The sequence below is a fragment of the Rhizobium sp. 01L419 genome, from assembly GCF_056400025.1.
Window position 1 is genome coordinate 1 of the sequence record NZ_JBFTSM010000015.1, and the last position, 112,789, is coordinate 112,789.

At 59.3% G+C, this 112,789-nt stretch carries 113 protein-coding genes, 5 tRNA genes and 1 pseudogene (1 of these 119 cut by a window edge); 56 read left to right on the forward strand and 63 right to left on the reverse strand.

What is annotated here, in order from left to right:
- The first annotated feature begins 580 nt into the window (after window positions 1-580).
- Complete coding sequence (locus tag AC1DUP_RS25705; RefSeq protein ID WP_477835412.1) at window positions 581-1,957, forward strand: hypothetical protein; 1,377 nt, start codon at window positions 581-583, stop codon at window positions 1,955-1,957.
- A gap of 1,283 nt (window positions 1,958-3,240) precedes the next feature.
- Here the strand turns inward: AC1DUP_RS25705 and AC1DUP_RS25710 are convergent.
- Both AC1DUP_RS25710 and AC1DUP_RS25715 read right to left on the reverse strand, forming a co-directional pair.
- A protein-coding gene (locus tag AC1DUP_RS25710; RefSeq protein WP_477835414.1) for an IS3 family transposase occupies window positions 3,241-4,430 on the reverse strand; the annotation gives its coding sequence in 2 pieces (ribosomal slippage) (window positions 3,241-4,178 and window positions 4,178-4,430; 1,191 coding nt in all).
- 195 nt (window positions 4,431-4,625) lie between these two features.
- The gene (locus AC1DUP_RS25715; protein WP_477835416.1) at window positions 4,626-4,934 is read right to left on the reverse strand and encodes a hypothetical protein; all 309 of its coding nucleotides are present in this window, start codon (window positions 4,932-4,934) and stop codon (window positions 4,626-4,628) included.
- A gap of 28 nt (window positions 4,935-4,962) precedes the next feature.
- Between AC1DUP_RS25715 and AC1DUP_RS25720 the strand changes: the two genes are divergently transcribed.
- The 4 genes from AC1DUP_RS25720 to AC1DUP_RS25735 all read left to right on the forward strand — a co-directional run bounded on the left by AC1DUP_RS25720 (window position 4,963) and on the right by AC1DUP_RS25735 (window position 7,255).
- Window positions 4,963-5,037 (forward strand) — tRNA-Glu (locus AC1DUP_RS25720).
- 228 nt (window positions 5,038-5,265) lie between these two features.
- Window positions 5,266-5,478 carry a hypothetical protein gene (locus AC1DUP_RS25725; protein ID WP_477835417.1) on the forward strand — a complete coding sequence of 71 codons (213 nt, stop codon included), beginning with the start codon at window positions 5,266-5,268 and terminating at the stop codon, window positions 5,476-5,478.
- A 225-nt stretch (window positions 5,479-5,703) separates the two neighbouring features.
- A tRNA-Glu gene (locus tag AC1DUP_RS25730) sits at window positions 5,704-5,778 on the forward strand.
- A gap of 307 nt (window positions 5,779-6,085) precedes the next feature.
- Entirely contained in the window at window positions 6,086-7,255 is a 1,170-nt protein-coding gene (locus AC1DUP_RS25735; RefSeq protein WP_477835419.1) for a TMEM43 family protein, read from the forward strand.
- A gap of 30 nt (window positions 7,256-7,285) precedes the next feature.
- Here the strand turns inward: AC1DUP_RS25735 and recJ are convergent, their stop codons facing one another.
- From recJ to AC1DUP_RS25755, 4 genes are all read right to left on the reverse strand, one after another.
- Window positions 7,286-9,088 carry a single-stranded-DNA-specific exonuclease RecJ gene (recJ, locus tag AC1DUP_RS25740; protein ID WP_477835421.1) on the reverse strand — a complete coding sequence of 601 codons (1,803 nt, stop codon included), beginning with the start codon at window positions 9,086-9,088 and terminating at the stop codon, window positions 7,286-7,288.
- A gap of 436 nt (window positions 9,089-9,524) precedes the next feature.
- Window positions 9,525-10,850: a homoserine dehydrogenase gene (locus tag AC1DUP_RS25745; RefSeq protein ID WP_477835423.1), complete on the reverse strand. Its 1,326-nt coding sequence runs from the start codon at window positions 10,848-10,850 to the stop codon at window positions 9,525-9,527.
- A gap of 64 nt (window positions 10,851-10,914) precedes the next feature.
- Window positions 10,915-12,132: an LL-diaminopimelate aminotransferase gene (locus AC1DUP_RS25750; RefSeq protein ID WP_113295665.1), complete on the reverse strand. Its 1,218-nt coding sequence runs from the start codon at window positions 12,130-12,132 to the stop codon at window positions 10,915-10,917.
- A gap of 225 nt (window positions 12,133-12,357) precedes the next feature.
- Window positions 12,358-12,783 carry a hypothetical protein gene (locus AC1DUP_RS25755; RefSeq protein WP_113295666.1) on the reverse strand — a complete coding sequence of 142 codons (426 nt, stop codon included), beginning with the start codon at window positions 12,781-12,783 and terminating at the stop codon, window positions 12,358-12,360.
- Window positions 12,784-12,931: 148 nt separating this feature from the next.
- Between AC1DUP_RS25755 and phaC the strand changes: the two genes are divergently transcribed.
- Together phaC and AC1DUP_RS25765 are read left to right on the forward strand one after the other, a co-directional pair.
- Window positions 12,932-14,764 carry a class I poly(R)-hydroxyalkanoic acid synthase gene (gene phaC / locus AC1DUP_RS25760; protein WP_477835426.1) on the forward strand — a complete coding sequence of 611 codons (1,833 nt, stop codon included), beginning with the start codon at window positions 12,932-12,934 and terminating at the stop codon, window positions 14,762-14,764.
- A gap of 291 nt (window positions 14,765-15,055) precedes the next feature.
- Window positions 15,056-16,402: a DUF2778 domain-containing protein gene (locus AC1DUP_RS25765; protein ID WP_477835428.1), complete on the forward strand. Its 1,347-nt coding sequence runs from the start codon at window positions 15,056-15,058 to the stop codon at window positions 16,400-16,402.
- Here the strand turns inward: AC1DUP_RS25765 and AC1DUP_RS25770 are convergent.
- The gene (locus tag AC1DUP_RS25770) at window positions 16,399-17,250 is read right to left on the reverse strand and encodes a LysR substrate-binding domain-containing protein (protein ID WP_477835430.1); all 852 of its coding nucleotides are present in this window, start codon (window positions 17,248-17,250) and stop codon (window positions 16,399-16,401) included. The genes AC1DUP_RS25765 and AC1DUP_RS25770 overlap by 4 nt on opposite strands.
- 87 nt (window positions 17,251-17,337) lie before the next feature.
- Here AC1DUP_RS25770 and AC1DUP_RS25775 point away from each other — a divergent pair, with 87 nt between their 5' ends.
- Both AC1DUP_RS25775 and AC1DUP_RS25780 read left to right on the forward strand, forming a co-directional pair.
- Complete coding sequence (locus AC1DUP_RS25775) at window positions 17,338-18,039, forward strand: haloacid dehalogenase type II (RefSeq protein ID WP_477835432.1); 702 nt, start codon at window positions 17,338-17,340, stop codon at window positions 18,037-18,039.
- A 22-nt stretch (window positions 18,040-18,061) separates the two neighbouring features.
- Window positions 18,062-18,853 (forward strand): aldolase, encoded by a 792-nt coding sequence (locus tag AC1DUP_RS25780; RefSeq protein WP_113295672.1) that lies wholly within the window; start codon window positions 18,062-18,064, stop codon window positions 18,851-18,853.
- A gap of 7 nt (window positions 18,854-18,860) precedes the next feature.
- On the opposite strand, the gene AC1DUP_RS25785 is transcribed toward AC1DUP_RS25780, so the two are convergent.
- Entirely contained in the window at window positions 18,861-20,018 is a 1,158-nt protein-coding gene (locus tag AC1DUP_RS25785; RefSeq protein ID WP_477835435.1) for a pyridoxal phosphate-dependent aminotransferase, read from the reverse strand.
- 206 nt (window positions 20,019-20,224) lie between these two features.
- Between AC1DUP_RS25785 and AC1DUP_RS25790 the strand changes: the two genes are divergently transcribed.
- The 6 genes from AC1DUP_RS25790 to AC1DUP_RS25815 all read left to right on the forward strand — a co-directional run bounded on the left by AC1DUP_RS25790 (window position 20,225) and on the right by AC1DUP_RS25815 (window position 25,146).
- Window positions 20,225-20,983, forward strand: a complete 759-nt coding sequence (locus AC1DUP_RS25790) for a DsbA family protein (RefSeq protein ID WP_113295674.1) — start codon at window positions 20,225-20,227, stop codon at window positions 20,981-20,983.
- Window positions 20,984-21,227: 244 nt separating this feature from the next.
- On the forward strand, window positions 21,228-21,665 hold the full coding sequence (gene aroQ / locus AC1DUP_RS25795) for a type II 3-dehydroquinate dehydratase (protein WP_007825196.1): 438 nt from the start codon (window positions 21,228-21,230) through the stop codon (window positions 21,663-21,665).
- A 21-nt stretch (window positions 21,666-21,686) separates the two neighbouring features.
- Window positions 21,687-22,154 carry an acetyl-CoA carboxylase biotin carboxyl carrier protein gene (gene accB / locus AC1DUP_RS25800; RefSeq protein ID WP_113295675.1) on the forward strand — a complete coding sequence of 156 codons (468 nt, stop codon included), beginning with the start codon at window positions 21,687-21,689 and terminating at the stop codon, window positions 22,152-22,154.
- Between the two features lie 10 nt (window positions 22,155-22,164).
- Complete coding sequence (gene accC / locus AC1DUP_RS25805) at window positions 22,165-23,517, forward strand: acetyl-CoA carboxylase biotin carboxylase subunit (RefSeq protein ID WP_113311620.1); 1,353 nt, start codon at window positions 22,165-22,167, stop codon at window positions 23,515-23,517.
- Window positions 23,518-23,524: 7 nt separating this feature from the next.
- Window positions 23,525-24,142 (forward strand): leucyl/phenylalanyl-tRNA--protein transferase, encoded by a 618-nt coding sequence (gene aat / locus AC1DUP_RS25810; RefSeq protein WP_113311619.1) that lies wholly within the window; start codon window positions 23,525-23,527, stop codon window positions 24,140-24,142.
- 74 nt (window positions 24,143-24,216) lie between these two features.
- Entirely contained in the window at window positions 24,217-25,146 is a 930-nt protein-coding gene (locus tag AC1DUP_RS25815) for a DUF2167 domain-containing protein (RefSeq protein ID WP_477835438.1), read from the forward strand.
- 117 nt (window positions 25,147-25,263) lie between these two features.
- Here AC1DUP_RS25815 and AC1DUP_RS25820 read toward each other — a convergent pair whose 3' ends face one another.
- The 6 genes from AC1DUP_RS25820 to AC1DUP_RS25845 form a co-directional block, all read right to left on the reverse strand.
- Entirely contained in the window at window positions 25,264-25,701 is a 438-nt protein-coding gene (locus AC1DUP_RS25820) for a DUF2155 domain-containing protein (RefSeq protein ID WP_477835440.1), read from the reverse strand.
- A 117-nt stretch (window positions 25,702-25,818) separates the two neighbouring features.
- Window positions 25,819-26,214 (reverse strand): NADH:ubiquinone oxidoreductase subunit NDUFA12, encoded by a 396-nt coding sequence (locus AC1DUP_RS25825; RefSeq protein WP_113295680.1) that lies wholly within the window; start codon window positions 26,212-26,214, stop codon window positions 25,819-25,821.
- Between the two features lie 101 nt (window positions 26,215-26,315).
- A complete protein-coding gene (locus AC1DUP_RS25830) occupies window positions 26,316-26,783 on the reverse strand; it encodes an N-acetyltransferase family protein (protein ID WP_477835442.1) in 468 nt (155 codons plus the stop codon).
- On the reverse strand, window positions 26,784-27,290 hold the full coding sequence (locus AC1DUP_RS25835; RefSeq protein ID WP_477835444.1) for an N-acetyltransferase family protein: 507 nt from the start codon (window positions 27,288-27,290) through the stop codon (window positions 26,784-26,786).
- A gap of 65 nt (window positions 27,291-27,355) precedes the next feature.
- A complete protein-coding gene (gatB, locus tag AC1DUP_RS25840; RefSeq protein ID WP_477835446.1) occupies window positions 27,356-28,858 on the reverse strand; it encodes an Asp-tRNA(Asn)/Glu-tRNA(Gln) amidotransferase subunit GatB in 1,503 nt (500 codons plus the stop codon).
- Between the two features lie 89 nt (window positions 28,859-28,947).
- Window positions 28,948-29,457, reverse strand: coding sequence for a GNAT family N-acetyltransferase (locus AC1DUP_RS25845; protein WP_115035150.1), 510 nt, complete (start codon window positions 29,455-29,457; stop codon window positions 28,948-28,950).
- Window positions 29,458-29,876: 419 nt separating this feature from the next.
- On the opposite strand from AC1DUP_RS25845, the gene AC1DUP_RS25850 reads away from it, so the two are divergent.
- A complete protein-coding gene (locus AC1DUP_RS25850) occupies window positions 29,877-30,131 on the forward strand; it encodes a YjhX family toxin (RefSeq protein WP_113295685.1) in 255 nt (84 codons plus the stop codon).
- A 52-nt stretch (window positions 30,132-30,183) separates the two neighbouring features.
- Here AC1DUP_RS25850 and AC1DUP_RS25855 read toward each other — a convergent pair whose 3' ends face one another.
- The 6 genes from AC1DUP_RS25855 to AC1DUP_RS25880 all read right to left on the reverse strand — a co-directional run bounded on the left by AC1DUP_RS25855 (window position 30,184) and on the right by AC1DUP_RS25880 (window position 33,697).
- On the reverse strand, window positions 30,184-30,459 hold the full coding sequence (locus tag AC1DUP_RS25855) for a hypothetical protein (RefSeq protein ID WP_477835449.1): 276 nt from the start codon (window positions 30,457-30,459) through the stop codon (window positions 30,184-30,186).
- 73 nt (window positions 30,460-30,532) lie between these two features.
- On the reverse strand, window positions 30,533-30,667 hold the full coding sequence (locus AC1DUP_RS25860; RefSeq protein ID WP_477835451.1) for a hypothetical protein: 135 nt from the start codon (window positions 30,665-30,667) through the stop codon (window positions 30,533-30,535).
- Window positions 30,637-30,885, reverse strand: a complete 249-nt coding sequence (locus AC1DUP_RS25865) for a hypothetical protein (protein ID WP_477835453.1) — start codon at window positions 30,883-30,885, stop codon at window positions 30,637-30,639. Before AC1DUP_RS25865 ends, AC1DUP_RS25860 begins: the two co-directional genes overlap by 31 nt.
- 154 nt (window positions 30,886-31,039) lie before the next feature.
- Complete coding sequence (gatA, locus tag AC1DUP_RS25870) at window positions 31,040-32,521, reverse strand: Asp-tRNA(Asn)/Glu-tRNA(Gln) amidotransferase subunit GatA (RefSeq protein ID WP_113295687.1); 1,482 nt, start codon at window positions 32,519-32,521, stop codon at window positions 31,040-31,042.
- Between the two features lie 58 nt (window positions 32,522-32,579).
- Window positions 32,580-32,867: an Asp-tRNA(Asn)/Glu-tRNA(Gln) amidotransferase subunit GatC gene (gatC, locus tag AC1DUP_RS25875; protein ID WP_113295688.1), complete on the reverse strand. Its 288-nt coding sequence runs from the start codon at window positions 32,865-32,867 to the stop codon at window positions 32,580-32,582.
- A 125-nt stretch (window positions 32,868-32,992) separates the two neighbouring features.
- Window positions 32,993-33,697: a metal-dependent hydrolase gene (locus AC1DUP_RS25880; RefSeq protein WP_113295689.1), complete on the reverse strand. Its 705-nt coding sequence runs from the start codon at window positions 33,695-33,697 to the stop codon at window positions 32,993-32,995.
- Window positions 33,698-33,874: 177 nt separating this feature from the next.
- On the opposite strand from AC1DUP_RS25880, the gene ruvX reads away from it, so the two are divergent.
- Window positions 33,875-34,366: a Holliday junction resolvase RuvX gene (gene ruvX, locus AC1DUP_RS25885; RefSeq protein ID WP_113507932.1), complete on the forward strand. Its 492-nt coding sequence runs from the start codon at window positions 33,875-33,877 to the stop codon at window positions 34,364-34,366.
- On the opposite strand, the gene AC1DUP_RS25890 is transcribed toward ruvX, so the two are convergent.
- The 3 genes from AC1DUP_RS25890 to AC1DUP_RS25900 form a co-directional block, all read right to left on the reverse strand.
- A complete protein-coding gene (locus tag AC1DUP_RS25890) occupies window positions 34,306-34,635 on the reverse strand; it encodes a DUF6105 family protein (RefSeq protein WP_113507931.1) in 330 nt (109 codons plus the stop codon). The genes ruvX and AC1DUP_RS25890 overlap by 61 nt on opposite strands.
- The gene (locus tag AC1DUP_RS25895; protein ID WP_477835457.1) at window positions 34,632-34,805 is read right to left on the reverse strand and encodes a hypothetical protein; all 174 of its coding nucleotides are present in this window, start codon (window positions 34,803-34,805) and stop codon (window positions 34,632-34,634) included. The genes AC1DUP_RS25890 and AC1DUP_RS25895 overlap by 4 nt, the downstream gene beginning before the upstream one ends.
- A gap of 120 nt (window positions 34,806-34,925) precedes the next feature.
- Window positions 34,926-35,585, reverse strand: coding sequence for a TetR/AcrR family transcriptional regulator (locus AC1DUP_RS25900; protein WP_477835459.1), 660 nt, complete (start codon window positions 35,583-35,585; stop codon window positions 34,926-34,928).
- Window positions 35,586-35,831: 246 nt separating this feature from the next.
- On the opposite strand from AC1DUP_RS25900, the gene map reads away from it, so the two are divergent.
- From map to AC1DUP_RS25925, 5 genes are all read left to right on the forward strand, one after another.
- Window positions 35,832-36,668: a type I methionyl aminopeptidase gene (gene map, locus AC1DUP_RS25905; protein ID WP_113295693.1), complete on the forward strand. Its 837-nt coding sequence runs from the start codon at window positions 35,832-35,834 to the stop codon at window positions 36,666-36,668.
- Window positions 36,669-36,676: 8 nt separating this feature from the next.
- Entirely contained in the window at window positions 36,677-37,492 is an 816-nt protein-coding gene (radC, locus tag AC1DUP_RS25910; protein WP_477835461.1) for a RadC family protein, read from the forward strand.
- 72 nt (window positions 37,493-37,564) lie between these two features.
- Window positions 37,565-38,155 carry a dual specificity protein phosphatase family protein gene (locus tag AC1DUP_RS25915; protein ID WP_115035157.1) on the forward strand — a complete coding sequence of 197 codons (591 nt, stop codon included), beginning with the start codon at window positions 37,565-37,567 and terminating at the stop codon, window positions 38,153-38,155.
- Window positions 38,156-38,253: 98 nt separating this feature from the next.
- Window positions 38,254-39,660: a Si-specific NAD(P)(+) transhydrogenase gene (gene sthA, locus AC1DUP_RS25920; protein WP_477835463.1), complete on the forward strand. Its 1,407-nt coding sequence runs from the start codon at window positions 38,254-38,256 to the stop codon at window positions 39,658-39,660.
- A 311-nt stretch (window positions 39,661-39,971) separates the two neighbouring features.
- Window positions 39,972-41,753 (forward strand): radical SAM protein, encoded by a 1,782-nt coding sequence (locus AC1DUP_RS25925; protein ID WP_113295696.1) that lies wholly within the window; start codon window positions 39,972-39,974, stop codon window positions 41,751-41,753.
- Window positions 41,754-41,930: 177 nt separating this feature from the next.
- Here the strand turns inward: AC1DUP_RS25925 and tig are convergent, their stop codons facing one another.
- From tig to AC1DUP_RS25945, 4 genes are all read right to left on the reverse strand, one after another.
- Window positions 41,931-43,424, reverse strand: coding sequence for a trigger factor (gene tig, locus AC1DUP_RS25930; RefSeq protein WP_113311608.1), 1,494 nt, complete (start codon window positions 43,422-43,424; stop codon window positions 41,931-41,933).
- A 186-nt stretch (window positions 43,425-43,610) separates the two neighbouring features.
- A tRNA-Leu gene (locus AC1DUP_RS25935) sits at window positions 43,611-43,695 on the reverse strand.
- Window positions 43,696-43,849: 154 nt separating this feature from the next.
- Entirely contained in the window at window positions 43,850-44,440 is a 591-nt protein-coding gene (locus AC1DUP_RS25940; RefSeq protein WP_477835466.1) for a GDYXXLXY domain-containing protein, read from the reverse strand.
- Window positions 44,437-45,540, reverse strand: coding sequence for a DUF2157 domain-containing protein (locus AC1DUP_RS25945; protein ID WP_113311606.1), 1,104 nt, complete (start codon window positions 45,538-45,540; stop codon window positions 44,437-44,439). The genes AC1DUP_RS25940 and AC1DUP_RS25945 overlap by 4 nt, the downstream gene beginning before the upstream one ends.
- An 851-nt stretch (window positions 45,541-46,391) precedes the next feature.
- Here AC1DUP_RS25945 and AC1DUP_RS25950 point away from each other — a divergent pair.
- From AC1DUP_RS25950 to trmFO, 5 genes are all read left to right on the forward strand, one after another.
- Window positions 46,392-46,538 carry a YjiS-like domain-containing protein gene (locus AC1DUP_RS25950; protein WP_113295700.1) on the forward strand — a complete coding sequence of 49 codons (147 nt, stop codon included), beginning with the start codon at window positions 46,392-46,394 and terminating at the stop codon, window positions 46,536-46,538.
- A gap of 293 nt (window positions 46,539-46,831) precedes the next feature.
- Window positions 46,832-46,975 (forward strand): DUF1127 domain-containing protein, encoded by a 144-nt coding sequence (locus AC1DUP_RS25955; protein ID WP_113295701.1) that lies wholly within the window; start codon window positions 46,832-46,834, stop codon window positions 46,973-46,975.
- Between the two features lie 126 nt (window positions 46,976-47,101).
- Window positions 47,102-47,341 (forward strand): hypothetical protein, encoded by a 240-nt coding sequence (locus tag AC1DUP_RS25960; protein WP_113311605.1) that lies wholly within the window; start codon window positions 47,102-47,104, stop codon window positions 47,339-47,341.
- Window positions 47,259-47,660 carry a DUF2934 domain-containing protein gene (locus AC1DUP_RS25965; protein WP_477835679.1) on the forward strand — a complete coding sequence of 134 codons (402 nt, stop codon included), beginning with the start codon at window positions 47,259-47,261 and terminating at the stop codon, window positions 47,658-47,660. The genes AC1DUP_RS25960 and AC1DUP_RS25965 overlap by 83 nt, the downstream gene beginning before the upstream one ends.
- 73 nt (window positions 47,661-47,733) lie before the next feature.
- On the forward strand, window positions 47,734-49,167 hold the full coding sequence (gene trmFO, locus AC1DUP_RS25970) for a methylenetetrahydrofolate--tRNA-(uracil(54)-C(5))-methyltransferase (FADH(2)-oxidizing) TrmFO (protein WP_113311604.1): 1,434 nt from the start codon (window positions 47,734-47,736) through the stop codon (window positions 49,165-49,167).
- Between the two features lie 2 nt (window positions 49,168-49,169).
- On the opposite strand, the gene AC1DUP_RS25975 is transcribed toward trmFO, so the two are convergent.
- From AC1DUP_RS25975 to yajC, 5 genes are all read right to left on the reverse strand, one after another.
- Window positions 49,170-49,637, reverse strand: coding sequence for a hypothetical protein (locus AC1DUP_RS25975; RefSeq protein WP_113311603.1), 468 nt, complete (start codon window positions 49,635-49,637; stop codon window positions 49,170-49,172).
- Between the two features lie 69 nt (window positions 49,638-49,706).
- Window positions 49,707-50,555, reverse strand: coding sequence for a phytoene/squalene synthase family protein (locus AC1DUP_RS25980; RefSeq protein ID WP_113311602.1), 849 nt, complete (start codon window positions 50,553-50,555; stop codon window positions 49,707-49,709).
- 2 nt (window positions 50,556-50,557) lie between these two features.
- Window positions 50,558-50,944, reverse strand: coding sequence for an Mth938-like domain-containing protein (locus tag AC1DUP_RS25985; protein ID WP_113311601.1), 387 nt, complete (start codon window positions 50,942-50,944; stop codon window positions 50,558-50,560).
- Between the two features lie 4 nt (window positions 50,945-50,948).
- Window positions 50,949-53,468 (reverse strand): protein translocase subunit SecDF, encoded by a 2,520-nt coding sequence (secDF, locus tag AC1DUP_RS25990; RefSeq protein ID WP_113311600.1) that lies wholly within the window; start codon window positions 53,466-53,468, stop codon window positions 50,949-50,951.
- 43 nt (window positions 53,469-53,511) lie between these two features.
- Window positions 53,512-53,859 (reverse strand): preprotein translocase subunit YajC, encoded by a 348-nt coding sequence (yajC, locus tag AC1DUP_RS25995; RefSeq protein ID WP_113295708.1) that lies wholly within the window; start codon window positions 53,857-53,859, stop codon window positions 53,512-53,514.
- A gap of 209 nt (window positions 53,860-54,068) precedes the next feature.
- Here yajC and AC1DUP_RS26000 point away from each other — a divergent pair, with 209 nt between their 5' ends.
- Window positions 54,069-54,941, forward strand: a complete 873-nt coding sequence (locus AC1DUP_RS26000; protein ID WP_113311599.1) for an ATP-binding protein — start codon at window positions 54,069-54,071, stop codon at window positions 54,939-54,941.
- A gap of 94 nt (window positions 54,942-55,035) precedes the next feature.
- Here the strand turns inward: AC1DUP_RS26000 and AC1DUP_RS26005 are convergent, their stop codons facing one another.
- From AC1DUP_RS26005 to AC1DUP_RS26065, 13 genes are all read right to left on the reverse strand, one after another.
- Complete coding sequence (locus tag AC1DUP_RS26005) at window positions 55,036-56,700, reverse strand: peptidoglycan DD-metalloendopeptidase family protein (protein WP_113295710.1); 1,665 nt, start codon at window positions 56,698-56,700, stop codon at window positions 55,036-55,038.
- Between the two features lie 162 nt (window positions 56,701-56,862).
- On the reverse strand, window positions 56,863-57,516 hold the full coding sequence (locus AC1DUP_RS26010) for a protein-L-isoaspartate(D-aspartate) O-methyltransferase (RefSeq protein WP_113311598.1): 654 nt from the start codon (window positions 57,514-57,516) through the stop codon (window positions 56,863-56,865).
- A complete protein-coding gene (gene surE / locus AC1DUP_RS26015; protein ID WP_113295712.1) occupies window positions 57,513-58,286 on the reverse strand; it encodes a 5'/3'-nucleotidase SurE in 774 nt (257 codons plus the stop codon). The genes AC1DUP_RS26010 and surE overlap by 4 nt, the downstream gene beginning before the upstream one ends.
- A 4-nt stretch (window positions 58,287-58,290) precedes the next feature.
- Complete coding sequence (gene serS / locus AC1DUP_RS26020) at window positions 58,291-59,574, reverse strand: serine--tRNA ligase (protein ID WP_113507920.1); 1,284 nt, start codon at window positions 59,572-59,574, stop codon at window positions 58,291-58,293.
- A 93-nt stretch (window positions 59,575-59,667) separates the two neighbouring features.
- Window positions 59,668-60,495 (reverse strand): twin-arginine translocase subunit TatC, encoded by an 828-nt coding sequence (tatC, locus tag AC1DUP_RS26025; RefSeq protein WP_113295714.1) that lies wholly within the window; start codon window positions 60,493-60,495, stop codon window positions 59,668-59,670.
- The gene (tatB, locus tag AC1DUP_RS26030; protein ID WP_477835473.1) at window positions 60,492-61,103 is read right to left on the reverse strand and encodes a Sec-independent protein translocase protein TatB; all 612 of its coding nucleotides are present in this window, start codon (window positions 61,101-61,103) and stop codon (window positions 60,492-60,494) included. Before tatB ends, tatC begins: the two co-directional genes overlap by 4 nt.
- 51 nt (window positions 61,104-61,154) lie before the next feature.
- Entirely contained in the window at window positions 61,155-61,346 is a 192-nt protein-coding gene (locus AC1DUP_RS26035) for a twin-arginine translocase TatA/TatE family subunit (protein ID WP_113295716.1), read from the reverse strand.
- Window positions 61,347-61,529: 183 nt separating this feature from the next.
- Window positions 61,530-62,249: an SMC-Scp complex subunit ScpB gene (gene scpB, locus AC1DUP_RS26040; protein WP_477835681.1), complete on the reverse strand. Its 720-nt coding sequence runs from the start codon at window positions 62,247-62,249 to the stop codon at window positions 61,530-61,532.
- Entirely contained in the window at window positions 62,249-63,109 is an 861-nt protein-coding gene (locus AC1DUP_RS26045; protein WP_113311594.1) for a segregation and condensation protein A, read from the reverse strand. Before AC1DUP_RS26045 ends, scpB begins: the two co-directional genes overlap by 1 nt.
- Window positions 63,110-63,125: 16 nt before the next feature.
- Window positions 63,126-64,139: a beta-N-acetylhexosaminidase gene (nagZ, locus tag AC1DUP_RS26050; protein ID WP_113311629.1), complete on the reverse strand. Its 1,014-nt coding sequence runs from the start codon at window positions 64,137-64,139 to the stop codon at window positions 63,126-63,128.
- A 109-nt stretch (window positions 64,140-64,248) separates the two neighbouring features.
- On the reverse strand, window positions 64,249-67,563 hold the full coding sequence (locus tag AC1DUP_RS26055) for an SPOR domain-containing protein (RefSeq protein ID WP_477835476.1): 3,315 nt from the start codon (window positions 67,561-67,563) through the stop codon (window positions 64,249-64,251).
- A gap of 61 nt (window positions 67,564-67,624) precedes the next feature.
- Window positions 67,625-69,382 carry an arginine--tRNA ligase gene (argS, locus tag AC1DUP_RS26060; protein ID WP_477835478.1) on the reverse strand — a complete coding sequence of 586 codons (1,758 nt, stop codon included), beginning with the start codon at window positions 69,380-69,382 and terminating at the stop codon, window positions 67,625-67,627.
- 62 nt (window positions 69,383-69,444) lie between these two features.
- A complete protein-coding gene (locus tag AC1DUP_RS26065) occupies window positions 69,445-70,662 on the reverse strand; it encodes a deoxyguanosinetriphosphate triphosphohydrolase (RefSeq protein WP_113295720.1) in 1,218 nt (405 codons plus the stop codon).
- Window positions 70,663-70,882: 220 nt separating this feature from the next.
- On the opposite strand from AC1DUP_RS26065, the gene erpA reads away from it, so the two are divergent.
- Both erpA and xth read left to right on the forward strand, forming a co-directional pair.
- Window positions 70,883-71,215 (forward strand): iron-sulfur cluster insertion protein ErpA, encoded by a 333-nt coding sequence (gene erpA, locus AC1DUP_RS26070; RefSeq protein WP_477835480.1) that lies wholly within the window; start codon window positions 70,883-70,885, stop codon window positions 71,213-71,215.
- Between the two features lie 121 nt (window positions 71,216-71,336).
- Window positions 71,337-72,128 carry an exodeoxyribonuclease III gene (gene xth / locus AC1DUP_RS26075; protein WP_113311627.1) on the forward strand — a complete coding sequence of 264 codons (792 nt, stop codon included), beginning with the start codon at window positions 71,337-71,339 and terminating at the stop codon, window positions 72,126-72,128.
- Between the two features lie 10 nt (window positions 72,129-72,138).
- On the opposite strand, the gene exoR is transcribed toward xth, so the two are convergent.
- From exoR to AC1DUP_RS26105, 6 genes are all read right to left on the reverse strand, one after another.
- Window positions 72,139-72,942 carry an exopolysaccharide production regulator ExoR gene (gene exoR, locus AC1DUP_RS26080; protein WP_113311591.1) on the reverse strand — a complete coding sequence of 268 codons (804 nt, stop codon included), beginning with the start codon at window positions 72,940-72,942 and terminating at the stop codon, window positions 72,139-72,141.
- A gap of 2 nt (window positions 72,943-72,944) precedes the next feature.
- Window positions 72,945-73,610 (reverse strand): hypothetical protein, encoded by a 666-nt coding sequence (locus tag AC1DUP_RS26085; RefSeq protein ID WP_477835483.1) that lies wholly within the window; start codon window positions 73,608-73,610, stop codon window positions 72,945-72,947.
- Between the two features lie 47 nt (window positions 73,611-73,657).
- Window positions 73,658-74,938 (reverse strand): OmpP1/FadL family transporter, encoded by a 1,281-nt coding sequence (locus AC1DUP_RS26090; protein ID WP_113311590.1) that lies wholly within the window; start codon window positions 74,936-74,938, stop codon window positions 73,658-73,660.
- A 390-nt stretch (window positions 74,939-75,328) separates the two neighbouring features.
- Window positions 75,329-78,172, reverse strand: a complete 2,844-nt coding sequence (locus AC1DUP_RS26095; RefSeq protein WP_477835485.1) for a valine--tRNA ligase — start codon at window positions 78,170-78,172, stop codon at window positions 75,329-75,331.
- A 119-nt stretch (window positions 78,173-78,291) separates the two neighbouring features.
- Entirely contained in the window at window positions 78,292-79,179 is an 888-nt protein-coding gene (locus AC1DUP_RS26100; protein ID WP_477835487.1) for a PopZ family protein, read from the reverse strand.
- 232 nt (window positions 79,180-79,411) lie between these two features.
- The gene (locus AC1DUP_RS26105; RefSeq protein ID WP_477835489.1) at window positions 79,412-80,077 is read right to left on the reverse strand and encodes a protein-L-isoaspartate O-methyltransferase family protein; all 666 of its coding nucleotides are present in this window, start codon (window positions 80,075-80,077) and stop codon (window positions 79,412-79,414) included.
- Between the two features lie 475 nt (window positions 80,078-80,552).
- On the opposite strand from AC1DUP_RS26105, the gene AC1DUP_RS26110 reads away from it, so the two are divergent.
- A complete protein-coding gene (locus AC1DUP_RS26110) occupies window positions 80,553-80,843 on the forward strand; it encodes a hypothetical protein (protein WP_477835491.1) in 291 nt (96 codons plus the stop codon).
- Between the two features lie 66 nt (window positions 80,844-80,909).
- Here the strand turns inward: AC1DUP_RS26110 and AC1DUP_RS26115 are convergent.
- Window positions 80,910-80,983 (reverse strand) — tRNA-Cys (locus AC1DUP_RS26115).
- Between the two features lie 454 nt (window positions 80,984-81,437).
- On the opposite strand from AC1DUP_RS26115, the gene AC1DUP_RS26120 reads away from it, so the two are divergent.
- A complete protein-coding gene (locus AC1DUP_RS26120) occupies window positions 81,438-81,827 on the forward strand; it encodes a KTSC domain-containing protein (protein WP_113297813.1) in 390 nt (129 codons plus the stop codon).
- A gap of 99 nt (window positions 81,828-81,926) precedes the next feature.
- Here AC1DUP_RS26120 and AC1DUP_RS26125 read toward each other — a convergent pair whose 3' ends face one another.
- Complete coding sequence (locus AC1DUP_RS26125) at window positions 81,927-82,220, reverse strand: hypothetical protein (RefSeq protein ID WP_113297814.1); 294 nt, start codon at window positions 82,218-82,220, stop codon at window positions 81,927-81,929.
- 118 nt (window positions 82,221-82,338) lie between these two features.
- Between AC1DUP_RS26125 and AC1DUP_RS26130 the strand changes: the two genes are divergently transcribed.
- A tRNA-Asn gene (locus tag AC1DUP_RS26130) sits at window positions 82,339-82,413 on the forward strand.
- Window positions 82,414-82,841: 428 nt separating this feature from the next.
- Window positions 82,842-83,096, forward strand: coding sequence for a hypothetical protein (locus AC1DUP_RS26135; RefSeq protein ID WP_113297815.1), 255 nt, complete (start codon window positions 82,842-82,844; stop codon window positions 83,094-83,096).
- A 302-nt stretch (window positions 83,097-83,398) separates the two neighbouring features.
- Here the strand turns inward: AC1DUP_RS26135 and AC1DUP_RS26140 are convergent, their stop codons facing one another.
- A complete protein-coding gene (locus AC1DUP_RS26140) occupies window positions 83,399-84,058 on the reverse strand; it encodes a peroxiredoxin (protein ID WP_018114238.1) in 660 nt (219 codons plus the stop codon).
- A gap of 276 nt (window positions 84,059-84,334) precedes the next feature.
- Here AC1DUP_RS26140 and AC1DUP_RS26145 point away from each other — a divergent pair, with 276 nt between their 5' ends.
- Entirely contained in the window at window positions 84,335-85,132 is a 798-nt protein-coding gene (locus AC1DUP_RS26145; protein ID WP_113311586.1) for a creatininase family protein, read from the forward strand.
- On the opposite strand, the gene AC1DUP_RS26150 is transcribed toward AC1DUP_RS26145, so the two are convergent.
- The gene (locus tag AC1DUP_RS26150) at window positions 85,133-86,083 is read right to left on the reverse strand and encodes a LysR family transcriptional regulator (RefSeq protein ID WP_477835495.1); all 951 of its coding nucleotides are present in this window, start codon (window positions 86,081-86,083) and stop codon (window positions 85,133-85,135) included.
- A 182-nt stretch (window positions 86,084-86,265) separates the two neighbouring features.
- Between AC1DUP_RS26150 and AC1DUP_RS26155 the strand changes: the two genes are divergently transcribed.
- From AC1DUP_RS26155 to AC1DUP_RS26180, 6 genes are all read left to right on the forward strand, one after another.
- Complete coding sequence (locus AC1DUP_RS26155; RefSeq protein ID WP_477835497.1) at window positions 86,266-87,282, forward strand: ABC transporter substrate-binding protein; 1,017 nt, start codon at window positions 86,266-86,268, stop codon at window positions 87,280-87,282.
- 66 nt (window positions 87,283-87,348) lie between these two features.
- Window positions 87,349-88,173 (forward strand): ABC transporter ATP-binding protein, encoded by an 825-nt coding sequence (locus tag AC1DUP_RS26160; RefSeq protein WP_113297819.1) that lies wholly within the window; start codon window positions 87,349-87,351, stop codon window positions 88,171-88,173.
- Entirely contained in the window at window positions 88,173-89,027 is an 855-nt protein-coding gene (locus AC1DUP_RS26165) for an ABC transporter permease (RefSeq protein WP_477835499.1), read from the forward strand. Before AC1DUP_RS26160 ends, AC1DUP_RS26165 begins: the two co-directional genes overlap by 1 nt.
- Complete coding sequence (locus tag AC1DUP_RS26170; protein ID WP_477835501.1) at window positions 89,027-90,340, forward strand: cytosine deaminase; 1,314 nt, start codon at window positions 89,027-89,029, stop codon at window positions 90,338-90,340. The genes AC1DUP_RS26165 and AC1DUP_RS26170 overlap by 1 nt, the downstream gene beginning before the upstream one ends.
- A gap of 1 nt (window position 90,341) precedes the next feature.
- Complete coding sequence (locus AC1DUP_RS26175) at window positions 90,342-91,751, forward strand: FAD-binding oxidoreductase (protein WP_477835503.1); 1,410 nt, start codon at window positions 90,342-90,344, stop codon at window positions 91,749-91,751.
- Window positions 91,748-92,329, forward strand: coding sequence for an NAD(P)H-dependent oxidoreductase (locus AC1DUP_RS26180; RefSeq protein WP_113297823.1), 582 nt, complete (start codon window positions 91,748-91,750; stop codon window positions 92,327-92,329). Before AC1DUP_RS26175 ends, AC1DUP_RS26180 begins: the two co-directional genes overlap by 4 nt.
- 79 nt (window positions 92,330-92,408) lie before the next feature.
- Here AC1DUP_RS26180 and AC1DUP_RS26185 read toward each other — a convergent pair whose 3' ends face one another.
- The 4 genes from AC1DUP_RS26185 to AC1DUP_RS26200 form a co-directional block, all read right to left on the reverse strand.
- Window positions 92,409-92,798 carry a RidA family protein gene (locus AC1DUP_RS26185; RefSeq protein ID WP_477835505.1) on the reverse strand — a complete coding sequence of 130 codons (390 nt, stop codon included), beginning with the start codon at window positions 92,796-92,798 and terminating at the stop codon, window positions 92,409-92,411.
- Between the two features lie 75 nt (window positions 92,799-92,873).
- Entirely contained in the window at window positions 92,874-93,437 is a 564-nt protein-coding gene (locus AC1DUP_RS26190; RefSeq protein WP_113297894.1) for a methylated-DNA--[protein]-cysteine S-methyltransferase, read from the reverse strand.
- Window positions 93,438-93,524: 87 nt separating this feature from the next.
- Window positions 93,525-94,112: an RBBP9/YdeN family alpha/beta hydrolase gene (locus AC1DUP_RS26195; RefSeq protein ID WP_113297895.1), complete on the reverse strand. Its 588-nt coding sequence runs from the start codon at window positions 94,110-94,112 to the stop codon at window positions 93,525-93,527.
- A gap of 127 nt (window positions 94,113-94,239) precedes the next feature.
- Entirely contained in the window at window positions 94,240-94,545 is a 306-nt protein-coding gene (locus AC1DUP_RS26200) for a hypothetical protein (RefSeq protein ID WP_113507899.1), read from the reverse strand.
- A gap of 202 nt (window positions 94,546-94,747) precedes the next feature.
- Between AC1DUP_RS26200 and AC1DUP_RS26205 the strand changes: the two genes are divergently transcribed.
- From AC1DUP_RS26205 to AC1DUP_RS26225, 5 genes are all read left to right on the forward strand, one after another.
- Window positions 94,748-95,071: a hypothetical protein gene (locus tag AC1DUP_RS26205; RefSeq protein WP_477835508.1), complete on the forward strand. Its 324-nt coding sequence runs from the start codon at window positions 94,748-94,750 to the stop codon at window positions 95,069-95,071.
- Window positions 95,072-95,198: 127 nt separating this feature from the next.
- Window positions 95,199-96,650, forward strand: coding sequence for a cryptochrome/photolyase family protein (locus AC1DUP_RS26210; RefSeq protein ID WP_477835510.1), 1,452 nt, complete (start codon window positions 95,199-95,201; stop codon window positions 96,648-96,650).
- Window positions 96,647-97,984 (forward strand): NAD(P)/FAD-dependent oxidoreductase, encoded by a 1,338-nt coding sequence (locus AC1DUP_RS26215; RefSeq protein WP_477835512.1) that lies wholly within the window; start codon window positions 96,647-96,649, stop codon window positions 97,982-97,984. Before AC1DUP_RS26210 ends, AC1DUP_RS26215 begins: the two co-directional genes overlap by 4 nt.
- Complete coding sequence (locus AC1DUP_RS26220; RefSeq protein ID WP_477835514.1) at window positions 97,981-98,841, forward strand: DUF1365 domain-containing protein; 861 nt, start codon at window positions 97,981-97,983, stop codon at window positions 98,839-98,841. The genes AC1DUP_RS26215 and AC1DUP_RS26220 overlap by 4 nt, the downstream gene beginning before the upstream one ends.
- 79 nt (window positions 98,842-98,920) lie before the next feature.
- Window positions 98,921-100,180: an SAM-dependent methyltransferase gene (locus AC1DUP_RS26225; protein WP_113309155.1), complete on the forward strand. Its 1,260-nt coding sequence runs from the start codon at window positions 98,921-98,923 to the stop codon at window positions 100,178-100,180.
- Here the strand turns inward: AC1DUP_RS26225 and AC1DUP_RS26230 are convergent, their stop codons facing one another.
- Both AC1DUP_RS26230 and AC1DUP_RS26235 read right to left on the reverse strand, forming a co-directional pair.
- Window positions 100,181-101,014: an SDR family NAD(P)-dependent oxidoreductase gene (locus AC1DUP_RS26230; RefSeq protein ID WP_477835517.1), complete on the reverse strand. Its 834-nt coding sequence runs from the start codon at window positions 101,012-101,014 to the stop codon at window positions 100,181-100,183.
- A gap of 99 nt (window positions 101,015-101,113) precedes the next feature.
- Window positions 101,114-101,773, reverse strand: coding sequence for a ChrR family anti-sigma-E factor (locus AC1DUP_RS26235; protein WP_477835519.1), 660 nt, complete (start codon window positions 101,771-101,773; stop codon window positions 101,114-101,116).
- Between the two features lie 211 nt (window positions 101,774-101,984).
- On the opposite strand from AC1DUP_RS26235, the gene AC1DUP_RS26240 reads away from it, so the two are divergent.
- The 5 genes from AC1DUP_RS26240 (at window position 101,985) to AC1DUP_RS26260 (ending at window position 105,866) form a co-directional block, all read left to right on the forward strand.
- Window positions 101,985-103,025, forward strand: a complete 1,041-nt coding sequence (locus tag AC1DUP_RS26240; RefSeq protein ID WP_477835521.1) for a cysteine synthase A — start codon at window positions 101,985-101,987, stop codon at window positions 103,023-103,025.
- A 6-nt stretch (window positions 103,026-103,031) separates the two neighbouring features.
- On the forward strand, window positions 103,032-103,769 hold the full coding sequence (locus AC1DUP_RS26245; RefSeq protein ID WP_477835523.1) for an alanyl-tRNA editing protein: 738 nt from the start codon (window positions 103,032-103,034) through the stop codon (window positions 103,767-103,769).
- 44 nt (window positions 103,770-103,813) lie between these two features.
- Complete coding sequence (gene sseA, locus AC1DUP_RS26250; RefSeq protein WP_477835525.1) at window positions 103,814-104,683, forward strand: 3-mercaptopyruvate sulfurtransferase; 870 nt, start codon at window positions 103,814-103,816, stop codon at window positions 104,681-104,683.
- A 5-nt stretch (window positions 104,684-104,688) separates the two neighbouring features.
- Entirely contained in the window at window positions 104,689-105,249 is a 561-nt protein-coding gene (locus AC1DUP_RS26255) for a GNAT family N-acetyltransferase (RefSeq protein ID WP_477835527.1), read from the forward strand.
- 107 nt (window positions 105,250-105,356) lie between these two features.
- The gene (locus tag AC1DUP_RS26260) at window positions 105,357-105,866 is read left to right on the forward strand and encodes a DUF1203 domain-containing protein (protein WP_477835529.1); all 510 of its coding nucleotides are present in this window, start codon (window positions 105,357-105,359) and stop codon (window positions 105,864-105,866) included.
- A gap of 16 nt (window positions 105,867-105,882) precedes the next feature.
- On the opposite strand, the gene ald is transcribed toward AC1DUP_RS26260, so the two are convergent.
- Window positions 105,883-107,001, reverse strand: coding sequence for an alanine dehydrogenase (gene ald / locus AC1DUP_RS26265; RefSeq protein ID WP_477835531.1), 1,119 nt, complete (start codon window positions 106,999-107,001; stop codon window positions 105,883-105,885).
- Between the two features lie 158 nt (window positions 107,002-107,159).
- Here ald and AC1DUP_RS26270 point away from each other — a divergent pair, with 158 nt between their 5' ends.
- From AC1DUP_RS26270 to AC1DUP_RS26285, 4 genes and pseudogenes are all read left to right on the forward strand, one after another.
- The gene (locus AC1DUP_RS26270; RefSeq protein WP_113297897.1) at window positions 107,160-107,621 is read left to right on the forward strand and encodes an Lrp/AsnC family transcriptional regulator; all 462 of its coding nucleotides are present in this window, start codon (window positions 107,160-107,162) and stop codon (window positions 107,619-107,621) included.
- A 69-nt stretch (window positions 107,622-107,690) separates the two neighbouring features.
- Window positions 107,691-108,572 carry a DMT family transporter gene (locus tag AC1DUP_RS26275; protein WP_477835543.1) on the forward strand — a complete coding sequence of 294 codons (882 nt, stop codon included), beginning with the start codon at window positions 107,691-107,693 and terminating at the stop codon, window positions 108,570-108,572.
- Window positions 108,573-108,659: 87 nt separating this feature from the next.
- Window positions 108,660-108,974 (forward strand): annotated as a pseudogene (locus tag AC1DUP_RS26280) (PilZ domain-containing protein); the annotation flags it as partial.
- Between the two features lie 144 nt (window positions 108,975-109,118).
- Window positions 109,119-111,107: a bifunctional 2',3'-cyclic-nucleotide 2'-phosphodiesterase/3'-nucleotidase gene (locus AC1DUP_RS26285; RefSeq protein ID WP_477835545.1), complete on the forward strand. Its 1,989-nt coding sequence runs from the start codon at window positions 109,119-109,121 to the stop codon at window positions 111,105-111,107.
- A 39-nt stretch (window positions 111,108-111,146) separates the two neighbouring features.
- Here the strand turns inward: AC1DUP_RS26285 and AC1DUP_RS26290 are convergent, their stop codons facing one another.
- Entirely contained in the window at window positions 111,147-112,115 is a 969-nt protein-coding gene (locus AC1DUP_RS26290) for a LysR family transcriptional regulator (protein WP_477835547.1), read from the reverse strand.
- Between the two features lie 141 nt (window positions 112,116-112,256).
- Between AC1DUP_RS26290 and AC1DUP_RS26295 the strand changes: the two genes are divergently transcribed.
- A protein-coding gene (locus tag AC1DUP_RS26295; protein WP_477835549.1) for an FMN-dependent NADH-azoreductase crosses the window boundary here: on the forward strand, window positions 112,257-112,789 show its 5' portion. It continues 82 nt past the right edge of the window; only the first 533 of its 615 coding nucleotides appear in the window; its start codon is at window positions 112,257-112,259; the stop codon falls past the right edge of the window.

Genomic DNA, 112,789 nt, shown 5'->3' on the forward strand with positions numbered 1-112,789 from the left:
TTTGCTTTGCGTTCCGTTGTCCAGCGTCGCCGCCGGACGTCACCGATCATCAAGTCAACCTGTCGAAACTCGTTAGACATAAGCTTATCCTCAAGCCTGTGCTTGAGCCTTCCTGCTTATGCTGAGTGTCCGGTCGAAAATGGGGGCAGTTCAGCTGCGCGGTCCCGCCTTTCCACTTCCCGTACTGCCCGCTTCCGCGGGCTTCTTTTTGTCCCTGAGATCCGAGGGTTCGGCCGCACACCAACGCCATGCTGCACTCATCTTAAACAGGGGGACGGCCATGAAGGCATTCCATATGGCAGTGCAGATCGAATACGGGCTTTTGCTCGTCACGTTCATCAGCGAGCACGGCTAGCCGAGATACAGACGATGACCGGCGCGGAATTCATCGAGATCATAGAGGCCAAAGCCCAAATTTCGGCACATTGACGGTCTTTGGATGTCACATTATTTTAAGAGACTCTAATATTCTAACATGCTTAACTTCCTCGGTATGATTCGTGTCGGCGGACCACGCGGGGGCTTGTCTCAGTATTGATTAGCGCGGCGAGGCCCCATCATGGCACCGTAGGGAGGCATCGTGACCGATCAGACCATTTCCATCTCCTATCCCTCCGCCGCCATCTGGGACTGGTATCGACGAGGTGGAGACATCATCGTTTATCTTGCCATCTCCCTCGGCATGGCACTCTTTATTGGCCAGGAACGGATCATATCTCGAGGTGATGTCGCTTACTGGCTTCTGGTTGGCCCCGGACTAGTCATGCCTCTGCTCCGCCTGCGACAGACATTGGAGAACCTCCTCCTGGGCACAGCGCGACCCATTGCTGCCTTTGGCATCCTGAGCGGCATTTGGTTCATTACACAACGAGATTTCTCAGCAATTCCTCCACTATTCCTCATCGTGTGGGTCGCCGGATGGGCCTGTCGTCCTGAAGCTCGCATAAGCGCAAGAACACTCTGCGCGCTGGCGTTGGTCTTTTACGCCGTGGGGATTTCGGCATTCCTAACGCAGGAAGGCTATGAGCAGCATCCGTGGCTTGCGCAGCGTCTTGAGCAGCCGGTGGCTGCGGATAGCCCTGAGGGTGACGTAGAACTCGCCTTACCCGAGCAAGACCGCGACGGATTGAACATCAACGCTTGGGGCATATTGCCGGGTCAGACGGCGACAGCCTTCCAGCCCTGGCGCGTTTCCGCGACGCCGAACATCGCCACTTCCGGAATATTCTCGCTTATGGTGCTGCTCATTCTTGTCCGTCACTTCAAGCCAAAACCGTTGGAGGCCGCGACCGCCGTTGCTACGATCTATTTTTCTCTGCTCTCCTTTGTCAGAGCGGTATTTATCAGCACGGCGCTCTTCGGGGCAACACTCGGCATCATGGCGTTGTTGCCAAAAAGGCCGGGTCTGCGCGTCGCGGCGGCCCTATTTATGACAGTCGGTTTGACGCTGCTCGTCGCGTTCTCTCCCTTCCTGCTCTACTCGCTGCAGGACTGGGGTATCGTGTCTCGCATGTTCCTGCGGGGACATACAGGAATGTCCGTTGCAGACATCTATCGCCAAATGTACCGACCGTGGCTCTGGGGTGAGCATATGAAGTTATTCTGGAACAGCCCCTATCTGATGGGTCAAGGCAGCGAATTAGCGACTAGCGCGCTCAAGAACATCATCAACGCTGGGCAGATGCGATCGGACTCCGTTTCGTTCCTCACCCGAATGGTGGCGACATACGGCATCCCCGCTTTCGGGATTATCATCTTCCTGATCGAGCGGTGCTATCGCCACGCTAAGGACAACGACATTTGGGCTGTCGCAGTCCTGTCCGTAATGGTGTGGCTGATGATGAGTTGGGGCAGTATCTTCCATCCCAGCAACGGCATGTTCGCCCTTGCCTTCCTTCTCATCGGTAACGGGTCTCAAGCCTTCTCACGCAGTAAAGCGTGCGGAGACGAAGAATAACACCAATACAAAACGGCGTGACCTAAGTGAAGGGAAACAGTCCGGACTTCGTCGCCATCGACGGGAACCGAATCCAACCTGATGAAACTAGCCACGGCACGGCCGGAATGCGGAAGGGGAAGTGACTTTTCGCTTGGGACTGCCAGCGGATAATACTGCAAAGCGGATGAGGAAACATGGGTGGTCTTTATTCCGTGACTGTGCTCCGCGTCTCTGCCATCGCCATCGCAGGTGCATGCATTGTCGGCTTCATGTTAGCATTGACCGCCGACATAGGCGAACCTATCCAGTGGCCTGAAATTCACGCTCCAAAAACAGGCCGGCACGTGGACGCAGCGCCTGCCCTCGATGCACCTTCTGAATCGCCTTAAACGGAGACTTCATTGAGTAAACGCTACTCCAGCCGATGACGGGGATGGGGGCAGTCGCCACTTGTCGGTGCTCGCTGCTGTTATCTACGATATGACATCGTGACTTTGTGCCACGCGCGAAAGAATCCAGCCTTGTCTCTAAACTGGCCTATCGGCTCCACCGCGAGAAGTATGGTCAAAACGAAGCTTACGACGATCGGTCAGAAAAATAGCATCTGGTCAGTCGCCGGATCATTTATGCGGTCCAAAAATCGGGGAAGAAGGTAGATTGAAAAATAGACAATGAGGCCTGGCACGAACAGTAGCTACACAATCAAAAAGAAGCACACTTCAACGTCTAACCGCTTCCCTCAAGCGACCCTTACTTTTATGCTGTTGTAGTCTATTTGCTGTTTAACAGACCTATATTACAATCAACCTACGACCGGTGCTCCCCTACCCGATGAAGTGTGGGCGGTGGGTCAGCCGCGTCCAGACGATGTCGGCAAAAAGCGCGTGACAAACGACCTCGCCCATCCATCTATGAAGTTGGCGTCGCGCTTGTCTAGGATGACTTGACCAGGGTCGTCTGGATTAACGAATACTGTAACAAGAGACCTTGGCTCAAACCCAGCCCGGCGCATCTGACGAGTGTTTATCTCGGTCTTGCGATAGGAAACGTCGTCGAGAGCAAACTCGACATCAACGAACAAGCTATCGACATCAACAATCGTGGCTGTATAGCAAGCTGTGATCTTCGCGGTTGCGAGCCGCCACCTATTCGAAAGGTAGATCTCACGGACCCGAAGGCCGAAGGGGATCAGAGGGAAGACAGCAATAGAAACTATCCATAGTGCTTCATACATTGATGCGCGCTCATTTCCCCTACCCGCGTCTGACAGGGACCATATGACATGACCTGCCACTGAAGTTTCATCCGGCTGCGATTAGAGCCTCGGCGGTTTTTGATACGCCAAATGGCGGGGTGGGAGCAACCGGCGGAAACGTGAAGCTTCCACACTGCGTAGCGTTGGAGCCGGTTGCGGCGATGAGCCCGGCATAATCCGCCGGGGTCTGGTATCCGAGCGATGAGTGCGGCCGGAAATTGTTGTAATCGTCGGCCCATTCCGCAATGGCGCTGCGGGCATGGTCGAGACCAAAGAGCAGGCTCTCGTTGAGCAGCTCGTCACGCATGCGGCCGTTGAAGCTTTCGATATAGCCGTTTTGCATTGGTCTTCCCGGCGCGATGTAGTGCCACTCGACCTTGTGATCCTTCGACCATGCAAGGATGGCATTCGAGGTCAGTTCGGTCCCGTTGTCGGAGACAATCATGCCGGGCTTACCCCGTCGCTCGATAAGCGTCGTCAACTCGCGTGCAACACGGCGACCCGATATCGATGTATCCGGGATCGCCGCCAGGCATTCGCGCGTAACGTCGTCGACCACATTGAGGATGCGGAAACGCCTGCCGCACGCGAACTGATCGTGGACGAAATCCAGCGACCAGCGGGCATTGGCCTTTGCTTCAACGAGGATCGGCGCACGCGTGCCAACAGCACGACGCCTGGCTTTGCGCTTGCGCACGGAAAGACCTTCCTCGCGGTAGAGCCGGTAGATGCGATTGACCCCGGACACCTCTCCATCCCGCCGAAGCAAGATGAACAATCGACGATAGCCAAACCGGCGGCGCTCATTAGCCAGATCGCGCAGCTTCGCTCGCAACTCGACCTCCGGCGGTCGAGAAGATCGGTAACGGATCGTCTTTCGGTCTGCGGATATGATCTGGCAGGCCCGCCGTTCCGAAAGGCCCATGATGGCCTTCAGGTGCGCGACAGCGTCACGCTCGGCGGCAGGCCCTACCATTTTTTTGAAAGAAGCTCGCGGAGTGCCGCTGTATCCAGCATCTGTTCGGCGAGAAGCTTCTTCAGCTTGGCATTCTCGTCCTCCAGCGCCTTCAGACGCTTGGCCTCAGACACCTCCATGCCGCCGTATTTGGCCTTCCAGTTGTAAAAGGTCGCTTCAGAAATCCCGTGCCTACGGCAAAGATCAGCCGCTTTCGCTCCGGCCTCCTGCTCCTTCAACACCGCAATGATCTGCTCTTCCGTAAATCGCTGCTTCTTCATAAGTCCGTCCTCAATAGGCCAGACTCTAATCCATTCTGGAGGAAATTCTCAGTGGCAGGTCAGACACCGTCAAGTTCCTGCCAAGCCAGAAGCCGCCCGACGATCGGCGGGGCGATGGGTATGTAAAGCTGTGTCTCTAGGGGAAACTAGAGCTTCCTTGCTCGACACGATAGGGCTCCAGAATACTCATCAGCGCTAAACAACACTGATCGAAAGTACCGAGGTCACCACGACCAGAACCGACAATGCAATCACGAATTTATTTCTTGGCGTTGCCAAGTCCTGGTCGTCGTCTTGGAACACGGACCAATAGATTTTAGGCCCGAAATCCTTCTGAAGTCGAAGCCATTGCTCAGGTAGAAAAGAAGCGAACGAGCATACCAGTACCAACTCCAGGCACAGCCGCCGCCCGTGGATCTTGAGAAAACCAGAGCCAAAACCGTTATTCGCCTGTGAATACCACCAGTAATCCCCCGATAAGTCTCTGCCGCTTGCGGAACGCATTGCGCCTTCCTATTTGAGCTGAAAGCCTGCGCCCTTCGTCTATCGGTTAGGACGACAGATTCTCATTCTGTAAAGAGGGGTTCGACTCCCCTAGGGCGTACCAAGATTTCATTTGCGGATATCTCGACCATTCCGCCCGTAGACCGCATAGCTCCTGCTTCAGGCGCTACTGATTTTCGCGTAATTCAATGATCACATCGCGCTATACACGGCGCGGCGCCGTCTTCGCCTTCCCGGCGCGTCCTCCTGACCTTGGGACTTTAGTCCGTTCCGGACAGGCGTTTTTCTGTGCATGATCCAGAATTAGATCGCAACCTGGGGGAGGAATACTGTGATCTACGAAAAGCGGAACGTTACCGACAACTCGAAAGAACGGACGTGCTTCGAGAAGGAAGCGGCCGAAGCCCTCAGCAAGCACTACCGGCGCCCGATCGCTATCTGTTTTTCCTGGCAGCCAGGGCAGAAGCCCAATACTATCGATTTGCGGGCTACTCCGCAGATTTTGGCTGAAGCTGAAAGCCAGGGACCAACGAGAATTCCATGACTTGCAATGCTCCAAGGCTTAGGCGCCAGAAGGCTCTTTAGGATTTTCAAAGCTCGTCCTCGCCCTGCGAGGTGCTAACAATCCATGCAGCGACAAGGTTGGCTTCCCCTCCACCTCCCCTTTTCCACAAGCCAAGCAAAAAACTGGATAATCCGGCAAAAATTTCTCATTTTGCGGCTTGCGGCGCAGAAAAGTGCTGACTATAAGGGCGCCACCACAGCGCACGCGCCCTTCGTCTATCGGTTAGGACGACAGATTTTCATTCTGTAAAGAGGGGTTCGACTCCCCTAGGGCGTGCCACTCCCTTCATGACTTCCCTTGCTTTTCACAGAGTTGTCTTCGCGACGCTGATTATGCGCAACATGCCAATTGATGTCACTCGGCGCGGACTGGACGTCGAATTCCGGCAAGCTGCGCGGCGCCAAAACACGCCCCTCAATCTCGGTAGCAACGTCTCGGAAAGACCATCATTTTCAACAGTATAATCTGCCCAGAATTTGTTTTCGGAATTTACCGGGAATTAGCGAGCGAAGACTAAGATTATTCCGGACAGTATCACAGATCCGGCACTCCAATATACTCCCTCGCGGCAGGTGATTTTCGAAAAATGAGCCACACGGAAACGACCTATACTTCATGGTTTGAACGCATCAAAAACGCACTGATCGGCGCACTGATTGGCCTCGTTTTGCTCATAGGATGCATCTGGCTGCTGGTCTGGAACGAAGGACGCGCAATCCAGACTTATCGCGCCCTCTCGGAAGGCGCGTCCCAGGTCGTTTCAGTCGATGGCGCTACGGTCGATCCGGCAAATGAAGGCAAGCTAGTCCACATCAGCGGAACGGTGAAATCCGATCAGGTTCCCCGAGACAGCCAATTCGGTGTCATCGCCGACGGCGCCGTCGGCCTTTCCCGCAGGGTCGAGATGTATCAGTGGGTGGAAAAGAGCGAGAGCCAGACTAAGAAGACGCTGGGTGGCGGCGAGGAAACGACGACGAGCTATTCCTACAACAGAGAGTGGCGCTCGGACGTCGTCGATTCGAGCCGCTTCAAGCAGCCTGATGACCATCAGAATCCAACCAGCATGCCTGACGGCGCAACTTTCACGGCAAAGACAGCGCATGTCGGCGCCTTCTCGGTGCCGGGCAAGGATATTGCCGGGATCGGCGACTATTCGCGGCTGGCGCTCACCGACGGCGACGTCGAGCGCATCGCTGCCCAGATTGGCGCCGGCCGACCGGCAAGGCGAAGTGTCGAAGGCACCTATATCGGTCAGAACGAGAACCTGCCTGATGTCGGTGATCTCAAGATCGCTTACCAGCGGATCGATGTGGAATCGGCAAGCATCGTCGGCAAGCAGAGCCAAGGCGCGCTCAGTTCCTATGAGACGACGAACCATCGCAATATCTTCCTCACAGCCGATGGCGATGTGGATGCCAGCCAGATGTTCAAATCGGCGGAGAACGAAAACACCATCATCACCTGGCTTGTCCGCGCCGGCGGCCTGATCGGCTTGTTCGTCAGCTTCAAGCTAATGTTTGGGCTGCTGCCCATTCTCGGAGACCTGATCCCGTTTATCGGCTCGATCATCGGTTTCGGCACCAGCATCGTCGCCTTCGTGCTGACGCTACTGGTCGGTCCTGTCGTTATCGCCATAGGCTGGTTCGCCTACAGGCCGCTGCTGTCAGTCGGCATCATCGCGGGCGGCGTATTACTTGCGGTGATCGTTACCCGTCTTCGCAGAAAAGCGCCACTTTCCCAGCCGCAACCGGCCTGATCTCTGTTCCGGCCAAGGATTTTCCGCCAGTCACTTGGCCGGCGCGCCGTCGATGATGCGCAACTGGATGCGGCGCGAACCCTGATAATGCTCAGCGCCGAGTGAGCCTGCGACATGCAGGTTGGCGCCGCGGGAATTGAGAAGAAGGTTGCCGAGCGGGGTCTCGGCAGCCCTGAAGGCGATGCCGTCGAGGCGCGTGCCATCCATCGCTTCCAGTGTCACCTTCACATGCCGCTCGCCGACGAGACGGGAATCACGAACACGATGCGCCGGTACGGCAAAGAGCGGCTGGGAATGCCCTGAGCCATAAGGCCCAGCCGTTTCCAGGCGATCGATGAGCTCGATCGTCGCGCCACTTGCAGCGATCGCGCCATCGATCTTCAGCGTTTCATTGGCGACAAGGGTCGCCACCGTTTTCTGCGCCTTCTCGGTGAAGAAGCCGCGCAACAGACCGAGCTTGCCACGTTCAACGGTTAGACCGGCCGCCATGGCGTGACCGCCGCCCTTGACGAGCAGCCCCTCATCGACCGCGGCACGCACCATCCTGCCCATGTCGAAGCCGTTAATCGAACGACCCGACCCGGTGCCCCTGCCGGAGGGATCGAAGGCGATGGCGAAAGCGGGACGCTTGAACTTCTCCTTCAGGCGCGCGGCAATCAGGCCGACAATGCCGGGATGCCATTTCTCGTGCGCCGTGACGATGACGGAAGCCCCCTCGCCGTCTCCATACTCTGCAAGCGCTTCGGCCTCGGCCTCCTGCAGCATGATCGCCTCCATGGCCTGCCGTTCGCGGTTGAGCTCATCCAGGCGCTGGGCAATGGCTTCAGCCTGGATCGCGTCATCGAGCGTCAGCAAGCGGCTTCCGAGTGCCGCATCGCCGATTCGTCCGCCGGCATTGATTCGCGGGCCGATCAGAAAACCGAAATGATAGGGCGTCACCGGCCCTGCCAGGCCCGCCTTGCGGAACAGCGCCGCCAGACCGGCATTGCTCTGGTGGCGCGCGGCGACCAATCCTTTCACCACAAAGGCACGATTGAGCCCCTTGAGCGGGACGACGTCACAAACGGTCGCGAGCGCGACGATATCCAGCCACTGCAGCAGATCGATCGCGAGGATGCGCTTGTCGCCTGCCTCACGCAGCAGGCGCAAAGTCGCGACCAGCACCATGAACACGACACCGGCGGCGCACAGATGCCCAAGCCCCGAAAGATCGTCCTCGCGGTTTGGATTGACAAGGGAATGGCAGGGCGGCAGCTCGTGTGTCACCTGGTGGTGATCGATGACGACGACGTCGATGTTGCGGTCAGCAGCGGCCGCCAACGCCTCATGGCTGGTGGAGCCGCAATCGACGGTCACGATCAGGCTCGCGCCGTTATCGATCAACTGATTGATGGCAGTCGGGTTGGGGCCATAACCTTCGAAGATGCGATCGGGGATGTAGATATGCGCCTTGACGCCGAAATGGGTGAGGAAGCGATACATGAGCGCGGAAGAGGCCGCACCATCGACGTCGTAATCACCGAAGATCGCGACGGGCTCGCCGTCACGGATCGCGTCGGCAATGCGCTTTGCGGCCTTTTCGCAGTCGGTCAGCTTGTGGGGATCGGGCATCAGGCTGCGGATCGTCGGATCGAGGAATTCGACCGCCTCATCCACCGTCACGCCGCGCCCGGCAAGCACGCGGGCGATCAGGTCCGGCAGACCATGCATCTGCGACATGGCGAGCGCGCGATTCTGCCCCGCCTGATCGAGGCGCGAAACCCAGCGATTGTCGAGGACGGACTTTTCGACGCCCAAGAAGGCGCGCGGTACCGGATCGACCTGATCTGCCATGCCAAACTCCGCTTTCATCATCTGCCCTTTTTACAGATGCGGCACAGATAGCAAAGCGGTGATTTGAGGGCTGTGGATTACCAGAAAAGCGCCCAGGCGATCAACCCGATGCCGAGGACCTGCACGAAGACGATCGAAAGCAGGATTAGGAGCGTGGCCCAATTCCGGCCTCGCGGCGCCTCGCACTCAAGGGCTGCTCCATGCGCTGTCGGATCAGATATAGGCAAGCCCGCCCGAGGACTCTCGATCTCCGCCCGAACATGATCATGCGTATGCTCGATGTTCCTCAACCCACGACTCCAACGACTCCCAGGTTGATTATATCTATATCTACATATCTGTTAATATAAATCTTCGTGAAGTGCTTTGATTAATAACAGAAAACCCGTCCGGGCGATCCCGGACGGGCTGAAGTGGTCCAAACCGGGACAAAGTGTCAGGATTCTTCCTTGGGACGCTCGATGCGGATCACCTGCGGCTCTCCAACGAGGTAGCCCTCTTCCTTGATTGCAGCGACCGCCTTGCGCACAGAATCCTCCATCGTCGCATGGGTGACGAGGATGATCGTCTGATGATGCGAAGGCGCCAGATGCTGCTTGGAACGCTGGACGATCGATTCCAGCGAAATCTGGTTTTCCGCCATGCGCGTGGCGACGCTGGCAAAGACGCCGGTGCGATCGAGGACGGTCAGGCGGATGAAATAACCGCCCTCATGGCTCTGAATCTGCGCCTTGCGGTAAGGCTCCAGCGATTTGGCGGGGTGGCCGAGAACGGGAACGCGCTGCGCACCCGGCTGGCTCTTGGCGATGTCGGCGATATCGCCAAGCACCGAGGATGCCGTGGCGCTGCCGCCGGCACCAGGACCGACCATCAACAATTCGCCGAGAATATCGGATTCGATTGCGACCGCGTTGGTGACACCATCGACCTGGGCGATGACGGAATCGACCGGCACCATGGTCGGATGCACGCGCTGTTCGATACCGGTATCCGTGCGCTGGGCGACGCCGAGCAGTTTGATGCGGTAGCCGAGATCGGCTGCGGCATGGATATCGTCGATCGAGATATTGGTGATGCCTTCGAGATAGATATCGTCAGCGGCGATCCTGTTGCCGAAGGCGAGCGTCGTCAGGATCGAAAGCTTGTGGGCGGTGTCGTTGCCTTCGATGTCGAAGGCCGGGTCAGCCTCGGCATAACCGAGGCGCTGGGCTTCCTTCAGGCAATCGGCGAAGGACAGGCCTTCCTTCTCCATCTTGGTAAGGATGTAATTGCAGGTGCCGTTCATGATGCCGTAGACGCGCGAGATCGTGTTGCCCGTCAGCGATTCACGCAGCGCCTTGATAACAGGGATGCCACCGGCAACGGCCGCTTCGAAATTCAAGAGCGAGCCTTTCTCTTCCGCGATCGTCGCAAGCTCGACGCCGTGATAGGCAAGCAGCGCCTTGTTGGCAGTCACCACATGGAGACTACGGGAAAGAGCGGCGCGAACGGCCGTATTTGCAGCCCCTTCGGCACCGCCGATCAGCTCGACGAACACGTCGATATCGGCCTTTTCGGCCAGTTCTTCGGGACGCTCATACCAGGTGATGCCGGTCAGATCGATACCACGATCCTTCGTGCGGTCACGGGCCGAAACTGCCGTAATCGTAATCGGGCGGCCGCAGGTGACTGCAAGTTCGTTGCTTTTCTGCTTGATGATGCGAACAAGCGAGGCACCAACGGTACCCAAGCCCGCAATGCCGATTTTGAGGGCATCTGCCATGGATAGATCCTGAAATGTCTAGTGAGAGACAGCCGCAAATCTGCGGCTGTCTTCGAGGTTGGAATTAACGGTGGGCGTTGAGCGAGATGACGTTGTGCATCGTCTCGTCGGCCGTCGACATGAACTTCTTGATGTTGCGTGCGGCCTGGCGGATGCGGTGCTCGTTTTCGACGAGTGCCAGACGCACGTAGTCGTCGCCCATCTCGCCGAAGCCTATGCCCGGGGCAACGGCGACGTCGGCCTTCTCGACCAGCAGCTTGGAGAATTCCAGCGAGCCGAGATGACGGAACTTTTCCGGGATTTTCGCCCAGGCAAACATGGTGGCGGCCGGCGGCGGAACGTCGAAACCGGCCTTGCCGAAGCTTTCGACCATGACATCGCGGCGACGCTTGTAGACGTTGCGGACTTCCGCAATGTCGGAACCGTCGCCGTTCAGCGCATGCGTTGCCGCAACCTGGATCGGCGTGAAGGCGCCGTAATCGAGGTAGGACTTCACCCGCGTCAGCGCCGCGATCAGCCGTTCGTTGCCGACGGCAAAGCCCATACGCCAGCCGGGCATGGAGAAGGTCTTCGACATGGAGGTGAATTCGACCGCCACATCCATTGCGCCCGGGACCTGCAGAACCGACGGTGGCGGCTCGCCATCGAAATAGATTTCCGAATAAGCGAGGTCCGAAAGCACGATAATGTCGTGCTTCTTCGCGAAAGCGATGACGTCCTTATAGAAGTCGAGGCTGGCAACGAAGGCCGTCGGGTTCGACGGATAGTTCAGGATCAGCGCCAACGGTTTCGGGATCGAGTGGCGCACGGCGCGCTCGAGCGGCGGGAAGAAACTTTCGTCCGGCTCGACCGACATGGAGCGGATAACGCCGCCGGCCATCAGGAAGCCGAAGGCATGGATCGGATAGGTCGGGTTCGGGCAGAGAATGACGTCGCCCGGCGCGGTGATCGCCTGCGCCATATTGGCGAAGCCTTCCTTGGAGCCGAGGGTGGCGACCACCTGCGTATCCGGGTTCAGCTTCACACCGAATCGGCGCGCATAATAGGCAGCCTGCGCGCGGCGTAGACCGGGAATGCCCTTGGAGGACGAATAGCGGTGGGTGCGCGGGTCCTGGACGACTTCGCAAAGCTTGTCGACGATCGCCTGAGGGGTCGGAAGGTCAGGGTTTCCCATGCCGAGATCGATGATATCGGCCCCGCCCGCTCGCGCGCTCGCTTTCAAACGGTTGACCTGTTCGAAAACGTAGGGCGGCAAACGCCGGACTTTGTGAAACTCTTCCATCTCTTTCCCCATGGAAATGCGGCCAACGTGACCGCTGTCGAAGCTCGTTCCGTCTCCCGGCATCTGCGATACGAGCTTCAGACTCGCAGCGCCGTATTCCTCTTGAACTCAAGTTGCGCGGCAAATCTTTGGCGGAGAGGCCGCGCACGAAGCGCATTATCGGGAAAATTGCATCTTCCGATCTATTCGGAAGGCTTTGCGTCCAAATCGCCTTAAAGGCAAGGCTTATTTGGTGATTTCGGAGAGCGTCGCGGCCCCATGGTCGGCGGCCAGTTGGCGCATCTCGGCTACGCGGCGCTGATACTCCGCTTCCGAGATCGCACCCGACTGGCGCTTGGCGCCAAGGGCGGTCAACTGATGCTGCAGTTCGGCCGCCTGTTCGTCGCTCATCTGCACATTGGCGGCCGTCAGCGGCGCACCAAATGTCGGGTAGCCGTCGCCCGGTTCCTTGGCAAGGCCGCCTTCGACCGCTTCGCCCTTGGAAGCCGGCATCACGACTGCGGTCGGCGCTGCCATGCGCTGGGCGAAGGCCTGCTTCTCCTCGGCGGTCTTGTTGCATCCGGCAAGCGCAAAGGCCATGGCCGCGGCCGCCGCGCAGATTGCTGCGGTGCGGGTGAAGGTCGCGATATGCCCAATGCCTGTCGTCGTCATGCCTGATGATCCAATCCTGCCTGCTTCGACTGTTAAATTCGTCGCAGCGACAAAGCAATAGCATGAGAGCGGTCGCGCGGAACTTGTTTTCTTCATCGCCGCAGATGTACAACGGACGAACAATAGATGCTGCCGCCGGAGGAAGTGCGTGACCGACAGCAAGCGGGAGAATGGTGCCAAGGTGGATTTCGACGCCAAGGATCTCGATCCCTATCTCCTGAAGGATCCAGAGGCCATGGCGATGAACTTCGCCCGTGCGCTGGAAAATCTCGGCAAGGCCGCTTCGGCGTGGCTCGGCCCGCGCGAGCGCGGCGAAATCTCCGACACGGTCGTCGACCCTGTCACCGATATGGTGAAGACGCTCTCCAGGGTCACTGAATACTGGATCGCCGATCCGCGCCGTACCTTCGAGGCACAGACACAGCTCATGACCTCGTTCTTCGGCATTTGGATGAACTCCATGCAGAAGATGCAAGGGGCCTCACCAGCAGTGGAGCCGGTCGCACGCGTCGACAAGCGCTTCGCCGACGAGGACTGGCAGAAGAATCCCTTTTTCGAATTTCTCAAGCAGGTCTATTTCGTGACTGCCGACTGGGCCGAAAAGCTGGTTGCCGAAACCGAAGGGCTCGACGAGCACACCAAGCACAAGGCCGGCTTCTATGTGAAGCAGATCACGGCAGCGCTCTCACCCACCAATTTCGTGGTCACCAATCCGCAGGTCTATCGGGAGACGATTGCGACCAGCGGCGAGAACCTCGTGCGCGGCATGAAGATGCTGACCGAGGATATTATCGCCGGCCGCGGCGAATTGCGTCTGCGCCAGACCGACATGACCAAATTCGCCGTCGGCCGTGACATGGCGCTGACGCCGGGCAAGGTGATCGCCCAGAACGAGATCTGCCAGGTCATCCAATACGAGCCATCGACGGAAACGGTGCTGAAGCGGCCGCTGCTGATCTGCCCGCCATGGATCAACAAGTTCTATATTCTCGACCTCAACCCGCAGAAATCCTTTATCAAATGGTGCGTGGATCAGGGACATACGGTCTTCGTCATCTCGTGGGTCAATCCTGATAGTCGTCATGCGCTGAAGGACTGGACCGCTTACGCAAGGGAAGGCGTCGATTTCGCGCTGGAGACGGTGGAGAAGGCGACCGGCGAGAAAGAGGTCAACGCCATCGGCTACTGCGTCGGCGGCACGCTGCTTGCCGCAACCCTTGCCCTGCATGCCAAGGAGAAGAACAAGCGCATCAAGACCGCGACACTCTTCACTACGCAGGTCGATTTCACCCATGCAGGCGACCTGAAGGTCTTCGTCGATGAGGAGCAGCTCCAGACGCTGGAAGCACATATGCAGGAGCTGGGCTATCTCGACGGCTCGCGCATGTCGACGGCGTTCAACATGCTCAGGGCGAGCGAGCTCATCTGGCCCTATTTTGTCAACAACTACCTGAAGGGCCAGGAGCCCCTGCCCTTCGACCTCTTGTTCTGGAATGCCGATTCGACCCGCATGGCAGCGGCCAATCATGCTTTCTACCTGCGCTACTGCTACCTGGGGAATGCGCTGACCAAGGATGAGCTGGTCCTCGACGGCAAGACGGTGTCGCTGAAGGACGTCAAGATCCCGATCTACAACCTCGCAACGCGCGAGGATCACATCGCGCCGGCGAAATCCGTTTTCCTCGGCAGCCAGTTCTTCGGCGGCAAGGTGCAGTTCGTCGTTACCGGCTCCGGCCATATTGCCGGCGTCGTCAACCCGCCCGACAAGCACAAGTACCAGTTCTGGACTGGCGGCCCAGCCAAGGGCGACTACGATACGTGGCTTGCCAAGGCAAAGGAAACGGCGGGCTCATGGTGGCCGCACTGGCATGCGTGGATCGAGACCCAAGCCGGCGATCGCGTTGCGGCCCGCAAGCCGGGCGGCGCGGCACTCAACGCCATCGAGGAAGCACCCGGCAGCTATGTGATGGCGCGGAGCTGACGGCGGAAAAATTTTCCGCCGTCGAATTACCTCTCGCCGGGCGGGGATATACCAGCAACCGCAAGCCTTTGAAAAATAGCCTTCTCTAAATTATTGCGTCTCTTTTCGTCACATTCGAAGCAGATCGCCGTGACCGTAAACCAATTGGAAACCATAGTTCGTCATCCTTAAGAAACGGTCGCATGTCGCGGATAGGCCAAAATTCGGCCTTTTTGGGTAGTTAGCGGCTCCGGCATAGATCAGTTGTCAGTGCTGCCGGCCTGCGTAGCGCGTTTAGAAGACGAGTAGAGTATGGCGTTTGCGGTAGGGACGTTCAATGACGTCGCCCCTTTTGGCGGATCCGCTGTTCGTTCGGGCAGATCTCGCGGTTTACTCACCGGCATCGCAATCGCCGGACTTTTGACCTCCACGTGGCTTGTCGGCACCGTTGCAACAATGCAATCCGTATCGATGCCCTTCTCGTCGCCGAAGGCGATCGCTCAGGTCACAGCGGCACCGAGGACAGCAGCAGTTGTCGTCACGCATGAGCGGCTTATCCACGTCAACAAGGCTTCGCGGCTTGCAGCATTCGATGCCAAGCCGGTGATGCCGTTGACGGCACAGTTGATCCAGTCTCACGCCGAGAAGACATCCGCCGCATCGAGCGCAAAACTGGCGCTCACCAAGACCACTCGCCTACCCGTCGCTATCGCAGAAGCTCAGCCAGTTGCGGTCTCCGACAACGCGCGCTTCAGCAAGGAAGATGCTGTCACGGTAGCGGCACCCGCTGTCCAAACCGCTGCTGCCATGCCTGTCGAGAATGATGCAGACCGGATCATCATCCCATCGAAGGAGACCGTCGCTGCTGCCGAAATGCCGGCTATGCTCGCTCTGGCCGAAGCCGGCCCGCGCGTCATGCCTGCTCCCGTCGAGCCCCCGCTGGCAAGCAGCCCTGCTGCTCCCGCCGCAGGTAAGCCGGCAGAGGTGGAAGTCGCCGAAGCAGACGATGATGCACCGCCTTTCGGTCTGGTTCTCGCCCCGGATGAGGATTCGGTACCGCTGCCGATGGCGCGGCCAGACGGTCTCGTCGGCAAGCCGGCACCTGCCTCAAAGGGTTCGCAGCGTGCTGCCGAGCCTGTGCTTGCCTATGCAAAGCCGAACTCGCCGATCGAGGACGATGACGACGATGCGGTGCCGCGCTACGACAAGCCGGTCTTCACACCGCGGCTTCGCGCCGGCGTCGCAATCTATGATATCGAGAATGGCACAGTTTACCTGCCGAACGGCGAACGGCTGGAGGCCCATTCCGGCCTTGGCAAGATGCGCGACAATCCGCGCTTTGTGAGCCAGAAGATGCGCGGACCAACGCCGCCGCACACCTATAATCTGACGATGCGTGAAGCTCTGTTCCACGGGGTGGAAGCCATTCGTCTGACGCCGGTGCAGGGTTCGGACGCGATTTTCAACCGTGTCGGTTTGCTCGCGCATACTTATATGCTCGGCAGGAACGGCGATTCCAACGGTTGCGTTTCCTTTAGGGATTACAAGCGCTTCCTGGCTGCCTACAAGCGTGGAGACATCAGGCAGCTCGTCGTCGTGCCGCGGATGAACAACAAGCCGGCTTCGACGCTCGCCTCGCTCTTCTCCTCACGCACCTAGAGATTGGCCGCGAGGAAATCGGCAAGCGACCGGCTCTCCACAGAGAGGCGCGGCTTTCCCCTGACGAGCGCAAGTTCGGATGCCGGCTGCGGATCGAACCCGTCTGCCGCTCCAAGTTGACGATGTTCAGGCAAGACGGCATCCGACGGCAGCAGGCTGATGCCGAGGCCAGAGGCGACAGCCGCCTGAACTCCCATCAAACCCTGGCTCGTATAGGCGATGCGCCAGCGCCGTCCGCTGCGCTCGATGAAGCGGATCGCCCTCTCTCTGTAGATGCAGCCGACCGGAAAAACGGCAAGCGGAACAGGCTCATCCCGAACCAGTCGGCGCGTGCTCTCGACCCAGACCAGTTCCTCCTTCCAGCTCGCCAGACAGGCACCATCGCCGGGTTCCCGCTTGATCAGTGCCAGATCGATTTCACCCGTATCGAGAAGGCGGCGAAGCTCGACGCTCCAGCCGCTGACGGTGTCGAGCCTTATATGCGGTGAGGCAGCGGAAAAACCGGAGAGAAGATCGATGAGCCTGCGGCCGGCGAAATCTTCGGGAACGCCGAGCCTGATGGTCTTGGGCGCAGCGGGCTGGCGCATGACGTCCATTGCCTCTTCGGCTGTCGTCAGCAAGCGTCGGGCATAGCTCAAGAGAATTTCGCCCTCCTCCGTCGTCTGGATGCCACCTGTCGACTTGTCGCGCAGAAGCAGGGTGTGGCCGATGTTGGCCTCGAGCTTCTTGATCTGCTGGCTGACGGTGGACTGGGTAAGGTGAACACGCTCAGCCGCCCGCGTGAAGCCGCCGGCATCGACGACCGCTGCGAAGGTCCGTAGAAGATCGAGGTCGAAGGCGAAGATCATTCGATTTTCCACTATCTGTAATTATCACATTTAATTTCTCAATGACTCTGTTCTTTGTCAACATGCGGCAAATCATGGAGACGAGAGATGACACTTTCCGAAAACCGGCCGACCTGGCTGACGTTCGATTGCTACGGCACGCTGATCCAATGGGATGAAGGGCTGCTTGCCGCCATGGACACGATCCTGTCTGCAAAGGGCCGCGATATTGACCAGCCTGCCTTCATCGCTGTCTACGATCGCTGCGAGCACGAGTTGGAACAGCAGAAGCCGCACCGGTCCTTCCGCCAAGTCACGRCCCTCGCATTGGAACTGGCCATGCAGGAATTCGACCTGCCATTCCACGCCACCGATGCCGATTTGCTGACATCCTCGATCGGCCGGATGCCGCCCTTCCGGGAAGTGGTCGAAACACTCGACAAGCTGAAGGCTGCAGGCTTCAAGCTTGCCATCATCTCCAATACGGATGACGCCATCATCGCCGGCAACGTCGCGCAACTCGGCGGCTTCATCGACCGGGTGATTACCGCGGAACAGGCGGAAGCCTACAAGCCGTCGCCACAGATTTTCCGGCATGCCTGGAAAACGCTCGGCATCGGCATGGAAGATCTCGTGCATATCTGCGCCAGCCCGCATCTCGACCTTGTCGCCGCGCGCGAACTCGGTTTTCGTGCCATCTGGGTCGATCGCGGCACGGGACGCAAACTGCTTGGCGACTATCGCCCCAACGAGATCGTGCCGACGCTCGACAAGGTGCCCGGTCTTTTTGCCGCAAACGGCTGGATGTAATTGGCGCGATTGGAGACAAGACATGGCTCATGAACTGAACCTGGCGAAGGGACAGCCGGCGATATTGCGCAACCTGCCGCTCGATACCGAAGAGATCTGGCAGGCGCGTGTCGATCTGGCGGCGTGCCTTCGAATGGCGGCGCGGCTCGGGCTTGAGGAAGGCATCTGCAACCATTTCTCGGCAGTCGTGCCCGGCCATCCCGATCTCTTTCTCGTCAACAGGCTCGGCTGGGCCTTTCAGGAAGCGACCGCCTCATCGCTGCTGATCTGCGATCTGGAAGGCAATGTCGTTGCCGGCGACGGCATGCCGGAGGCTACCGCCTTCTTCATCCATGCCCGCCTGCACAAGATGTCGCCGCGCGTCGGTGCGGCCTTCCATACGCACATGCCGAATGCGACAGCGCTCAGCATGGTCGAGGGCGATCCGTTCATCTGGGCCGGACAGACCGCACTGAAATTCTATGGCCGCGTCGCCGTCGACGAGAACTACAACGGACTGGCACTCGATGAGCGCGAGGGCGACAGGATCGCCGCTGTGCTCGGCGACAAGGACATCCTGTTCATGAAGAACCATGGTGTCATGGTCTGCGCGCCCAATATCGCCGAAGCCTGGGACGACCTCTACTATCTGGAACGGGCTGCAGAGGTTCAGCTCAAGGCGATGAGCACGGGGCGCCGGCTGGTGCCGATATCCGAAGAGATTGCCGAACAGGCGGCAAAGCAGATGCGCGAAGGCGATCCGGAAAGTGCGCGCCTGCATCTCGAAAGCGTCAGGCGTGTTCTCGACCGGCAGGCGCCGGAATATCGGACCTAGGGCTTGCCTATTTCAGCCATGCGCCGATGCGCTCTACCGCTTCGGCGATCTCGGCCTCGGAACCGGCATAGGAGATGCGCAGGGTGCGTGGTCCTTCCACCGGATCGAAATCGAGGCCGGGCGTCGCTGCGACATTGATTTCCGCCAGCATGCGCCGCGCGAAATCCATGCTGTCATTGGTGAAGCGCGATACGTCCACATAGGCGTAAAAGGCGCCATCCATGGGCGAAGCCGGCGCAAGGCCGATCTTCGGCAGACGGTCGAGCAGCAGTTCACGGTTGGCGGCATAACTTGCCTTGACGCGATCGAGCTCCTCACTTGCGCCGAGCGCTGCGGTGGCAGCGATCTGCGAAAGCTCCGGCGGCGAGATATAGAGGCTCTGGGCGACGCACTCGATGGGGCGCACCAGCCGCTCGGGCAGCACCATCCAGCCGATGCGCCAGCCTGTCATGCAATAATATTTCGAGAAGGAATTGATGACGATCGCTTCGTCGGTCAACTCCAGCGCGCTCGCCTCCTCGCCGGCAAATGTCAGGCCGTGATAGATCTCGTCGGAGATGAAGGCGATGTCATTGACGTCACAATAGGCGGCCAGCGCCTTCAGGCCTTCACGGCCGGTGACGGTGCCGGTCGGGTTTGCGGGGCTTGCAAGCAGCACGCCCTTCAGCTTCACGCCCTTCTCTGATTGGATCGCTTCGAGGCTCTCCGGCGTCAGCGTGAAATGCGTTTCCGATGTGACAGGCACTTCGACCACATCAAGGCCAAGAGCACCGAGGATGTTGCGATAGGCGGGATAGCCCGGCCGGGCGATTGCGACTGCATCGCCGGCATCGAAGAGCGTCAGGAAGGCGAGATTGAAGGCGGCCGAAGAACCGGTCGTGATCGCGATGCGCGAGGGATCGATCTCAAGGCCGTGGCGGTTGCGATAGTGCCAGGCGAGCGCATGTTTCAGCCGCGCGGTGCCGAGCGCATCCGTATAACCGATGCGCCCTTCTGCGAGCGCCGCACGAGCGGCTTCAAGCGCTGCCTGGGGTGCGGGATGCGAGGGCTGGCCGACGGCCATGGAAATGACGGGGTGACCGCCTGCCCGCCGCTTCGTCGCTTCGGCCAGAACATCCATAGCGTGGAACGGTTCGACTTCGCTGCGTTTCGATATGGAAAACACGATCACTTCCTGCCTGGCTTCAGATGACGGCCAGACAATTGCCGCAATAATCGGCTCATCACAATCCCGAGAGGGCTTGGATCGGAGGAAAATTCCTGTTTGATGGCGGCCCGACGCGCCGTAATTTGGTGCGGACGCATCCAAGCCCATTAACCCGGCGATGGTACTTTTCGTTTGAAAACCCATCCGTCGACGACGAGGATACCATGGCCTTCTTCTCCAAAACGCTCACCGCGCTGGCGCTTGCAGCCTCCATCGCCCTTCCGGCTCAGGCATTTGCATTCGACGACCAGCAGAAGAAGGAACTGGGTGAATTCATCAAGCAGTACCTCATCGAAAATCCGGAAATCATGCTTGATGTGCAGGATGCGCTACAGAAGAAGCAGCAGATGGCCCAGCAGGTGAAGGCCACGATGGCGATCGAGAACAACACCGACGGCATCTTCGATTCCAAAAATGACGTGACGCTCGGCAACCCCACGGGCGATGTCACCGTCGTCGAATTCTTCGATTACAATTGCACCTACTGCCGCCATGCCCTGCCCGACATGCAGGCGCTCCTGAAGAAGGATAAAAACGTCCGCTTCGTACTAAAGGAATTCCCGATCCTCGGACCGGATTCGGTCGCGGCACATCGCGTTGCTGATGCCTTCCGCCGACTCGCGCCGGAAAAGTACAGCGATTTCCACGTGGCTCTGCTCGGTAGCGATGGCCGCGCCTCGGAGGACACCGCGATCCAGGTTGCCTCTTCTCTTGGCGTCAGCGAAGACAAGATCCGCGCGGAGATGAAAAAGAACCCGAACGATGACATCATGCAGGCGACCTACCAGCTCGCCGCCAATCTCGGTATCAGCGGTACACCATCCTATGTGATCGGCAACGAAATGGTGCCCGGCGCCGTCGGCATCGACGATCTCGAAGCCAAGGTGAAGAACATGCGGGCCTGCGGCAAGACGAGCTGCTGAACCCGCGCCCATCAAATCGCCTAAATCGAAGCGCTTCAGCCATGTGGACAAACATGGCGCGGCGTCCCCTGCCGATTCTGTAAGGGCTTTCAATAAGCCCGCGTGGAGTCTATAGGTGGCGCTCGCGCATTCCCGTGCCTTTGCCGCCGAGAGGCTGCCACAGGACGCGATGAATACAGTGAACCGCGTAACGGTCGTCTGATCCGGAGAGGATCAACAGCCGGTGCGCCAAACGGAACATTCGATGACGCAAACGATTTTTGTCCTGAACGGGCCCAACCTCAATATGCTGGGCAAGCGAGAACCTGGCATCTACGGCGGCAAGACGCTCAAGGACATAGAGGCGGACTGCAAGGCTGCAGGCCGCGAACTCGGTTTCGACATCGATTTCCGGCAGAGCAACCACGAAGGCACGCTGGTGGACTGGTTCCACGAAGCGGATGAAAAGGCCGTCGGGGTTGCCATCAATGCAGGCGCGTATACGCATACGTCGGTCGCGCTGCATGATGCGATCCGCGCTATTTCCATTCCCGTCATCGAACTCCACATATCCAACGTGCATGCACGGGAAGAATTCCGCCACAAGTCGATGATCGCGCCGGCATGCAAGGGCGTGATCTGCGGCTTCGGGCCTCACAGCTACATCCTGGCGCTCCACGCGCTGAAGAACATCACAGCATAAGAAGAAGACAGGGCAACACTCATGGCTGAAAAGAAATCCGCTATCGATCAGGCACTGATCCGCGATCTCGCCAACATCCTCAAGGATACGGATCTGACGGAGATCGAGGTCGAGCAGGAGGATCTGCGTATCCGCGTTTCGCGCGCAGGCACGCCCCAGTATATCCAGGCACCGATCGCAGGCCCTGCCTATGCAGCGCCGGTTGCGGCAGCCCCGGTGGCTGCTGCAGTAGCAGCTCCGGCTGGCCGTAACCCGGCCAACACCGTCAACGCGCCGATGGTCGGCACGGTCTACATGGCTCCCGCACCGGGCGCGCGCGCGTTCATCGAAGTCGGCGCCACCGTCAAGGAAGGCCAGACGCTCCTCATCATCGAAGCGATGAAGACGATGAACCAGATCCCCTCGCCCAAGTCCGGCAAGGTCACGGAAATCCTCGTCGAAGACGGCTCGCCCGTCGAATACGGCCAGCTGCTCGTCGTCGTCGAATAAGGCTTTGCCAATGATTTCGAAGATCCTCATAGCCAATCGTGGCGAGATCGCCCTTCGCGTGCTGCGCGCCTGCAAGGAGCTCGGCATCGCAAGTGTGGCCGTGCATTCGACGGCTGATGCCGACGCCATGCATGTGCGCCTTGCCGACGAAAGCGTCTGCATCGGCCCTCCGCCGTCGCGCGAAAGCTACCTCAACATCCACCAGATCGTCGCAGCCTGCGAAATCACCGGCGCCGACGCCGTGCATCCGGGTTACGGCTTCCTGTCAGAAAATGCCAAGTTCGCCGATATCCTCGAAGCGCACGGCATCACCTTCATCGGCCCGACGGCGGAGCATATCCGTCTCATGGGCGACAAGATCACCGCCAAGACGACGGCCCAGGAGCTCGGCATCCCTGTCGTTCCCGGCTCCGATGGCGAAGTGAAGACGGAAGAGGATGCACTGAAAACGGCGGCCGAAATCGGCTATCCTGTGCTGATCAAGGCAACGGCCGGCGGCGGCGGACGCGGCATGAAGGTCGCCAAAACCGAAGCCGATCTGATCGAGGCCTGGTCGACGGCCCGCACCGAAGCGGCCGCTGCCTTCGGCAACGACGCCGTCTATATGGAAAAATATCTCGAAAAGCCGCGCCACATCGAAATCCAGGTGTTCGGCGACGGCGAAGGCAATGCGGTCCATCTCGGCGAACGCGACTGCTCGCTGCAGCGCCGCCACCAGAAGGTCTGGGAAGAAGCCAATTCTCCCGCCCTCAATGTCGAGCAGCGCATGAAGATCGGCCAGACCTGCGCCGACGCCATGAAGAAGCTGAAATATCGCGGCGCCGGCACGATCGAGTTCCTCTACGAAAACGGCGAGTTCTATTTCATCGAAATGAACACCCGCCTGCAGGTGGAACATCCGGTCACGGAAGCCATCACCGGCATCGACCTCGTGCATGAGCAGATCCGTGTCGCCTCGGGCGGCGGTCTCTCCGTCACGCAGGACGAAGTGCACTTCCAGGGCCATGCCATCGAATGCCGCATCAATGCCGAGGACGCGCGCACCTTCGTGCCCTCGCCCGGTACGATCACGCATTTCCACGCACCTGGCGGTCTTGGTGTTCGCATCGATTCCGGCGCCTATCAGGGCTACAAGATCCCGCCTTACTACGACAGCCTCATCGGCAAGCTGATTGTCCACGGCCGCACGCGTGTCGAATGCATGATGCGTCTGCGCCGCGCCCTCGATGAATTTGTCGTTGACGGAATCAAGACGACGCTGCCACTGTTCCAGGATCTCGTTTCCAACCAGGATATCGCCAACGGCGACTATGATATTCACTGGCTGGAAAAGTATCTCGCCAACAGCAAGCCGGCAGCATAGGACAGGAATGGCAGGAGCGCGCAGGAAATCACCAGGTATTACCCCGGAAATCCTCCTGCGCGCCTATTCGATCGGCCTCTTTCCCATGGCCGAATCCGCCGACGATCCGGAAATCTTCTGGGTCGAACCGGATGTCCGCGGCGTGCTGCCGCTCGACGATCACTTCCATATTTCCAAGAGTCTTCGAAAGACGATCCGGCAGAAGCCCTTCGACATCCGCTTCAACGGTGACTTCGATGCTGTCATTACCGCCTGCGCGAGCGAGACATCCGATCGCCCGAGCACCTGGATCAACGAGACCATCAGGACGCTCTATTCCGCCCTGCACCGCATGGGTCACGCCCATTCCGTCGAAGCCTGGGACGGCAATGAACTCATCGGCGGACTCTACGGCGTCTCGCTCGGCTCTGCCTTCTTCGGGGAAAGCATGTTTTCGCGGCGGACCGACGCTTCGAAGATCTGTCTCGTGCATCTGGTGGAACGTTTGAAGCAGAAGCACTTTACTCTGCTCGATACGCAATTCACGACGGAGCATCTGAAGACATTCGGGGCGATCGACGTACCGAAGGCGGACTATGCACTGCTGCTTGCCGCGGCGATGGAGTCACCACACCTTAAGTTTTAAGGTTGAAATCCTCATCCTAGCGTTGATTTTCCAGCCACTGCAATTAAGGTTGGAATGCAATGGAGGGTAGAATTTTGAAGCGATATTTTGCGGTTGCGATCCTTTTTATCCTGGCTGCCGGAACGGCCGATGCCCGCCCCTACCAGGAGATGTTTCCAAACAGAACGGACTTTTCCGATCAAGAAAAGCCATTGCTGGAAAAGCTCGACTTCCAGCAAGGGGCGATCAAGCTGCCTGACGCGAAGGCGACTTTGAACGTGCCGGCCGGTTTTTATTATCTCAACCCTGCCGATACGAAGACGGTGCTTGTCGATATCTGGGGAAACCCTGCTACAGCAGCCGAGGGGACGCTCGGAATGATATTCCCGGCCAAATATGCGCCGACGGATGTCGGATCCTGGGGTTCGATCGTCGAGTACAAGGCGGATGGATATGTCTCGGATGCGGACGCGGCAACGACCGACTTTGACGAACTGCTGCAGAACATCAAGGATTCCATCAGCGAGAACAATGCCGAGCGCCAGAAGCAGGGCTTTCCGAGGATCACGCTGATCGGCTGGGCTTCCGCGCCGCACTATGACAAGTCTGCACATGCGCTGCACTGGGCGCGCGATCTGCTGTTCGGCGATGACATGAAGGCGGACCACACCCTGAACTATTCCGTGCGCGTGCTCGGGCGTGAAGGTGTTCTGGAGTTCGATTTCATCGCCGGCCTTGCAGAGCTGAAAGAAATCGAGACCGCCATCCCGACCGTCACCAACCTCGTGCAGTTCGACGAGGGGATGACCTACGGCGATTATGTGGATGGCGACAAGATCGCTGCCTACGGCATGGCGGGGATGATCGCTGCCGGTGCCGGCGCCAAGGTGGCCGCGAAGGTCGGCTTGCTGGCCATGGCCGCCGTTTTTCTCAAGAAGGCCTGGATCCTGGTATTTGTGGTGTTTGGCGGGGCGCTGAGCTTTGTGAAGAGGCTCTTCACCGGCAAGAAAACGCCCAACGCATAGTACCGTCTGCGGGCGTGTCGCATCGAACGGGTTTTGTGCGACACGCACCTGCGCGGCGGTTATCTTGTTGCCATGGTCGATTTTCGGCTGAAAGACCTGCCGATAAGGCGGCCGCTTTTACTTCGCGCCGGCGCTATCCGGTGCCGGAACATCCGAGTTCTGCTTGCAGTCCTTCAGCCAGACGTCATAGATCGGATGCTCAACGGCGTTGAGGCCGGGGCTGTCGGCAAACATCCAGCCGGTGAAGATGCGGCGGATCTTGCGGTCCAGCGTGATCTCATCGACTTCGACGAAACCGTCGATCTTCTGGGCTTCCGACTGGTCGCGCGAATAACAAGCCTTCGGCGTGACCTGCAGGGCGCCGAACTGGACTGTCTCGTTGACATAGACATCGAAAGTGGTGATGCGGCCGGTGATCTTGTCGAGGCCGGAGAAGACGGCGACCGGATTGTCGATGCGGGCAGCCTGTACTGGAGTGGAAAGAAGCCCGGCGGAAATCGCCAGCGATACAGCTCCCGCAGCCGGCAGGACCGTGTTTCGCAGGGAAAGCTTCATATCTACCCGTCTCCAGCACATATCAGGTTCATGGCCGCAGCGATTGCGGCCAACCTGCGGGTAAAGGTCAATTGTGGCCAAAGCGCGGGTCAGAACCCGCTATCGGATGCCCGATGCTCAGTTGCCCGGCGTCCAGGCGTCATAGTCGCCGGTTACGCGCGGACGTTCGCCGGCAACCGAGAGCGAGCCCGGCGGGCGGTAGGCCTGGGGCGAGCCGGTCGGGTTGGCGCGGTGCGGTTTCTGCCATTCCTTGGCAACGTAATTTTCCTGCGACGGCGCAACATTGGTGCGGTGATGCATCCAGCCATGCCAGCCCGGAGGAATGGCGGAAGCTTCGGCGTAACCCTTGTAGATCACCCAGCGCTTCGGCAGGCCATAAGAGGATAGACCGCCTTCATAATAGACATTGCCCAACTCATCTTCACCAACGCGCTTGAAGCCACGAAGGGCGAACAGCGTGCCGAAGGTGTAGTTGTTCCACCAAGTGAAGGTGTGCAGCAGGAACTTGATCATGTCTTTTCCTCGTGGCCGCAGGACGCGGACGAAAGCAGATAGGCTTTTCGCTTATGCCGCCGCCAAGCCGAATTGTCCAGTGATTCCCACCGAAACTGCGGTCATTTCAGGGCCATCTTGAAACCGAGATGCGACGGCTTGAAGCCCAGCCTTTCATAGAAGCGGTGGGCATCCTTGCGCGCCGCATTCGATGTCAACTGCACGAGCCGGACGCCGCGACTTTTCGCCTCGGCAACGGCAAATTCGATCATTCGCGCGCCGATGCCCTGCCCGCGCAGATCAGCCCGCGTCTGCACCGCCTCGATGATCATGGCGGATGCGCCGCGTCCGTTCAGCGATGTGGTGATCATCGTCTGGAAGGTGCCGACGACGTCGCCTGCCAGTTCGGCGACATAAAGCGTTTGATTGGAAGACGCCGCGATCGTCGCGAAGGCGCCGGCATAATCCGGATAGGCCTCAACATCGGTCGTGTCGCCATGGCCGCCCAGCGGATCGGCAGCGAACATGGCGATCAATGCCGGCAGATCGGCCTCACGCGCCTCGCGGATGATAATGTCGCCCGATGCCATTCAATGCGGCTCGAGCGCCTTTTCGAAGACCAGTGTCGGAATGCCGGACTGGCCGGCACCACTGTTCTCCTTGCGGCCCGACTCGACGAAACCGAGCCGCGTGTAGAAATGAATGGCTTCGTGGTTTTGCACCTCGACTTCCAGCCGCATGATCTCCGCATCCGGAAAGCAGGTTTCCAGTTCGGCGAAGATATCGCGCCCGATGCCCTGTCGCTGCTGATCCGGCCGGATATAGAGGAGGTGCAGCATGACCGTCTTCGTCATCTCGTCCGACATTGCCGCATAGCCCATGCCACCGATATCGCGGCCGTCATCGGCAACGAGGAATTCGGCGTTCTTCTTCGTGAGCCGCGCCTTCAGCGCAGTCGGCGAAAAGAGATTGGCGATCAGTTCGTTGACCTTCGCAATGCCGTGGCCGGCATCATAGGCAGCATGAAAGCTCTCGACCAGGAGGGCGCGAACCTTGTCGAGATCGCGCTCGCTGGCTGTTCGGACGAAATAAACCAAGACTTTCTCCCGGCGGCATCGGCCTTCCGAAAACCGCTTCACACCATTCGGCTGATGCCGTTGGCTTATTCCTCGATGCCGAGCTTGGCCTTGACGAGCGCTTGCACGGCCTGCGGGTTGGCCTTGCCACCCGTCGCCTTCATCACCTGACCGACGAACCAGCCGGCAAGCGTCGGCTTGGCCTGAACCTTGGCAACCTGGTCCGGATTGGCAGCGATGATCTCATCGACGGCCTTTTCGATCGCGCCGGTATCCGTCACCTGCTTCAGGCCGCGCGTCTCGACGATTTCGGCCGGGTTGCCGCCTTCGTTGAGCACGATCTCGAAAACATCCTTGGCGATCTTGCCGGAGATGGTCTCAGCCTTGATGAGGTCGATGATGGCACCGAGCTGGGCCGGAGAAACCGGCGTTTCCTCGATATCCTTGCCGGTGCGGTTCAGTGCGCCGAGCAGATCGTTGATAACCCAGTTGGCAGCCGCCTTGCCGTCGCGGCCTTCCGCAACGGCTTCGAAGTAATCGGCAATCGCCTTTTCCGAGACGAGCACGGAGGCGTCGTAGATCGAGAGGCCGAGCTCGCGGACGAAGCGCTCCTTCTTGTCGTCGGGCAGTTCCGGCAGATGCTGTGCGAGATCGCTGACGAAGGCGTCGTCGAATTCTAGCGGCAGCAGGTCCGGATCGGGGAAGTAGCGATAGTCATGCGCATCTTCCTTGGTGCGCATGGACCGCGTCTCGCCCTTGTTCGCGTCGAACAAGCGGGTTTCCTGATCGATCGTGCCGCCATCCTCGATAATGCCAATTTGCCGGCGAGCTTCGAATTCGATTGCCTGGCCGATGAAGCGGATGGAGTTGACGTTCTTGATTTCGCAGCGCGTGCCGAAGGGCTCGCCCGGACGGCGCACGGAGACGTTGACGTCGGCGCGCATTGAGCCTTCATCCATGTTGCCGTCGCAGGTGCCGAGGTAGCGCACGATCGAGCGCAGCTTCGTCATGTAGGCCTTGGCCTCATCCGAGGTGCGCATATCCGGCTTGGAGACGATTTCCATCAGCGCTACGCCGGAGCGGTTCAGATCCACATAGGACATGGTCGGATGCTGGTCGTGCATCGACTTGCCGGCATCCTGCTCCAGGTGCAGGCGCTCGATGCCGATTTCGATATCCTCGAACTGGCCCTGACGATCCGGGCCGAGGGAGATGACGATCTTGCCTTCGCCGACGATCGGATCCTTGTACTGCGAGATCTGATAGCCCTGCGGCAGGTCCGGATAGAAATAATTCTTGCGGTCGAAGACCGAACGCTTGTTGATCTGCGCCTTCAGGCCGAGGCCGGTGCGCACAGCCTGCTTGACGCATTCCTCGTTGATGACGGGCAACATGCCGGGCATGGCCGCATCGACGAGTGAGACGTTCGAATTTTGCGGCTTGCCGAACTCCGTCGAAGCGCCGGAGAAAAGCTTGGAATTGGAGAGCACCTGGGCATGGACTTCCAGGCCGATGATGACTTCCCAATCACCGGTGGCGCCGGGGATATAACGTTTCGGATCAGGCGTGCGAACGTCGACAATGGTCATGAGATGCTCTTCGAAGGCTGTTCTTTTCAACTGGTGAGGTAAAGGAAATGGCTTACAGGTGCAAGGCTTTCAGTGCCCCGGGAAGAGGTCTAGAAACCGGGACCGTAACCTTCCGGCTCCTCCGGACCGAGATGCTTGCTGAGACCGACCGATGGCACATCGCGGTCAAGCTTCGGATTATAGGCTACCGACAGCCAGCGGATCGCGTAGCCATGCTTCTGGAAGAAAGCGATCGCCTCGGAATTTCCCGAATGGGTCTGCATTGCCGCCTCCTCGAAGCCCCGCTCGAAAATATCGGCCTCAATATGCTCCAGCAGCGCAGTGCCGAGCCCCCGGCGATTGAAGGTCGGGGCGATCCAGAAGTCGGAAATCGTCTCGTCCAGCCCCTCGCGCGCCGCCCAACCGGCAACCTGTCCGTTCTGCTCGACGACCGTGATGGTCAGCCAGTTATTATCTACAAAAGTCCTGAAAGCAGTGCGGGCTCCATCCGTCATGGCGTCCGATTCGCCGATCAATGCCATCGCTCTCTGCCAGGCTCGCAAGCCAATCTCGCTCAAGAGCTCCGTTTCGCCTTCGCGGGCATTGCGAATGTGGATCAATGGCACCTCCGCTCTACAACAGGGAGTAGACCATTGAGTCGGGCAATTTTCCAGTCCCTACAATGAGATGAAGAAGCGAAAGCAATGTTATCGGCAGCTTTTGTTCCGCTGCGCCTGCTTGACCGGATTGTGGTTACTGATAAAACGCCCGATAGAGTATTTCCGTTTTTCTGCGAAATACGAAAACACTCTATCTCTTTGTTTCACGCAATTCCGGACGCAAAACCGCTGAACACTTTTGCTGGAATTGCCTAGAGGTGTTTATGTCTAACCTGTCTGAGACCCGGTAAAGGCCCCTGCCCGCAAGCACAGCCTCGCGCGCATGGGCCCGAAAAACGAAGCCGCGGCGTATCGGATAATTCCGAACGCCAGATCGTTTTCGTGCGCCTTCATGAAGGCGCGTTTCCGGATCAACAGCAATGGACATCTCACGCGCAGAACAGCGCATCCTGCACCTTATGGCCCAGGGCGGCCGTATCGAAATTACCCGCGACAACAGAAAAATCGAGATTGTGAGCTGCTTCACCCGCGACGGCTGGGTCTATCCCGGCTTCGGTCTGGAGCTTTTCCGCAAGCTGAAACGGCTGAAGGCGATCAAGTCTTCCGCCGGCCAGCCATATCGGATTACCGAGAGAGGGCTGAAGCTCGTCAGAGCGCAACTCGATAACAAATAGGTATGACAAGAGCCTGGCCGCGCGGCGATGTTGCCGTGCGGCCAGGAGAGTTTCACAGCTTCTCGGAAAGCTCGCTACGCATTGCCGTCCACTCCTCGGCGATCGTGCCTGTGCCGACCGTCTTGCCGGCACGTCGATACCAATAGCCGGCGTTCCAGTCATCGCCTTCGACGTGGTGGCAAAGGGCATGGCCCCAATCGAAGGGCTGCTCGCCTTCATGGTTCTGGCAGATTTCGTGAACCACCTCCCACTCCGCGCCCATTTTAAAGCCGCTGGCAGAGAGGCGATCAAATGCCTCGATCAACCGCGCAAGATCCTGTTTCGGCATGAGACCCTCTCCCGCAAAGTTCTCCCTCTATAACAGGCGCCGGCTCGAAATCCGAGACGGCGCCTGCCTTTCTTCAATCGCGCAGATTGATGATGTCGTTCATCAACCCGCCCGTACCGTTGTGGATGGTCAGGTGACCAACCTTGCCGGCGATGGTTTCAAGAGCCTCCAGCTCCTTCAGACGCAGCATGACCGGATTTTCGGCCATGACCTTTGCCGTGTTGAGGAGCGAACGCGTGGCATTCGTTTCCTCACGGCGGCGAATGACGTTCGCTTCGGCCTGCTTCTCAGCCGCAACGACCTAGTTGAGGATCTCGCGCATTTCGCCCGGCAGGTCACATCCTTGAGTTCGATACCGGAGACCTCAATACCGATCGTCGCCATGTCCTCGCGGACCTTCTCGGTTGCCTCAGTATTGATCGTCACCTTACGCTCAAGAATCTGATCAAGCGTCAAGGCTGCCAAGCGTGCGGCGGCTGTACTAGCGCTGGGCCAATTGCGTCTACAAACGGACCGGCAGAATCAACGACGCCGACCATTTTGTGGCCGGCGTCTGTAATCTTTTGGATCGGTAAGCCGGTTACCACCACTTGGCCGGCGTGAACTTGCCGGCGGCCTGTTCGATGACATGGGCGGTTTTGAAAAGGGTTTCCTCGTCAAAGGCCTTGCCGATGAGCTGCAGTCCGAGCGGCAGGCCCTTATGGTCCAGACCGGCGGGAACGGCGATGCCCGGCAGGCCGGCCATGTTGACCGTCACCGTGAAGATGTCGTTGAGGTACATCTTTACCGGATCGGCAGCGAGGTTCTCGTCGGCGACACCGAAGGCGGAGGACGGAGTAGCCGGCGTCAGGATGGCATCAACGCCGGCATCGAAGGCGAGTTCGAAATCGCGTTTGATCAGCGTGCGAACCTTCTGGGCGCGCAGGTAATAGGCGTCGTAATAGCCGGCCGAGAGCACATAGGTACCGATCATGATGCGGCGCTTGACTTCCTGGCCGAATCCGGCGGCGCGCGTCTTCTCGTACATCTCAAGGATATCCTTGCCGTCGACGCGCAAGCCGTAGCGCACGCCGTCATAGCGGGCGAGGTTCGAAGAGGCTTCGGCGGGGGCTACGATGTAATAGGCCGGCAGAGCATATTTGGTGTGCGGCAGAGAAATGTTGACGATCTCGGCACCAGCATCCTTCAGCCAGGCAATGCCCTGTTGCCAGATGGCTTCGATCTCGTCGGGCATGCCGTCGACACGGTATTCGTTCGGGATGCCGATCTTCATGCCCTTCAGCGACTGGCCGATGGCGGCTTCGTAATCCGGCACCGGCAGGTCGACCGAGGTCGTGTCCTTGGCATCGACGCTTGCCATCGATTTCAGCAGGATAGCGGCATCGCGAACGTCCCGGGCGATCGGACCGGCCTGATCGAGAGAGGAGGCGAAAGCAACTGTGCCCCAGCGCGAGCAACGACCATAGGTCGGCTTGATACCAACGGTACCGGTAAAGGCGGCCGGCTGGCGGATCGAGCCGCCGGTATCGGTTGCAGTCGCTCCGGCGCAGAGATGGGCGGCAACGGCTGAGGCCGAACCACCGGAAGAACCGCCCGGTACGAGCTGCTGGTTGGAGCCTGCCGCGCGCCAGGGGTTGATGACCGCGCCATAGTGCGAGGTTTCGTTGGAGGAGCCCATCGCGAACTCGTCCATGTTGAGCTTACCGAGCATGACGGCGCCGTCATCCCATAGGTTCTGGGTTACGGTGGATTCATAACGTGGTTCGAAACCATCGAGGATATGGCTGCAGGCCTGGGTGTGCACGCCCACGGTTGCGAAGAGGTCCTTGATACCGAGCGGAATGCCTTCGAGATCGCCCGCCTTTCCGGCGGCGATGCGCTCGTCGGAATTCTTTGCCATGACGCGTGCAAGATCCGGCGTGACCTTGATATAGGCGTTAAGGTGACCATTGGCCGCGTCGATAGCCGAGATATAGGCCTCGGTCAGTTCGGTTGCGGTGATTTCCTTGCCGCGCAGCTTCTGGCGGGCTTCGGCAATGGTCAGGCTGGTGAGTTCGCTCATCGTGTTTTCGCTTCAGATCTGGAAATGGCAACAGGGTCGGAAAGAGGCGGTCAAAACCTTACTCGACGACTTTCGGCACCAGGAAGAAATTGTGGTCGGTTATCGGCGCATTGGCAACGACATCGGCGGCCTTGTTGCCGTCATTGACGACATCGGTGCGCTTCTTCATGTCCATCGGCGTTACCGAGGTCATGGCCTCGACACCCTCGACATCAACTTCGGAAAGCTGCTCGACGAAGCCGAGGATGCCGTTCAACTCACCGACCATGCGATTTGCCTCTTCTTCCGAGACGGCAATACGAGCAAGGCGCGCAACGCGCTTAACGGTGGCGAGATCGACGGACATGGCATTCTCCGGATAGGAATTTTCCTACCGCTATAAAGACCATGTCCGTCCTGTGCAACGGGTTTGCCTTTTCAGCAACGCATAATTCCAGCCCTCAAATCCCTGGGTATTTGAGGGCTTGGGCTTCAGAGCGACAGGCTTTCGCCGGGCTTTGGCGCCTTCACTTGCGTCTTCGAGGCTTCCATGCCGGCAATGAATTTTTCCGGCGTCTGGTCGATGATCGGGAAGGTGCCGTAGTGGCAGGGGATCGCCGTCTTGAAGTTGAAGTAACGCTGGCAAGCGAGAGCTGCCACCGCGCCACCCATGGTGAAGCGGTCGCCGATCGGAACGATGCCGATGTCCGGCTGGTGCAACTCGTTGATCAACGCCATGTCAGAGAAGATATCCGTGTCGCCCATGTGGAAGAGGCTCGGTTCATCCTCGAAATGCAGTACGAGACCGTTCGCGCTGCCGAGCGAATGCGAAACGCCGTCTTCGGTGGTCTGCGCGGAGGAATGCAACGCATTGGTGAAGGTAGCGGTGAAGCTGCCGAGCGGGACCGTGCCGCCGGTATTGCCCATTTCGAGCTTGTCGACGCCCTTGGTCCCGAGCCAGGAAGCAAGGTCGGCATTGGCGAGAACGATGGCGCCGGTATCCTTGGCAATCTGGACGGTATCACCGACATGGTCGCCATGGCCGTGTGTCAGCAGGATATGGGTGATACCGTTGGTCACGTCCTTGATATCCTGGCCGACGAAGGACGAATTATAGGTCAGGAAGGGATCGATCAGGATTTTGGCGGCTTTCGTTTCGATACGGAAAGCAGAATGGCCGAGCCAGGTGATCTTCATGAAAAGTCTCCTTGATTATGTGGTGCGAAAGACGATTTCGGGACCAGAGCAGTGCGACGCCCTTAGCGGCGGAAAACCGTTTCGCACTTTTCCTCGAATTGCTCTAAGGACATAGCCGATATGGCCGCAAAGAAAAGCGGTGGGAACTTCAATTTCTCTTGACGGGATGACAGAGCAATGACGGTGCTGACGATCGAGGAACTGGCCGAAACGATCGGGCCTGGACAGGCAATCGCCGGCCTCGATCTCGGCACCAAGACGATCGGGCTTTCCATGTCCGATCTCGGCCGCCGCTTCGCCACGCCGCGCCCGGTCATCAAGCGCGAGAAATTCACCATCGATGCCGAGACCCTGCTGGCGTTTGCCACGAAAGAAAGGGTCGCAGCCTTCGTCATCGGCCTGCCCATAAACATGGATGGATCGGCAGGGCCGCGCGTGCAGGCGACGCGGGCCTTCGTGCGTAACATGGAGCAGAAAACCGCTCTTCCCTTTGTCTATTGGGACGAGCGGCTGTCGACCGTGGCCGCAGAACGGGCCTTGCTGGAAATGGATGTTTCGCGGGCAAAACGCGCCGAACGGATCGATTCGGCAGCGGCTAGCTTCATCCTTCAGGGAGCGCTCGACAGGCTTTCCTTGCTGGCGAGATCTGCCGACGATCCCGAGACGTGACGCGCCTTCCACCAAGCGGCGATCTGACGGCGCTTGCGGAAGCCCATGATGGCGAAGACGACGAGGCTGTCGACCGCAATCGCGCGGGCGACGAGCGGAGGGATTTCCTGCGGCGGAAGGCCAAGCACCTTGCCGTAGAGCTGGAAAGTCAGGTCATGGACCTGCCGCGTCAGCATGAAGATGCCGAAGTTCAGATCGTAATAGGAAAGCCAGTACCAGCCCGCCAGGAAGACGATCGGACCGGCCCAGAAGATCAGAAACCACTTCATGCGGCTTCTCCTTCGTGCTTGTGAAGGACCGGCATTTCAAAGGAAACGAGCCAGACCGACGATGCCATTATGCAGAGTACGAGCGTGGGCACGGCGATATCCAGCGCCAGCACAGCGAAAAACATCATCGCCGCGAGAAGCAACGCGGTTCTGGCGATTCTGGTTCCCATGACTGAACTCGGGTCCACACTCGTTACATTTCTACTGTAGACCACACTGGCGAGTTAACCGGCGCCAGGCAACGTAAACCAATTGTTAAGGTTAACGGGCGGACTGAGCCTGTGGATTACTCAGCCGTAAACGCCGCGCACCAGCCGCTTCAGCGCTGTTGCCGCCTTCTCCCAGTCCTTGGCGTTCTTCAGCACCAGGCCCGCGCACTGACCGCCCGCGGCAGCAGAAAGCACCAAATGCTGGATCGACGCAAAGATCAGCGCATTGACGGCTGCGGTGTCGATGCCCTTCGGAGGCGCCAGCGAGCCGCGCATGCGATCGAGCCACTGGCCGAGCGCCTTGGAGCGCGCTTCGGAAAGCCGCCTCACCTGCTCGGTATTTTCGGACACTTCCCAGGCGACGATGCGGCGCATCAGCGGATCGTCGCGCAGCGCTTCCAGGAAAAGCAGCGCCAGCCGCTCCATGAGGTCGCCATAAGTCAAGAGGAACATCCCGCCGGTATCTTCGGGGATGCGGTCCTTGACCCAGTTGCCGAGATCGGCGCCGATCGCCTCGACGAGACCATCGAGACCGCCATAATAACGGTAGATAAGTTGCTTGTCGCAGCGGGCGCGGCGGGCGACGGCATTGATGCCGAAATTCTGGAAGCCTTCTTCGGCCAGCAGGTTCTTGGCCGCCTTCAGGATGGCGCGCTCGGTGGCGCTTCTATCGCGGATACGCTTTTCAGGCTCAGCGGCACTCGTCTGTTCGAGCACGGCCACGGCAGTTTCATTCAGCATTCGGTCAACCCCGGTCTGTCACCAATCGGTGAGTAACAGTGGAATTTTCCACCTACAATCCTATCTTATTGAGAAGACTGTGGATATTGATGGTCTTCAGCTCCGCTAACGCTGGCGGGCGGCCCGGCGGCATTTTCCACCCGATGCAACGCCCCGAGAAATCTTGGCCATGCGGTTGATCGCGATGGACGAACCCGGCATAGCTGCATTATGAACAGAGACGACAATTTCTGCTAAGGCCTTGCAATGGTGAATTATATCGAAGCCTCCTCCGCGCCGCCGAAAAATACGGGCGCCATCAGGCTTTATGGCCCTGAAGCATTCGAGGGAATGCGCAACGCGTGCCAGCTGACCGCACGCTGCCTCGATGCGCTTGCCGATATCGTCAAGCCAGGTCTCGCAACCAATGAAATCGATCGCTTCGTTTTCGAATTCGGCATGGATCACGGTGCCTATCCGGCAACGCTGAACTATCGCGGCTATACGAAGTCCACCTGCACCTCGATCAACCATGTGGTCTGTCACGGCATTCCCGACGACAAGCCGCTTCGCGAGGGCGATATCGTCAACATCGACGTGACCTTCGTCGTTGATGGCTGGCATGGGGATTCGAGCCGGATGTATCCGGTCGGCCAGGTCAAGCGCGCTGCCGAACGGCTGCTCGAAGTGACCTATGAGTCGCTGATGCGCGGTATCGCCGCCGTGCATCCCGGCGCCCGCACCGGGGCGATCGGCGAAGCGATCCAGACCTACGCCGAAGCCGAGCGCTGCTCCGTGGTGCGCGATTTCTGCGGCCATGGTGTCGGCCGCCTTTTCCACGATTCGCCGAACATCCTGCATTACGGCCGCGCCAATGAAGGGCCGGAACTGCGCGAAGGCATGATCTTCACCATCGAGCCGATGATCAATCTCGGACGCCCGCACGTGAAGGTACTGGCCGACGGTTGGACCGCCGTGACGCGCGACCGGTCGCTATCAGCACAGTACGAACATACGATCGGCGTGACCGCAAACGGCTGCGAAATCTTCACGCTTTCGCCCGCCGGCCTCGACCGGCCGGGCCTGCCACCGCTCAACGGGTAACATTGTCGATGGCGAAAGGGCCCGTTCCGCAGGCTGGCGATGACGAACTGCCTTTCGACACGGACGACGATCTCGTCGTAGACGAACGGGCGTTTTTCGGACAGCCGTCAAAGGCTGCAGCTCCCGCCAAAAAAACCGCCCTGCCCGTCAAGGAAGAGCATTATCACGGCCATCGCGAGAGGCTGCGTAACCGCTTCCGCGAACATGGCGATACGGCGCTTGCCGATTATGAAATCCTCGAACTCCTGCTTTTTCGGCTGATCCCGCGCCGCGATACGAAGCCGATAGCCAAGGCATTGATCGACCGCTTCGGCTCGCTTGCCGGCGTCTTCGGCGCACCTGCAGCACTGCTGCAGGAGGTCAAAGGCGTCGGAGAGGCAGTGGCGCTCGATCTGAAGCTGATATCCACCATTGGCCATCGCACGCTGAAGAGCGAGCTGAGGGATAAGCAGGTGCTTTCTTCGTGGTCGTCGGTCATCCAGTATTGCCATGCGGCAATGGCGCATGAAACGCGCGAGCAGTTCCGCATTCTGTTCCTCGACAAACGCAATACGCTGATCGCCGACGAGGTGCAGGGGCGCGGAACCGTGGACCACACACCTGTCTATCCGCGTGAGGTGGTGAGGCGGGCGCTCGAGCTTTCGGCAACGGCGCTGATTCTCGTGCACAACCATCCGTCGGGCGACCCCACCCCATCGCGCGCCGATATCGACATGACGAAGATGATCATCGATGCGGCAAAACCGCTCGGTATCGCCATCCACGATCACATCATCATCGGTAAAGACGGACAGGCAAGCCTCAAAGGCCTGCGTTTGATATAAGAACACGGCTAAGGCATGAAAAAGCCATCTTGGCATTCTTCAAGCTGAGTGACTGACAACAGGACGGGAAATATGGGCATTTCTCTTGGTCGCTTGTACGCGCCGCCGAGCCTTCAATCGCTGATAAGGCTGACACTTCTGCTGCTCGTCGTGACCGTTCTCTATCTCGGTTACCTGCAGCTTTCGACCAATGTGCATGCGGTGGTCGATGGCCAGGTCTACCGCTCCGCTCAGCCCTCCCCTGCAAAGCTCGGCGAACTCGTCAAGGAGTATGGCATCAAATCCGTACTGAACCTGCGCGGCGACAGCAGTGGCGAGGCCTGGTATGACAACGAAGTCGCCGCAGCGAAGGGCCTCAATGTCCAGCATATCGATTTCCGCATGTCTGCGACGAAGGAACTCTCCATCGAGGAAGGGCGCCAGTTGATGGCGATCATGGCCGCCGCACCGAAGCCCATGCTCATTCACTGCAAGGCCGGCGCCGACCGTACGGGGCTGGCTTCAGCTATCTACGTGGCCGGCGTTGCCAAGGAAGGCGAGATGGCAGCTGAATCGCAGATCTCGTTGACGTACGGCCATTTGTCGCTTTTCTTCATCGGCGCCTATGCGATGGACCGCACATTCGAGCGCCTTGAGCCGATGTTCGGCTTTTTGAACTCCTAAACTGCGCCGAATTACAAACTGTAACATTGACCGGCTACCGATGAACGCGCGACATTTCGCGTCGCAATATGATTCCAATTCCAGTTCGGGGCTAAATGATGTTCCAGTACGATCTCGTGGTAGTAGGCAGCGGTCCGGCAGGGCGCCGTGGCGCGATCCAGGCTGCAAAACTCGGCAAGAAAGTGCTGGTCATCGAGCAAGGAAAGCGTGTCGGCGGCGTGTCCGTCCATACCGGCACGATCCCTTCGAAGACGCTGCGTGAAACTGCACTCAATCTTTCCGGCTGGCGTGAGCGCGGCTTTTATGGCCGCAGCTACCGCGTCAAGCAGGAAATCAGCGCCGAAGACCTGCGCCGCCGGCTGCTGATCACGCTCGACCACGAAGTGGAAGTGCTGGAACACCAGTTTGCGCGCAACCGCGTGCAGCATATCCGCGGCAAGGCGAGCTTTATCGATTCCACGACATTGCAGGTCATCAAGGACGACGGCGAAACCATGACGGTGACCGGCGCCAGCATTCTGCTCGCCGTCGGCACCAAGCCCTTCCGGCCCGACTACATGCCCTTCGACGGCAAGACCGTGCTCGATAGCGACGAGTTGCTCGATATGAAGGAATTGCCGCGCAGCATGGTCGTCATCGGCGCAGGCGTTATCGGCATCGAATATGCAACGATCTTTTCGGCGCTGGATACGGCCGTAACCGTCATCGATCCGAAATCGACCATGCTCGACTTCATCGACAAGGAAATCGTCGAAGACTTCACCTATCAGTTGCGCGACCGCAACATGAAGTTGCTGCTCGGCACGAAGGCTGAGAAGGTTGAACGAATCGATAGCGGCAAGGTGCAGCTTACGCTCGATAGCGGCCGACATCTCGTGACCGACATGGTGCTTTTTGCCGCCGGGCGTATGGGCGCCACCGATACGCTGAACCTGCACGCAGTTGGTATCGAAGCCGACAGCCGTGGCCGCCTGAAGGTCAATCCCGAGACTTTCCAGACCTCGGTACCGAATATTTATGCCGCCGGCGATGTCGTCGGCTTCCCGAGCCTTGCGTCCACGTCGATGGAGCAGGGCCGCATCGCAGCGCGCGTTGCAATCGGCGCCGTCGCCAAGGAGCCGCAGAAATATTTCCCCTACGGCATTTATGCCGTGCCGGAAATCTCAACATGCGGCCTGACGGAAGAGGAAATGAAGGAGCGCGGCATTCCCTACGAATGCGGCATCGCCCGGTTCCGCGAAACCTCGCGTGGCCACATCATGGGCCTCGAGACCGGCCTCCTGAAGCTGATCTTTTCGCTGAAGACGCGCCGACTGCTCGGTGTACACATCGTCGGCGAAGGTGCCACCGAGCTGGTGCATATCGGCCAGGCCGTGCTGAACCTGAAGGGTACCGTCGAATATTTTGTCGAAAATACCTTCAACTACCCGACGCTTGCCGAGGCCTACAAGATCGCCGGCCTCGACGCTGGGAATCGAATGGGCGACATCAAGTCAGAGCTCTGAGGAAGCGAGGGATTTCCCTCGTCTTTCATGCTGGGACCTGAGAGCTGCTGGTCTGCGGGCTTTGTACCGACTGCAGCGAGGCCGTCGAAACATTGTTGGCGACGATCAAGAGGTCCTCGAACTGCCTATATCCTATGTCAAAAGATATTGGTAAGGTCGGCGCTGTTCGTGCCTTGCGTTATTCTATTGCGTTTTGTTAATCGCCTTCCCAAGTATGGTGCGCGCCTTTCGACAGCATGAAACCCATGTCTTAGACCGGCCTGCGACGCCATCAAGGTCCGGTGTGCAGCCAACAACGAAAGATAATTATTTTGGCCCAAATTTCAGAGGCTGCTCGCAGGCGGTTTCAGCTCATCCTGATAAAGCCGTCGCATTATGACGACGACGGCTATGTGATTCGTTGGTGGCGGGCGATGATTCCGTCCAATTCGCTGGCCGCCATCTACGGGATTGCCGCCGAATGTGCCGAGCGGCAGGTGCTTGGGGCCGACACCGCCATCGACATCACCGTCATTGACGAGACAAATACGCGGATCGATTTTGCGGCGCTGATCTCCCAGTTCAAACGCAATGACAATTTCGGGATGATCGCGCTTATCGGCGTCCAGTCCAACCAGTATCCCCGTGCGCTCGATATCGCCCGCCCGTTCCGCGATGCCGGACTGCCGGTTTCGATGGGCGGCTTCCATATCTCGGGATGCCTGTCGATGCTGAGTGGCGACGCGATCGGCCTCGAGGAATGCCGCAAGATGGGCGTTTCCATGTTTGCCGGCGAAGCCGAAGGGCGGCTGGAGATGGTGCTGCGCGACGCAGCCGCCGGCGAGCTGAAACCGCTCTACAATTTCATGAACGATCTTCCCGGCATCGGCGGCACACCGGTGCCTTTCCTGCCGAAGGACAATATCCAGCGCACGCTCGGCCTCAGCACCAGCTTCGATGCGGGCCGCGGTTGTCCCTATCAATGCTCGTTCTGCACAATCATCAACGTGCAGGGCCGCAAATCCCGCTTCCGCTCGGCTGACGATGTGGAAAAGCTGGTGCGCATGAACTGGGCGCAGGGCATCCATAAATTCTTCATCACCGACGACAATTTCGCCCGCAACAAGGACTGGGAAGCGATCTTCGACCGGCTGATCGAGCTCAGGGAAAAGGACGGTATTCCGCTCGGCCTGATGATCCAGGTGGACACGCTCTGCCACAAGATCCCGAACTTCATCGAGAAATCGAAGCGCGCCGGTGTCACGCGCGTCTTCATCGGTCTCGAGAACGTCAATCCGGATAATCTGACCGCCGCCAAGAAGAACCAGAACAAGATCACCGAATATCGTAAGATGCTGCTTGCCTGGAAGGCGCAGGGCATCATGACGCTCGCCGGTTATATTCTGGGCTTTCCGGCAGACACGCCGGAGTCGATCCGCCGCGACATCAAGATCATTCAGGAAGAATTACCGCTCGATGTCATCGAGTTTTTCATTCTGACCCCCCTGCCGGGCTCCGAGGATCATCAGGTTCTCTGGAAGAAGGGCGTCGAAATGGATGCCGATCTCAATATCTACGACGTTGAGCACGTCTGCACCGCGCATCCGAAGATGAGCAAGCAGGAATGGGAGAGCATCTATCAGGAGGCCTGGTCGCTCTACTATTCACCCGACCATATGAAGACCCTGCTGCGCCGCGCTGTGGCGTCCGGCATCAAGCTGAGCAGTCTCGTCAAGGTGCTGGTGTCGTTTGCGACGACCGTGCCGCTGGAGAACGTCCATCCGCTGCAGAGCGGCCTTATGCGCCTGAAGCATCCCTCGGAGCGGCGCCCCGGCCTGAAGCGCGAACATCCGCTGCTGTTCTGGCCGCGTTTTGCCTTCGACACGGCCCGCAAGCATATTTCCCTGGCCGGCACGATCATCGGCCTCAGCGTTTCGGCTTTCCTGATTGCACGCGAGGCCGGCGTCAAGAACTACATGGACAAGGCTCTGACACCGGTCGGTGAGGATGAGGAAGAGGTTCTCGACCTCTTCACCAAGACGGCCGGCGGCACTGCCGCCGTCAGCCATATCAAGAAGGTCGCCGAACTCACACACGCGCGCAAAGCCGTCTGACCGGGTCCTTAGAGCTAGAGCGCGGTGCGTCCAATCGGACGCGCTGCGCTCTAGCTCTTTGAATCTACGCATCGGCCAGCACGCGATCTGCGATTTCAGCGCCTGACCTTATAGCCTCAACAAAAAAGCCCTGCCGCATGCGGCAGGGCTTTTTGAATTTCAGTGCGAAGGAGCCGATTATTCGGCGCTGTCTTCGGAAGCCTTCTTCTTCGGAGCGGCCTTCTTCTTCGGAGCGGCTTCTTCGCCTTCAGCAACTTCTTCAGAAGCCTCAGCCTTGGCGGCAGCCTTCTTCTTCGGAGCAGCCTTCTTGGTGTCGGCCTTCTCGGAAGCTTCGCCTTCTTCGTCGGCGAGCAGCTCCTCCTTCGTCACCTTCTTGTCGGTGACGTCGATTTCGGTGAGCAGGTGGTCGATGACCTTTTCTTCGAAGATCGGAGCGCGGATCGAAGCGGCGGCACCCGGCTGGCTGCGGAAGAATTCGAGGATCTGCTTTTCCTGGCCCGGATACTGGCGCAGCTGTTCGTAGATCGCGCGCTGCATTTCGTCTTCGCTGACTTCGACGCCGGCCTTTTCGCCGATTTCGGAGAGAACGAGACCGAGGCGAACGCGGCGCTCAGCGAGCTTCTGGTATTCTTCGCGCGCCTGCTCTTCGGTGGTGTCCTCATCCTCGAAGGTCTTGCCGGACTGGGCGAGGTCGTTGCTGACCTGGTTCCAGATGCCGTTATATTCAGCTTCGACGAGCTTGGACGGGGTTTCGAACTTGTACATCTCGTCGAGCTGGTCGAGGATCTGACGCTTCAGCTTCTGGCGCGTCAGCGAGCCGTACTGCGATTCGATCTGGCCGCGGACAATTTCCTTGAGACGGTCAGCCGATTCGAGGCCGAGCTTGGTGGCAAGTTCATCGTTGATCTCGACGTCGGCCGGAGCAGCAACTTCCTTGACGGTGACGTCGAAGGTCGCTTCCGAACCGGCGAGGTTCTTGGCCGGATAATCGGCCGGGAAGGTGACATTGATGGTCTTCTCGTCGCCAGCCTTGAGGCCGACGAGCTGCTCTTCGAAGCCCGGAATGAAACGGCCGGAGCCGAGAACCAGTTCGGCATCCTGATCGGTGCCGCCGTCGAAGGCGACGCCGTCGACCTTGCCGACATAGTCCATCTTGACGCGGTCGCCGTTGGCAGCCTTGCCCTTCTTTTCGGCGTAGTCGCGGGCGCTTTCGGCGACCTTGAGAACCTGCTCGTTGACTTCGTCATCGGAAATTTCGACGACTTCGCGAACGACCTTGATGCCGTTGTTGGACTTCAGTTCGATCGGCGGAAGAACTTCGTAGGAGAGCGTGAATTCGAAATCCTGCTCGGCGGCGAGGATCTTGTCTGCCTCGTCCTTGTCTTCCGTCATGGCGATTTCCGGCTGGGTGGCCGACTTTTCGCCGCGGCTGGACAGGATCTGCGTCGGCTGGTCGCGGACGATCTCGTTGACGAGATCGGCCATAACGGACTTGCCGTAGAGCTTCTTGAGGTGACCGGCCGGAACCTTGCCCGGACGGAAACCATTGATGCGCACCTTGTCCTTTACGTCGGCAAGGCGTTCATTCATCTTGTTTTCCATGTCCTTGGCCGGGATAACGACCTTGATTTCGCGCTTCAGCCCTTCAGCGAGCGTTTCGATAACCTGCATGTCTTCCTACCTTCATTCAGTGACGGCCGTGCCCAGACGCCGTTCGTTTCGGTGAGCACGACGCCGGCCAACTGCCGCGCGTGGCTTTTTCTCAATTCCTGTTCGTTCCGTCCGAAGCGGAACAGCACTCGCTTTCCGGGTATCCGGGACAACCAAGTTCCAGTCCTCCCGCCCTGCAAGGCAGCTTGGTGCGGGTAGAGAGACTTGAACTCCCACGCCTTACGGCACCAGAACCTAAATCTGGCGTGTCTACCAATTTCACCATACCCGCGTTCGCAAAACCGCATGCATATGCCTGCACATGAGGCCTTCCGGAGCGCGGCGTCTCTATATCACCCGATTTAGAACAGGCAAAGGAAAAATGAACGGCAAATGACAGCGATTTGCGGGCAAAAGCGCATCGTTCCCATTACCGGCCTCGCCTCTCAATAGAGCGGCTCCTCATAGGCCGGTTTGCCGTCGACCACGAGGCTGCGGATCTGCGCAGCGCCGGAGGAGGAAATGCTTGCGGCAATGGAGACGACGCCCTCGTTGCGCGCCTCCTCCAGCGGCTTTCCTTCGCCTTCCGGCACGTAATAGCGTTCGATTCCGTATTCGACCCGGATCATGTCACCATTATCAGGCCCATAGCTGTAGAAAGGCACGCTGCGCAGGACGACTGTACCCGGCTGTGCCGGCAGTTCCTTAAACGACGATTCGACAATGCCCCAGAAGCCATCCTGCTGGCGCTTGAGGCGAACCCACAGGGTCTGCTCCCCCGCTTTCGCCGGAATGCCGCCAGTAACCGTCGAGACCGGGACCGACGATATGTCATAGTTCAGCACCACATAATCGCCACGCAGGAAATCGCGCGGATCCACGGGAGCGGTTTTGAGCAGCACTTCAGTGCCATTGGCCAGAATCGAAGCTCGGCTCTGAATGATGTAACCGAGGATCAACGTCTGCAGGCCGGCGACCAGGATTGCAGCGACGATATAGAAGCGGCCGGTTTGCGGTCTTGCGAAGGCAAAGCTCATGCGCGTTCCTCCACGCGGCCTGCCGCGAAGCGTCTTTCGAGGCGGATGACGACCCAGGCGACGGCTGCGACCACCAGGCCCGAGAACAGGAAGAGGCTGGACGTGCCGAGGATCGTGCCGACCGTCACCGAGGCAAGATAGAGCATTTCGGCTGCGAAGGCGCCATAGGCAAGGTAGCGTACCGCCCCATTGTCCCGGCCATGCAGCACGATCGCCACAACGGCGGCGCCAAGCGTCAGCAGACCAAGCACGACCATACGGCCGCCTTCGTCCATCTCCATATGAAGCAGGAACAATCCCATGATGGCGACGAGAAAGCTGTAGAATGCCGGAGCAGCGCCCGCCGATCTGACGAGCGTGGAAATCGGGGGGACAGGCAAGGCGGTCAGCAGGAAAGCCGCCATGCCGAAGACCGCGAAGGCAATCGCCACGGAAATCTCGTCAGTCAACACATAGAGCCAGGCCAGCCAGCCGACCACCAACAGATAAGCTAGATGACGGGCGCGGTCGGCGCCGGTGAAGCGCACCAGGCCGATGATAGCAGCCCCCATCACCAACGGCGCATAAGGGCCAAGGCCGAACCAGCGCGTATCGAAATTCTCAAGGTAGACGGCAAAGGAGGCCCAGGAGAGGAAGCCCGCGACGGCCGTCACCGCGGCCGAGCGGAAAAGAACCGCCGAAACGGTCGCCACCGCAAACCAGAGATACATGACCGTCTGTTCGTCGCCAGAGAGATGATACATCTGGCCGACGAGGGAGATGGCGCCGCCAAAGCTCAACGCGCCGATGATGAGCAGGCCGCTGGCGGAGGCCAGCGCACCACGCATAAGAAGAAGTGCAGCACCGATATGAACAGCCCAGATCAGCACCAGCATCAGACCGACACGGACGAGGCGCGGGATATACTCCCAGTTTGAAGCGACGAGCAGCAGCAGAGCCGCACCGAGTAGCACGGCTGCCAGCCCCATCAGCACGCGGCCGAGGCTGAAACTTGCCGGACGCGCATCGTATTCGGCAAGCAGCGCCTCTGCCGTCCCCTTCTGCAGAAGTCCCTTCTCCACCCAGAGCGAGAAATCCCGCTCCAATCTGCCGCGATACATGCCCTACCCCGCATTGATCCGCCATCTTCGGCTTTTGCCTTTATAGCGCAGGATTGCCTCGCGGAAACGCCGACATTCGAAATATGCAAATTCTTCACTGGTCTAAATTGGGTCGCTCGTTAACGAAATACTAACCGCACTATTACTAATATATGAGCATCGCAGGAAGGCATGCATGAGCCGCATAGCCCTCATGAATATATTGCACTGCAAAATACTCAAAAGTCATACTATTTACTGTACATCGAGGCACGGGGATGGCTCCCCGGCCCGGTTTTCCGGAAGCCTGCGGATGATATGTCCGTGATAAGATTCGCAGACGCGCACTCCTCCTCCCAGCGCCCTGCGATAGACTGGCAACACTCCTCCTCCCAGTTGCCAGTCACCATCATGACGCCCACCGGATCCTCCCCCGGTGGGCGTTTTGCTTAACAGGTGGTTAAACGATTAGGATGGTGGCTTTTCAGGCTTTCGCGTTAATCAGGGTGAAGCAATCGTTAAGCCGCTTGAGACGGTCGGGGAGCGCTTTGGAGCACGGGGCCCAATGTTCTTCGCCGTTGATGTATGGCGAAGTGCGCCTACAGGGAAAAGACTATTCGCGGACACCAAAGCCGACCAAATATCCATCCGCGAATGTGGCGGCGTGAGAGAAAATCATTCTGCCTATTCATTGACCAGAAAATGACCAAAGCGTGCAAATAACTGGTTGAGCCTTGCGAATCACGCATAGGTGACTTGAAATCTTGGCTCTGTTAGTTCTTCGCGGCGCAACATATATTCTGGCCATCAAATAGAGGTCAGCGCCGAAGACAGGCTGCTGGCAGGATCAAGCCCTAGGAAAGGGGATTAACATGAACTTCTCTCGCTCTTTCAATAACTGGCGCAAGTATCGTCAGACGATTACGGAACTTGGCCGCATGACCAACCGCGAATTGCATGACCTCGGCATCGACCGTTCGGACATCCATCGCGTTGCTCGCGAAGCTTCCGCCCGCTAAGTACGGGTAATCGCTGCTCCTCCCAAGCAGATTGCCTTCCCAAAACGCCTGCTGCCTCCGCAGCGGGCGTTTTCTTTTTGCCGGCTGGTCAGGCTGCCGCAAAAGTTGCGGAAGTATTAATTCTCGGCCCGCTCAAAAATCGCGCGCTGCATAATTAGCAGGCATAAGAGTGCACAATTGCATAGCAGCCGCCTTTTATTTGCACTGCACAATATCAGGGACCTCCACTATATAGATATCAACCGCAGAGACGGCGATCCCGCCGCTCGCGCAAGACATCCGAGGAAAAGACCATGAACCCGATCCGCATTGCAAAGAGCTGGATTAGCTACCGCCGCACGCTCAACGAACTGGGCAACCTGTCCAACCAGACCCTGTCCGATATCGGCGTCAGCCGTTACGACATCCGCAACATCGCATCCCGCTCGTTCCGCTAAATAGCGAGCAGACTATTATCCAAGACGGCGCCATCGGGCGCCGTTTTCGTTTTCGGGCTTTGCTGACGCCTTTGTCGGAACCCAACAGCCTTCCGGCAGTTCTCCTTCACGAAAGGAGACCATCCCATGACAAACGAACTCAACGCCGGTTTCACCGGCCAGCCGACGAACAAGCCCGAGGGCATTCGCAAGGCCGCTTCGAATACAGCCTCCGTAGTCAGGCGCGAGGTGCAGGCCGTTGCAACGGGTGCTGCCAATCATCCTCATACCGCAAGCTCCGTGGTTGTCGGTATCGGCCTGCTCGCTTTCAGCATCGGCTACCTGCTCGGCCGCCAATCCGTCGAGACGAACCGTTTCTGGAGGTGACATCGTGGCTGGAACTATTCTCGAAAAAGCAACGGATGATGCGCGGGCAGAAGACAGCCCGACGGCCGACGCGCGTCGGCGCGAAATTGCGGAGCAAACCTCCCAGGCCTTGAGTGCCAGGCGTAGGAGCACTCAATCCGCAAAGGGTGAAATCGACACTTTCAACGAACATACGGAAGAAACGACCTCCGACAATCTTCCGAACCTTGCGGCACAACGCGAGGCGGTGCGGGAACATGGCGACGTTTATATTGTCGATACCGATCTCGAAGATGCCGACCAGCGCGAGGCATCGCCAGGAACAAGAGAGCAGAGCTAGTAATCTAGCACGGGTGAAGGGCCGCTTCGATTCTGCAGTTGGATCACATCTGCCGGCGTGATATCAGCCGTCAATGACCCAGAACTCCTCATATTCCCCTATCCACGTCATCGGCGGCGGGCTCGCCGGCTCCGAAGCTGCATGGCAGATCGCTAGTGCCGGCGTGCCTGTCATCCTGCATGAAATGCGTGGCGTGCGCGGCACGGACGCACACAAGACCGATGGACTTGCCGAGCTCGTCTGCTCCAACTCCTTCCGCTCTGACGATGCCACCAGCAACGCCGTCGGCGTCATCCATGCGGAAATGCGCATGGCTGGCTCACTGATCATGGCGTCGGCCGACAAACATCAGGTGCCGGCAGGTGGCGCACTGGCCGTCGACCGCGATGGCTTCTCGGATGCCGTGACCAAGGCGATCCACGACAATCCGCTGATCACGGTCGTGCGCGAGGAGATCTCCGGCCTGCCGCCGAAGGAATGGGATCTGGCGGTTATCGCCACCGGCCCCCTGACTGCCCCCTCGCTTGCGAGCGCCATACAGGCCGAAACCGGTGCGGACGCTCTCGCCTTCTTCGATGCGATCGCGCCGATCGTCTATCGCGACAGCATCGACATGGATATCTGCTGGTATCAGTCCCGCTACGACAAGGTCGGTCCCGGCGGTACGGGCAAGGACTATATCAATTGCCCGATGACTGAAGAGCAATACAACGCTTTCGTTGACGCGCTGATCGCCGGCGATACGGTCGGCTTCAAGGAGTGGGAAGGCACGCCCTATTTCGACGGGTGCCTGCCGATCGAGGTCATGGCCGAGCGCGGGCGTGAGACGCTGCGTCATGGGCCGATGAAGCCGATGGGCCTGACCAATGCGCATAACCCGACCGTGAAAGCCTATGCCGTCGTGCAGCTTCGCCAGGACAATGCGCTCGGCACGCTCTACAACATGGTCGGCTTCCAGACGAAGCTGAAATATGGCGCCCAGGCCGATATCATCCGCATGATCCCAGGGCTTGAGAATGCCGAATTCGCCCGGCTCGGCGGTTTGCATCGCAACACCTACATCAACTCGCCCACCCTGCTCGACCCGTCGCTGACGCTGAAGTCGCGCCCGGGCCTGCGCTTTGCCGGTCAGATCACCGGCTGCGAGGGTTATGTGGAAAGCGCAAGCGTCGGGCTGCTCGCCGGCCGCTTTGCCGCTGCCGAACGCAAGGGAGAGGCGGTTTCCCTTCCTCCGGTAACAACGGCGCTCGGCTCGCTGCTCGGCCACATCACCGGCGGCCATATCGTCACCGATGAGGAGCCGGGTAAACGCTCCTTCCAGCCAATGAATATCAATTTCGGGCTATTTCCTGAGCTTCAGCCGGGTTCGATCGTCAAGCCTGAAGGCGTCAAGCGCTTCCGGGGCAAGGATAAGACGATCATGAAGCGTCAGCTGATCGCCAAGCGGGCGCTTTCGGATTGCGCCGCCTGGCTTGGACAGGATGTCGAACTCGCCGAAAGCGCCTGAGATTAGTGGCCGTTCACCGCCGAGCTATTCGGCACAGGCAGTTCCTTATCCTGCTCGGCAACATAGTTGCCAAGCAGCCAGAGCGACACTTCTGACGCTTCCTTGGCAGAAGCGAACTCGTAGGTGCCGTTGTGATGGGACGCGCTGGCAAATTCGATGCTCAGCCCTCTGCCCGTTTCAGAAGCCAGAACACGCACCGTGCCCGGCTCGATCAGATGGCAGGCGAAATGGCGCGACATGTTACGCATGAAGCCCGCCTTGTTATCATGCAGACGCACGAAGACGGCCTGCCCATCGACTGTCGCCTGAAGCTGGCGGATTGCCTCATTGGGGAATGCGCGGCCGAATTCGATGATGGCAAGGCCCGTGTCGTGCAGGCCATCTTCCTTGTTCTGCGCAGCCATGCGCGTCGCCACGTAGGCGATGAAGATGACGATGGCGAAAAGAACGCACCAGACGATAATGCCCACGCGGTTTCTCCGTTTAAAATGGGGTTATGCCCGACATAACGCACGAGACTTGCGCGAGTTTGACCGTTGTCAGATTTTCTTGCGTATTCCGGCAAGTGCCATGCGCATCTGACGGCGCCATTGCGGCTGCTGTAGCGAGCCTTCCAGAATGGCTGCACCGCGCTTCTGCGCCTTGATCAGCACAGGTTCGGCAAGTGCGACCGGCAAGAAGGCCGGCACGATAACCGGCGACAGTACGGAAGCCCGTGCCTTGGCAAGATGATCGCGCCCGAGCCCGGCAAAGGCCTCGATCGCTGCTGCAATGCGCGGTTTGTCCGCACCGGCCAGGAAGGTTTCCCGGTCGAGGCCTGTCGCCGAGAGAATTTCAAGCGGGATATAGATCTGGCCGCGGCGCTGATGGAGCGGCATCAGCAGCAGCATGCCTGATATCGACTGCGCCACACCGGCATGACCGGCAGCATCGGCGGATTTCATCGCTTCCTCGGGCGAGAGGACGAGGCCTGCAAGCTGGATCAGCGCCGAGGCGGTTTCACCTGCATAGCCTTCCAGCGAGGTGCGGCTTTCCATCGGGTCGTCGTAGAGGTCGAAGATCCGGGCCTCAATCATGTTGACGAGCGTCTGGCGCGGAAGCCGGTGCGTCTCGACGGCCGAAAGAAGTGCAGCCGCCAGCGGATTGGCTTCTATCGAACCGTGCGCATTGCCCTCCAGAAGGTCGCGCCAATACTGCATGCGGATTTCTCCGGGCAGCGGTTCGTGCACGAGATCGCGGATGCGGGCAAGCTCGGCATTGAAGGCATAGAGGGCAGCAAGCGCACCGCGCTTGTCTTCGGGCGATAGCAGGCAGGCGAGGTAGCGGTCGCGATCGGTGTCGCGCAGCATCGCCAGGCTGATATCCTCGCTCGTCTTCACGTCTGCCATGATCAGACCGCGATCAGGGCTGCGGCAACGGCTCGCTGTTCGGCAAGCATGATGTTGAAGGTGCGCACGGCAGCACCCGTGCTCATCGGATCGGAGGAAATGCCACGTGCCTTGAGGGCGGCACGCAATTCCGCGGGCAGGCGGCGAAGCTCTGTGCCGGTGCCGACGAGCAGCACTTCGATATCGGCGGCTTCATCGAGCACGCGGCGGAAGTTTTCCACCGACAGCGGCTTCGTTATATCCATATCCCAGCCATGAATGCCCGAGGGCAGGCAAAGGATGGAGCCGCGATGCGACATATCCGCAAAGCGGAAGCCGCCATTACCATAGGTGTCGATGGGAGCCCGGCCCGGGAAATGGGCGTCGCGGATTTCAATGCCTTTTGCCATGTACCTATACCGCCGGCTTGCCGGATTTCATGCTGATGTCGCCCTCGTCCTCGCCACCGGTCTCACGGCGCAGCCGGAAGATGATGAGAACGGGCGCTGCTATATAGATGGAGGAGAATGTTCCAAGCGCAACGCCGAAGAGCATGGTGAAGGTGAAGGAGCGGATCACAGCACCGCCGAAAATATAGAGCGCGAAGAGCGCCAGCAATGTCGTGGCAGCCGTCAGAATGGTGCGCGACAGCGTCTGGTTGATCGCCGCATCGATCAGGATCGGCAGTGGCATCTTCCTGTAGCGCTTCAGGTTCTCGCGCATGCGATCGTAGACGACGACGGTATCGTTCAGCGAATAACCGACGACAGTCAGAAGTGCGGCCACGCTTGTCAGATTGAATTCCATGCCCGTCAGCACGAAGAGGCCGAGCATGATGATGACGTCGTGCAGCGTCGCAACGATCGCACCAACCGCAAACTGCCATTCGAAGCGGATCCAGATATAGACCAGGATGGCAAACAGCGAGGCAAGGATGCCGATCGTCGCCAGCATCGTCAGCTCGCCCGAAACAGCCGGCCCGACCACCTCGACGCGGCGAAAATCGTAATCCTCGGCCAGTTCGCCACGAATGAATGTCGCGACCGATTGCTCGGCGTTTTCGCCGCCGTCCTGAGAGCCGACCCGGATCAGGGCGTTGGTGGCATTGCCGATCCGCTCGACGCGCACCGGTCCGAGGTTCAGCTCATTGAGACGGGCGCTCAGATCGGCAATATCGGCATTGCCCTGCTTCGCCTTGACCTCGACCAGCGAACCGCCGGTGAAATCGATGCCGAGATGCAGGCCAACCGAGGCGAAGGCGAGCATGGCGGCGATGCAAAGTACGGCCGACCCCGTGAAGACATAGCGGCGGATACCCATGAAACGGATATTGGCGTGCTCGAACAGGCCGGTCAGCGCGCTCTTCGGCAGATGGCGCGGCTGGCGTCTTGCAAGCCAGGCGGCCACGAAGCCACGCGTCAGCGTGAAAGCCGTCAAGATCGTTGTCAGGATGCCGACGGCCAGCGTCACGGCAAAGCCGCGGATGGATTCGCTGCCGACGAAGAACAGGATGACGGCGGCGATGAAGATCGTGACATTGGCATCGACGATAGTGGCGAAGGCGCGCGAGAAGCCGCGCTCAACCGCCTGGGCGAAGGTGGAATGCGGTACCCTCTCCTCTTCACGAATGCGCTCGTAGATCAGCACGTTGGAATCCACCGCCATGCCGACGATCAGCACAAGGCCGGCAATGCCCGGAAGTGTAAGGGTCGCACCGGCAACGCTTAAGACCGCAACGATCAGCACCAGATTGAAGAACAGTGAAACGACGGCGATGATGCCGAGGATGCGGTAGAGCGCGATCATCAGCGCTGCGACAAGCACCACTGCGACAATGCCGGCAGCTAGACCGGAGAAAACGGATTCGGAGCCGAAAACCGGGCTGACGGTGCGCTCTTCAACCGATGTCAGCGTCGCCGGCAGCGCGCCCGCCCGAAGCATGATGGCCAGATCCTCAACGCCTTCTTCGGAGAAATTGGCTGATATCTCGCCACGTCCGTCCGTGATCGGCGTTTCAATAACCGGATTTGCCATCACCTGATCGTCGAAGACGATGGCGAGATGTTTTCCGACATTGGCCGTCGTTGCCTGCGCAAGGCGTTGAGCAGCATCGGCATTCAGCCGGTAGACGACCGCACTATCCTGCGTCTGCGGATCTGTCTTTGTATCGACTTCGGCAAAATCTGCGCCTATCGCAATCACGCCGCGATCGACCAGATAGGGGATCGGCGGATCATCCAGTGAGTAGAGTATCTGCGATGTCGCGGGCCAGCGTCCGGCAAGCGCTTGCTGGCCGGTCATGCTCTCATCGATCAGGTGGAAGGAGAGTGCGGCGGGCTCGTTCAGCAGGTTCTTCAACCGCTCGGCATCGACGGAGCCCAACACCTGCACGGCGATACGGTCATCGCGATCGGGGCGGACAGTGAAGTTCTCCTTGCCGAAGCCGGCGATACGGCGGGCGACGATATCGAGCGAGCGGGTCTGTGCTGCAACCGTATCGGCATCGATCGCCTTGTCGGAAATCTGCAGCGTCAACTGGCCATCATCGCTTTTCTGGAGCGAGACGTCGGCTGAAGTCAGCAGTTGCAGGAGGTCCGCTGCGGCCGGGAGCTGAGCCGTATCGGCAACCTTGACCGTGACCGTCTGCCCGTTGCCGGCCAGACCTGTATAACGGATGCCGGCACCGCGGAGTTTGTCCCGCACGCCGGCGACGGTTGCCTCGAGCCGATCCTTGATGATGTCGGAGCGTTCGAGGCGAAGGACGATATGCGAGCCACCCTGAAGATCGAGACCGAGGGTAACGCGGTCCTGCCGGACCCAGCCCGGCAGGGAGGAAAGCTGCGCCGGGCTGAGAAGATTGGGAGCAGCGACGACGACGGCGGCAATCGCAACCAACCAGATCAGAAGTGTTTTCAAGCGGGAAAAATGGAGCATTCTCTCGACTATCTTCCGATCCGGCGGCGTTTGCTATTGCATGTTATGCTGCGTCGGCCTTGACCGGCTCACCCTTAACGCGGATTTCGGAAATGCCGGTGCGGACGATGCGGACGCGCACGCCTTCAGCGATTTCGACTTCGACTTCCTTCTCGTCGATAACCTTGGTGACTTTGCCGACGAGGCCGCCGCCGGTGACGATCTGGTCGCCGCGACGGATCGCCTTCAGGGTTTCCTCGCGCTTCTTGGCCTGCGCGCGCTGCGGGCGGATGAGCAGGAAATACCAGACCACCATCAGCGGCACGAACAGGATGATCATTTCGAGGCCTGAACCGCCAAAAGCGCTCGTGGCGTCAGTTGCGCTCTGGGCAAATGCCGGGGTGATAAACATGCTAAGCTCCTCAGGCTATGGGCGGCGGAAGCCCGCCTCTCTTTTCAAGTCGCCGGACTATAGTTGCAGCCTTGATGAATGCAACAAAAACAGCCGGAAAGCGTACCGATTCCGCTGCCTCATAACCTTTCCGCTGTGGAAAGGCCATGCTACCCGGCATCAAAAAAGCGAAAGCGGATTATCGCTGCAATCTATGAAGGAGGCACCCGATGGCCGAGGAAATCAATAGTGTTCTGCTTCAGGAGCTGAAGAGGCTTGCGGACGCGGTCGAGCGGCTAGCGGGACCGGCGCCTGCCGTCAACGACTGGAACGCGGCCGACTGCTTCGTCTGGTCCCCTGCCCGCCAGCACCTCCAGCCCGTTCAGCGCCCTAACCGGGTGGCGCTGACGCTTATTCGTGGCGTCGATCACGTGCGCGATATCCTGCACGAAAACACCGTGCGTTTTGCGGACGGCTATGCCGCCAACAACGTGCTGCTCTGGGGAGCGCGCGGCATGGGCAAGTCCTCGCTGGTCAAGGCCGTGCATGAAGATGTGCGCCGCGAAAGCGGCGTATCGCTGAAGCTCGTCGAGGTGCATCGCGAGGATATTTCCAGCCTGCCGGCACTTCTCGATCTGCTCAAGGATACGCCGCACCGCGTCATCGTTTTTTGCGACGATCTTTCCTTCGACCACGACGATACCGCCTACAAGTCGCTGAAGGCGGCGCTCGACGGTGGTGTGGAAGGGCGTCCGGACAATGTGCTGTTCTATGCCACCTCCAACCGGCGTCACCTGCTGCCGCGTCACATGATGGAGAATGAGCAGTCGACGGCGATCAATCCGTCCGAAGCCGTCGAGGAGAAGGTCTCGCTCTCCGACCGTTTCGGCCTGTGGCTCGGCTTCCACAAGTGCAGCCAGCAAGACTATCTGACGATGATCGATGGTTATGCCGACCACTTCGAGCTCGGCCTCGATCGCGAGAAGATGCATGCCGAAGCGCTGGAATGGGCTACCACGCGCGGTGCCCGCTCCGGCCGCGTCGCATGGCAGTATATCCAGGATCTGGCGGGCCGCATGCGCGTCCATCTCGACCGCATCTGAGCATTTTGCGCGACGCGCCTCGAAACGACAAAAGCCCGGCTGATGACCGGGCTTTTGCATTTTCCTGAGACGCTCTACCTACTCAGAAATATCGCTATTCAAGAAATGTCATCGGGTTGACCGGGGAGGCGTCCTTGCGGACTTCGAAGTGGACCTGCGGCTGCTTCACGTCGCCGCTCATACCCGACACGGCAACCGTCTGGCCACGCTGGATCTTCTGACCGCGGGCGACGCTCAGCGTATCGGCGTTGCCGTAGACGGTGACGGTGCCGTCATCGTGACGGACAAGAACCGTATTGCCGAGCTCTTTCAGGCCGTTGCCGGCATAGATGACGACGCCATTTTCGGCGGCCTTGATCGGCGTGCCCTGCGGAACCGAGATGTCGATGCCGTCATTGCGGCTGCCGTTGACATTGGCGCCATAGGCCGCGATCACCTGGCCGCGAACCGGCCAGCGATACTTGCCGATGCCGGTGGCTTCAGGAGCCGCAGCGCTGACATCGGATTTTTTCTCGACGTCATCGACCGTCTGCGTGGCGGCAGGAGCCTTATAGGGCGCCGGCTGCGCGGAGGCGGTCTGGACCGGTGCGCTTGCCGACTGGGCGGGCTTTACCTGATCGACCTTCTGCGCCGGAATGGAGGCAGTCTTGATCGTATCGGCGGAAGCCCCGCCATTCGGGATCTTCAGCTCCTGGCCGATGCGGATCGAGCTTGCCGACAGATTGTTGGCGGCCTTGATGTCGTCAACGTTGGCACCTGTCGCCCTGGCGATCTTGGCAAGAGAGTCACCCTGCTTGACCGTGTAGGTACCGACAGCACCCTTCGGATCCTTGCCGGCGCCGGCGGGAAGCTTGCCTGTCGGGTCCGCGCTTGCGACGGTCTTGTCGCGAGCGGAATTGGCGCCCGGAACAACAGCCACTTTCTGTTCCTGGCCCTTCGTCGGCTGCGGCAGATCGCCCGGTTTGGAAAGGTCAGCGGACTGGGCTGCGGCCTTGGCGGCATTGTTGCCACCATTAAAGGTCGGGATGAGGATCGCCTGGCCGGGCTGGGCGGCAGATGCCGTCTTCAGATTGTTGACGCGCAGGATTTCCTTTTCCGGAACGCCGTAGCGACGGGAAAGCACGGCGATGTTCTCACCGGGACGTAGCGTGACGGAGGGCGCATTTGCGCCGGACCAGCCGGAGACCTTCGGTGTCGTGCCTGTAGTCAGCGTATCGGGCGCAACCTTCGGAGCTGCCGCGGCCGGTGAAATACGGTCAGGCTTCGGAGCGGACGGGAACGGCTGGGCGAGAGCGACGTCCCTCTCCCGCTGACGCGGGGAAACTGAGCCTGCGCTTGGCGGTGAGAGATCGGAACGCTGAACGGAAACCGGTGTGGATGCCATCCGCGCGCTGGAGCCGACCGGCTCATAGCTCGGACGGCCCGGATAAGGCTGACTCATGCCCTGATTGTTGGAGGCATACACCGGCCGGCCCTGGTTATTCGCGCCATACCCCGGCTGGCCCTGATTGTTCCCGGCATAGGCCGGCTGGATGGCTGAGCCGCCGAGATCCGCGCGCGGCACCGGATCACCCTGTGCGCCATTGAAACCTCTGCGGGGGATGGAATTTGTCGTCATCTGATCCTGCCCTGAGGAGGAAAACAGACTACCGAACCGTGTCACATCGGAGCTGCAGCCTGTTGCTGCACTCGCCAGCAAGGCGACGACCAGGAGGTTACCAGCCGACTTCCCAAACTTCGGCGAAAGACTGAAACGCATGACTCGACCCACTTAGAACGCAACCATTTGTGAATCTATTAAAGCGCGTTAGTATTACCACGCGGTTAAGATGCTGGAATCAGTGCTATATTTTTGAGAACTTGATAACCATAGTTTGCGGGCGAAAAATCATAGCCCGCCGGCCCTTGAGCCAGATGCCGGTTAAAGCTGAGAAGCGAGCCGGGGAATGATCGGCAGGTAGGGAGCGTCGAAGAGCTCTTCCCGCTCAAAGCGGCTGCCGGTTTTAGTCAGGCGAACCATCCTGCATTCATTTTCGGAGATGATCAGCGGCGCGATCATGGAGCCGCCGGAAACGAGCTGATCGGAATAGAAGCGCGGCATGGAACTAAAGGCAGCGGTGACCAGGATGCGATCGAAGGTGCCCTCGCCCTGCATGCCGGCGCTGCCATCGGCCTGACGGATGATGATGTTGCGCAGGCTTAAAGTTTCCACGCGGCGCTGCGCCGAAAGCGTCAGCGTCTTATAGCGATCGACTGTCAGCACGCGTTCGGCAATACGACCGATGACCGCCGCGGTGAAGCCGCTGCCTGTGCCGATTTCGAGTACGCGCTGGCCGGGGCGGACTTTCAGATGATGCAGAAGGCGGACGGCAAAATCGACGCCTTCGAGAAAGGAACCGCAATCAATCGGAATGGTGCGGCTGGAATAGGCATTCTCGACGAACTGCGGCGGCACGAAGAGCGAGCGCGGTGTCTGCTCGACTGCGGTCAGCAAATCGATGTCGGAAATGCCTTCTGCGCGCAATCTGAGGACCAGCGCTGCAAAGCCTTCCTTCTCGGCCAGTTTCGCCGTCACCCCTTTACTCCATGTCCGAGGGCCCGCGCCACGCGGTCCGTCACGGAATAATCGGTCAGATCCAGTTTCAAAGGTGTTACCGAAATCTTATTATGCTTCAGCGCGTGAATATCGCTACCCTCGGTGAAGGCGCCGGCACGTTCGCCGAATTTCAGCCAGTAATAGGGAAAGCCGCGGCCATCGGTGCGCGCATCGACCTGCAGGTTGAAGGCAAGCTTGCCCTGCGCCGTCACCTCCACGCCCTCGACTTCATCAGGACGACAGTTCGGGAAGTTGAGATTCAGGAAGGTGCCCTCGGGCAGATCGACCGTCATCAACTTTTCGAGCAGCGCTGGCGCATGCGCTTCGCAGACCTCCCAGGGCAGGATGCGCGCGCCGTCATCATAGACATAGGCCTGGCTGAGGGCGAAGGAGCGCACGCCCTGCATCGTGCCCTCGATGGCGCCGGCGATCGTGCCGGAATAGGTTACGTCGTCGGCGACGTTGGAGCCGGAATTGACGCCTGACAGTACCAGGTCCGGCTTGATGTCCAGCACCTGCTTGATGCCCATGATGACGCAATCGGTCGGCGTGCCGCGCAGCGCGTAGTGCTTGTCGGAGATCTTCCGGAGCCTCAGCGGCTCCGAAAGGCTGAGCGAATGCGCAAGGCCGCTCTGGTCGGTTTCGGGAGCGACGATCCAGACGTCGTCCGAAAGCGTCCTTGCAATCCGTTCCAGCGCACCCAGGCCCTCGGCATGGATACCGTCGTCATTCGTCAGCAGGATGCGCATTATCTCAGGCCGCCCGTTCGATCTTCGTCAGGCCGCCCATATAGGGCTGCAAAACGTCCGGAATCGTGACCGAACCATCCTCGTTCAGATAATTTTCGAGAACCGCGATCAGGCAACGGCCGACCGCCGTTCCGGAGCCGTTCAGCGTGTGGACGAACTTTGTCGCCTTGTCGTCCTTGCCGCGGTAGCGGGCGTTCATGCGACGCGCCTGAAAATCGCCGCAGACCGAGCAGGACGAGATTTCGCGAAACGCGTTCTGTCCCGGCAGCCAGACTTCGAGGTCGTAAGTCTTGCGCGAGCCGAAGCCCATATCACCGGTGCACAGCGTCATGGTGCGGAAATGCAGGCCGAGGCGCTTCAGCACCTCTTCCGCACAGGCCGTCATGCGCTCATGCTCGGCGAGCGAGCTTTCAGCGTCGGTGATCGAGACCAGCTCGCACTTCCAGAATTGATGCTGGCGCAGCATGCCGCGCGTATCCCGGCCGGCAGAGCCTGCCTCCGAACGGAAGGACGGCGTGAGCGCAGTGAAGCGCAGCGGCAGCTTTTCCTGATCGAGGATTTCCTCGCGAACCAGGTTGGTCAGCGTCACTTCCGCAGTCGGAATGAGGTAGCGGCCATCCGTCGTCTTGAAGAGATCCTCTTCGAACTTCGGCAGATTACCGGTGCCGAACAGTGCCTCGTTGCGCACCATCAACGGCGAGGAAACTTCGGTGTAGCCATGCTCGGTCGTGTGGAGATCGATCATGAACTGGCCGAGCGCACGCTCCAGTCTGGCGAGCGGACCGGTCAAAACCGTGAAGCGCGAGCCGGAGAGCTTGGCGGCGCGCTCGAAATCCATATAGCCGAGGGCTTCGCCGATTTCGAAATGCTCTTTCGGCTTATGGTTCCAGCGCGGCTTCTCGCCGACGGTACGGGTCACGACATTGTCGTGTTCGTCCTTGCCGACCGGCACCTCGTCGAGCGGCACGTTCGGGATGCGCGAGAGCTGGTCGTAGAGCTCGGCGGAAAGCGTACGCTCCTCCTCTTCGGCTGCGGGCAGCGTCACCTTGATGTCGGCGACCTCGGCCTTCAGCCTTTCGGCAAGCTCGGTGTTCTTCTGTCCCATGGCCGCGCCGATCTCCTTGGAAGCGGCGTTGCGGCGGGACAGCAGATCCTGCGCTTTCTGCACGGCGGAGCGGCGCTTTTCGTCAAGGGCGATGAGAGATTGCGACAGAGGTTCCGCACTGCGCTTTGCAAGGGCAGCATCGAGAGCCTCGGGATTCTCACGGATCCATTTGATATCGAGCATCGTCGTTCCAGATCGTTTCAACAGAATGAACCGGTCGGAGGAAACCCCGACCGGATGGGAAACGGCAGAACTCAGAGAAATGTCCTGATGCGCTCAGACGCTGTCCGTCTTGGCGACATCGGAGGATTCGGAGGCCTCTTCAACCGCCTGCTTGGAACGCTGACGCTCCACGAGTCGTGCCGCGTAGATGGAAATCTCGTAGAGAAGGATCGTCGGCAGCGCAAGGCCGATCTGGGACATGGGATCGGGCGGCGTCAGGACCGCGGCCACGACGAAGGCCAGCACGATCGCGAACTTGCGCTTTTCGGAGAGCCATTGCGACGTAAGAAGCCCGACGCGGGCAAGAAGCGTGGTGATGACCGGAAGCTGGAAGACGAGGCCGAAGGAGAAGACCAGCGTCATGATGAGGCTCAGATATTCCGAAACCTTCGGCAGGAGCGAGATCGCCACCTCGTCATGGCCCGGTGCCTGCTGCATCGACAGGAAGAACCACATGACCATTGGCGTGAAGAAGAAATAGACCAGCGCGCCGCCCATGAGGAACAGGATCGGCGAAGCGACAAGGAACGGCAGGAAGGCCTGGCGTTCGTTCTTGTAGAGGCCGGGAGCGACGAACTTGTAGATCTGCGCTGCAATGATCGGGAAAGCGATCACCAGGCCACCGAACATGGCAACCTTGACCTGCGTGAAGAAGAATTCCTGCGGTGCCGTATAGATGAGCTGCGCCTTCTCGACATCGAGATGAGCCCAGCTGACAGCAAGCTTGTAGGGGAAGACGAGGTAGTTGAAGATATGCTTGGCGAAAACGAAGCACACGATGAAGGCAATGAAAAATGCCGCAATCGACCAGATGAGCCGCTTGCGCAGCTCCATGAGGTGTTCAATCAACGGCTGCGGCTTGTCTTCTGTTTCACCGCTCATGCCTCATCCTTCTTTTTTCTTACGGCCGGCGTCTTGATTTCGGTCGGCTTCTTCGTTGCCGCAGCGCGCTTCGGCTTTTCAACCGAGGCGGCAACCAGTGCGACCGCGGCAGCCTTGTCTGCCGCCTTCACGCGCGGCTTGCGTACGGCCTTCGGCTTTTCGGTCACGGCAACCGTCGCAACAGGCTGAGGCGCGGGAACGATCGGTGGCGTCTCCGGCAAGCTCATCGAAGGCACCGGCACAGACACGTCCGCAGGAGGCACTTCCGTCTTGTTCCCACCGCCCTGCTCTACCGGCGTATCGACTTTCGTCGAATTCTGCAGGTCGGCCTTGATCTCGTTGCCCATCTGGCGCAGCGGGTTCATCGCCTCGCGCAGGCTGTTGACCGGGTTCAGACTCTGGGCGTCACTGATCGTGCGGCGCACGTCGTCAAGCTCGGCTTCGCGCAGCGCTTCGTCGAACTGGGCACGAAATTCGCCCGCGACCTTGCGGGCACGTGCAGTCATCTTGCCGAAAGCGCGCAGCATCGGCGGCAAATCCTTGGGACCGACGACCACGATCAAAACGACCGCGATAACCAAAAGCTCGGTCCAGCCAATATCGAACATGCAAGGCTCCTGAACGGGCGGCGCGGGGGCTGCGCCCTTTCCCGTAGGTGATTACTTCGTTTCGTCGGCCTTGTGATCAACGGTCTTGCCCGTCTCCGGCGCGTCCTCGTCCGTCATGCCCTTCTTGAAGCTCTTGATGCCCTTGGCGACGTCGCCCATCAGTTCCGGGATCTTGCCGCGACCGAACAACAACAGCACGATGGCCAGAACGATAAGCCAGTGCCACATGCTAAAAGAACCCATTACGCATACTCCCTGTTGCGATGTTCCTTCGATGTAAGAATTTCCGATACGGTTTCCAACATCAATCCTTCTGGATTGAGCTTAATGTCACGGTATCGGCCTTTGTGACAAGTCATTCATCCATCGAAAAGTCGTGATTGACATTGTTTTGCGCGGGCGTGGCAAAAGCAAGACCAAGCTTCGTCATTCCTCGGAAGCGCCGCCGGGGGCCAGCAGTCCGAGTTCCTCGAGATCCAACTGGGTGATCGGGTCCTCGTCCTCGGTCAGTTCGTCGTTCATCAGGGGGGACGGAATATTGAAATTGGCGGGAATGCGGCCCGACAGGAGGCCGGTGCCCTTCAATTCTTCGAGACCCGGCAGGTCGCGCAATTCCTCGAGGCCGAAATGGTCGAGGAAGTCCCGCGTCGTGCCAAGTGTGACTGGACGGCCAGGTGTGCGCCGGCGACCGCGGAAACGCACCCAGCCTGCTTCCATCAGCACGTCGAGTGTGCCACGGGACGTCTGGACCCCTCTGATATCTTCGATCTCGGCGCGCGTCACTGGCTGGTGATAGGCGATGATCGCCAGCACTTCGAGTGCTGCGCGGGAAAGCTTTTTTACCTCGTTCTCGTCGCGGCGAATGACGAAGGAGAGATCGGCGGCAGTGCGGAAGGCCCAAGCGCTGTCGACCTGGACGAGATTGACGCCGCGCGGCGCGTACTGCTCCTTCAGGCGCAGCATGATCTCATGTGCATTCGAGCCCTTCGGCAGGCGTTCGGTGATGAAGCCTTCGGATACCGGCTGGGCGGAGGCGAAAACCAGCGCTTCGGCTATGCGCTCCGCTTCAATCTCGGCCTGCAGATCGCGGGAAGCACCCTCGCCTTCCAAGTCTCCGCCTTTAAAATCCTCGTCTCGCGCGTCGATCAATCCGACTGCTCCTGTTCGACCACCTGCAGGGTGGCATGGTTCGGGCCGCGGCGCATGTAGATCGGCTGGAAGGCGCCGTCCTGGCGTAGTTCGAGCTTTCCTTCGCGCGCCAGCTCCAGCGAGGCGGCAAAGGCGCTGGCGATAGCGGTGACGCGTTCGGCAGGGCTTGCGAGATAGCGCAGCAAATATTGTTCGAGGACCGTCCAGTCGACGATATCGCCGATCAGCTGGGTCAATAGTTCACGAGCATCGGTGAGCGACCAGACAGTGCGGCGTTCGATGGTCACCTGGGTGATCGCGTGACGCTGGCGCAACGCCGCATAGGCGCTCAGCAGGTCGTAGAGATTTGCATCATAATCGGACTGCTGGCGATCCGGGATATGCTCGGGTGCGCCGCGGGCGAAGATATCGCGGCCGAGCCGGTTGCGGTTGACGAGGCCATCGGCAACCTGGCGCATCGCTTCCAGACGCTTCAGGCGGAAGGCAAGCGTTGCGGCCATCTCCTCGCCCGAAGGGCCATCGTCCTTGACCTGCTGCGGGATCAGCAGTCGAGACTTCAGATAAGCAAGCCAGGCCGCCATGACGAGATAGTCGGCGGCAAGCTCAATGCGGATACGCCGCGCGCTTTCGACGAACTGCAGATATTGCTCTGCAAGCGCCAGAACGGAAATACGCGACAGATCGACCTTCTGGTTACGGGCAAGATAAAGCAGCAGGTCGAGCGGACCTTCGAAGCCGGCGACATCGATGACCAGCGCGGGCTCGTGGCTGGAACGCTCAGAGCCATTCTCCTGCCACAGCTTGTCCATCGGCGTCGACGCCGCCTGAGACCGGTCCGTGCTCTTGATCGTGTTCACCCTACCCTGCCTCTGCTCAAGCTATCGCAAACATGGCGTCGAATTCTGCCCTTATCGCCGCCTCGTCCGCAGCATCCGGCGTCGGAAAACCTTCCTCCACCGCTCGTGCCCGCTCGTGCGCGGGGCCTGTCAGCGGTGGAACATTTGCCACGACATCGCGCATCTCGTCCATATGGCCGTTGCAGTGCAGCACGATATCGCAGCCACCGGCAATAATATTCGCCGCACGCTCGCCAATTGTGCCGGAAAGCGCGTTCATCGAGGTGTCGTCTGACAGTAGCAATCCCTTGAAGCCGATCTCGGTGCGGATCACCTCATCGATCACCTTCCGGGAAGTGGTCGCCGGATTATCCGGATCGATCGCCGTGAAGACGACATGGCAGGTCATCGCCATCAACTCGTCCTTCATGTCAACGAAGGGCTGGAAGTCGTGGGCTGCAAGCTCCTCGCGCGACACCGTCACAACGGGCAGCTCCAGATGCGAATCCGCAAAGCCACGCCCATGGCCCGGCATGTGCTTCATGACCGGAAGCAAGCCACCGGCTTTCAATCCCTCGGCGGCTGCCCGGCCCATTTCCGTTACGGTGACGGGATCGCCGCCATAGGCTCTGTTGCCGATGACATTGCTGCTGCCTTCAACCGGCACGTCCAGCACCGGCAGGCAATCGACATTGATGCCGAACCGCTGGAGATCGAAGGCGTGCAAGCGTGACATCAACCAGGAGGCGCGCAACCCAAGCGAGCGGTCGCGGCGATAGAGATCGCCGAGCGCCTGTCCAGGCGGATAATGCTGCAGGATCGGCGGACGGATACGTTGGACACGTCCGCCTTCCTGATCGATCAGCACAGGCGCATGCCAGCCGACACATTCGCGCAGCTCGGCAACAAGATCGCCGATCTGCTGCGCTTCGGAAATATTTCGCCCGAAGAGGATGAAGCCCCAAGGGCGTTCAGCCCTGTAGAAGGCCTTCTCTTCGTCGGTCAGCTTGAGGCCGCTGCAGCCAAGGATCATTGCTTTTGATTCGGTCATACTCGAATCATAAGGGCCGCCCCGCGAATTGCGAGCAAGGTCAAGCGCGATCCCACAAAAAAAGAACGGCGGGGCAAGCCCGCCGCTCCGATAGGAATATCCAAAAAGCTCAGCGCGAAATGAGGCAGCTTCCACCGGCGGACCGATACTGCTCGCAAAGGGCGGCAGCTTCGTCCTTCGAGCCGGCCGGGATGCGGACGCGGTAGAAAGTGCCCTTGCCGGCGATATCGGCCTTGCGGATTTCATAAGCGCGGCCAGCAAGCACACCGCCGAACTTCTTCGACAGGCTGGCGTACGACTTTTTCGCCTCATCCTCTGACGGCAACGATGCGATCTGGATGCCATAGCCACCACTTGCGGCGGCCGGAGCCTGCTGTGCCGGCTGGGCAGCGGCTGCTGCCGGTGCAGAAGCGACCTGCGTCGGCTTCTGCTGGGCCGTCGGGCGAACATTGCCGTTCTCGGTTACCGTGCCGACGACATTGACCGGCTGATTGGCCGGGCGGGCCGTCGGGACAGGCGCCGTATCGGTCGTCGCAGCGGGGGCTGCATCGGTGATCGGCGTCGTCTTCACTGCGCGAACCGGCGGATCGACCTGGTCTGCATTGGCGGCGTTCACCTCAGCCACCTTGGCCGTCGTCTGAGCCGGCGGGGCTGCAGGCGCCGTTCCGACGGGCGGAAGTGCAGCAGAGGCGACCTGATTGCCGGTGTTTGCCGGGAAGCTTGCAGCAGACGGCGTCGTCGCCGGCTGGGCTGCAGGCGTTGCCGATGCCACGTCATTGGCCGGTGCGGGTTGATCGGCAGGCGCCGTCTCTTCGCGGGCGACGAGCGTGCCGTCCGGCTTGACGATCATCGTGCGGACCTTGCGAGGCGAAACGGACGGTGTCGCATCGTCACCGGACGCAGAGGCATCCGCAGTGTTGTTTTGCTCGGGCAGCAGGCGCGGATCCTGCGTCTCGCCGACAGCCGTCGGCAGAACCGGATCGGCACTGCCTTCATCGTCATCGGGCGAAACTTCAGGCGTCAGCGTGCGCTGGACGACATCGACCGGTGCCTCATCGGAGGAAACCAGCGCCTTCTGCTTCGGCTCTTCGGCTGAACCTGCGACCCGGTCATAAACGGCCTTGTCCTGGTTCGGCACGGTCTTACCGCCCGGATTTTCAGGAACGACCTTTACCGGTTCCTTATCGGCAGTGATGACACGCGGCTCGCCGGAGCTGACGATGCTGAGGCCTGGACCGTTGGAAACCCAGGTGTAGACACCGTAAGCGCCGCCGGCAAAAACAACCAGCGTAGCGGCTGCGGCCAGCAGGCGGCGCATGGAGCGGGCACGGTTGAAATCTGCGGTCTGGCTGGCGGATTCGATATGGACTTCGGAAACGTTCTCGCGGCGCTCGACCGGCTCGCGCACACTGCGGCGGAAATCCTCCTCCAGTGCGCGTTCGAAATCATCAAGCCCGTCTGCGAAAGCGGAGCTTGTCGGCTTGGCGACAGCGGCTGCCGTTGCAGGAGCGGCCGGGGGTGCCCAAGCCGGGGCGACAGGCGCCTTCTCCTGCCGCTTGGCAGGCTCGAAGAAGCTTGCGATCTCGGCATCGAGATCGAAATCGAAATCGGCGGTCTTGGCGACCGGTTCAGGATGCTCGACAGGCGGCAGCGTCGGAACGTGCATGTCCTCGACCGTCTCGGGACGATCTTCCGGATCGGAGATCATCGACGGATCGAATGGCAGATCGTCGGTGGATTCGATCGCCCGCACCGGCTTGGCATAGCTGACCGGAGCAGGCTGCGGCTGCGGCACGAAAACCTGTGCTGGCTGCGGACGCGCCGCCGGCTGTGCTGCGGCCACAGGTGCTGCACGCACGGGCTCCGGCTTGGACTGCGGAGCCGGCGACTCGGAGAAGTCGAGATCGGCGAGTTCAAGTTCGATACCGGCGAGATCCAGCTCGAAATCATGGCCGGCAAACGGATCTTCAGCTTCCAGTTCCGGCTGGCGCGCGACGACGGGAGCAGGAGCGATAGGCTGAGAAACCGGCTCTACCGGAGCCTGAACGACCGGATTCGCCGCTTCAGGCTGGCGAAGAACGGGCGTCGCACGGCTCATCGGTACCGGCGCAATGACCGTCGGCTGTAGGGCTGCGCGAGCAACGGGCGCTTCGAAGATAGGTGTCTCGAAAACAGGCGGTTCAAAAATGGGCGCTTCGAAGACGGGTGCCTCGAAAACGGGAGCAGCAGGAACCGGCGCGACCTGCGGTGCCGGCGGCGCAACTACAGGCTCCGATGCAGCAGCGACCGATTCAGCCACAACGGGCGATGAAGGGCGCTGCGGCACGGGATAACGGGAGACATCCGCCAGGAGATCGTCGAGAACGAAAGCATCCGCATCAAAGGCAGGTTCCGGCAGCGCTTCCGTCAGAGCCGCATCGGGATGGACATCACCTTCGGCTGCAGCGGCGATCAGATCGAAACCGGCATTATCGGGTTCGGCCCGCTCTTCGAAGACAGCAACGTCATCAAGCGTTGCGACAGGCTCTTCAGGAAGGGCGACCTCTTCGTGGCGATCGATCTCCGCCGGAAAACCGAAAGATGCCGCAACCGGCTCGAAATCCGCAGCTTCAACCGCCGCGACCGGCAGAGGCTCTTCAGCTACATCAGGCACAACCACTTCGGGTTCGACCGTGAATTCCTGTTCTGCAACAAATTCAGGTTCGCTCGTGAAGGCTTCAACCGGAGCCGGCTCAACAACCGGAGTCTCGACGACCGGCTCTTCCCGGCGCGGCGCGTGAAAATTGGCAAGCGGAAGACGAATGCTGGCGGCCGACCACTGAGGCGCCTTTGCCGGCGGCTGAGTGGCTGGCGCGACAGGAGCAGCGCCGCCGATCGAGAGTTCAAGCTCCTCGATCAGATCGCGGGCGCCACCATAGGCCGTGAACGTAAGCGGAGGTTCCGCGGAAACAGCGACAGGCCTGGACGGCGCAGGCAACCAATCGGTGGCGACAGGCGCTTCCCAATCGAGTGCAACCGGCTCCGGAGGGGCCACCTCGGGAGCGACGGCAACTGCTTCCGGAAGCTCGGGCTCGACGACAGGTGTCTCGAAATCGGTCGCAACCGACAGAGAAAGCTCTTCGCCGATCGAGGGCACTTCGTCCTGGACCGGCTCGACATATTCGTAGGTTTCGACTTCCCGGGTGGTTGGCTCTGCCGGGTGATCGAGAGCAGCCAGGGGACGCGGCGCATCGTAACGCTCGAACTCGCGGAGAAGCTCGTCCTCAAGATTGAGAGACGGCTCCTGCCGTTCGGGCTCGCTTACAGTATTGGCCGCAATTCGAGGTTCAAAGCCGACGATACGAGCAAGTTCAGCCAACGGATCATCGTCGGCAAACATATCGTCTTTACCGCGCGTGTCATACGCAAGTCGTTTATCAGCCATGCCCATCCCACTCAAAAACGCTAACACTTCAATGCCAGCGCATTGTGGGTAAATGGTGACGTTATCGCATTTCGTCCGGTGCGGCAGTGCCTGTAATGGCAAGTCCCGACTTCAAAACCGACGCGACGGCGTACACCAGCCCAAGTCTGGCAGTACTCGATTCTCGGTTCTTATCGTTAACAAATCGTAATTCAGTCTGATCTTTACCTTTGTTCCAGTGAGCGTGGAAGGCGCTGGCAAGATCATAGAGGTAAAAAGCGATGCGATGCGGCTCTTGAGACTGGGCTGCACTTTCGACCACGCGCGGGAATTCCGCGGCCTTGGCAATCAGCTGTAGTTCGGCAGAATCTCTAATGCCTGCAACGGATTGCGCCAAAAGCTCGGGAGTCGAGGCGAAGTCCGGGAAGGCCTCCTTGGCCTGCCGGAAGACGGACATGCAGCGAGCATGTGCATACTGCACGTAAAAGACCGGATTATCTTTGGATTGCTCCGTTACTTTGGCGAAATCGAAGTCCAGAGGCTCCGAATTCTTGCGATAAAGCATCATGAAGCGGACCGAATCACGTCCGACCTCCTCAACGACATCGCGCAATGTGACAAAATCGCCCGAGCGCTTCGACATCTTCACCGGCTCGCCATCGCGGTACAGCTTCACGAGCTGGCAGAGCAGCACCGTCAGCTTGGCCTTACCTTCGGAAACACCACGCGCGACCGCCTCCAGACGCTTCACGTAACCACCGTGATCGGCGCCGAGCACATAGATCATCTCGTCGAAACCGCGGTCGAACTTGTTCTTGAAGTAGGCAACGTCAGCGGCGAAATAGGTGTAGGAGCCGTCCGACTTGATGAGCGGACGGTCGATATCGTCACCGACTTCGGTCGAGCGGAAAAGCGTCTGTTCGCGGTCTTCCCAATCCTCAGGCAACTGGCCCTTCGGTGGCGGCAGCGTGCCTTTGTAAACATAGCCCTTGAAGGTCAGGTCGTTGATGGCAGTGCGGATCGCAGCCGCGCCATTGGCATGCAGCGTGCGTTCAGAGAAGAAGACGCCGTGATGGACGTTGAGGGCTGCGAGATCCTCGCGGATCATCACCATCATCATCTCAATGGCGCGATCCTTGACGATCGGCATCCACTGCTCTTCCGGCATGTTGTGCAGGCGCACGCCATATTCGGCAGCGAGCGATTCACCGACCGGGACCAGATAATCACCCGGATAGAGGCCGGACGGGATATCGCCGATCCTCTCGCCAAGCGCTTCGCGGTAGCGCAGGAAAACGGAGCGGGCGAGCACATCGATCTGCGAGCCGGCGTCGTTGATGTAATATTCCTTGACGACATCGTAGCCGGCAAAGGCCAGAAGGTTTGCCAGCGCATCGCCGACAACGGCGCCGCGGCAATGGCCGACATGCATCGGGCCAGTCGGATTGGCCGAAACATATTCGACGTTGACCTTCTTGCCCTGCCCCAGCACGGAGCGACCGTAATCCGTGCCCGTACGGATCATCGCATCGAGCACACGCTGCCAGTAGCCAACGGAAAGCCTGATATTGATGAAGCCGGGACCAGCGACGGAAACCTCGGCGACATCGGTGTCTTCCTGCAGCTTGGCGATAATGATTTCGGCAAGCGCACGCGGATTGGTACCGAGCGGCTTGGCGAGCACCATGGCGGCATTGGTTGCCACGTCGCCGTGGGTCGCATCACGTGGCGGTTCGACTGCAATGCGACCGAAATCGAGCTCGGATCGCTTTTCCTTGACCAGCTCGAGCTGTTCAAGGGCGTTTTTAATCCTGGCTTCAAAATCGGTAAAAAGGTTCATCGCATTCTTCCATGCACAGGCTGTGCCAACAAGGTCGCCGGCGGCTGCCGGGCGGCTGCTGCCTATCGCAAATCGGGAGTGTGGTCAAACAATCGCCTGTGGGCACTGATGGCATAGGTATCCGTCATGCCGGCCAGATAATCGCCGACGTGGCGGGCCTTCGGCGCGTCGGAAAGGCCTGCGATATGGTCGACCCAATAATGGCTCTGCATCTCCTTAGGGTTGGCCATGTAAGCGCCAAACAAGTCTTTGACGATCTGGGCAGCACCCGCGCGAATGCGCATGATATCGGGATTGCGATAGATGCGCTTGAAGAGCATCGCCTTGATCTGCCTGTCGGTCTCGGACATTTCATCCGAAAACGTCGCGAGCACATGGTCGGCCTTGCGGATATCGTCGGCGCTTTGCGGGTTCAACTGCGCAAGACGCTTCTGCGCCACGCCGATGACGTCCTCGACCATGCGCGTGATCTGGCGGCGCATGATCTCATGCGTGAAACGGCTCGGCTCCAAATGCGGGTAGCGCTCCCGCACCTCGGCCATGAGCCCGGCAAGAAACGGAATTTCCTCCAGCATCTCGAAATTCAGATAGCCTGAGCGCAGACCGTCATCGATATCATGCGTATTGTAGGCGATGTCGTCAGCGATCGCCGCCACCTGCGCTTCGAGGCTTGCATAGCTCTCAAGCTCCAGATCATGCAGCTCGCAATAATCGAGAATCGGCTGCGGCACCGGTCCGCGCGTGCCCACACCATCGGCCGTCAGCAGCGGACCGTTGTGCTTGACAAGACCTTCGAGGCTTTCCCAGGTCAGGTTGATGCCGTCGAATTCGGCATAACGCCGCTCAAGTTTGGTGACGATGCGCAAGGATTGGGCATTGTGGTCGAAGCCGCCATAGGGCAGCAGCTCTTCGTGCAGCGCATCCTCGCCGGTATGGCCGAAGGGCGTGTGGCCGAAATCGTGGACGAGCGCCACGCCCTCGGCCAGGTCCTCATCAGCCTTCAGGGCGCGAGCAAGCGCTCGGGCGATCTGCGCCACCTCGATCGTATGCGTGAGGCGTGTGCGATAATGGTCGCCGTCCTGGGCGATGAATACCTGTGTCTTGTGCTTCAGCCGGCGGAAGGCCGTCGTGTGGATGATGCGGTCGCGGTCACGCTGGAAGTCGGAACGCGTCGGGCTGCCGCCTTCCGCATAGAGACGTCCGCGCGAATTCCATGGATCTGCCGCATAGACCGCCCGTTCGCCATAACCGAAACCCAATGCATGCCTGTCGAAGCTCATTCTTCACCGTCACTAATGCGTTGCAGCCTTGCCCATTGACGCCGCTTTCCACTCTTCATACCTATAGCCCATAGAAACGGCAAAGAGGCGCTTCATCGTCCGCTTCGCCAGATCCTGTCCTTTACCTAGGGAACATGATAAGTTTCTTTGATATCATGCGTTTGAATATCAAACGCCGAAAAAGAATTCTCTCCGGAACTTGACCCCGGCAGGAGGAAAAATGACTGACGTGAATGTAACCCTTTCCGATGCCGCGGCAAAGCGTATTGCGGCCATTGTCGGCAGCGATCCCGGCAAGAGCGCGTTGCGCGTCTCCGTCGAAGGCGGCGGCTGTTCCGGCTTTTCCTACAAGTTCGACCTTGTCGATGCTCCGGCAGAAGACGACCTTGTCGTCGAAAAGAACGATGCCAAGGTGCTGATCGACAGTCTCTCGCTGGTCTACATGGCCGGCTCGGAGATCGATTTCGTCGACAATCTGCTCGGCCAGTCGTTCCAGATCAATAATCCGAATGCAGTGGCAAGCTGCGGCTGCGGCACCAGCTTCGCAATCTGATCCAACATCTGCTTTCCACATCCAACCGGCCGAAGATTTTCTTCCGGCCGGTTTCGTGTCTTGTCCGACGGCGCCGGAGCGCGATACAAGAACGCTCGAGACAGAGAGCAGGATGGAAGCCATGAAGATCGCGACCTGGAACATCAACGGCGTCAAGGCGCGCATCGACAACCTGACGCAATGGCTGAAGGATTCCAGTCCCGACATCGTCTGCCTGCAGGAAATCAAAACGGTCGACGAAGGCTTCCCGCGGCTGGAGATCGAGGCGCTCGGCTACCACGTCGAAACGCATGGTCAGAAGGGCTTCAACGGCGTTGCCATTCTCTCCAAGAGCTCGCCTTCGGAAGTCAATCGCGGCCTGCCGGGCGATCCGCTCGACGAGCAGGCGCGATTCCTCGAAGCCGTCTTCTCGCTGCCCGACAACAAGGTGGCGCGCGTTTGCTGCCTCTACCTTCCGAACGGCAACCCACCGGAAACGGAAAAATACCCCTACAAGCTCGCCTGGATGGAGCGCCTGCGCAAATTCGCGGCCGAGCGTCTGGAATTCGAGGAAATTTTCATTCTCGCCGGCGACTACAACGTCATCCCCGAGCCGCATGATTGCTTCGACCCCAAGGTCTGGGCAAGCGATGCGCTCTTCCTGCCGCAAACGCGCGAATCCTTCCGCCGGCTGGAAAACCTCGGTCTCGTCGACGCCGTACGTTCGGCGACGGATGCGACAGCGCTCTATTCCTTTTGGGATTATCAGGCCGGCGCCTGGCCGAAGAACAACGGCATCCGCATAGACCATCTGATGCTGTCACCGGAAGCAGCTGACTGCATGACGTCAGCGGCGATCGAAAAGCATGTGCGCGCCTGGGAAAAGCCGTCCGACCACGTGCCTGTCGTAGCTTACTTCGATTTTGCTGCCTGAGCTTTAAAGCTCAGTCATCCGAACCGGTCGCAATCGTGTGCGACAGGGATACGGCCGCGCGCCGATCTGCTTCGCTGGCGATGGAGAAGGCATCTTCCTGCAACGATTGCATCCAGCTGCAATCCTTCGGTTTGCAGCGGTCGAGAGCCGCCGTCATCAACGCCAGGCCGCGGGCGGACTGGCCTTCATCGAAAAGGATGTTACCGAAGACCGACATGGCGCCGGGATGGCCGCTCTTGCGGGCCTGATTGAGCCATTTCTTGGCCTGATTGATATTGGCGCTGCCGCCCTCGCCTGCCAGCATCATCTGCGCAAGCTGGAACTGCGCTTCGGGAACACCGAAGGTAGAAGCAACCTGGAAATAGAGCTGGCGGGACTGATTGAGATCGATCTTCACCGGGCTGCCGGCAATGCCGTGCTTGTAATAGCTGGCAAGCGACAGCAGAGCATTGATGAAGAAGCCGGTATCCTCCGAACCAGGCTCCACGCCCTGCTGTGCGATCTCGCTATAGATCTTGAAGGCTTCGAAATCATCCTGCGCCACGCCGTCGCCGTCGGCATACATGTTGGCGAGCGCCCAGCGCGAACCGGTGTGGCCCTTTTCGGCGGCATATTTATAGGCTTCGACCGCCTCTTCCTTCTGACCGTTCTTGTACGCCTTGAAACCGAATTTGAAGAGATCGAAAGGCCCCGATTCTTTCGTGACGCCCGTCTTTATGTCGAATGCCAGCACCGGACAGGCCATGGCCAGAGAAACGGCCATCGACATGCTAAGCAGCGTGAATTTGAACAATCTGAACTCGGACGTTACCATCTCTACCGGTTTCTTTCGTTCATCACAGACGCCTGGCGGCGGCCTTTTTCGCCGTTCTGCCCGCGTGGGATGCATTCCTTCCAGGCGAGCGATCCCACGGCGGGCTCCAAGGCCCCTTTACCCGCGTCGCTTCCAGCCCCATGCCCCTCTTTCAAAACCAGCACATCCTTGTGAACCATCCGCCTTCCGGCATGGTCCGCATGTGATGCCTGCGGTACTCCCTTTGCGATCCAAGTCTCCACCCGTCCGCCTTTATCGTCTTCGTAAACAGCAAATGTGACCAAACCGGTATCGCACCCTTCCCTGAAGAACGAAGCTTCATGCCGGAGGACTGAAAATGATGGAAAGACGTGAATCTGCAACACTGACGAAGGGGCGTGTTTCCGGCCGGAAATGCCTTTGGCGGAAAGCAAAACAGCTGCTGCCGCTGGCTTCTCGCCCGCGCTATCGCGATGTCTGGCATTAGCGGAAAAAATTCGACCCATGCTACTGCTTACGCACACCCTACGCTTGTCATTTCCTCGCCCGCTAATAGCGCTGCGCTCTCTTTGTGGCGGGAAATGGACAAATTCGCCCCACCGACACCATACGCGAACCGTTGTAAAAAAGTGTTGCTGAATCGTCACAAAACGAGACGAGAAGATGGAATGATTAATGGCGTCAAACAAAGAAGAGCCCGGCAGTGCCGGGCTAGTCAATTCTTCAAATCAGGGAATTAAAACTTGACCTTTATGCTGGTCGATAGTGCAGCAACCAGATCGTTGCCAAAGGAATAGGAGACATCATCTCCAAACGTGACGCCATTCTGTGTCACGACGCCAGACGAACCACTCGTCAGGACGCCAACGGCACCGGCGACGCGCCACTCGATATGTTCTGTCGGCGTGAAGGCAGCACCGACGCCAAGCGTCCAGCTATCGGTCTGAGAGCCATAGCCCTGGCTAGTGCCGCGGTCCCATGTCAGGCTGACAGCGCCTGCCCATTGATCATTGAATTTGTGGCCGACACCACCGGTGATGGTCCAGCCATCACGATAGAGAAGGTCGAGCGAGGTCAGTTCCGTCCTCCCTCCGGAGGTGCAGGCGACCAGGCCCTTCGTCGATGTCGGGCAGAAAGGCACAGACTGAAGGACGCTCCAGTTCGTCCACTTGACCGAACCGAAAGCGAGCCAATCCGGAGCGATACCGCTCTGCAATTTCAGTTCGAGCGAATCCGGCGCTTCGGCGGAACCGAAGACGGGCGTCACCCTTCCATAGGGAGCGGCATTCAGCGGCGCAAAGGGTGCAGTAACCTGCGTGAGATCCACCGTACCCGTCAGGTTGTCGTACTTTACGCGGCTGTTGTAGACGAGGCTCGCGCGCATCGCATATTCCGGGATCTCATAGGCAAGACCGGCGCGCCAGCCCCAGCCATTGTCTTCAAGATCGAGGCGACCGATGCCATTGCCCGTGCCGAGCAGAAGCGGAACCGTCGAAACCAGACGCTCCTTGAAGCCGTCGACTTCCTGATAGAAGGCACCGCCGATGACACGAAGCTGGCCGGGGCCGACATCGAAACGATAGGAGCAGGTGCCACCATAGTTGCGGGTATTGATCTCCGTCTCGATATTGTTATTGGCGCCAGCCCAGTTCAGACCGGGATTGGAATGCCCGCCAAATGGCTCGGAATAGTCGACAAGGCAGTCGATCGCATCGCCGAAACCGGCCTTGAAGCCAATATAAGGAACGGTGTAATTTGCGGTATCGTCGGCGGTGCTCGAACGGTTGTTCAGATTGCCACCCCCTGGAGATACCGAGGTATCCGTGTCGCGCGCGTTCTTCAGCTTGCGCTGGGGCGTGACATATATAATGCCTGATTGAAACGAGAAGGGCGAGGTATCGAACAACTGATCGATATTATAGCCGCCGCGCTCCAGACCACCCGCAAAGGACGGTGAAGCGAGCGCCGAAAGGATAATGAGCGATGTTACGCCCCTGGAAAACATACGCGCTGCCATTGTGTCTCCCCCACTCAAGCAATTGATGTAATCACACTGTGCTAGTGAACTTAACAAATCGCAACGAGACGCTCCGCTGCGACGCGAAGTTGCGTTATGACTAATTTACGTAACTAATTGACGGGCACGTCAAAAAATTGGATAGATAAAATTCTATTCTTCTATCTGTCGATTTTTAGGGGCCTATTAGATTCTCATTCCACTACAGGTAGAAGCTGTATCAAAGTGACAACAGTAGCGATTTTCGCGTTCAGCATCCCCCAAACGGGTTATATCCACAGGCCGAAAGGCCAAAACGGCCCTAGCTCTTTCGAATCATCATATTTTTGAACGCAAAAGGCGCGCTCCGGGGGAACGCGCCTTCAGGAATATTATACTCGTTATCCGCGATTATCCTGCTTCGCTAACTCGCGCCAAAGCAGTCCTCAGGCTTTCAATCTGGCTCGTCAGCTCTGCATGACGCTCGCGCTCGGCCTCCACCACTTCCGGGTTGGCATTGGCGACGAACTTCTCATTCGACAGCTTGCCGTCGATGCGCGCGACTTCGCCCTCGGCCTTCGCAATCGCCTTTTCGAGGCGGCTCTTTTCCGCCGCCAGATCGATCAGATTGCCAAGCGGCAGACAGGCGGTCGCTTCTGCGACGATGATCTGAGCGGCACCCTTCGGCGCAGCTTCCGCCAGCGAAATGGCTTCGACACGTGCCAGGCGCTTGATGGCTGCGTCGTGACGGAACAGCCGTTCGCGCGTCAGGCTGTTGGCACCAACGACGACAAGCGGCGCGGTTGCCGCCGGCGGCACATTCATTTCCGAGCGGACAGAGCGGATGCCCGAAACGAGGTCGATCAACCAGTTGATCTCATCGGCCGCGGCATTGTCGGCGTAAGACGGCGACGGCCAATCGGCATGGCAGAGCAATCCGTCACGTTCCTGGCCCTCACCAGCCGTATGCGCCCACAGCTCTTCGGTCATGAAGGGCATGAAGGGATGCAGCAGCTTGTAGATCTCTTCCAGAACATAGGCGCTGCAGGCCTGAGCTTCGGCCTTCGCACCCTCGTCCTCGCCGCTGAAGACCGGCTTCAGAAGTTCGAGATACCAGTCGCAGAACTGGTTCCAGACGAAACGATAAAGTGCCCCGGCAGCATCGTTGAAGCGATAGGCTTCAAGAGCTTCCGTAACGTCACGTTCCGCACGGGCAAGCTCCGTGAGGATCCAGCGGTTGATGGTGAGTTCGGCGGCTTCCGGTACGAAATGCGGATCGCTTTTGACGCCATTCATTTCGGCAAAGCGGGTGGCGTTCCAGAGCTTGGTGCCGAAATTGCGGTAGCCGGCGATACGGGCCGGGTCGAGCTTCACGTCGCGACCCTGCGCGGCCATGATCGTCAGGGTAAAGCGCAGCGCGTCTGCACCATATTCGTCGATCAGTTCGAGCGGGTCGATGACGTTGCCCTTGGACTTCGACATCTTCTGCCCGTTCTTGTCGCGCACCAGAGCGTGAATATAGACGGTATGGAACGGCTCGACCGGGTTATCGTCCTCGTCCTTCATGAAATGCAGGCCCATCTGCATCATGCGAACAACCCAGAACGGGATGATATCGAAACCGGTAACAAGAACGCTGGTCGGGTAATATCGCTCCAGTTCAGGTGTCTTGTCCGGCCAGCCAAGTGTCGAGAACGGCCAGAGTGCCGACGAGAACCAGGTGTCGAGCACGTCTTCGTCACGTACCAGAATCTCGCCCGGCCTGAAGTTCTCAAGCAGGTCCTCGACATAGGCCTTCATCGGCCCTTCATGCGACAGGTAGTGCTGGATGGCGGCCTGCAGCGCCTCCTCTTCGGTCTTCTCGACGAAAACCTGACCATCAGGGCCATACCAGGCCGGAATCTGGTGCCCCCACCAGAGCTGACGGGAGATGCACCACGGCTGGATATTGTCCATCCATTGGAAATAGGTGTTTTCCCAGTTCTTCGGGACGAACTTTGTCCGGCCTTCGCGAACGGAGGCTATTGCGGGCTTGGCAAGGGTCTTGTTATCGACCCACCATTGCTCGGTCAGACGCGGCTCGATCGGCACACCACCACGGTCGCCATGCGGAACCATATGCTTATGCGGCTCGATCTTGTCGAGCAGGCCGGCTTCCTCGAAAATCTCGACGATGATCTTGCGTGCAACGAAACGATCCTGGCCTTCCAGCCGGTCCCATGCGCCATGCAAGGCGGCCGGGTGATCGAGACCTTCCAGAAAGTCCTCGTTTTCTTTGATGGTCACCGAACCATCGACGTTGAGGACATTGATGGCGCGCAGGCCGGCACGCCTGCCGACTTCAAAATCGTTGAAATCGTGCGCGGGCGTGATCTTGACCGCACCCGAGCCGGCTGTCGGATCGGCATAGTCATCAGCGACAATCGGAATCCTGCGGCCAACAATCGGAAGGATGACATGTTTTCCGACGATGGACTTGTAGCGTTCGTCCTTGGGATTAACCGCAACGCCGGTATCGCCAAGCATCGTCTCCGGCCGCGTCGTCGCAACCACGAGGTAATCGCGTGTTTCGAATTCGGTGGGCTTGCCCTCCTCATCAAAAGCGATCGGGTACTGATAGGTGACGCCGTCTTCCAGCGGATAGCGCAGATGCCAGAGATTGCCTTTAAGCTCGATCTGCTCGACTTCCATGTCGGAAATCGCCGTCAGCAATTTCGGATCCCAATTGACGAGGCGCTTGTCCTTGTAAATCAGGCCTTCCTTGTAGAGCGTGACGAAAACCTCGAGAACGGCCCTCGAGAGGCCCTCGTCCATGGTGAAGCGCTCACGCGACCAGTCGCAGGAGGCGCCGAGACGCTTCAACTGGTTGAAGATCAGGCCGCCCGATTCGCCCTTCCACTCCCAGACCTTTTCGATGAAGGCATCGCGGCCCATGTCGCGGCGGCCAGGAAGCTGCTGCTCCATCAGCTTGCGCTCGACGACCATCTGCGTGGCGATGCCGGCATGGTCCATGCCCGGCTGCCAGAGGACATCCTTGCCGCGCATGCGCTCGAACCGCACCATGACGTCCTGCAGCGTATTGTTCAGCGCATGACCCATGTGCAGCGAGCCGGTGACATTCGGCGGCGGGATGACGATGGTGAAGCTCTCCGCACCCGGCTTCGCATTGGCGCCGGCACGGAAGGCATCCGCCTCATCCCATTTCGCAGCGATTTTCGGTTCGACGGCGGCGGAATCGTAGGTCTTTTCGAGCATTTTCTGACCAATTCGAAGTTCGAGGATGGGCGTTTTGTAAATAGGATGGCTACGGCCAAGTCAATAAAAAAGCCGCCCCGGAGACCGGAGCGGCTCTTGTCCAGAAAAAGCGGTTCCGATCAGCGGCGCGGGCCGCGCGCCACGCGTTCGATCTCTTCGCGCACGAGCCGTTCGACGAGCGTCGGCAGATTATCATCAAGCCATTCGCGCAGCATCGGACGCAGCATGTCCTCGGCAATCTCATCTAGCGAGCGGCGCTCAGCGGCGCCATCGATCGCGGCGGCAAGCTCATCGAAGGAGCGAGCAACCTGCAGGCCGGTGTCCTGGGACAGAAGCGCCGGCTGAATTTCTTCCGCTGCGCGCGCAGGCGCAAGTTCGGCAGGCTGGAAAACCGGGGGCTCGACACGCTGTTCGACCGAAGAAAGCACGGGCGCCTCGTCGACGATTGCAGGCTGCGGGATCTCGGGCAGGCGTGGCTCGGCAAAGACCGGCGCAGGCTCTGGTGCATATTGGGCGACGGGCGCAATCGGGGCAACGAAGGGAGCCGGCTCGACCGGGCGCGGAGCAGCAGCCACGCGCGGTGCTTCAAAGGCCGGCTGTGGCTCGAATTGCGGCTGCGATTCATGGAACGCCTGGGGCATATCACGGAGAGCCTGACCGGCCTGAACAGCGCTGCGCTCGGAAGCGGCACGGACACGCGCTGCAACATCGGCAAGCGACATGGTGCGGGCCGGCATTTCCGGCTCGGGCGCCGTGCCGGCAGAATTTGCAGCGACGAAACGCGGATCGGGACGCAACGCAAGCGGTTCCGGAAACTCAACACCGGCGTAGGTGTCGTCAACCGTCAGATGGATTTCGGAGTCGTTTTCTTCTTCCGCACCGTAAACGGGAGGAAGCGAGGCGGATATCGCCTTTCCGGCGCCAGGCTCATTGCTTTCGATGATCTGGCGAATGGAGGCCAGAATCTCTTCCATGGACGGTTCACGCACTACACCTGGCTGAGCCATATCTATCCCCGTTATCCCTTAAACAACGACCGGACGGCGTGGAGCATGCATCCGAATCACCTTGACTTTAGAATACCCCAAAGGGGAAAAAAATCAGCGCGAATCAAACAAATGCAGCCATGCACAGTTTTGTTACCCAAGTGTAAGCGAAGTCTGTGAAGGCTTTTTGGGGCGGCAGAAACGAAAGCGGGCGCCCATGGCGCCCGCACAAGAAATCGGCGACAGGAACGCCTTAAAATACGAACTCGCGAGCCTTGGCGAAACCGGGCAGCGGCTTGACCGAAGCATTGAAGAAGACGTTTTCGGAAACAGCGCCGCGCTCGCTGACAAAGACCTTGGCGCGGGCAGCATTGCCATAACCCTGTACGACAACGAGACGGCCGCCATCCTGCAGCTGGCCGAGAAGTGCGGCAGGAACCTCTTCCACCGAACCGTTGATAAAGATCAGATCATAAGGAGCACCGGCGCTATTGCCCTTCTCAAGCGGGCCAGTCGCTATCTGCACATTTGCATAACCGGCGAGATTCGCCTTGGCTTCAGAAGCCAGGGTCTCATCCGCTTCGAGGGCCACGACTGAGCCTGCGATCAGCGACAGCAGCGCGGAGGTGTAACCCGTGCCGGCGCCAACTTCGAGAACAGTATCATCCTTGGTGACGGCTGCGAGCTGCAGCAGCTTGGCAAGCGGCGACGCCTCCATGAGGAAGCGGCCCGGATTGCCGGCAGCCGCCGGAGCAATTTCGATATCATTATCGATATAGGCCAGCACCTTCGCCTTTTCCGGCACGAACGCTTCGCGCGGGACGGTGAGGAAGGCCGTCAGCACCGAATGCGAGGTAACGTCCGTCGTGCGGACCTGGTTGTCGACCATCTTTACGCGTGCTGCTTCGAAATCCATCATATCCTCTCGCCGATGAAAGCGGTTCTGTCTTCCGTCTCTTAGTCTCCGCCACGAATGCTTTCAAGGCTTGCCGGCCGCCTGCTTGAAGAATCCCGCAAGTCCTTCCCCGCATGCAACAGGTAAAAAATGGAAGCTGCAACTTCTGCGTGGAACAAACAGTGATTCCGTGATACTAATATGACCGGAGGAAATGAGGAGGAGGAGCAGGCCATGTCTGCCGTTCTGGAATATTTCACGCTGTTCGACTTTTTCATCGTCGCGGCGCTCGTTGGCATATTCTGCTGCGGGCTGCTGGACGGTAGAGCGACCTGAACAGATCGCGCTCCCTGTATAAAAGTTTCCTGGCCGCCTGCCCGGCGCGCCGGAAAAATAGGTTTTGGTGTCCAATCGGCTCAAGCCGGCACAGTCGATTGCGTTATTAACTCAATATCAACCATATTGTTGCGCCAGCCGCGGCTTCCGCTAGGTTGGCGGCATGCAAACCTTCGCCATTCAATCGCCAGAGATCGAAACGCTTCACTACAATCCGGAAGCGAGGCTGCTGCTTGTGAAATTCAAAAACGGCGCCATCTGCAATTTCACACGGATCTCAGCGCAGGCGCTGCAGCGACTGCTTGGCCCTGATGTGCAGATAGAGAACGAGATGGCTGGTGACGATGCCGGCTATCTTGCGGGCCTGCGCAGCGGCGGATTGCGGGCGCTTTACTCTCTGACCGGCATCAAGCCAGCCCAATTCGATTTCAGCCAGGTTCCCGTAGTCTGGTGAGACTGCCGAATCGATACCGCGCCTCATCTATGAAGCGGATTGGATTTCTATGTCGGTGAAAATATTTGGAGGCCTCGCCCGGAATTGAACCGGGGTACAAGGATTTGCAGTCCTCTGCGTCACCACTCCGCCACGAGGCCTCACAGGCTGTATTAGCCGTGGCGAGCGTTTAGAATGATCGTAAGGAAATCGCAAGAGGGCTTTCCAAAAACATTTCCTGCAATTTCAAACTCTGGCCACATCGGGCGTATAGAGAACAAGGATCAATCCAGCGTCGTAGACACCGAGACGCCGCTCCCAGGGACAATGATAAAAGCTCCATTCTGCTGAAAAATCGCGCTCGGCTGAACAACAAATAGGCTATCAGCTGCTTGAATAGGCCTTTAGGCCATCTGGATTGTGCAACAGGCTAAATTCAGCAAGCTTTACCCTATCGCCTATATTGATGGGTGAGGCGCCAACTGTGAAGACGACAACGCGATCACTTCTGTTATATTAGATACATCGAAACATCACCCAAATATTAGTAGCAAATTCTTAACTTGACTTTCAGCATCGTCGTTACATCCTGTTGTGGGAGTGACAGGAGCAGAAATGAACTGGGTGCCTTTGAATTCCAAACAGATCCGCGCCGTATCCTACGATCCGGAGACCCAGGTTCTTCATGCCAAATTCGCCGGCGGCCGCTCAATTCGACATAACGGGGTGCTGCCGCATATTTACGACAATCTCATCGAAACCAGCGATCCGGAATTTTACTATAAATATTATCTGGAGCCTTCGCGTATCCAGGCTGGCTGGTGGCAGAAAGCCAACCTCAGTTCCCATGCGGTGAAGCTGTTGATAATTCTCATCGCCGCACTCGTGATCACGGCGACCGCACTTGAGGAAAATGGCGAGCTGCCAATCCACCTCTCGGAGATCACAGGGTCAGAAACAACCGCTCCAGCCTCTATTGAAGGCCCTGTCGTCTCTCCGCAGTGACAAACCACACATACTGCACGACCGGGGCATACGATTCCGCGGGCAGACTTCTATTGGCGCCCATCCTCGATATGGCAGCTTGCGGCTTCCCTGAAGACTTTACGCAGGGCGCTTTCGGCGATGCCACCAGACCGCGACGCGTCGCCGCCATCTGCGTGCGATCGGCAAATCGTGGGACAGCACGAGGAAGCCGAGTGGCAACATCCAGAAGCCAAGAATAGGCAAAAAGCCCAGAATGCCGCCGAAAATGAGCAGTGTTCCGGTCGTCATGCGTGCAATGCGCGAGCGCGGCATCGGTACCCGCAGCGAGCCGAGAACCAGCTTGCCATCCTTGTGATCAATGCCGAAACGTGTTTCTGCGGCCTTTTTCGGCCCATTTTTCCTGTTAATCATCTACAAAAGATGGGCTCAAGCGGCACGAATACAAGCTGATTTCATTTTTTTGAAAAAACTGCTTGGCAAATCGGGAAAGCATTTGTATTACCCCGCTCACGCCGCGGCCAAGCGGTGATCCCTGGTAGCTCAGCGGTAGAGCATTCGACTGTTAATCGACAGGTCGCCGGTTCGAATCCGGCCCGGGGAGCCAGTTTCTTCAGCTAAGCAGCTGATTGTATTGAGGGAGTCGGTTCTTAAATGGACCGGCTCCCAATTTTTTTCCTAATCCAGTTTCTGTGGATATAAGTTCGAGCCCGTAGTTGGCTCCCCCTCTCGAACCCATTCGCCATGCTGTCGTTCCTAAAGCGCCGGTTTTGCCGTTGCGCCGATGATCGACTGGACAGATCGCACCGCAAATCTTGGCCGGTGAACGGCTTGTCGTACCGACCTAAGGTTCCTGTTCCTCGAAGACGATGTTCTCAATGAGAGGCGACAGATACGTCAACTGATGCTGCCCGTGTAGGCGATGCGACCCAACCCTTCTCTGAGGCTGGGCGGGGCGTTGGGATTTTCTTGACTTCGCTCACCTGGGCAGGCATTCACTGGCCAACCAACCAGTGCAGGTGTAAAGCACGTGCCATGGCGCTAGATCCTCAGAAAGCATTTTTAGATTACAGTGCGGCGGACTGCAGCGTGCAGTTCTGGACCGCCAACGCACCCGCCGTGCAATTCACCTCTTTGGAGGCCGCCGTCAGGTTCGCGAAAGACAAGGGCGGCAGATGGGAAGAGATCGAGATAACGGTCCATCTGGCGCGCGAAGACATCGTTTTCGCCACCGGAAAAGTGCATCAATTAATTGATGCTTTGCCAAGTGATGTCCGGAAAAAGCGTTAGTCTGGTCGATTTGCAGTCAAGAACCGGCCGTCGGTGCCGGGCACGCGAAAATGGGATCGGCACGCGATAGACACCCTGCTCAACGCATTCAGCGGGATCGGTGATCCATATGCCAACAGATATCATTATCGCAACATTTGCGCTTTTCGCAGCCGGCCTCGCCTTCGCAAGCATCACCTCCGGCAAATAGGCAAGGAAAAGGCTGGCTCCGCTCCAATACGGCTTCCGCTATAGGCTAGAAAACAAAGACGCCCCGGAGGCCAGAGCGTCTTTGATTCAATCGTAATGCCGGCGGAGTGAACTCATGCGGACGGCTGCTTGGTCTTTCTGAGGTACGGCAGAACCGTATCGAAGGAGCCGAAGCGGGCGATGGCGTCTTCATTGGAGACGGCAGCGGTGATGATGACGTCGTCGCCCTGGTTCCAGTTGGCCGGGGTTGCAACCTGGTGCTTGGCGGTCAGCTGGATGGAGTCGATCGCACGCAGGATCTCGTTGAAATTGCGGCCCGTCGTCATCGGGTAGGTGAGGATCAGCTTGATTTTCTTATCCGGGCCGATGACGAAGACCGAGCGCACGGTGGCGTTGTCGGCAGGCGTGCGCCCCTCGGAGCTTTCGCCGGCACCGGCAGGCAGCATGTCATAGAGCTTGGCGACCTTGAGGTCCTTGTCGCCGATCAGCGGATATTCGACATCGAAGCCGGTCGCCGTCTTGATGTCGTTCTTCCACTTGCCGTGGCTTTCGACCGGATCGACGGAAATGCCGATGATCTTGACGCCGCGCTTCTTAAACTCGCCTTCGAGGCCGGCCATGGTGCCGAGCTCGGTCGTGCAGACCGGCGTAAAATTCTTCGGATGCGAGAAGAGAACGGCCCAGCCGCTGCCGATCCAGTCATGGAACTGAACGGGGCCCTGGGTGGTGTCGGCGGTGAAATCGGGAGCAATATCGTTGATACGTAGGCTCATGGTCGGCCCTCCAATTGCGGATCGTTAAATCTGAACACTCGCAGGCAGTTCTGCGTGCCATGACTATCTACAGACCTGCGCCAACCGTGGTCAAACCAAAGCCTTCCCCGAAAGGGGCGACGGCGGAATATTTATTTCCAACGTGCAAGATGGCCTGACATCGGACTAACGACATCATGCGCGCAAAAAGGCAGCGGCGTGCGCGCAAATCGATGCTTTTCGCATGCCGCGTTATTCCCTACTCACTATCGAATAATGACAAAGAGGGAAGCGGCGATGGCGACACCATTCTTCTGGAATGAACTGAACACTTATGATTTTGCCGCGCTTTCCCCCGACACGACCATCGCTATCCTGCCGATCGCTTCGACTGAGCAACACGGTCCGCATCTGCCCATCGCCACCGATGTGGCGATCGCCAACGGCATGTTGGCAGAACTGCGCCGGCAACGGCCCGAGGACCTCGATATCCTTGTCCTGCCGACCCAGGAAATCGGCAAGGCCAACGAGCATGTCTATGGTCCAGGTACGCTTTCCCTCAGCGCCGAACTGCTGATCCCCGTCTGGACGGCGATCGGCGCGAAGGTGGCGGAAACCGGTCTGCGCAAGCTTGTCATCGTCAATTCGCATGGCGGCAATGTCGATATCATGAGCATCGTCGCCCGTGAGCTGCGTGTACGCCACAAGATGGCCGTCGTTTCCACCCAGTGGGGCCGGTTCGGCAATCCTGACGGCATGATCAGCGAGCATGAGTCACGTTACGGCATTCATGGCGGCGAAGTGGAGACGTCGCTGATGCTGCATTTCCGGCCGGAACTGGTGCGGATGGAGAAGGCCCAGAATTTTACCTCGAAAGCCGAATGGATGCGCGAGCAATCGCAGTATATCCAGCCGCTGCCGCCGCATTCGCTGGCCTGGATCGCTCACGACCTCAATCCAAACGGGGTCGTCGGGGATGCCTCCAAGGGCACTGCGGAGAAGGGCGAGGCGATCTGCGGCCATCAGGTCAAGGGCTTCATCGAGTTGCTCTACGACCTGAAGCGCTATCCGCTTTCCAACCTCTATTCGAAGTAATCAGGCGACTGCCGGCCGCTCCAGCGGGATGTGGCCCTTGGTCTGCAATTCCTGGACAAGGCCCGCGAGTTCGGCGAGCAAATATTCAACGAAAAGGCTGGTTGCGGAATCGAGCGGCGCACGGGCGCGGGCAAAGAGCTTGAGCGGCTGGTGGCGGCTATGCGGGTCTGCAATCGAGCGAAAGACCAGTTCGCCCTGACGGCATTCGGTGATGACATCGAGTGGGTTCAGCATAGAGAGCCCTGCTCCGCACCTGACCAGCTTCTTCAGCATTTCCGAAGCATTTGTTTCGAGCACCGGCTCGATAGAGACGTCCAGTCTTGCCATTGCGAGGTTGATGACATCGCGAAGACTTGTGCCCTGCTGCGCGAGAACCAGTCGCTCCTGCACCACGTCGGCAAGGTTGATTGGCCCCGGCCCGATCAATGGGTGACCTGGCGGCAGGATGACGCCGATCGGGATATCGAAATTGCCGAGGGTGCGGATGCCGGGCGTGGCAGGAATATTGAAACCGAGGCCGATATCCACCTCACCTGACAGGACTTGATTGATCGAAGCCGTGCCGGCATCGCTGCGGAGCTGGAAGAAAACCCGTGAATGCTCCGACTGAAAGCGCGTGATGATTTCCGGTAGCGGGCCGGAAGCAAGGCCGACCGTTGTGGCAAGCCTGACCTTGCCCGCCTGCTGCATCTTGAGGCTCTTGATGCGCCCTTCCAGCCGATCGTAGTTCTTCAGCACTTCTCGAATATGTTCGATGCAAAGCTCTCCCGCAGCCGTGAGGCGCAGGCCTCGCGGCAGGCGCTCGAAGAGCGGAGCACCCATCTCCTCCTCCAGCGCCAGGATCTGCCTGTTAATTGCCGAAGAGGCGACGTTCAGACGGGCTGCTGCCTTCCGGATGGAGCCCGTTCTGGCGATCTCGTTGATGTAGAGAAGCTTTCTGGAGTGCAGCATCGCGACCTCGTTGCATCGTTTTTAAGCACAGCGCCCAATTTAGGCACAGACATCGGGTGAGATGCCAAAAAGGCATCACTGCGCACGAATTTTGCTGCTTTTCAAAGAGCGAAGCAATCGCTCAAATGAAGAAAATCGGGGTTCGAAAACGAGCTTCAAGGCACCAGAAGGGGAACGCCGCCATGTCCAACACACTGAAAACATCCGTATTTTCTGCAGTTCTTGGCCTTGGCGGCATGCTTGCTGCCAGTGTACCCGGCTATGCACTCGACAAGGTGAGCTATGGCACCAACTGGCTGGCGCAGGCCGAGCATGGCGGTTTCTATCAGGCCGTGGCCGACGGAACCTATGCCAAATACGGCCTCGACGTTACCATCGTGCAGGGCGGGCCGAATGCCGCCAACAATGCGCTGCTGATCTCCGGCAAGATCGACTTCTACATGGGCGGGCCGCAGGGCGAAATCTCAGCTGTCGAGCAGGGCATTCCGCTCGTCGATGTCGCCGCGATCTTTCAGAAGGACCCGCAGATCCTGATCGCCCATCCCGATGTCGGCGTCGACAAGTTCGGGGATCTTGCCAAGCTGAAGACGCTGTTCCTCAGCAAGGATGGCTACCTCACCTATTTCGAATGGATGAAGGCAAACTTTCCCGGCTTCAAGGACGAGCAGTACAAGCCCTACAACTTCAATCCAGGTCCCTTTCTTGCCGACAAGCAATCTGCCCAGCAGGGTTATCTGACCTCAGAGCCCTACGAGATCCAGAAGCAGACCGGCTGGGAGCCGAAGGTCTTCCTGCTCGCCGATAACGGCTATTCACCCTATTCGACGATGATCACCACGACACAGCAGATGGTCGATAACAAGCCTGACGTCGTGCAGCGCTTCGTCGATGCCTCGATCGAGGGCTGGTACAATTATCTCTACGGCGACAACAGCAAGGCCAATGCGCTGATCAAGAAGGACAATCCGGAAATCACGGATGGCCAGATCGCTTATTCGATCGGCAAGATGAAGGAATACGGCATCATCGAATCCGGTGAGGGCCTGGAAAAGGGCATCGGCTGCATCACCAACGCCCATTACAAGAAGTTCTTCGACGAAATGGTGGCGATCAAGGTCTTCAAGCCTGAGACTGACTACACCAAAGCGTTCACTACGAAGTTCGTCTGCAAGAGCGTCGGTGTATCGCTCAAGAAATAAGCTCCCAAGGCAGGGCCCGTCGCCTTCCGGCGGCGGGCCTCGTCCCCTCGATAAAAGAGCGAAAGAATGTCCCTAGCCGAAACCAAGGCGGCGCCTTCGAAAGATATACGCAGGCGGCCGTTGGTCGTCATGCAGTCCCTCTCGAAGGTCTTTTCCAGCGGCACGATTGCGCTTTCAGGCATGTCCCTGACGGTCGAAAGCGGCGAGTTCATCAGCCTTCTCGGTCCCTCCGGCTGTGGAAAATCCACCGCGCTGCGCATCATCGCCGGCCTCGGCGACGTTACATCCGGCAAGATCGACTGGCCGAGTTCACGCATCAATTCAAAAGGCCTTCCGGAAGGCGATATCGGTTTCGTCTTCCAGGAGCCGACGCTGATGCCCTGGAAGACTGTTTTCGGCAATGTCTACCTGCCGCTGAAACTGCGCGGCGTCTCCAAGGCGGAAGCGAGCGGCCGGATCATGGAGGTGCTGGCGACCGTCGGCCTGCAGGATTTCGCCAGCGCCTATCCGCGTGAGCTCTCGGGCGGCATGAAGATGCGCGTTTCGATTGCCCGAGCGCTGGTGACAAAGCCCAAGCTGCTGCTGATGGACGAACCGTTCGCTGCGCTTGATGAGATCACCCGCCAGAAGCTCAATGACGACGTTCTGCGGCTGTGGAAGGCGACTGGCATTACCGTGATCTTCGTCACGCATTCCGTTTTTGAATCCGCCTATCTTTCCAACCGCATCGTTGTGATGAAGGCACGGCCGGGCCGGGTGCATGCAGATTTTCCGCTCGCGACCAGTCTTGAGCGGGAYTCGCATTACCGAACCTCGGAAGAATACCGGCGAGCCTGCGAAACCGCGTCCCGATCGCTGATCGAGGCCATGGGCGGATCGGAGGAGCACTGATGAGTGTCAACAGTATCGAAAAGACCGAGATCCCGCCCCTGCCCCTTCCCAATCCGGTCAATGCCAACAGGCGCGAGCTGGCGCTGCGCATCACCGTGCCTTTTCTGGTCATCGGCGCCCTCATCGCCATCTGGGAGCTTTACGTGGTGCTCTCGGGCGTTCCGCCCTACATTCTGCCTGGGCCCCGCGCTGTCGCGGCCGCCTTCATCAATGACTGGGGCACGCTTGCCCCAGCGCTTTGGGTCACGACGCAGATCACCTTGATATCGCTGATGCTGGCGCTGATCGGTGGCGTGGGTTTTGCGATCTTTCTGGTGCAATCGCGCTGGATCGAAATCGCCTTCTATCCGCTTGCGGTCATCCTGCAGGTCACGCCGATCGTGGCGATTTCGCCGCTCATCCTGATCTACGCACCGTCCACGCAGGTGGCACTCCTGATCTGCGCCTTCCTCGTTGCTTTCTTCCCGATCCTTTCGAACATGGTGCAGGGCCTGAAGAGCGTCGATCACAACCTGATCAACCTGTTCGAACTTTATGGCGCCTCACGCTGGCAGACGCTGATCTATCTGAAGATCCCGGCCGCTCAGCCTTACTTCATGACAGGGCTTCGCATCGGCGGCGGCCTTGCACTGATCGCCGCCGTGGTTGCGGAATTCGCTGCGGGTTCGGCGGGTGCCGGTTCGGGTCTCGCCTTCCGTCTGCTGGAATCGCAATATCGCATGAACATTCCCCGCCTGTTCGCGGCGCTCTTCATGCTCTCCATGCTCGGCGTCGCGATATTCGCCATTACCTCCTTCATTTCATGGCTCAGCCTGCATCGCTGGCATGAGAGCAGCCTGAAGCGGGAAAACTGATGACCTATTCCTTCATGTTGCCCCCGAATGCGGGCCGCTTCGTGCTGGCCAATGCGACGCTTCCTGCAGTGACCGTCAGCGGCTTTGCTGCTGAGGCTAATGAGGGGCTCGTCAAGGCCGATATCGTCATAACGGACGGGGCGATTTCAGCGATCCTGCCGCCCGGCACAGCGCCAGCGGAGTTTGCCAAGTCCGATATGAGGGAAGGTATGGTCTGGCCGTGCTTTGCCGATATTCATACGCATCTGGACAAAGGCCACATCTGGCCGCGCAAGCCCAATCCGGACGGGACCTTCATGGGCGCATTGGAAGCCGTGGGCAGGGACCGGGAGGCAAACTGGTCGGCCGCCGATGTGCGCAAGCGTATGGAATTCTCGCTGCGCTCAGCCTATGCGCACGGCACCGGTCTTATCCGCACGCATCTGGATTCGCTCGCACCCCAGCACCGAATTTCCTTCGAGGTCTTTGCCGAACTGCGCGACGAATGGAAGGAGAAGATCGCCCTGCAGGCAGTCGCCCTCTTCCCGCTCGACAATATGGCGGACGAATCCTTCTTTGCCGATCTCGTTGCGGTCGTGAAGGACAAGGGAGGCTTGCTCGGCGGTGTCACCAGGATGGGACCATCGCTCGACTGGCAGCTCGACACGCTTTTGCGCGCGGCGGCGGAGAATGACCTCGATGTCGATCTGCATGTCGATGAGACGGATGATCCGGGCGCAGAGACACTAAAGGCGATCGCCGAAGCGGTTCTACGCAACCGGTTCGAAGGCAAGGTGACAGCGGGCCATTGCTGCTCTCTGGCGCGGCAGGATGACGATACGGCCAAGCGGACCGTGGATCTCGTTCACAAGGCAGGGGTTTCGGTCATCTCGCTGCCGATGTGCAACATGTACCTGCAGGATCGTTATCCCGGCCGCACGCCGCGCTGGCGTGGCGTCACTCTGTTCAAGGAATTGGCGGCTGCCGGCGTCGAGACGGCTGTCTCCTCCGACAATACGCGCGACCCCTTCTACGCCTATGGCGATCTCGATCCGGTGGAAGTGTTTCGCGAGGCGGTTCGCATCCTGCATCTCGACCATCCGCTCGATAATGCGGCGCGTGTCGTCACGGCGTCACCGTCTAAGATTGCCGGCAGGCCGCAGATGGGCCGCATTGCCGTCGGCAGCCCCGCCGATCTCGTGCTCTTCAGCGCCCGGCGCTGGAGCGAATTCCTCTCCCGTCCGCAGTCTGACCGCGTCGTGCTTCGCCGCGGCAAGGTGATCGACCGCAGCCTGCCGGATTACCGTGAACTCGATAGCGTCGTTGGAGGCTGACATGGCCGATTATCAGAAGATCAGACAAGAACTCGAAGGTATTGCGATCGAGGACAATCCGGCGCTCGTTCGCCAGAAGAGCCGCGATTTCTACTGGTATTCGCCGATCCTGAAGGCGCAGCTCGACAATGTGACGGCAGATATCGTTGTTACGCCGAAAAACGAGGCCGAAGTCATCCAGACACTGAAGGTCGCCTATGGGCATGGGGTTCCGGTGACCCCGCGCGGGGCCGGCACCGGCAATTACGGCCAGGCTATGCCGCTTTCCGGCGGCATCATCCTCAACCTTGCCGCCATGGACAAGATCAAGGAAATCCATCCCGGCCGCGTCATCTGCGAGCCGGGCATCGTGATCGCCCAACTCGACAAGCAGACCAAGGCGCATTCCGGACAGGAACTGCGCTTCCACCCCTCGACCGCCCAAACGGCAACGGTCGGCGGCTTCATTGCCGGCGGTTCGGGTGGCGTCGGCTCGATCACCTGGGGCGGGTTGCGCGACCTCGGCAATATTCTGCGTCTGCGCGTCGTCACCATGGAGGCGGAGCCGCGGGTGCTCGACCTCACTGGCTGGGATCTGCAGAAGGTCAGCCATGCCTATGGCACCAACGGCATCATCACGGAAATCGAGATGCCGCTTGCGCCTGCCTATGACTGGGTGGATGTTCTCGTCGGTTATGACGACTTCATGGACGCGGTGCGCTTCTCAGACGCGCTGGCGAAGTGCAACGGCATTCTCGTCAAGGAAATAGCGCCGATCGCCGCCCCCATCCCGCACGACTATTTCACCCGGCACAAGCCCTATATCCGTCAGGGCCAGTCGATCGTCGTGCTGATGATCGCGCCGCATTCCATGGATGCCTTCCTGGCCTTCACGGCAGCGCAGAAGGGCGAGATCATGTTCCGCTCGGACAAGGTCGAGAGCATGCGCGGCATTCCGCATGCCTATGAACTGGCCTGGAACCATACGACGCTGCGCGCGCTCAAGGTCGACCCGACGTTCACCTATCTGCAGGTGCAGTATCCGGGGCCGGATCATGTCGCCAAGGTGCGGAAGATGGTAGAGATCTTCGGCGATGAAGTACCGGGCCACCTCGAATTCATCAGGTTTGACGGGCAGATCCAGTGCTCGGGCCTGCCGCTGGTACGCTACACGACAGAGGAACGGCTGGAAGAGATCATCAAGATCCACCAGGACCACGGCTGCCCGATCTTCAATCCGCACCGCTACACGCTGGAAGAGGGCGGCATGAAGCGGACCGACAAGGTGCAGCTCGCCTTCAAGCACGAGACCGATCCGAAGGGGCTGCTGAACCCCGGCAAGATGATTGCCTGGGAAAATCCCAATTTCGACTTCAACGCCGGCAAGAACTATCTCTTCCCTGGTCTTGCGGCTGTCATGGAGGACTCATGAGGGTTCTCGTCCTCCACTCGCACCCGGTCGAGGAAAGCTACGGCAAGGCGCTCTACAGGCAGACCCTGGAAAGCCTTGCCGAAGCCGGGCACGAGGTGGATGCCTGCGATCTCTACGCGGAAAAATTCGACCCCGTTCTCTCCCAGCACGACCGGCTGATCTATCACGACTATCCGGAGAATACGTCTCTCGTAAAACCCTATGTCGACAGACTGAAGCAGGCCGAGGCTTTGGTCATCTGCACGCCGGTGTGGAATTTCGGTTTCCCGGCCATCCTGAAGGGCTATTTCGATCGGGTCTGGCTTCCCGGCGTCTCCTTCGAACTCGTGGACGGCAAAGTCGAATCCCGTCTGCGCCATATCAAAAAGCTTGGCGCTGTACTTACCTACGGCGCAACACCTTTCCGTGCCTTTGTCGCCGGCAATCCACCAAAGAAGATCGTCAAGCGGGTTTTGCGGGCGCAGATCAACCCGATCAATCCGGTCACCTTCCTCGCTCATTATGACATGAACAATTGCACGCCGGAGACCCGGTCAGCATTTCTCGCCAAGGTGAAGAGCGCGATGGAACGTTTCTAGAGAATTTCCGTTTTCTTCGAATCCCGAAAACGCTCTATCCATTTGTTTTCACGCAGAGCTTGCGATCAGACCATAGGGATCAGACGACCCTTGCGGCCGTCACTTCCACTTCGACCAGAAATTCGGGCCGGGTGAAGCCGCTGACGATGATGAGTGTCGAAACCGGTTTCGGCTCAAGCGTGAAGCGGTCGCGCACCGCCATGTAGGCCGGGAAGTCGTCGCGCTTCGTCACGAAGCCGGATATGCGGATGACATCAGCAAAGCTCATCTCGGCCTTGACAAGGATCGCCTTGATCGCTTCGAAGCAGAGTTCGGCCTGGGCGGTCACATCCTCAGGGATCGTATCATCGAGAGCGATGCCGAGCTGACCGGATGTGACGAGAAGGGACGCGCCTGGCGGCACGAGGAGGCCGTGATTGTAGTTTCCGAAGGGGCGGCGAATAGACGCCGGATTGAAAATCTTCTTCATGAAAAACCTCGCTAAAGACAGAGTTTTATAGCGAAGAATTTCACCGCATTCCAAGCACTTGCTTGCCGTGCACCCTCAAAAATCCAGAGATTGCTGGGCCGGTGCGGGCGGACCGACGTGCACGCCTTCAAGCTCCAGCATGCGAAGCTTGGAAGACGAGCCGCCGGGTGCGGAAAAGCCGCCGACCTTGCCGCCCGCGGCAAGCACGCGATGGCAGGGAATGATGAGTGCCACAGGGTTCTTCGCCATCGCCTGTCCCACATCCCGCGCAGCCTCCGGCCCCGCTCCGAGCTCTTTGGCGAGCGTGCCGTAGGTTGTCGTATGGCCCCAGCCGATGCGGCGCGCAGCGGCATAGATATCGCGGAAAAATGCGTCCTGACCGTCGAGGTCAATAGGCACATTGGAGAAGTCGATTTCCTCGCCTTCGAAATAACGCTTCACCGCGGCAACGGCCTCCTGAATCAGTGGCGTCGGCGTGCCCGGTTCTGCAGCCGTCAGGCGGCGCAACAGCAACCGTTCGGTCGATTCGGCGCTTTTTGTCGGCAGCTGGAATCGCGTCACGCCGGCATCGCTCCAGGCGATGCCGCAAAAGCCGCCGGCGGTTTCGAAGATCAGATACTGATGCACTTTCTGAGCCATGGTGAAGCCCTCACATTCCATCTGATATCAGAATCGTACCGTGGAAGCTCAAGTTCAACCCGTTTCTTGCTCTGCCCCGATAAAACTTCACGCCGATGCGCCGGTCGCGGCAAGCGGGGATACCTGCGGTCTCTTTGCCTTCGCCTTGCCTTTCACCGCATCAAACAATGCATAACTACCGGTCCAGCGGCCGAAACCGCTGGCAATATTGATATGGCCTGCGAGACCGATATTGCGAACCTCGGTTTTCCAAAGGCGGGTGTAGAAGCTCAAACGGTCGAGCGACATGTATTTGTCGTCGAGGCTGCCGACGGTAAGGCTCGGAAAGGGAAGCGGGTTTGTCGGCATGGGACCGAAGGCGAGCGAACCGGGATGCAGCCTTTCAGTCGCAGGCAAATCGCACGGGGCGACCATAAGCGCTCCCTTTACCCGGCGAGCGAGTGGCCGGTCGGCGAGCCTGGCTGTGAGGATGCAGCCGAGGCTATGGGCAACGACATACGCTTCCCCTGCCTCCAGCAGCGCCTGTTCCAGCCGCTCCATCCAATGATCGAGACGGGCGTGCTTCCAGTCGTCCTGTTCGATAAGCCGGCTCTGCGGAATATCGCTCTGCCAATAACGTTGCCAATGCCCCTCGTCGGAACCGAACAGACCCGGCACGATCAGGATTTTTGTCATTGCCATCTCCTGGCGGTCCGCAGCAAAGTGCTGCGACGCATCTGCGCCAGAATTATCCATAAATTTTATGGACTAAAGAAATGAAGCTCCAAAACCCGGGAGAAAGCTGGAAAATCCATCGCTGGGATCAGAAGTTGCCGCCCAGCGAAAAGGTCAGCAGATCGCAGGATATCTTGAGGCCAATGGTGTCGTAGCAGGGCATTTCCTCGCCTCCGGCCACCTCCCGCCCGTCGGAAACCTCAATGCGCTCAGCGCCGTCGACGCGGACCGGGCCGGCGGACCAAAGCGTAGGTCGGTTGACGTCGATGACAGAAACCCGCCGCTCTGTTCCCTTCACGAAGGTGGACGCCGCAGCCATGCCGCTCGCCGTCAATGTGAGCGCAAGCGCGACCTGAAGGCAAAGATCTCCTGCCTCACGCAGTGAAAAGAACATGGCGGCCTCATGCCGTAAACAGGTGGTTTCGCTGCTCAGGTAAGGCAAGGAAGAGCAGACGCAAAGCGGCTTTCGCGGTTAAGGTTTATGCGTAACCATGCGCCGGTTTTCTCAACTACTCCGCTTTAATTTCGGAACAAGGAGTTTTGTCACGGGTTGGGGAAATGTCACCAAAGATGAAAATCGAAGGAGGATATCTCCCATGCGCAAATCCCTTATCGCCGCATCGCTGCTTGCCATCGGCATGGCGTCGTCGGCATTCGCCCAGTCCAATCCTGACGCCATCGGCCCGACCAATGGTGGTTCCACGGATCCGGGCTCGGGCAATTACTCGTCCGACTATATGAGTGACAGCAACGGTATTCATCCAATTCCCGCAGGCCCGGTAGATCCGACCACGACACAGAGTATCGGCGGGCAGGCAATCGAATGCCCGGGAATGCCGCAGCAGAACACGGGCGTTGATACGCGCGGCGGCGAAAGTGGTGCTTCGATCAGCGAAGCGTGCCGCGAATACGACAACTGATCGGGCAAAGCCCCGTTCATTGAGAGAGGCCGGCGCGACCGGCCTTTTTCATGCGCGCCCGATGAAACTGCTGATCCGATTGCCTCGTATTTCCGTAACATACCCAGAGGCAAACAGGGAGCAGCCAGTGGCACGAGAGACTGTTGCAAGACCGGTGATCGTGTGGTTTCGCAAAGATCTGCGCGTTGACGATAACAGGGCTCTGCATGCGGCATGCGCATCGGGGCGGCCGGTCATTCCCCTTTATATCCGTGAACCCCGCGAAGACGGCATCGGGCCGCTCGGCGCAGCCCAGGCCTGGTGGCTGCATCATTCGCTTCACGCACTTGGCGCAGCCCTCAAAAAACATGACGGCAAGCTCGTACTTGTCAGCGGTGATGCCCGAAATGTGCTGGCCGACATCATCAAGCAAAGCAGTGCGGAAGCGGTGTTCTGGAACCGCCGTTTCGATCCGCCGGGCACCGCGATCGACATGCGCCTCAAACATGAACTGGAAAAGCAGGCCATCGAGGTGCGCAGCTTCGGCGGCCAGTTGCTGCATGAGCCGACGAAACTCAAGACATCGGCCGGCGCGTCCTATCGCGTCTATACACCGTTCTGGCGGGCACTCGAAGGTGGAGAACCCGAGGCGCCTGTCGATGCCCCAGAGCGTTACCGCTTCCCCAAGCAGTTTCCAGCTTCCGAAACGCTCGCCTCCTGGCAGCTCCTGCCGCAGAGGCCGAACTGGGCGAAATTCTTCCCCGACATGTGGACGCCGGGTGAAGAGGCTGCCCACGAAAAGCTACAGGATTTCGTCGAAAACGGGCTTCACGGCTACTCGGCGGATCGGGATTTTCCTGGAAAGACGGCAACCTCCCTGCTCTCTCCGCATCTGGCGCTCGGTGAGATTTCGCCGGCTCGCATCTGGGAAGCGACAAAAGGCCTTTCCCGGCGCATCCCCTCAGACGACATCGTACGCTTCCGCAAGGAGCTGGCATGGCGGGAATTCTCCTATCATCTGCTATTCCATTTTCCGCAACTTGCCGAGGCCAACTGGAACGGCAATTTCGACGGCTTCGGCTGGCGGGAGGATGAAGACGGATTTCATGCCTGGTGTAACGGCCAGACGGGCTATCCGATCGTCGACGCCGGCATGCGCCAGCTCTGGCGCCATGGCTGGATGCATAACCGCGTACGGATGATAACAGCTTCGTTTCTCATCAAGGACCTCCTGGTCGACTGGCGCCGCGGCGAAGCCTGGTTCCGCGATACGCTTGTCGATGCGGACCCGGCAAATAATGCGGCCAGCTGGCAATGGGTCGCGGGCTCGGGTGCCGATGCCTCCCCCTTCTTCCGCATCTTCAACCCGGTGCTGCAGGGCGAGAAATTCGACGCAGATGGCAGCTATATCAGGCAGTTCGTGCCGGAGCTCGGAAAGCTCGAGGACAAATATATCCACCGGCCGTTCGAAGCACCAGCGAGCGTGCTCGAAGACGCCGGCGTGACGCTTGGTGAAACCTATCCCAGACCCATCGTCGATCACGCCACGGCGCGCCGGCGGGCGCTGAAGGTCTATAATGCCATAAAGGACGCAGCATGAACGCGCATGTTCCCTCGCTGCCACGCCGCCTCAAGGTGGCCATCATAGGGTCGGGCATATCGGGTGCCTCAGCGGCCTGGGCGCTCAACACCGTCCATGACGTGACACTTTACGAGAAAGATGCCCGGCCGGGCGGCCATACGGCAACGGTCGATGTCGATTATGACGGACTGAACATTCCGGTCGATACCGGCTTCATCGTCTACAACGAGTGCAATTATCCCAATCTGACCGCGCTCTTTGCAGAGCTCGGCGTCGCCACGCATGCCAGCGACATGAGCTTTTCACTGTCGCTGGATCAGGGCAGGCTGGAATGGAGCGGCGGCGGGCTGTCGTCTATATTCGCGCAGAAGCGCAATCTGCTAAACCCCTCCTTCCTCTGGATGATCCGCGAGATCCTGCGTTTCAACCGCACCTGCCTGGAAGACCGGGCGGCCGGACACCTGGTCTCGCGCTCAATCGGCGATTATCTCGACTGGCGCGGCTTCTCGCCTGGTTTCACCAACAATTATCTGGTGCCGATGGCCGCTGCCATCTGGTCGACGCCATCGGTGCGCATGCTGCAATTTCCCGCCGAGCATTTCGTCAATTTCTTCGACAATCACCGGCTTATCTATCGCCGTCAGCATCAGTGGCGCACCGTCACCGGCGGAAGCCGCAACTATCTGAAAAGGCTTCTGTCACCGCTCGGCGACAGAGTGAAGCTCGGCTGCGGTGTGCGTGGCGTGATCCGCAGCGACAGGGGCGTCACCCTGATCGACGAGATCGGCGGCGAGGCCTTCTTCGACAAGGTGATCTTCGCCTGCCATAGCGATCAGGCCGCGCGTCTGCTGATCGATGCGACGGATCAGGAAAAGCGACTGCTCGCTGCCGTTCCCTACGAGCCCAATCGCGTGGTGTTGCACCGTGACGCCAGTCTGATGCCGACGCGGCGCAAGGTCTGGGCCTCCTGGAACTATCTGCGTTCAAGCCATGCCGACGGCGAGGCCGGTGTGGCGGTAACCTACTGGATGAACAGGTTACAGGGCATAGACCCGGATTTTCCCCTCTTCGTCACGCTCAATCCGCACCGCGAACCGGAAAGCCGCAAGGTCTTTGCCGAATTCGCCTATGAGCATCCGCAGTTTTCCGCCGAAGCGATGGCAGCGCAGCGGGCGATCGCTACCATTCAGGGAAGAAACGATTGCTATTTCGCGGGCGCCTGGACCGGATACGGATTCCACGAGGATGGACTCGTTTCCGGCCTTGCGGCGGCGGAGGCGCTGGGCGGGATCACACCTTGGCGGACCGCCCGGCCCTCCTCCCGTGGAACCACACTGGAAGCGATGGCATGACGGCGTCCCGCACAAGGCCCCACGCAACGAGGTATGGCGTCAGCGTGACGCGAAACGGCCCTCCACCGGAGGCGCCGGCCGTCCTTTATGCGGGCGATGTCATGCATCAGCGCATGAAGCCGTTCGGCCATCGCTTCCGGTACCGAGTCTTTTCATTGTCTATCGATCTCGACCGGGTCGAGGAAGCCGGGAGACTGTCGGCGCTGTTTTCGGTCAACAGAGGCAACCTCGTCTCCTTCCATGAAAAGGATCATGCGGAAGGCGGAAGCCTGCGCTCCTATGTTGAAGGACTCCTTGCGGACGCCTGCGTCGAGCGACCGGCCCGGATCCTGCTTGTCTGTTATCCGCGGATCTTCGGTTACGTCTTCAATCCGCTTTCGGTCTATTATGCCTATGACAGCGGGAATGCGCTGATCGCTCTGATCTACGAGGTGCGCAACACCTTCGGCGAGCGGCATAGTTATGTCTGCCCTGTCGAAGATGATGAAATCTCCGAAGGTGGTCTTCGCCAGACCTGCGAGAAGCTCTTTTACGTTTCTCCCTTCATCGGCACGGGCATGCGCTATCATTTCCGCATGCTGCCGCCGGGCCGCGAAATCCGCTGGCGCATCCTGGAAACCGATGCTGAAGGTCCGCTTCTTGCGGCAACGTTCTCCGGTCGACAAAAGCCGCTGACTGGCCGAGCGTTGGGTTATCTTCTCGCGGCCATTCCCTTCCTGACCGTCAAGATCATGGCCGGCATACATTGGGAGGCTCTGAAACTCTGGGTGAAGGGCGCCATCTATATTCATCGGCCACCGCCTCCGGCCCCTGTGAGCGTAAAGCCGGCAAGCCGGCTTGCAGAAGCTGCGGAATGAATCTAGCGTTCGCCTCAATCGCCGGAGGAGAGGCGCAGGCGTCGTCCCCAACCGGCCAGAAAATGCGGGAGGACGGACGATGAGCAAAGCGCAAGACTGGAACCAAACTGCCCGGGATGCCGTGACACTGACGGCAGAAAACATCTCGCGCATCGTCAAGGGCTTGCCCTTCAAGGCCAAGCTTGCGCTGCGAGGTCTGCTGCGCATGCAGCACGGTTCGCTTGCCGTCACACTGCCAGACGGGCGCAGGGTGCTGATCGAAGGCAGGAGCGCCGGGCCGAATGCCGCGCTGACACTGCGCAACTGGAACCTTGCCGGACGGGCACTGACAAGCGGCACGATCGGGCTTGCCGAAAGCTACATGGACGGCGACTGGGACAGCCCCGATATCACCGCTTTTCTCGAGCTTTTTCTCGTCAATGGCGATGCCGCGCATGGCTATTCCAATGGCAAACGTGGTGTTGGTCGTTTCGTGGAGCGCCTCCGGCACTGGATGAATGCCAATACGAAGACCGGCTCCAAACGCAATATTTCGGCCCACTACGACCTCGGCAACGACTTCTACAAGCAATGGCTCGATCCGAGCATGACCTATTCCTCGGCGCTCTATTCGACCGGCGCCAATGACCTGCAATCGGCGCAGAACGCGAAATACCGCTCTCTGGCGGAGGCGACCGGCATCCGCCCTGGTGATCATGTGCTTGAAATCGGCTGCGGCTGGGGCGGTTTTGCCGAGTTCGCGGCGAGCGAATTGAATTGCCGGGTGACGGGGCTGACCATCAGTCGCGAGCAGCTTGCCTTTGCGCAGGCGCGCATCAGCAAGGCAGGGCTCAGCGACAAGGTCGATTTCCGCTTCCAGGACTATCGCGACGAGACCGGGATCTATGACCGCATCGTCTCGATCGAGATGTTCGAGGCCGTCGGCGAGAAATATTGGCCGGCCTATTTCTCCAAGCTGAAACAGTGCCTGAAGCCAGGCGGAAAGGCGGGGCTGCAGATCATTACGATCCGTCCCGAAGCCTTCGAGCAATATCGCAGCAATCCGGACTTCATCCAGAAATACGTTTTCCCCGGCGGCATGCTGCCGACGCGTCATCATCTTGCCGAACTCGGCAGGAAGATGGACCTGTCACTGGTCAGGGACTTCGGCTTCGGCCTCGATTACGCCCGTACGCTGGCGGAATGGCGCGAGCGGTTCTGGTCCGTATGGCACAAGCTCCGACCGATGGGTTTCGACGACCGGTTCAAGCGCCTCTGGGAATTCTATCTGTTCTATTGCGAGGCCGGCTTCCGCGCCCGCAATATCGATGTGCGGCAGGTGGTCTTTTCGCGCAGCTGATCACTCGGCCGGATGCGGCGTCGCCGGACGGTGACTGGCGTTGGCAGGTCGCTCGCCCCAGCCGGTGAAGCGGTTCACCAGTGCGAAATAGAGACCATAGGGCAATATCCGCAGGAACTTCAGCACATAGGTGAAGCGCCTCGGGAAAGTGATCTCGAAGGCCTGCGATTTGAGGCCCGTCGCAATCCGCTCGGCTGCCGTCTCAGGCGAAACGAGTGCTGGCATGGGAAAGCCATTCTTGCGCGTTGCCGGCGTATCGACGAAGCCCGGATTGATGAGTTGGATGCGGATGCCGATCTTGTCGAGATCGAATTTCAGGCTTTCGGCCATATTGATCAGCGCAGCTTTGGTCGCGCCGTACGCGGCGCTGGTCGGCAAGCCTGAGTAACCCGTCACCGAGGACACGATGGCGATCTGGCCCTGCCCTTTCGCCTTCATATGGCTGATCGCCGGCAGCAGGCAATTGACGACGCCTGACAGATTGACGGCAAAAGTCTTCTCAAAATCGGCCCGGTTCAGATCCTCGCCGTGAACGGGCTGATAGACACCTGCACACAGGATCGCCATGGCGAGCGCACCGTGCTCATATTCGATCGAGGCCATGACATGGTCCATGTCCTCGGCATCGGTCACATCGCCATCGAGCACGATGATGCTGCCGGGCAGTCCGGCTGCCTCGACCTGCAATTCCACCAGCTTTTCGTGATTGCGTGCCGTGGCTGCGACCTGGTATCCCTCGCCTGCAAGCTTCAGCGCCAGCGCCCGCCCTATCCCAGAGCTGGCACCGGAAATCCAGACGATACCATGTTCCGGGCGGGCAATGAAATTACGCATGACACTTCCTCCAGTCTGCCGATATGAACTCGAAAACAGGCCCGGAAGTTCCTCATCCTCTCCCGGGACAATGGCTCTATCACAGCATTGTGGCTGCTTTCAGCCGATGAGGTCGCCGAGGATCTGCCGGAAGGAGCCGGTGAGCTTGATCGGCCCATCAGAAACGGCAAAGGCGATGCAGGGCCGATCTTTTTCGGCGACTGGGCGATGGTCGACGGTCGCGTCAGCAACCGAGATATCTCCCGGCCCAAAACGGCCGCGCTCGTCGCGGAAAGCGCCATCGAGGATAAGGATCAGTTCCATGCCCGCATGCGTGTGGGCAGGCAGCGCGCGACCCGGCCGTATCCACATCAGGCTGACCTCGCAGCCGTCTATATCGGTCGCATATTCCTTAAAGCCTGGAAGACGCTTGCGCCACGGCACGTCATCGACTTCGAAACCGACGAGATTGCGCAAGGCCCGCGGGAAAAGGGCTCCCTGCGGACGCGACGGCAGCTTCGGAAGGGAAGCAGGAGCCTTCGAGCCGAAGATTGCCGCGAGCTTCGCGTCGCGTTCGCTGATCGGGCTTGCCGGGGCACTTTCCAGAGCCTCTCCTGCCAGTCGTTCGAGGTCGGCCACCAGACTTCGATTGTCCGGTTTCATTTCCAGATGGGATTCCACGAGTGCGCGGGCCGGCTCCGGAAGGGAACCAGCAACAAAATGCGCCATCAATGCATCGATCGTGTCGATATGCTCGTGAACCATGTCGGATTCGGTCACGCCTTGTTCCTGCGCCCGTGCTTGCTTTGTCGTCATCCATACGCCGAAAGTCAATCTTCGGATCACTAACGGCCGGACGCACGGCGAAGGGCTGGAATTGGAAGACTAATTTTATCGCGGGCTCCAAAGGCATGGAATAGGATTTCTTGCCAATGCCGCCTTGTGAAGGGAAAAGACCGTTCCTAAACTATGCGTAAACGAGGCAGATTCCATGACCTTCCACCCCTCCGTAATCGAGGCTATCGGCAACACGCCCCTCATCAAGCTCAAGGGTGTTTCCGAGGCGACCGGCTGCACCATTCTCGGCAAGGCCGAATTTCTCAATCCCGGCCAATCGGTAAAGGACCGAGCGGCGCTCTATATCATTCGTGACGCTGAGAAAAAGGGCCTGCTCAAGCCCGGCGGCGTCATCGTCGAAGGCACGGCTGGCAATACCGGGATCGGCCTGACACTCGTTGCCAAGGCGCTCGGCTATCGTACCGTCATCGTCATTCCGGAAACGCAAAGCCAGGAAAAGAAGGATGCGCTGCGGCTGCTCGGCGCCGAGCTCGTGGAAGTTCCAGCCGTTCCCTACAAGAACCCGAACAATTACGTGAAGGTTTCGGGCCGCCTTGCTGAGCAACTTGCCAAGAGCGAGCCGAACGGTGCGATCTGGGCCAACCAGTTCGACAACGTGGCCAACCGGCAGGCACATATCGAAACGACGGCACCCGAGATCTGGAACGATACCGATGGCAAGGTCGACGGCTTCATCTGCTCGGTCGGCTCGGGCGGTACGCTTGCCGGCGTGGCGGCAGGTCTCAAGGCCTTCAACAAGGACATCAAGATCGGCATTGCCGATCCCGAGGGTGCCGCGCTCTACGAATTCTACGCGAACGGCACGTTGAAGTCCGAGGGCTCGTCGATCACGGAAGGCATCGGCCAGGGGCGCATCACCGCCAACCTCGAAGGTTTCACGCCCGATTTCTCCTATCACGTCACCGATGCCGAGTCGCTGCCCTACCTCTTCGATCTCGTCCAGAATGAGGGGCTTTGCCTTGGCGGCTCGACGGCGATCAACATTGCCGGCGCGGTGCGTCTTGCGCAGGATCTCGGCCCCGGCCACACGGTCGTGACAATCCTCTGCGACTATGGCAATCGCTATCAGTCCAAGCTCTTCAATCCGGATTTCCTTTCATCCAAGAGCCTTCCCATTCCCGGATGGATGGTCGGCTCGACGGATATCAAGATACCCTACGAACCCGCAGCGTGAGCCTCCATGCCAGTCAATGCCCTCTACCGTGACGACTTCTATCTCTCCACATGCGAAGCGGTCGTCACGGCCGTTCACGAGGACGGGGGCATTGAACTGGACCAGACCTGCTTTTACGCCACATCGGGAGGGCAGCCGGGTGATACCGGTTTCTTCGAACGGGCTGACGGTTCCAAGATAGAGCTTGGTCAGGCAAAGCACGGCGCGACCAAGGACATCATTATCCATGTACCGCTGGAAGGTCAGCCGCGCCCTGATAACGGCGAGAAGCTGGTGCTGCACATCGACTGGCCGCGCCGCTACAAGCTGATGCGCATGCATACAGCCTGCCATCTTCTGTCCGTCGTCTGTTCCTATCCGATCACGGGGGCTGCCGTCGGCGAGGACGAAAGCCGTGTCGACTTCGACATGACCGATACGATCGACAAGGACGACGTGACGGCCAAGCTCATGGATCTCGTCAACCAGAATCATCCGGTCTATCTTCAGTGGATTACAGATGAGGAGCTTGCGGCCAATCCCGGCATCGTCAAATCGAAGAACGTGCGCCCCCCTGTTGGCCTCGGCCGCGTCAGCCTCGTCAGCATCGGCGAGAATTCGGCTGTTGACAGTCAGCCCTGCGGCGGCACGCATGTTTCGGAAACACAGGAAGTCGGCCAGATTCATATTGCCAAGATCGAGAAGAAGGGCAAAGAGAACCGGCGCTTCCGCATTCGCTTCGGCACGCCCGGCGACGAAGGCTGATAGACGATGCCTGCCATTTGGGCCTGATATTTGGGGAGATCATCATGAGTGACACCAAGAGCCGTTTTGTTGTTTCGGCCGACTGGCTGCAGGCTGAACTCGGTAAGTCCGACCTGCGTGTTCTCGACGCATCCTTCTATCTTCCGGCGCAGAAACGCGACGCCGATGCAGAATATGCCGCCGGCCATATTCCCGGCGCGATCCGTTTCGATCAGGACAAGATCGCTGACCATTCGACCAACCTGCCCCACACGATCCCCGCGCCCGATTATTTCTCCGCTCAGGTCGGTAAGCTCGGCATCAGCGAGAACGACCGGATCGTCGTCTATGACGGCATCGGCATGTTCGCCTCGCCGCGCGTCTGGTGGCTGTTCCGGGTGATGGGCGCAAAGAACGTCTTCGTGCTCGATGGCGGATTGGACGGCTGGAAAGCCGAAGGCGGGCCACTCGAAACCGAGGTGCCGCACCATGCCCCCGCGACATTCAAGACAAATTACGATGCCAGCCGCGTCGTTCATCTCGAGCAGATGCGCGATATCGTAGCCAGCAGCGCCCTACAGATTGCCGATGCCCGCAGCGCCGGGCGTTTCGCCGCCGCAGAGCCCGAACCCCGCGCTGGCATGCGCTCCGGCCATATGCCCGGCGCGCGCAGCCTGCCTTCAGGCGTCTTCGCCAACCAGGGCCGCTTCAAATCGCTGCCGGAATTGAAGCAGACGATCGAGGATGCCGGCATCGACCTTACCAAGCCGGTCGTCACTTCCTGCGGTTCGGGCATTACGGCCGCGATCATCACACTGGCGCTGGAATCGCTCGGCCATACCGACAACAAGCTCTATGACGGCTCCTGGAGCGAATGGGGTAGCCGTGAGGACACGCCCGTCGTCACCGGCCCGCCTGAACCGGTCAAAGCCTGACCGCCATGGGAAAGACGCCCGCCTCGCTCAAGGCCCATATTACGCGGCTTGAAATGGTCGCTCCGCCGAAGGCAAGCCTGCCTGTGCCCGTCAACATCCAGACGGCAATCATGCGCGCGCCAGAAATTCCACTGGCCTTCTATCGCTATCTTTACCGGCAGGTCGGCGCGCGCTGGCAGTGGGTCGAACGTCTCAGGATGAGCGACGAGGAACTGACCGCGGTGCTGCATGACAAGCGCAACAATATCAGCGTGCTGTACGTCAACGGTGCGCCGGCCGGCTTCTTCGAGTATCTCTGCGAGGACGAGGATACGATCGAGCTCTGCCATTTCGGGCTCTTCGAACATGCGTTCGGCCTCGGTATCGGCAAATGGTTCCTGCTCCAGGCGCTCTACGCCATCTGGACGCTGAACCCGAAGAAGGTCACCACGACCACTAACAATCTCGACCATCCGCGCGCATTGCAGCTCTACCAGATGTTCGGTTTCTCTCCGGTCTCTACCGGCACCGGGATCGTCAGACCGTTGAGCGACAAGGAATTGCTGGAAATAGCCAGAAAAAGCTGACTGCGTTTGCAGGCGCAAACTACCCTTTGCCGGTCCGAAGCAAGAATCGGGTGGCTTGGGCAACCGTCAGCGCAGACACTATGGCAAAGCTCACAAGGAGATTTGCCATGACCAGCATTCAGTTTTCCGCCATGCCGACAGCAGATGCCGAAGCGCTCTGGAGCGGCAGCCATGACGCCTATGACCGTTCACCGGAAATGCTGGTTTCCGACGGCGATGGTTATCCCTGCCGGCACTGCCTGAAAAATATCGGTGCCGGCGAGGAACTCTTCGTCTTCGCCTATCGGCCCTTTCCGGAACTGCAGCCCTATGCCGAGACCGGACCGATCTTCCTCCACAAGCAGCCCTGCAAGCGCTATTCCGCTGACGAGGTTCTGCCTCCGGTGCTGACCACGAGCCCGGATTTCATTGTCCGCGGCTATGGCGAGAACGACAGGATTGTTTATGGCACCGGCGCGGTCACGGCGATCGAGAAAATTCCCGGCTATGCGGCCGAACTGCTCGCGCGGCCCGGCATCGCCTATGTGCATGTACGCTCGGCCCGCAACAATTGCTATCAGTGCCGGATCGACAAAGTAAAAGCGCCGGCCCTTGCGGAGTCCGGCGCCCTCGATTGACCTAAAGTCAGTTAGTTTACGCTACGTTCAGCGCGCTTTCAGGGGCAACGGCTTCGTAGCCCAGGGCCTCGGCAACCGGCTTGTTGGTGATACGACCCCTATGAACGTTCAACCCGTTGCGCAGATGCTTGTCCTCGGCAATAGCGCGCAGGCCACGATCGGCAAGCGCCAGGCCGTGGACGAGCGTCGCGTTGTTCAGCGCATGGGCTGACGTGACGGGAACGGCGCCCGGCATGTTGGCGACGCAATAATGCACGACGTCGTCGACGACATAGGTCGGGTCGGAATGCGTCGTGGCGTGCGAAGTTTCAAAGCAGCCACCCTGGTCGATAGCGACGTCGACGATGACGGAACCCTTCTTCATTCCCGAGAGCATTTCACGGGTGACGAGCTTCGGCGCGGCTGCACCGGGAATCAGCACGGCGCCGATGACGAGATCGGCGGAGAAGACTTCTTCTTCCAGCGCCTGGATGCTGGAATAGCGCGTATGGATACGGCCGTTGAAAATGTCGTCGAGCTGGCGCAGGCGCGGCAGTGACTTGTCGAGAATGCTGACATCGGCGCCGAGACCGGCAGCCATCTTGGCCGCATGCAGGCCGACGACGCCGCCGCCGATGATGGCGACCTTGGCCGGCAGAACACCGGGCACGCCGCCGAGCAGGATGCCGAGGCCGCCATTGGCCTTCTGCAGCGCCGTGGCGCCTGCCTGGATCGACAGACGGCCGGCAACTTCGGACATTGGCGCCAGCAAAGGCAGGCCGCCACGCTCGTCTGTCACCGTCTCATAGGCAATGGCGGTAACGCCAGATGCCAACAGACCCTTGGTCTGTTCCGGATCGGGCGCGAGATGCAGGTAGGTGTAAAGAAGCTGACCGTCGCGGAGCTGCGCCCATTCCGGGGGCTGGGGCTCCTTGACCTTGACGACCATGTCGCACTTTTCGAAGATATCCTTGGCAGAGGCGGCGATCTTCGCGCCAGCGGCCGCATAGGCAGCATCGTCGGCACCGATGCCGGCACCTGCCTTGGTTTCGACCCAGACCTCGTGGCCGTGGGCGACATATTCTCTCACTGAAGCCGGCGTCAGACCGACGCGATATTCATGGTTCTTGATTTCCTTCGGGCAGCCGACACGCATTCGCGTTCCTCTCATTTTATGTCCGCGTTGCGCGGAACGTTTTCTCGCTCCTGAATCCAAGCACCACGGCCACGAAATGTCCTTGCAAAGAGGATTTGCGCGAAAGCAAAGTTTCGAAGATTATTGCGTCATCCATTCATTTTTCGAAGGTTCTTCGAATGTCTGACCTCGATAATATCGATCTTGCGATTTTGAGGGCGTTGCAGATCAATGCCCGCATCACCAATGCCGAGCTTGCAGACAAGGTGGGACTGTCGCCTTCGGCCTGTTCGCGGCGGCTCGACATTCTTGAAAAGAGCGGTGTCATCGGCGGCTACCACGCCCGACTTTCGCATAAAGCGCTCGACTACAAGATGATCGCCATTGTCCATATCTCGCTATCCGGCCAGTTCGCCAAGACGCTGTCGGAATTCGAGGCGGCGGTGAAGCGCTGTCCGAACGTGCTCGTCTGCTATCTGATGTCCGGTGAATACGACTATATCCTGCGGGTAGCTGCCCGCGATCTGGAAGACTACGAGCGCATCCATCGCGACTGGCTTTCGGCGCTGCCGCATGTGGTGAAGATCAATTCGAGCTTTGCGCTGCGCGAAATCATCGACAGGCCGAATGTCGGTCTCTGAGCCCTTGCAAAGCAACTGAAATCCTGCCCTAGCTAGCGCTGCGGGCATCTCCCGTTTCAACGGCAAGACATGAAATCCAAGACGCACGGCTATATCTTCCTGCTTCTCGCGCTCACGATCTTCTCAGCGCAGGACGCAATCTCGAAGCATCTTGGTTCCATCTATTCGCCCATCTTCGTGACAATGGTCCGCTATTGGGCTTTCGGCCTGTTCACGGTGGTTCTGGCGGCAAGGATGCGTGGCGGTATCGGCGCCACCGCCCGGACGAAACATCCCTTTCTTCAGTTCTCGCGCGGTGTTCTGCTTGCCACGCAGGTGGTGCTGGCAATCACCTGCTTTGCGCTGATCGGCCTTGCGCATTCGCAGGCGATCTTTGCCGCCACTCCCATCATTGTCGCACTGCTTGCCATTCCACTCCTTGGCGAGCGGGTCGGCTGGCGCCGCTGGACTGCGATCGGTGTCGGGCTTGCCGGCGTGCTGTTGATCCTCAAGCCGGAAGGCGGATTCTTCGACGTGAATCTGCTTGTTGCGGTCATTTCCTGCTTCAACTTCGCGCTCTACGTGATCGCCACGCGTTACGTGAGCCGGCAGGATTCGGCGATGACGAGCTTTTTCTATACGGGTGTCGTCGGAGCCGCCGTCATGACGCTTGCCGGGCCCTTCTATTGGACGCCGGTATACGGATGGGATTGGATATGGATGCTCGCCGTCTGCCTGACCGGCACGTCGAGCCATTACTTCCTGATCCGCGCCTATGACGCTCTCGATGCGGCAGCAGTTCAGCCGCTCACCTATATCCAACTCGTCTATGCCTCCATCCTCGGAGTGCTCATCTATGGGGAAACACTGACGCTGAACATGATCGTCGGTTCGCTCATCGTGGTCGCAGCGGGTATCTTCACCGTCTGGCGCGAACATGTGGTGGCGCGGCGGGCGGCCGTGCCGAATTGAGACTTTCGCAACAATTTTAGATAAGCCCCTAAAGGCATTTCAATCTTCGAAGCCTATGTTTTGCCCGAATTCTTCACGGGAACAAGCATGACACGCAATCTCAAGATCTCGGCCCGCAAGACCGACCGCAAGAACTGCCGCGTCTTCGGCAAGATCCGTTATCTGAACAGCCAGGTGGATGCCCGCATCCTCGATCTTTCCACCACGGGTGCAGCACTCGAGGTCAAGGCGCCGCTTTATGCAGCCTCGGGCAGCAAGGTGCGCATCGAAGCTGACGATCTCGGCATGCTGGAAGGCGTCGTGCGCTGGAAACACAATGGCCGCGTCGGCATCCAGTTCGACGTGAATTCCAATGCCCGCGCGCTCGTTGCCTCCTATTTCCGCTTCTTCCACCGCGAAGTGCCACGCGTTCGGTAACGCTTTCCGAGACGATGCCGCTTCCTTGGCATCGTCTTTGCCGTTCTGTCATTTTCACGATGTACTCCTTCGCCAATCATCCTAAGTTCATCGAACCGGGTGGTGCATGATGTCAAAAGGAGTGTTTCCATGTCTTCCATTTTCGATGTGCCTTCGATGAGCCGCCGTTCGCTGCTCGGCGGTCTTGCCGCCACTTCTGCCCTGGTGCTGCTGCACCCATTCAGCGCCCGTGCCGCCTCCAACCAGGCACATCTGCGGCTCATGGAAACGACCGACATTCACGTCAATGTCTTCCCCTACGATTATTACGCCGACAAGCCGAACGACACGATGGGCCTGTCGCGCACGGCAACGATCGTCGACAATATCCGTGCAGAAGCCGCCAACTCGCTACTGATCGACAATGGCGACGTGCTGCAGGGCAATCCGATGGGCGACTACATGGCCTATCAGCATGGCATGAAGGACGGCGACGTCCATCCGGTGATCAAGGCGATGAACACGCTCGGCTATACGGTCGGTACGCTCGGGAATCACGAGTTCAACTACGGCCTCGACTTCATGTTCAAGGTACTGTCAGGCGCGAACTTCCCCTTCGTCTGCGCCAACCTGACCAAGGGCCAGCTCGCCTCGGACCCGAAGCAGGACGAACTCTTCTTTAAGCCCTACATCATCGTCGAAAAGCAGATCAAGGATGGCGCCGGCAATGAAAGCCCTGTTAAAATCGGCTTCATCGGCTTCGTACCGCCGCAGATCATGCTGTGGGACATCAAAAACCTGGAAGGCAAGGCCCAGACGCGCGATATCGTCCAGGCCGCGAAGGCCTGGGTTCCAGCCATGAAGGAAGCCGGCGCCGATATCGTCATCGCGCTTTCCCATTCCGGCATCGACGGTTCCGCCCCTTCCGAAAAGATGGAAAATGCCTCGCTGCATCTTGCTGCCGTCGAGGGCATCGATGCGATCTTTACCGGCCACCAGCATCTTGTCTTCCCCGGTCCGAAGACCTGGGATGGCATTGGCAACGCCGATCCGGTCAAGGGCACGCTGCATGGCAAGCCCGCCGTCATGGCCGGCTTCTGGGGCTCGCATCTCGGCCTGATCGACCTTCTGCTGGAGAAGGACGGCAACAGTTGGAAGATCGTCGCCTTCACCTCCGAAGCACGGCCGATCTACCATCGCGACGACAAGAAGAAGGTCGTTGCCGATGTCGCCGACAAGAAGGAAGTCGTGGAGGCCGCCAAGACTGAGCATGAGGCAACGCTTGCCTATGTCCGCACACCTGTCGGCAAGACCTCCGCGCCGCTCTATTCCTACTTCGCGCTGGTCGCCGACGACCCGTCCGTGCAGATCGTTTCACAGGCACAGACCTGGTACATCAAGCAGATGCTGGCCGATACGCAGTTCAAGGATCTGCCGGTTCTTTCGGCCGCAGCGCCCTTCAAGGCCGGCGGTCGCGGCGGTGCCGAATACTATACGGACGTCCCGGCCGGCGATATCGCCATCAAGAATGTCGCCGATCTCTACCTCTATCCGAATACGGTTCAGGCCGTCGCCATCACCGGTGCGCAGGTGAAGAACTGGCTGGAAATGTCAGCCGGCATGTTCAACCACATCGAGCCCGGCTCAAAGGACGCGCTTCTGCTCAACAACGACTTCCCGTCCTACAATTTCGACGTCATCGACGGTGTGACCTATCAGATCGACCTGTCGCAGCCGCCGAAATATGATTCGTCGGGCAAGGCCGTCAATCCGGACTCCAACCGAATCCAGAACCTCGCCTTCGAGGGCAAGCCGATCGATCCGGCGCAGAAGTTCGTCGTCGTTTCCAACAACTACCGTGCAGGCGGCGGCGGCAGCTTCCCGGAAATCGCCTCCGATAAGGTGATCTTCCAGGCGCCGGATACCAACCGCGACGTCATCGTCCGCTTTGTCCATGATCAGGGTACGATCAACCCGTCCGCCGACGGCAACTGGACGTTCAAGCCCCTGCCCGGCACGACCGTCGTGTTCGAAAGCGGCCCGAAGGCCAAGCAGTACCTCGCCGACGTCAAGAGCGTGAAGATCGAAGATGCAGGCGAAGGCGCCGAGGGCTTCGCGAAGTTCAGGCTGGTCCTTTAGGCGAAGATATCGAGGAAGGCGCGGCGCCCGCGCCTTCCTTCATTCGGCCGCGAGCGGCATGCCGGGTTCACGTAATTCTGCAATCTGGGCGTGGAAATCGGCTTGGCTCGGGCAGGCGGAAAGCCTCGTACGGAACGCGTCGATCATCCAGGTGGCGGCGGGTCCGGGCGGGTTGGCGGGCCGGCGCATCGAATAGATCGGATATTCCCCCTGTTCGTAGGCATCCAGATCGAGATGGACGAGCGCGCCGCTCAGGAGATCGTCATGGATCAGGGACGCCGGAAGACCACCCCAACCAAGGCCGGCCTTGATGAGCTGGTGCTTCGTCGCAATATCGCTGACGCGCCATGTCTTGTAGGATAGAACGTTGAAATCACGCCCCTTCGTCAGGCCCGACGCATCGGTGACGACGAGCTGCACGTCCTCGCGCACGTCGCCGAGCGTGAGCGGCCGGTCGGCTCTGGCAAGCGGATGGTTCTGCGCGGCAACGGGCATCATGAAGGAATGGCCGATCCGCTCCGTGACGATCGAATCGTCCTGCTTCAGGACTGCGCCACCGATCCCGATCGTCGCCTTGCCGCTCAGGACGAGATCCATGACCATTCCGAGCTCGCCGACGTTGAGGCTTAACGAAACGGACGGAAACACCTCGCGGAATTCACGGAGCACGTCCACCATGGCCCGTGAAGGCACCATGACGCTGATGGCTACGGAAACCTCCGCTTCGAGCCCTTCTCTCAGGCCCTTGACGCGCGCCCGCATGACCTGCAGGTCGCCCAGGATGCGCCGCGCATCCTCCAGCATCGCCCTGCCCGCCTCCGTCAGCTTCGGCTGGCGCGCACCGGAACGCTCAAAAAGCGGCACTTCGAGCTGTGCCTCCAGATTGGCGATCGTATAGCTCACGACCGATTGCGCGCGGTTCAGTGCGCGCGAAGCCGCCGAAAAGCTGCCGGTTTCGGCAACGGTCAAAAACACCTGCAATTGGTCCAAGGTCGGGTTCGGAAGCATCTTCCATCCATTCCATCGATAATTTTGATCTACATTATCCCAGTTTTTTCGATAATGGGCCAGCCCTATTTCTTCTCTCGACGCAGCGGACTGCCGCTCCCAACGGGGCCGCTGAAACCCAATTCGAGAGGAAATTTAGCCATGTCTTCCATTCTTCTTCTGACGTCCAGCCCGCGTTCGGAGTCTCTTTCCACGTCGATCGCCGTGGAACTCTCCGAAAAGCTCAAGGTCCAGAACCCGGGCAGCGTCGTCATTCGCCGCGACCTCGCCGCAAACCCGCTGCCGCATATCGACGACCTGTTCACCGCCGCGATCCGCAAGCCGCCGGAAGCCCGCACGGCCCAGGAAGCCGCCGCCGTCAAGACTTCCGACGAGCTGGTCAACGAATTGCTCACAGCCGACAGCATCGTCATCGGTACCGGCCTGATCAACTTCAACATCTATTCGTCGCTGAAGACCTGGATCGATAACGTGGCCCGCGCCGGCCTCACCTTCAAGTACACTGAAAGTGGCCCGGTTGGCCTCGCCACCGGCAAGAAGGTCTATGTCGTCCTCGCTTCCGGCGGCGTCTATTCCCAGGGTCCGGCCGCCGGCATGAACCATGCCGTGCCGTATCTGAAGTCGGTTCTCGGCTTCCTCGGTATTGCCGACATTGAAACCATCTATGTCGAAGG

Coding starts and splice junctions, on each gene's coding strand:
- AC1DUP_RS25715 (WP_477835416.1), bottom strand. CDS start 4,934: ATGCGTTCCGCAAGCGGCAGAGACTTATCGGGGGATTACTGGTGGTAT.
- AC1DUP_RS25735 (WP_477835419.1), top strand. CDS start 6,086: ATGAGCCACACGGAAACGACCTATACTTCATGGTTTGAACGCATCAAA.
- recJ (WP_477835421.1), bottom strand. CDS start 9,088: ATGGCAGATCAGGTCGATCCGGTACCGCGCGCCTTCTTGGGCGTCGAA.
- AC1DUP_RS25745 (WP_477835423.1), bottom strand. CDS start 10,850: ATGGCAGATGCCCTCAAAATCGGCATTGCGGGCTTGGGTACCGTTGGT.
- AC1DUP_RS25750 (WP_113295665.1), bottom strand. CDS start 12,132: ATGGAAGAGTTTCACAAAGTCCGGCGTTTGCCGCCCTACGTTTTCGAA.
- AC1DUP_RS25755 (WP_113295666.1), bottom strand. CDS start 12,783: ATGACGACGACAGGCATTGGGCATATCGCGACCTTCACCCGCACCGCA.
- AC1DUP_RS25765 (WP_477835428.1), top strand. CDS start 15,056: ATGGCGTTTGCGGTAGGGACGTTCAATGACGTCGCCCCTTTTGGCGGA.
- AC1DUP_RS25770 (WP_477835430.1), bottom strand. CDS start 17,250: ATGATCTTCGCCTTCGACCTCGATCTTCTACGGACCTTCGCAGCGGTC.
- AC1DUP_RS25780 (WP_113295672.1), top strand. CDS start 18,062: ATGGCTCATGAACTGAACCTGGCGAAGGGACAGCCGGCGATATTGCGC.
- AC1DUP_RS25790 (WP_113295674.1), top strand. CDS start 20,225: ATGGCCTTCTTCTCCAAAACGCTCACCGCGCTGGCGCTTGCAGCCTCC.
- aroQ (WP_007825196.1), top strand. CDS start 21,228: ATGACGCAAACGATTTTTGTCCTGAACGGGCCCAACCTCAATATGCTG.
- accB (WP_113295675.1), top strand. CDS start 21,687: ATGGCTGAAAAGAAATCCGCTATCGATCAGGCACTGATCCGCGATCTC.
- accC (WP_113311620.1), top strand. CDS start 22,165: ATGATTTCGAAGATCCTCATAGCCAATCGTGGCGAGATCGCCCTTCGC.
- aat (WP_113311619.1), top strand. CDS start 23,525: ATGGCAGGAGCGCGCAGGAAATCACCAGGTATTACCCCGGAAATCCTC.
- AC1DUP_RS25820 (WP_477835440.1), bottom strand. CDS start 25,701: ATGAAGCTTTCCCTGCGAAACACGGTCCTGCCGGCTGCGGGAGCTGTA.
- AC1DUP_RS25825 (WP_113295680.1), bottom strand. CDS start 26,214: ATGATCAAGTTCCTGCTGCACACCTTCACTTGGTGGAACAACTACACC.
- AC1DUP_RS25830 (WP_477835442.1), bottom strand. CDS start 26,783: ATGGCATCGGGCGACATTATCATCCGCGAGGCGCGTGAGGCCGATCTG.
- gatB (WP_477835446.1), bottom strand. CDS start 28,858: ATGACCATTGTCGACGTTCGCACGCCTGATCCGAAACGTTATATCCCC.
- AC1DUP_RS25850 (WP_113295685.1), top strand. CDS start 29,877: ATGGACATCTCACGCGCAGAACAGCGCATCCTGCACCTTATGGCCCAG.
- AC1DUP_RS25855 (WP_477835449.1), bottom strand. CDS start 30,459: ATGCCGAAACAGGATCTTGCGCGGTTGATCGAGGCATTTGATCGCCTC.
- AC1DUP_RS25860 (WP_477835451.1), bottom strand. CDS start 30,667: ATGGCCGAAAATCCGGTCATGCTGCGTCTGAAGGAGCTGGAGGCTCTT.
- gatA (WP_113295687.1), bottom strand. CDS start 32,521: ATGAGCGAACTCACCAGCCTGACCATTGCCGAAGCCCGCCAGAAGCTG.
- gatC (WP_113295688.1), bottom strand. CDS start 32,867: ATGTCCGTCGATCTCGCCACCGTTAAGCGCGTTGCGCGCCTTGCTCGT.
- AC1DUP_RS25880 (WP_113295689.1), bottom strand. CDS start 33,697: ATGAAGATCACCTGGCTCGGCCATTCTGCTTTCCGTATCGAAACGAAA.
- ruvX (WP_113507932.1), top strand. CDS start 33,875: ATGACGGTGCTGACGATCGAGGAACTGGCCGAAACGATCGGGCCTGGA.
- AC1DUP_RS25890 (WP_113507931.1), bottom strand. CDS start 34,635: ATGAAGTGGTTTCTGATCTTCTGGGCCGGTCCGATCGTCTTCCTGGCG.
- AC1DUP_RS25895 (WP_477835457.1), bottom strand. CDS start 34,805: ATGGGAACCAGAATCGCCAGAACCGCGTTGCTTCTCGCGGCGATGATG.
- AC1DUP_RS25900 (WP_477835459.1), bottom strand. CDS start 35,585: ATGCTGAATGAAACTGCCGTGGCCGTGCTCGAACAGACGAGTGCCGCT.
- map (WP_113295693.1), top strand. CDS start 35,832: ATGGTGAATTATATCGAAGCCTCCTCCGCGCCGCCGAAAAATACGGGC.
- radC (WP_477835461.1), top strand. CDS start 36,677: ATGGCGAAAGGGCCCGTTCCGCAGGCTGGCGATGACGAACTGCCTTTC.
- AC1DUP_RS25915 (WP_115035157.1), top strand. CDS start 37,565: ATGGGCATTTCTCTTGGTCGCTTGTACGCGCCGCCGAGCCTTCAATCG.
- sthA (WP_477835463.1), top strand. CDS start 38,254: ATGTTCCAGTACGATCTCGTGGTAGTAGGCAGCGGTCCGGCAGGGCGC.
- tig (WP_113311608.1), bottom strand. CDS start 43,424: ATGCAGGTTATCGAAACGCTCGCTGAAGGGCTGAAGCGCGAAATCAAG.
- AC1DUP_RS25940 (WP_477835466.1), bottom strand. CDS start 44,440: ATGAGCTTTGCCTTCGCAAGACCGCAAACCGGCCGCTTCTATATCGTC.
- AC1DUP_RS25945 (WP_113311606.1), bottom strand. CDS start 45,540: ATGTATCGCGGCAGATTGGAGCGGGATTTCTCGCTCTGGGTGGAGAAG.
- AC1DUP_RS25950 (WP_113295700.1), top strand. CDS start 46,392: ATGAACTTCTCTCGCTCTTTCAATAACTGGCGCAAGTATCGTCAGACG.
- AC1DUP_RS25955 (WP_113295701.1), top strand. CDS start 46,832: ATGAACCCGATCCGCATTGCAAAGAGCTGGATTAGCTACCGCCGCACG.
- AC1DUP_RS25960 (WP_113311605.1), top strand. CDS start 47,102: ATGACAAACGAACTCAACGCCGGTTTCACCGGCCAGCCGACGAACAAG.
- trmFO (WP_113311604.1), top strand. CDS start 47,734: ATGACCCAGAACTCCTCATATTCCCCTATCCACGTCATCGGCGGCGGG.
- AC1DUP_RS25980 (WP_113311602.1), bottom strand. CDS start 50,555: ATGGCAGACGTGAAGACGAGCGAGGATATCAGCCTGGCGATGCTGCGC.
- AC1DUP_RS25985 (WP_113311601.1), bottom strand. CDS start 50,944: ATGGCAAAAGGCATTGAAATCCGCGACGCCCATTTCCCGGGCCGGGCT.
- secDF (WP_113311600.1), bottom strand. CDS start 53,468: ATGCTCCATTTTTCCCGCTTGAAAACACTTCTGATCTGGTTGGTTGCG.
- yajC (WP_113295708.1), bottom strand. CDS start 53,859: ATGTTTATCACCCCGGCATTTGCCCAGAGCGCAACTGACGCCACGAGC.
- AC1DUP_RS26000 (WP_113311599.1), top strand. CDS start 54,069: ATGGCCGAGGAAATCAATAGTGTTCTGCTTCAGGAGCTGAAGAGGCTT.
- AC1DUP_RS26005 (WP_113295710.1), bottom strand. CDS start 56,700: ATGCGTTTCAGTCTTTCGCCGAAGTTTGGGAAGTCGGCTGGTAACCTC.
- surE (WP_113295712.1), bottom strand. CDS start 58,286: ATGCGCATCCTGCTGACGAATGACGACGGTATCCATGCCGAGGGCCTG.
- serS (WP_113507920.1), bottom strand. CDS start 59,574: ATGCTCGATATCAAATGGATCCGTGAGAATCCCGAGGCTCTCGATGCT.
- tatC (WP_113295714.1), bottom strand. CDS start 60,495: ATGAGCGGTGAAACAGAAGACAAGCCGCAGCCGTTGATTGAACACCTC.
- tatB (WP_477835473.1), bottom strand. CDS start 61,103: ATGTTCGATATTGGCTGGACCGAGCTTTTGGTTATCGCGGTCGTTTTG.
- AC1DUP_RS26035 (WP_113295716.1), bottom strand. CDS start 61,346: ATGGGTTCTTTTAGCATGTGGCACTGGCTTATCGTTCTGGCCATCGTG.
- nagZ (WP_113311629.1), bottom strand. CDS start 64,139: ATGACCGAATCAAAAGCAATGATCCTTGGCTGCAGCGGCCTCAAGCTG.
- AC1DUP_RS26055 (WP_477835476.1), bottom strand. CDS start 67,563: ATGGCTGATAAACGACTTGCGTATGACACGCGCGGTAAAGACGATATG.
- argS (WP_477835478.1), bottom strand. CDS start 69,382: ATGAACCTTTTTACCGATTTTGAAGCCAGGATTAAAAACGCCCTTGAA.
- AC1DUP_RS26065 (WP_113295720.1), bottom strand. CDS start 70,662: ATGAGCTTCGACAGGCATGCATTGGGTTTCGGTTATGGCGAACGGGCG.
- erpA (WP_477835480.1), top strand. CDS start 70,883: ATGACTGACGTGAATGTAACCCTTTCCGATGCCGCGGCAAAGCGTATT.
- xth (WP_113311627.1), top strand. CDS start 71,337: ATGAAGATCGCGACCTGGAACATCAACGGCGTCAAGGCGCGCATCGAC.
- exoR (WP_113311591.1), bottom strand. CDS start 72,942: ATGGTAACGTCCGAGTTCAGATTGTTCAAATTCACGCTGCTTAGCATG.
- AC1DUP_RS26090 (WP_113311590.1), bottom strand. CDS start 74,938: ATGGCAGCGCGTATGTTTTCCAGGGGCGTAACATCGCTCATTATCCTT.
- AC1DUP_RS26095 (WP_477835485.1), bottom strand. CDS start 78,172: ATGCTCGAAAAGACCTACGATTCCGCCGCCGTCGAACCGAAAATCGCT.
- AC1DUP_RS26100 (WP_477835487.1), bottom strand. CDS start 79,179: ATGGCTCAGCCAGGTGTAGTGCGTGAACCGTCCATGGAAGAGATTCTG.
- AC1DUP_RS26105 (WP_477835489.1), bottom strand. CDS start 80,077: ATGATGGATTTCGAAGCAGCACGCGTAAAGATGGTCGACAACCAGGTC.
- AC1DUP_RS26110 (WP_477835491.1), top strand. CDS start 80,553: ATGCAAACCTTCGCCATTCAATCGCCAGAGATCGAAACGCTTCACTAC.
- AC1DUP_RS26120 (WP_113297813.1), top strand. CDS start 81,438: ATGAACTGGGTGCCTTTGAATTCCAAACAGATCCGCGCCGTATCCTAC.
- AC1DUP_RS26125 (WP_113297814.1), bottom strand. CDS start 82,220: ATGATTAACAGGAAAAATGGGCCGAAAAAGGCCGCAGAAACACGTTTC.
- AC1DUP_RS26135 (WP_113297815.1), top strand. CDS start 82,842: ATGGCGCTAGATCCTCAGAAAGCATTTTTAGATTACAGTGCGGCGGAC.
- AC1DUP_RS26140 (WP_018114238.1), bottom strand. CDS start 84,058: ATGAGCCTACGTATCAACGATATTGCTCCCGATTTCACCGCCGACACC.
- AC1DUP_RS26145 (WP_113311586.1), top strand. CDS start 84,335: ATGGCGACACCATTCTTCTGGAATGAACTGAACACTTATGATTTTGCC.
- AC1DUP_RS26150 (WP_477835495.1), bottom strand. CDS start 86,083: ATGCTGCACTCCAGAAAGCTTCTCTACATCAACGAGATCGCCAGAACG.
- AC1DUP_RS26155 (WP_477835497.1), top strand. CDS start 86,266: ATGTCCAACACACTGAAAACATCCGTATTTTCTGCAGTTCTTGGCCTT.
- AC1DUP_RS26165 (WP_477835499.1), top strand. CDS start 88,173: ATGAGTGTCAACAGTATCGAAAAGACCGAGATCCCGCCCCTGCCCCTT.
- AC1DUP_RS26170 (WP_477835501.1), top strand. CDS start 89,027: ATGACCTATTCCTTCATGTTGCCCCCGAATGCGGGCCGCTTCGTGCTG.
- AC1DUP_RS26175 (WP_477835503.1), top strand. CDS start 90,342: ATGGCCGATTATCAGAAGATCAGACAAGAACTCGAAGGTATTGCGATC.
- AC1DUP_RS26180 (WP_113297823.1), top strand. CDS start 91,748: ATGAGGGTTCTCGTCCTCCACTCGCACCCGGTCGAGGAAAGCTACGGC.
- AC1DUP_RS26185 (WP_477835505.1), bottom strand. CDS start 92,798: ATGAAGAAGATTTTCAATCCGGCGTCTATTCGCCGCCCCTTCGGAAAC.
- AC1DUP_RS26190 (WP_113297894.1), bottom strand. CDS start 93,437: ATGGCTCAGAAAGTGCATCAGTATCTGATCTTCGAAACCGCCGGCGGC.
- AC1DUP_RS26195 (WP_113297895.1), bottom strand. CDS start 94,112: ATGACAAAAATCCTGATCGTGCCGGGTCTGTTCGGTTCCGACGAGGGG.
- AC1DUP_RS26200 (WP_113507899.1), bottom strand. CDS start 94,545: ATGTTCTTTTCACTGCGTGAGGCAGGAGATCTTTGCCTTCAGGTCGCG.
- AC1DUP_RS26205 (WP_477835508.1), top strand. CDS start 94,748: ATGCGCAAATCCCTTATCGCCGCATCGCTGCTTGCCATCGGCATGGCG.
- AC1DUP_RS26215 (WP_477835512.1), top strand. CDS start 96,647: ATGAACGCGCATGTTCCCTCGCTGCCACGCCGCCTCAAGGTGGCCATC.
- AC1DUP_RS26220 (WP_477835514.1), top strand. CDS start 97,981: ATGACGGCGTCCCGCACAAGGCCCCACGCAACGAGGTATGGCGTCAGC.
- AC1DUP_RS26225 (WP_113309155.1), top strand. CDS start 98,921: ATGAGCAAAGCGCAAGACTGGAACCAAACTGCCCGGGATGCCGTGACA.
- AC1DUP_RS26230 (WP_477835517.1), bottom strand. CDS start 101,014: ATGCGTAATTTCATTGCCCGCCCGGAACATGGTATCGTCTGGATTTCC.
- AC1DUP_RS26240 (WP_477835521.1), top strand. CDS start 101,985: ATGACCTTCCACCCCTCCGTAATCGAGGCTATCGGCAACACGCCCCTC.
- AC1DUP_RS26245 (WP_477835523.1), top strand. CDS start 103,032: ATGCCAGTCAATGCCCTCTACCGTGACGACTTCTATCTCTCCACATGC.
- sseA (WP_477835525.1), top strand. CDS start 103,814: ATGAGTGACACCAAGAGCCGTTTTGTTGTTTCGGCCGACTGGCTGCAG.
- AC1DUP_RS26255 (WP_477835527.1), top strand. CDS start 104,689: ATGGGAAAGACGCCCGCCTCGCTCAAGGCCCATATTACGCGGCTTGAA.
- AC1DUP_RS26260 (WP_477835529.1), top strand. CDS start 105,357: ATGACCAGCATTCAGTTTTCCGCCATGCCGACAGCAGATGCCGAAGCG.
- ald (WP_477835531.1), bottom strand. CDS start 107,001: ATGCGTGTCGGCTGCCCGAAGGAAATCAAGAACCATGAATATCGCGTC.
- AC1DUP_RS26270 (WP_113297897.1), top strand. CDS start 107,160: ATGTCTGACCTCGATAATATCGATCTTGCGATTTTGAGGGCGTTGCAG.
- AC1DUP_RS26275 (WP_477835543.1), top strand. CDS start 107,691: ATGAAATCCAAGACGCACGGCTATATCTTCCTGCTTCTCGCGCTCACG.
- AC1DUP_RS26285 (WP_477835545.1), top strand. CDS start 109,119: ATGTCTTCCATTTTCGATGTGCCTTCGATGAGCCGCCGTTCGCTGCTC.
- AC1DUP_RS26290 (WP_477835547.1), bottom strand. CDS start 112,115: ATGCTTCCGAACCCGACCTTGGACCAATTGCAGGTGTTTTTGACCGTT.